Source organism: Micromonospora desertarenae, assembly GCF_056150265.1.
Map to the genome: position 1 here is coordinate 227,917 of NZ_JAXCFQ010000001.1, position 115,343 is coordinate 343,259.

The window sequence follows — 115,343 nt, forward strand, 5'->3', positions numbered from 1 at the left end:
GATGGAGAGCAGCACGCCGCGCGCGCCGTCCATGCTCTGCTCCAGCAACGGGCTGGAGATGGCCGCCTCGGCCGCCTCGACCGCGCGGTTCTCGCCCCGGGCGCTGCCGATGCCCATCAGCGCGCTGCCCGCCCCGCTCATCACGCTCTTGACGTCGGCGAAGTCCAGGTTGATCAGACCCGGGGTGGTGATCAGGTCGGTGATGCCCTGGACACCGGAGAGCAGCACCTGGTCGGCGGTGCGGAAGGCGTCCATCATGCTGATGTTGCGGTCACCGAGCGCGAGCAGCCGGTCGTTCGGGATGACGATCAGCGTGTCGCACTGGTTGCGCAGCTCGTCGATGCCGGCCTCGGCCTGCACCTGGCGGCGCTTGCCCTCGAAGGAGAACGGCCGGGTCACCACACCGATGGTCAGCGCGCCGAGCTTGCGGGCGATGTTCGCCACCACGGGCGCCCCGCCGGTGCCGGTGCCGCCGCCCTCGCCGCAGGTCACGAAGACCATGTCGGCGCCCTTGAGCACCTCCTCGATCTCGTCCCGGTGGTCCTCGGCGGCGTTCTTGCCGACGTCCGGGTTCGCCCCGGCGCCCAGGCCGCGGGTCAGCTCGCGGCCGACGTCCAGCTTGACGTCGGCGTCGCTCATCAGCAGCGCCTGCGCGTCGGTGTTGATCGCGATGAACTCGACGCCCTTGAGCCCAACCTCGATCATCCGGTTGACGGCGTTGACGCCGCCACCCCCGATGCCGACGACCTTGATGACCGCCAGGTAGTTGTGCGGAGGTGTCATCTCCGGTCCTTTCCCTTCGAGATTGGCTTCGCCCCGACCCGGTACGGCGTGGCCAGACCAACGGTCGACGACAGCTGTCCTCAGTGGAGGGTCAGGGGTGAACCCTCACCCTCTACTAGAGGCTTACAGTTATGTCAACCACTGATCCTCTTCGGGGCAACGTAAGCGCCCCCGCGCGATGAGCCAAGGACCTGCCCGGCGTGTCGCCGCCCGGAGCGGAACGGGTCACGTCGGGCGGACCGGCCCGCCCGCCACGCTGACCGGCGGCTCACCGGAAGGTCACCACGTCCGGCGCGCTGACGTCGATGGTGTCGGCTTTGCGACCCAGCAGCGAGGTGGCCACCCGGGCCTTGTCCGCGCCCCGGGTGGCGTCCCCCCAGACGACCGTCCGGTCGTCGCGCAGCCGCAGGTTGATCCGGGCCAGGCTCTCCACGGTCACGTCCACCAGTTGGGCGCGCAACTGCGGGGTGAGCGCGGCGAGCACGTCCAGCGCGGCCCGGGTGCCCGGGTCGGCCGGCCCGGGATCGGCGACCCGGACCAGGGGCAGCTGCGCCGGGCGTCGCGGCAGCGTCCGGAACACCACCCCGGCCGCGTCGACCACCAGGAACTCCTCGCCCCGCGGCACCACCGCCACGCCGGTGCGTTCGGTCACCCGGACCACCAGCGCGTCCGGCCAGTCCCGGGACACGGTCACCCGCTCCACCGGCGGCAGCGCGCCGATCCGCCGCGCCACGGCGGCCAGGTCCACGGTGGCCAGCGGGGCGTCGTCGGGCACCCCGGCGGCGTCGCGTACCTCCACCGGGGTCACCAGGTCGGCGCCTTCGACGCGGACCTCGCGCACCCCGAACAGCCCGGTGCCGAGCAGCGTCCAGGCGACCAGCCCGGCCAGCGCCAGCACGCCCGCGGCCACCGCCCAGGGCAGCGCCGCGCGCATCCGCCGCCGCCGCGCCCGGGCCATGAACCGGCGGGTGGACGCGGGCACCGCGTCACTGCCGGCCCGGACCAGCTGCCAGCGCCGGACCGGACCGCGCCGGCCGGCGCCACCGTCCGCGCCGCTGGTCCGTCCCCGGGCCGGGCCGGGACTCATCCCGCCGTCGGCGCCGTGCCGTCCGGGACCACCCCGCCGATCGGCGGGGTGTCCACGGCCGGGCCACCGCGCCGCGCCGCCAACTCCGCCAACAACTGGTCGCCCATCAGCGAGATCGGCGGGGCGCCCATGGTCACCACCACGTCACCCGGCCGGGCCCGGCGGGCCACCTCCGCCGGCGCCGCCTCCCAGGAGTCGACGAAGACCTTCCGCTCCGCCGGCAGCGGCACCGCCTCGATCAGCGCCGCCGACCCCTCCCCCGGCTGGCGCAGCTCGCCGGGGCCGAAGACCTCCAGCAGCACCAGCTCGTCGGCGATGGCCAGCGCCTCGGCGATCTCCGCCTGGAGGTCGCGGGTGCGGTAGAGCCGGTAGGGCTGGAACACCACGATCAGCCGGCCGTCGCCGGCCACCTCGCGCAGCGTCCGCAACGCCAGCGTCATCGAGGTGGGGTGGTAGGCGTACTCGTCGTAGACCAGCACGTCGTCCGCGACGCCCTTGCGCTCGAAGCGCCGCCGCACGCCGGGGAAGACCGCCAGCGCGGCCTCCGCCGCCTCCAGCGGCAGCTCCAGCAGGTACGCGGCCAGCACCGCGGAGGCGCTGTTCAGCCCCATGTGCCGGCCCGGCACCGGCAGCCGGAACTCGCCCAGCGACCGCCCGTCGATGCCGGCGAGGTAGCGCACGCCCCGGGCCGACGAGGCCATCTCGGTCAGCCGCAGGTCGGCGTCGGCCGCCTCGCCGTAGGTGTGCACCCGGCGCCCCTCGGCGCGCAGCGTCTCGGCCAGCCGCCGCCCGCCCGGGTCGTCGGCGCAGGTGATGATGAACCCGTCCGGGTCGGTGAGCCGGGCGAACTCGGCGAAGGTCGCCTCCAGGTTGGCCAGGTCGCCGTAGGTGTTCAGGTGGTCCGCCTCGACGTTGGTGATGATCGAGACGTACGGGCGGTAGATGAGGAAGGACCGGTCGCTCTCGTCCGCCTCCACCACGAAGTACTCGCCGGTGCCGTGGTGCGCGCCGGAGCCGACCTCGGAGATCTCCCCGCCGATCACGAAGGACGGGTCCGTCCCGGCCTGCTGGAGCACCATGGTGACCATCGAGGTGGTGGTGGTCTTGCCGTGGGTGCCGGCGACCGCCACCGTGCGCCGGCCGGTCATCGCCGCCGCGAGCGCCTCCGAGCGGTGCAGCACCCGCAACCCGCGCCGGCGCGCCTCCACCAGTTCCAGGTGGTCCTGCGGGATGGCCGACGAGTAGACAACCGTGTCCACGCCGTCGAGGTTGCTCGCCTCGTGGGTCATGTGGATGGTGCCGCCGAGCGCGCGCAGGCCGGCCAGCGAGGGCCACTCGCGCAGCTCGCTGCCGGAGAGCGGGATGCCCCGGGTGAGGAAGAGCCGGGCCAGCCCGCTCATGCCGACGCCACCGACCCCGATCAGGTGGATGGTGCCCAGGTCCTCCGCGGTGAGCGTGCCGGCCGGGGTGAACTGCGCGGTGTTCATGACAGCTGCCTTCCAGTCGCGGCGTACCGGCTCATCGGGACACCGCCTCGTAGACGAAGTCGAGCAGCGCCTCGTCGCCGTCGCGCCGCCCGTACGCGGCCGCGGCGGCGCCCATCGCGGCGAGCCGGTGCGGGTCGCGGATCAGCGGGATCACCGTGCGCTCCAGCCAGTCCGGGGTCAGCTCGGCGTCGTCGACGAGCAGCCCGCCGCCGGCCTCCACCACGGGCAGCGCGTTGCGCTTCTGCTCCTGGTTGCTGTGCGGGTAGGGCACGTAGATCGCGGGCAGGCCGATCGCGGCCACCTCGGCGCAGGTCATCGCCCCGCCCCGGCCCAGCATCAGGTCGGCTGCGGCGTAGCCGAGCTCCATCTCGGACAGGTAGGGCAGGGTGACGTACGGCACCGGCAGGTCGGTGGGGATCGGCACCGGCTCGTTGCGGGCGCCCATCACGTGCAGCACCTGCACCCCGTGCCGGGCCAGTTCCTTGGCCGCACCGGAGACCGCGAGGTTGATCGACCGGGCGCCCTGCGAGCCGCCGGCGACGAAGAGCACCGGCAGGTCGGGGCGGAGCCCGAAGTGCGCCCGCGCGGCGTCGCGCAGCGCGGCCCGGTCCAGCCCGGCGATGCGCTGGCGCAGCGGCACGCCGACCACCCGGGCGTCGCGCAGCGACTCGGCCTGCGCCGGCTGGTGCGGGAAGCCGACCGCCACGTGCTTGGTGAACTTCATGCCGAGCCGGTTGGCCACGCCCGGCGGGACGTTCACCTCGTGGATCACGATCGGCAGCTCGCGGCGCCAGGCGGCCAGGTAGGCCGGCACCGAGACGTACCCGCCGAAGCCCACCACCACGTCGGCGCGCACCTCGTCGATCACCTTGCCCGCGGCGCGGGCCGCGGTCCACATCCGGCCCGGGGTCTTCACCAGGTTCATGTTGACCGACCGGGGCAGCTGGTAGGCGGGGATCTGGCGCAGGTCGTAGCCCTGCGGCGGGATCAGCTCGTTCTCCAGCCCCTTGGGTGTGCCGAGACAGGTGATCCGGACGCGGGGGTCGTGTCGGCGCAGGCAGTCGGCGAAGGCGAGCAGCGGGTAGATGTGCCCCCCGGTGCCACCTCCCGCGAGCACCACCGAACGCAGCGGACCCATCAGCGTCTCCTCTCGTCCGCCGACCGGCCGCGGGTCCGGGTCGCCCGGACGCCGCGCGGTGCGGCCTGGTCGTCCTGCCGCCGCTCCCGCGCCCGGGGCACGGACCCTCGGGCGGCCGGCGGCGTCGCCGTCCGGCGGCGCCGCGCGGGAAGCGGTGGCAACGGGGCCCAGACTAGTCGGACCCATCGGGCCGGCGGACGGGCATGCAGTGCTCTGGCCGCGTCGGGTTCCGCCCGGGCGAAGGACGCCAGCATGCCGACCGCGGCGAGCGTGACGACCAGGGCGCTGCCGCCGTCGGAGATGAACGGCAGCGGCAGGCCGGTGATCGGCAGCAGCCCGACCACGCCACCCACGTTGATCACCGCCTGGCTGACCAGCCAGGTGGTCACCGCGGTGGCCGCGAGCCGGCGGAACGGGTCGTCCACCCGGCGGGCGATGCGCAGCCCGGTGTACGCCAGCACGGCGAACAGGGTGAGCACCACCGCGCAGCCGACCACGCCGAGTTCCTCGGCGATGATCGCGAAGACGAAGTCGTTGTGCGCCTCCGGCAGCCAGTTCCACTTCAGGCTGCTCTTGCCGAGCCCGACGCCGAACCAGCCGCCGTGCTCGATGGCCAGCCGCCCCTGGAAGATCTGGTAGCAGCCCTCCAGCTTGCAGTCCTCCGGGGCGGGCGGGTTGAAGAAGGACATCAGCCGGGCGAACCGGTAGTTCTCCTCGCCCCGCTCGCCGGAGCCGGCGCCGAGTGAGGCGACCGCGATCAGCAGGCCCACGCCGATCAGCCCGAACACCGACAGCGCGCCGAACACCCGCAGCCGGACCCCGGCCGCCCAGAGCAGGCCGATCACCAGCGCCAGCAGGCAGAGCATGGTGCCCAGGTCGTTGTAGCCGACCAGCACGAAGAGCAGCCCGACCACCGGGAAGAGCGGGGTGGCCAGCTCCCGCCACCAGCCCAGCGCGGCGCCCTTGCGGGCGATCACGTGCGCGCCCCACAGCACCAGGGCGAACTTGGCCAGCTCGGAGGGCTGCACCTGGACGCCGCCGATGAACAACCAGAGCAGCCGGGCCTCGATCGGGCCGATCCGGGCGGAGTCCTGGCCGGTCAGCCGGGCGTAGGCGAGCAGCAGGTTGAGCACCAGCAGCAGCCCGATGGCGGTGAAGAGCAGCGGCCGGCCCAGCGACCGGTAGGTGGTCGCCGGCAGCCGCTGGCAGGCCCAGAAGGCGCCGATGCCGATCACCGCGAAGATCGCCTGCTTGGTGAGCGAGGCGGAGGCGTTGCCGTTCTCGGCGTAGTCCTTGACGCTGGTGGCCGAGAAGACCATGGTCAGGCCGATCAGCAGCAGCAGCCCGGCGCTGGAGAGCAGCAGGTAGTACGAGGCCAGCGGCCGGTCCAGCAGGCCACGCAGCGCGGCCAGCCCGCCGGCGGCGTCCAGTCCGCGCAGCGCCGCCGGCCCGCCCGGCTCGTCCGGCCCGCGCGGCGTCCCGGCCGCCTCGGCGGTACGCGTCCCGCCCGCCGCCGTCCGCGTCCTGGTTCCGGCCGTGCCCTCGGTTCCTCGCGCCTCCCCCACCCCGACATCATCGCGGTTCCCGGGGGCCACCACCCCCGCAACCGCCCGGTCGGCGTGTCGGCACCCCCTCCTCTCGCCGATCTTGCACTTGGCGCCCGGGCGAAGGCCGCAGAACCGGGCATTCCACGGGCTGAAAGTGCAAGATCGGCGGGAACCGATCAGGTGACGGCGGCGAGGAACTCGCTGTAGAAGAGGCCGAGGGCGATGGCCACGCCGATACCGGCGATGATCCAGAAGCGCACCACGATGTTGACCTCGCTCCAGCCGGCGAGCTCGAAGTGGTGCTGCAACGGCGACATCCGGAACACCCGCTTGCCGGTGGTGCGGAACGAGATGATCTGGATGACCACCGACATCGTGATGATGACGAAGAGCCCGCCGATGATCGGCAGCAGCAGGATCGTCCGGGTGGACATCGCCATGCCGGCGATCAGCCCGCCGAGGCCGAGCGCGCCGGTGTCGCCCATGAAGATCCGCGCCGGTGAGGTGTTCCACCACAGGAAGCCCACGCAGGCCCCGGCGGCGGCGCCGGCGATCAGCGCGATCTCCAGCGGGTCGCGGACCGTGTAGCAGTAGTCCTGGGTGTAGTTCGGGTCGGCGCACCAGTGCCGGTACTGCCAGAACGCGATCAGCGCGTACGCCGCGAGGACCATCACCGAGGCGCCGGTGGCCAGGCCGTCGAGACCGTCGGTGAGGTTCACCCCGTTGGTCGCGGCCATCACCACGAAGATGAAGATGACCACCGCGCCGACCTTGGTGACGTCCAGCGCCGGGATGTCCCGGATGAAGCTGAGCGTGGTGCTGCCGACGGTCTCGGTGTTGGTCACCGCGCCGGAGGCGTCGGTCATGGTGCTCGGGAAGTAGAGCGCCACCACCCCGAAGACCGCGCCGACCAGGATCTGGCCGAGCAGCTTGCCGCGCTTGTTCAACCCGCCGCTGTGCCGCTTGCGCACCTTCAGGAAGTCGTCGATGAAGCCGACCGCGCCGGAGAACACCATCAGCCCCAGCAGCACCAGCGCGGTGATGGTCGGCTCGACCTGGGCGATCTGCTGGTCCGGCAGGGTGGTCAGGGCGAGGTGCCCGGCCACGTACGCGATGACAGTGGCCAGGATGAAGACCACGCCGCCCATCGTCGGCGTGCCCTTCTTGCCCTGGTGCATGGCCGGGCCCTCGGCCCGGATCGGCTGGCCGGCCTTGAGCCGGGTGAACACCTTGATCGCGATCGGGGTGCAGAACAGCGAGATCAGGAAGGCGACCCCGACGGCGACGATCACCGCCCTCATGCGGTGCCACCCTCGGTCGCGACTGCGGGGCTCGCAAGCTCACTCCTCGCGCTCCCGGCGCTCTCCCCGGTCCCGTTCCCGGCGTCCGCGCGCAGCGCGTCGGCCACCTCCCAGGTGCGGTACCGGGAGCCCTTCACCAGGACGACGTCGCCCGGCCGTAGCTCGCTCCGCAGCACCTCGACGGCCGCCGCCTGATCGGTGAGCAGCACCGACTCTCCTCCCCAGTCACTTACCGATGTCGCGCCCTCGTGGATCGGCGCGGCCGGCTCACCCACCACGAGCACCCGGTCCACGCCCAGCTCGGCAGCGAGCCGGCCCACCTCGGCGTGCCCGTCGTGCTCGAACGGGCCCAGCTCGGCCATGTAGCCGAGCACCGCGAGGGTACGCCGGCCCCGTCCGATGCCGGCCAGCGCACGCAGCGCGACGGCCATCGAGGCGGGGTTGGCGTTGTACGAGTCGTCGATCACGGTCACCCCGTCGGGACGCTCGAAGACGTCCATCCGGCGGGTGGAGACCGTCCCCAGCTCGCCCAGCGCGATGGCCAGCTCGGTCAGCGGCATGCCCAGCTCGCGGGCCACCGCCGCGGCGGCCAGGGTGTTCGACACCTGGTGCCGCCCGGTCAGCCCGAGCCGCACCGGCGCGTCCCCCTCCGGGGTCACCAGGGTGTACGCCGGCCGGCCGCGCTCGTCCAGCGTCACGTCGACGGCCCGGATGTCCGCGTCCGCCGCCTCGCCGTACCGGACCACCCGGGCGACGGTACGCGTCGCCATCGCGTCCACCAACGGGTCGTCGGCGTTGAGCACCGCCAGCCCGTCCGCCGGCAGCGCCTCGACCAGTTCCCCCTTGGCCAGCGCGATGGTCTCCCGCGAGCCGAACTCGCCGATGTGCGCCACGCCGACGTTGAGCACCACGGAGATCCGCGGCGGCACCACGTCGCACAGGTAGCGAACGTGCCCCACCCCGCGGGCGCCCTTCTCCATCACCAGGTAGCGGGTCTCCGGCCCGGCCTGCAACGCCGTGTACGGGTGCCCCAGCTCGTTGTTGAACGAGCCGGGCGGGGCGACCGTCGGGCCGAGCCGCGCGGCGAGCTGGGCGATCAGGTCCTTGGTGGTGGTCTTGCCGGACGAACCGGTCAACCCGACAACGGTGAGCCCGGGCAGCCGGTCCACCACCGCGCGGGCCAGCCGGCCCATCGCGGCGAGCGCGTCGCCGACCAGCACCATCGGCACGCCCGGCACCTCCCGGGTGCCGAGCACCGCCACCGCGCCGGCCTCGACCGCCGCCGCGGCGTAGTCGTGCCCGTCCACCTTCTCGCCGGGGAAGGCGACGAAGAGCGCGCCGGCGGACACCTTGCGCGAGTCGAACTCGACCGGTCCGGTCACCCGGACGTCCGGGTCGGCGGCCACCAGCCGGCCGTCGACCGCCGAGGCGACCTCGGCCAGGCTGAGCGGGATCACCGGTGCCCCGCCAGGTCGCCGAACCGGGCGCGCAGCGCGTCGGCCAGCTCGGTGCGGTCGTCGAACGGGAGCACCTCGCCGCCGACCTCCTGCCCGCGTTCGTGGCCCTTGCCGAGCAGTGCGACCACGTCGCCCGGCTCGGCCAGCGCGACCGCCGCGTCGATCGCCGCCCGGCGGTCGCCGACCTCCTCGATCCGGGCCGCCGTGCCGGCCCCCCGGGCGCCGGCGAGCACCTCGGCGCGGATCGCCGCCGGGTCCTCGGTGCGCGGGTTGTCGTCGGTCACCAGCACCACGTCGGCTCCCTCCGCCGCGGCGGCCCCCATCACCGGGCGCTTGCCCCGGTCCCGGTCGCCGCCGGCACCGATCACGCAGATCAGCCGGCCCGCGCTGAGCTCCCGCAGGGCGGCCAGCGCGGCCACGATCGCGTCCGCCTTGTGCGCGTAGTCGACCACCCCGCGCACGGGGCCGTCGGCCACCAGTTCCAGCCGCCCGGGAACCCCGCCGCAGGCGGCCACCCCGGCGGCCGCGGTGGCCGGGTCCACCCCGGCGGCGACCAGCATGGCGATGGCCAGCAGGGCGTTGGCGACGTTGTGCCGGCCGGGCAGCGCCACGCCGGCGGGCAGCACCAGGCCGTCCGGGCCGTGCGCGGTGAAGTGCTGGGCGTACCCCTCGCCGCCGATGCCGTCGGCCCACCAGGTGGCGGCGGTGTCGCCGGCCGCGGAGTAGCTCACCGTGGCCGGTTTGAACAGCGGCCGCAGCGCCGGGTCGTCGTGGTTGAGCACCTCCACCGCGCACCGGCCGTCGAAGAGCTGCGCCTTGGCCGCGAAGTAGTCCGCCGAGTCGGCGTGGAAGTCCAGGTGGTCGGAGCCGAAGTTGGTGTAGCCGCCGACGGTGAACCGCACCCCGCCGACCCGGCCCATGGCCAGCGCGTGGCTGGACACCTCCATGACCACCGCGGTGACCCCGCGCTCGCGGGCGGCGGCCAGCATGGCGTGCAGGTCGGTGGCCTCCGGCGTGGTGCGCACGCTGTCGATCCGCAGGTCGCCGAGGCGGGTCTCCACGGTGCCGATGAGGCCGGTGGTGTGGCCGGCGGCGCGCAGCCCGGACTCGACCAGGTAGGCGGTGGAGGTCTTGCCGGCGGTGCCGGTCACCCCGATCACGGTCAGCCCCTCGGTCGGGTCGCCGTAGACCGCGGAGGCCAGGGCGCCGAGCGCGGCCCGCGGGTCGGGCACCACCAGCGCGGGCAGGCCGGCCTCGGCCGCCGCGGGCGCGCCCGCCGGGTCGGTCAGCACGGCCACCGCCCCGGCCGCCGCCGCGGCGGCGGTGAACTCCGCGCCGTGCCGGCGGGCGCCGGGCAGCGCCGCGTACAGGTCGCCGGGGCGGACCTCCTGGCTGGCGTGGGTGATGCCGGTCACCACTGGATCGGCGGTGTCGGCCGGAGGTTCCACGGCCAGCCGGGCGGCGAGATCGCCGAGCCGGGTGCCGATCACGGTACGGGGGCGAGGATTGCCGGGCACGGCGTCAGACCCTACCCGGTCGTCCGGTTCCGGCCGCACAGCCGCCCCGGTGGTTCGTCCGCACTCACCGATGATGTCCCGCCATGCCTGGTCAGCGGGGATAGACCGTGAACTTCGGCGCCTTGCCGGCGGCGGACGGCGGCACCCGGTAGTGGTGCAGGGTGAACTGCATCATCTCGCGGAACGCCGGGGCGGCGATGTCGCCGCCCCCGCCGGCCGGGGTGTGCGCGAAGACCGCTATCACGTACCGGGGCTGCTCGGCCGGGGCCATCCCGATGAACGAGGCCACCTCGCCGGGCTGCTTCTCCCCGTCGACCAGCCGCCAGCCGGTGCCGGTCTTGCCGGCGACCCGGTAACCCGGGATCGCCGCCGCCGTGCCGGTGGCGCCGTCGACGGTGGTCACCGCCTCCAGGATGGTGCGCAGCGCGGCCGCGTTCTCCGGGCTGAGCACCGACCGGGTGACCGGCGCCTTGCCGGGCGTGCGCTTGCCGTCCGGCCCGATCACCTCCTTGATCAGGTGCGGCTGGACGTAGGTGCCGTTGTTGGCGATGGCCGCGTACGCGGCGGCCATCTGCAGCGGCGTGGCGTCCACGCTGTGCCCGATCGGCACCGACCCGTGCGACGACTCGCTCCACTCGTCGGCGGGCAGCAGCCGGCCGGTGGCCTCGCCGGGCATGCCCACCCCGGTGGCCTGGCCGAGCCCGAACCGGCGCTGGTAGTCGATCAGCCGCTCCCGGCCGAGCTTCTCGGCGATCTCGATGGTCCCGACGTTCGACGAGTACGCCATCATCCCGGGCAGGGTCATCCGCCGCCCGTTCGCCGGGTGGGTGTCGGAGAACCAGGTGTCGCCCTTCTTGATGCTGTTCGCGATCGGCAGCGTGGTGTCCGGGGTGATCACCCCCTCCTGCAACGCCGCGCCGAAGGTGATCGCCTTGTGCACCGAGCCCGGGTCCACCACGAAGCTGGTGGCCGCGTCCTCCCGGTCGGCCGGGTCGCTGGGCAGGGGCTTCGCGGCGTTGTAGGTCGGGTGGCTGGCCTGGGCCAGCACCTCCCCGGTGGCCACCTCGATCACCACGGCGGCGCCGGTGCTGCCCTTGCTCTGCGCCATCGCCTCGCTGAGGATCCGCTGCACCTTGAACTGGAGGTCACGGTCGATGGTGAGCTGGAGCGAACTGCCCGGCTTGGGCGGGGTGGTGCGGCTGTAGCCGCCGGGGATCGGGGCGGCCAGGTCACCCAGGCCGACCTCGTAGACCCGCTTGCCGTCCTCGCCGTGCAGCAGGTCGTCGTAGCGGGCCTCCAGCCCCTCCAGGCCGTTCATGTCCTCGCTGGTGAAACCGATCAGGTTGGCGGCCAGGTCGCCGCCGGGCACCTCGCGCCGCTCGTCGCGGTGGGTGTTGATGCCGGGCAGCTTCAGTTCCATGATCCGCCGGGCCCGCTCGATCTCGACCCCGCGGGCCAGGTACTCGAACTGCGACCAGACCCCGTCCGGGCGCTTGCGCGGGGCCATCCGCCCGGCCAACTCCGAGGCGGGGATGCCGAGCAGCGGCGAGAGCGCCTTCGCGGTGGCCTGCGGATCCTTGATCTGGGTCGGGTCGGCGTAGACGTAGCGGGCTTCCACGCTGTGCGCCAGCTCGGCGCCGTCCCGGTCGTAGATCGCGCCCCGGGGCGCGGGCAGGGTGACCGTACGGGTGCGGTCGGCGACGCCGCCGCCCGCGTACGCCGGGGTCTCCACGGCCTGCAGGTAGACCAGCCGGATGCCGATGGTGGCGAAGAGCGCCAGGGTCAGCACGGTGCCCAGCCGCAGCCGGCGGCCCGGGTCGGCCAGCTTCGGCGGGCGGCGCGGCTTGCGCGACGGACGCCGGACGGCTGCCCGGTCCGGCCGGCGCGGGGTGGCCCGGCGGCGCGGCGCCGCCGGTGGCTCGTCGTCGAAGGGCTCGCGCGGTGCGCGCGGCGTGACGGTGCGGACGACGCCGGCCCGGCCGCCGGTCGCGTCCCGCCGGCCCGCCCGGGTGGCCCCGGTCCGGCCGCCGTCGAGCACCTGGAGCGCGGGCCGGAACGGGTCGCCGGAACGGGTGCTGCGCGGGGTGCGCCGCTGTTCCGGGCGGCCGGTCCGCTCCTCGCGGTCGGCCCGGGCCGCCCCTTCCCGGATGGTGCGCCCCCGGGGGGTGTACGCCCGGGCGTCGGAGATGCCGCCGACGCCCGGCTCGGCCGTACGGTCGGTGCCCCGGCCACCGCTGGCACGCGACGAGCCGCGCCGGGAGCCCGTGGCGTCCCGGCGCGGTTCGTCCGATCTCGGGGGCACCGTCCTAGCCCCCCGAGCCCTGCTGGCTGGTGATCGACGGCTCGCCGTCGGCCGGCTGCGGCACGCCGATCAGCTGGCCGTCCGGCAGCCGGATGTACGCCGGCTCGCCCGCCTCGACCAGGCCGAGGCCCTTGGCCGCGGCCTCCAGGTTGCCCGGCGCCTCCGCGTCGGCGATCTGCTTCTTCAGCTGCTGCTGCTCCAGGTCGAGCTGGGCCTGCTGCTGCTGCAGCCGCTCCAGCCGGAACGCGTTCTCGTTGATCTTCGTGTTGACCAGCAGGATGCCGAGCACCCCACCGACCACCAGCACCACGATCAGCGCCGCGAACGGCGCCCGCGGCACCCGCACCGGCGGCGGCGGCGCCACCCGCAGCCGCGGCGGACGGGCCGCCGTGGCGGTGCCCCGCTCCGCCGGCCGCAGCGCGGCGCTGCCCTGGGTCGGGAACTCGCGCGCCCCCCGGGCGCGAGTCTCCCCCAGCCGGTTCACCCGCTCCTTGACCGGAGCGCCGGTCCCGACGCGCGTGGCCCGCTCCGCCGCGGTCCGGCCCCCCGACCGCGGTGCGCGCTGCCCGCCGCCGGTCACGTCCCGGCGGTCGCGCTTGTCTATGCTCATGTCCCTCCCCCTCTACGTCCGTCCCTGTCCCGTCCCCCGGGGTCCCCCGCGGTTGCCGCGGTCGACCCCGTCCCCGGTTGGTGCATCGCCTTGACGCGGCGGCGGGACCGTTCGCGGTCGGTCCGCCCCTGCTGCTCGGCGTTCGGGTCGATGCGCTCCGCGGCCCGCAACCGCACCGAAGCGGCGCGCGGGTTCGCGGCGACCTCCACCTCCCCCGGCAGTTCGGCGCCCCGGCTGAGCAGCCGGAACGTCGGACCGGACCCGGGGAGTTCGACCGGGAGGTCGATCGGGCCCTTGCTGCGGACCCGCTCGGCGAGCGCCGCCTTGGTGAGCCGGTCCTCCAGCGAGTGGTAGGACAGGACCACCATGCGGCCGCCCACGTTGAGCCGGTCGAGCGCGGCCGGCAGCGCCGTCTCCAGCGCTGCCAGTTCCCTGTTTACCTCGATCCTTAAAGCCTGAAACGTTCTCTTTGCCGGGTGTCCCCCGGTTCGTCGGGCTGGTGCCGGAATGGACTCCCGAACCAGCTCCGCCAGCCGGGCCGACGAGGTGATCGGAGCGCGCTCCCGTTCCCGGATGATCGCCGAGGCGATCCGGCCGGCGAACTTCTCCTCGCCGTAGACCCGCAGCACCCGGGCCAGGTCCGGGTGGGAGTAGGTGTTGACCACCTCCTCGGCGGTCACCCCCCGGGTCTGGTCCATCCGCATGTCCAGCGGCGCGTCCTGCGCGTACGCGAACCCGCGGTCGGGCGCGTCGAGCTGCAACGACGAGACTCCGAGGTCGAACAGGATCCCGTCGATGCCCGGGTAGCCCAGCCGGTCGAGCACCTCGGGCAGCTCGTCGTAGACGGCGTGCTCCAGGTGGACCCGGTCGGCGAAGCGGGCCAGCCGGACGCGCGCGTGGGCGAGCGCCTCGGTGTCCCGGTCCAGGCCGATCAGCACCGTCTCCGGATGCGCCCGCAACACCGCCTCGGCGTGGCCGGCCAGGCCCAGCGTCGCGTCGACGTGGACCGTCCGTCCGCCCCGGCCCAGCGCGGGGGCGAGCAACTCGAGACACCGCTCGAGCAGCACCGGCACGTGTGTGCCGCGTAGCTCCCCCATGTCGACCCCCACTGGTTGGTTACCGGTTCTTCCGTCCGCGTCCTGTCGTCGGACGACGCCGTGCCGTCGTACCGCCAGATCCCCATCCGCTCCCGCCCGCCGAGGGCCGCGGCCCTCCACTGGATCGTGCGCCTGGCACCGGGGAAGGGGTGCCAGGAACTCGAAAGCGGCTGGAGATCTCGCAGTACGTCGGGCGCCGTCACGCCCTACAGTCCGCCGGGCAGCACCCCCTCCTCGATGTCGGCGAAGTCGTCTTCGCTCTCGGCGAGGTAGGTCTCCCAGGCGGCCTTGTCCCAGATCTCCACCCGGGTGCTCGCGCCGATCACCACCAGGTCCCGGTCGAGCGCGGCGTACTCCCGCAGGTGGCCCGGGATGGTCACCCGGCCCTGCTTGTCGGGCACCTCGTCGTGGGCGCTGGCGAAGAAGACCCGGCTGTAGGCCCGGGCCGCCTTGCTGGTCATCGGCTGTGCGCGCAACTGCTCCGCGATCCGCTGGAACTCGGGCATCGGGAAGACGTAGAGGCAGCGCTCCTGCCCTTTGGTGATCACGACACCCCCCGCCAGCTCGTCCCGGAACTTCGCCGGAAGGATCAACCGGCCTTTGTCGTCCAGGCGTGGGGTGTGGGTGCCGAGGAACATCGGCCCAACCCCCTCGCCCTTTAGCGGCGTTCGCGGCGCCGCTGACCCCCCGGGCCGGTGGGCCCTCCCGGCCTCACCATTGGGCCCCACTCTACTCCACTTCCCTCCACCTGCAACCGGAAACGCCCGCGTGGCGCGTCGGTTCCGCGCGTAAAACCGCACGTCAAAAGGGGTGGGGCGGAGTGGAGGGGGAAAGGGGCCCACCGGCCGCGTCCGCTTTCCGACATAGATCGACTCCGTCCGGCTGAGCGCGATCCGGCCCACCCGGCGGGGCACCCCGGCCGAACGGTTCGCCCTCGGCGGCGATCTGGCGGGGGCGCCGGTCCGGTAACCTCGCTCGGGTGACGGACGCGAAGATGCCCCTGCGGGCGAAGGTGGCCAGCTCCGTGTCCCGGACGGCCGCGGCCCTGTCGCGGGCCGCGGGCCGGGGCGACGGCTCGGTGATCGGCGGCTGGATCGGCCTGAAGATCGACCCGGATCTGCTCGCCCACCTCTCGGCCGGGCGCGCCATCGCGCTCATCTCCGGCACCAACGGCAAGACCACCACCACCCGGCTCACCGCCGCGGCGGTCGGCGTGCTGGGCCGGGTCGCCACCAACTCCTTCGGCGCCAACATGCCCACCGGGCACACCTCGGCGCTGGCCAAGGCCGGCAGCACCCCGTACGCGGTGCTGGAGGTGGACGAGCACTACCTCGCGCAGGTGCTGGAGGCCACCGAGCCGCACGTGGTGGCGCTGCTGAACCTCTCCCGCGACCAGCTCGACCGGGCCAAGGAGGTCGCCATGATGGCGCAGCTCTGGCGGGCCGCCCTGGTCAAGCACCCCGACGTACGGGTGGTCGCCAACGCCGACGACCCGATGGTGGTCTGGGCCGCGTCCCCGCCGCCCAACCACGACCACCGGATCCAGCCGCCGCAGGTCACCTGGTTCAGCGCCGGGCAGCGGTGGCACGACGACTCCTGGGTCTGCCCCGAGTGCGGTTCGACCATCCAGCGCTCCGGCGCGCAGTGGTGGTGCAGCGGCTGCCCGCTGCGCCGGCCGGAGCCGCAGTGGACGGTCGAGGACGACGGCGTGGTCGACCCGACCGGCGCCTGGCACAAGGTCAAGCTCCAGCTGCCCGGCAAGGTCAACATCGGTAACGCGGCCACCGCGCTGGCCGTCGCCGCCGAGTTCGGCGTCCGTCCGGTCGACGCGGTGCTCCAGCTGGGCACTGTCGCCTCGGTCGCCGGCCGCTACGCCCAGGTGGAGCGGGACGGGCGCAACATCCGGCTGCTGCTGGCCAAGAACCCGGCCAGCTGGCTGGAGGCGTTCGACATGGCCGACGACGCGCCGACGCTGCTGTCGATCAACGCCCGCGACCCCGACGGGCTGGACACCTCATGGCTGTTCGACGTCGACTTCTCCCCGCTGCGCGGCCGGCAAGTGCTGATCACCGGCGACCGGGCGTACGACCTGGCCGTCCGGCTCGACGTCAACCAGGTGCCCTTCCAGCACGTGCGGACGTTCGACGAGGCCGTCCGGACCGCGCCCCCGGGGCGGCTGGAGGTCATCGCGAACTACACCGCGTTCCAGGACATCCGAGCGGAGTTGGACCGTGTCAACTGAGAGCCTGCGCATCGTCTGGGTCTACCCCGACCTGCTCTCCACCTACGGCGACCGGGGCAACGCGCTGATCCTGGCCCACCGCGCCCGCCAGCGCCGGATCCCGGTGGAGGTGCTGGAGGTCCGCTCCGACGAGCGGCTGCCCGCCACCGCCGACATCTACCTCATCGGTGGCGGCGAGGACGGCCCCCAGGCGCTCGGCGCGCAGCGGCTGCTCGCCGACGGCGGCCTGCACCGGGCGGTCGCCCAGGGGGCGGTGGTGTTCGGCGTCTGCGCCGGCTACCAGTTGCTCGGCACCTCCTTCTTCGCCAAGGGCACCCAGTACCGCGGCCTGGAGCTGCTCGACCTCTCCTCCGACCGGGGCCCGACCCGGGCCGTCGGCGAGCTGGCCGGCGACATCGACCCCCGGCTCGGCCTGCCCCCGCTGAGCGGGTTCGAGAACCACGGCGGCCGCACCCACCTCGGCCCGGAGGTCGCCCCGCTGGCCCGGGTGACCGCCGGCATCGGCAACGACGGCGCCACCGAGGGCGCGTGGCGGGGCAAGCTGCTCGGCACGTACTCGCACGGGCCGGCGCTGGCCCGCAACCCGGCCCTGGCCGACCTGCTGCTGCGCTGGGCGGCCGGCGTGCACCAGCTGCCGCCGCTGGACGACACCTGGTCCGACCGGCTCCGGTCCGAGCGCCGCGCCGCGGTGGCCGCCGCCCGGGCATGATCCCGGCCGTCCGGCGGCTGCTCGGGCAGCCGTCGGCCGTCCGGTTCCTCCTGCTGCTGTTCCTGCTCGCCGGGTTCGGGCTGCTGATGCTGGTGGCGCCCCGCCCCGAGGTCGCCGAGCTGCCGCGCCTGGCCGACCGGCTCGGCACGCTGGCCCCGGTCGCGGCGATCCTCGGCGGGGCGCTGCTGCTGGTGGCGCTGGTGCCGCGGACGTTCATCACGCTCGCCTCCGGGGCGATCTTCGGTCCGCTGGAGGGCGCCGGCTACGCCCTGTGCGCCGCGCTGCTGGCCGCCGGGCTCGGCTTCGCCGTCGGCCGGCTGCTCGGCCGGGAGTTCGTCGCCGAGCGGGTCCGCGGCCGGCTGGCCCGGCTGGACGGCTGGTTCGCCCGGCAGAGCGTGCTCGGCGTGGTCACCGTCCGGTTGCTGCCGATCGCCGGCTTCGGGCTGGTCAGCTACGGCTACGGCACCACCGGCGCCCGGGTCCTGCCGTTCCTCGTCGGCAGCGTGCTCGCCTCCGCCCCGACCGCCTTCGGCTACGCCGCCGTGGGCGCGGCGGTCACCTCCCCCGGCGACGTCAACTGGTTCGCCGCCACCCCGGCCGCGCTCGGCCTGGTCGCCAGTGTGGTGCTGATCCGCGGCTGGTGGCGCGCCGAGCGCCACCGCCGCCCCGGACTGGGCCGACGCCGTGCCACCGGCTGACGGCAACGGCCCCGACCGGGCCGGCGAGGAACGCCTGCCGGGCGGGTTCATCGCCGAGGTGGTGCGGGTCGGCGACACCATCCGGCGTACGCCACCGGAGAACGGCGACTTCGTCGCCGCGCTGCTGCGGCACCTGGAGCGGGCCGGCGTCGACCTCGCGCCCCGCCACCTCGGCACCGACGAACACGGCCGGCAGGTGCTCAGCTACCTCGACGGCCGGGTGCCCTGGCGGGACCGGGAGGATGCCGGCTACTTCACCGATCCGGCGCTGGTCCGGCTGGCCGTCCTGATCCGGCGACTGCACGACGCGTGCGCCGGCAGCCCGCTGGCCGGCGGCGCCGAGACCGTCTGCCACGGCGACCTGTCCCCGAAGAACACCGTCTACCGGCACACCCCGCAGGGCTTGCTGCCGGTCGCCTTCCTGGACTGGGACCGGGCCGCACCGGGCCGGCGGATCGCGGACGTGGCCTTCGCCGCCTGGCACTGGGCGGAGCTCGGCGACGGCGCCGACCCGGCCGAGCTGGGCCGTCGGGCCCGCCTGCTCCGCGCCGCCTACACCGGCGCGGACGGCCCGCCGCTGCCCGGGGCGGAGCTGGTCGACGTGATGCTCGACCAGCTGGAGGGCACCTGGCGGGGCATCGACGCCGGCGCCGAGCGGGACGAGCCGGGTATGGGTCGGCTGCGGGCGGCCGGCGTCGTCCGGCTGGTGCACGGCTGGCACGACTGGCTGCTCCGGCACCGCCGGGGGGTGCTGGCCGCGCTGGGCGACTGATCCCCCACGCCCACCGACCGGGCGCCGTCCCGGACCGGTCCGTCGCCGCGTCGCCCACGCCGGCGAGCGTGATGACTCTGCGGCATATATATACCTGTGTGTCATCAAGCTCGTCGCGGCACGACCCGCCCGGGCGGCGGCCGCCGCGATCGCCGGCGGCCTCGATCGCCCCGCGCGCCCGCCGCCTCGATCGCCCCGCGCGCACGGCCGAAGGCGCGCCCGGCGCGGGTCAGCCGGCGGGCGTGACCAGGCCGGCCTCGTAGGCGGCGATGACCAGGTGCACCCGGTCCCGGGCGCCGAGCTTGGCGAAGAGCCGGGCCACGTGCGCCTTCGCGGTGGCCACGCTGATCACCAGCTCGGCGGCGATCTCCGCGTTGGACAGCCCCCGACCGACGAGGGTGAGCACCTCCCGCTCCCGCTCGGTGACGCCGTCCAGGCTCCGGCGGCGGGCGGGCTGCTCCGGCCGGCGGGCGAACTCGGCGATCAGCCGGCGGGTGACGGCCGGTGCGATCAGCGCGTCGCCGGCGGCCACCACCCGGACCGCGGCCAGGATGTCGTCCACCGCCATGTCCTTGACCAGGAAGCCGCTCGCGCCGGCCCGCAGCGCGGCGTGCACGTGCTCGTCGTCGTCGAAGGTGGTGAGCACCAACACCCGGGTCGGCCCGCCGTGCGCGGTGATCGTGCGGGTGGCCTGGATGCCGTCGGTGCCGGGCATCCGCAGGTCCATCAGCACCACGTCGGGGGCCAGGTCGCGGGCCAGCCGGACGGCCTCGGCGCCGGTGCCGGCCTCGCCGACCACTGCCAGGTCGGGCGCCTCGGTGATGAGCACCCGCAGGCCGGCGCGGACCAGGGGCTGGTCGTCGACGAGCAGCACCCGGACGGTCACCGGCCCGCCTCCGTGGCCGCCACCGGCTCGGCGGCGGCGCTCGGCGGGACCGGCAGCCGGGCCTCGACCCGGAAGCCGCCCTCGGGGCGCGGGCCGGCGTGGAACCGGCCGTCCAGCAGCGCCACCCGCTCCCGCATGCCGACGAGGCCGTGCCCCTCGCCGCCGACCGGCCCGCCCCGGCCGTCGTCGACCACCGCCACGGTCAGCTCGTCCGGGGCGTAGGTCACGGTGACCCGGCACTCGGCGGTGCCGGCGTGCCGGACCACGTTGGTGACCGCCTCCTGCACGATCCGGTACGCGGCCAGGTCCAGGTCGGCGGGGAGCCGACCGGGCTCGCCCCGCCGGTGCAGCCGCACCCGGACCCCGGCGTCCGCCGCCGCGGCGACCAGCCGGTCCAGGTCGGCCAGCCCGGGCGTCGGGTCCAGCGCCGCCGGCTCCCCCTGCGGGCGGCGCAGCGCGCCGAGCGTACGGCGCAGGCCGGCCAGCGTCTCCCGGCTGGTGGCCTCGATGGTGGCGAGCGCGGCCCGGGCCTGCGCCGGCTGGCTGTCGATCACCCGCGCGCCCATGCCGGCCTGGATGGCGATCACCCCGATGCTGTGCGCCACCATGTCGTGCAGTTCGCGGGCGATGCGCAGGCGCTCGGCGGTGAGCGCCTCGGCGGCGGCGTGGGCCCGCAGCGCCTCGGCGTGCCGGCGCCGGGCCCGCACCGAGTCGCCGACCGTCCACGCGGCGAGCACCGCCAGCACGGAGACGGTGGCCCGGCTCAGCGGATCGTCGGCCGGGTTCACGAAGCTGGCCGCGACCTGCACCGCGAGCACGACCAGCGCGGCCGGCGCCGAGACCCGCCGGGACCGGTGCGCCGCGACCAGCCCGACCACCAGGTCGACGCCGAGGAACTGGGCGTACCAGATGTCGCGCAGGTAGCCGTTCTCCGGGACGTTGACCGTCACGGTGACCACGCACGCCGCGACCAGCATCAGCGCCAGGGCGAGCAGCGGGCGGCGGCGCAGCAGGCCGGCCGGCAGGCCCAGGACCAGCAGCGGCACCAGGTACCGCTCGGCGAGCCACCAGTCGCCAAAGCCGATCCCGAACGGGCTGGACGCCAGCGGCGCGGCGAGCAGCAGGGCGACGGGCAGCAGCGCGACGCCGACCCAGGGCAGCACCGCGCGCGCCAGGGCGAGGGCGCGGCGTGGCGGCGACAGGGTGGCGTCCATGCGGACACGGTAGCCAGCGGGCCCGGGACTGGGCATCGGCCCACGGGCGTACGCCCCGGGGCGGGTGCCGGGCCGCCGGATGTGGCCGCCGGCGCGACGCCGGCGGGGCCGGAGCCCGGCAGCGTGGGTCAGGTGATCGAACTCCACGCGCTGACCAAGAGGTACGGCCCCGCCACGGCCGTCGACGACCTGACCCTCACCGTGCGCCCCGGGCACGTCACCGGGTTCCTCGGCCCGAACGGGGCCGGCAAGTCCACCACCCTCCGGATGATCCTCGGTCTCACCCGGCCGACCAGCGGCACCGTCACCGTGGCCGGCGTCCGGTTCGCCGACCGGCCGCGCGGGCTGCGGCACGCCGGCGCGCTGCTGGACGCGGGCGACGTGCACGGCGGCCGGTCGGCCGTCGCCCACCTCACCGCGCTGGCCCGCGGCAACGGCATCGGCCGGGCCCGGGTCGACGAGGTGCTGCGGGAGGTGGGACTGGCCGGGGTGGCCCGGCGCCGGATCGCCGGGTTCTCCCTGGGCATGCGGCAGCGGCTCGGCATCGCCGCCGCGCTGCTCGGTGACCCGCCGGTGCTGCTCTTCGACGAGCCGTTCAACGGGCTCGACCCGGAGGGGGTCCGCTGGGTGCGCGACCTGTTCCGGCGGTTGGCCGGCGAGGGGCGGACGGTGTTCGTCTCCAGCCACCTGATGAGCGAGATGGAGAACTGCGCCGACCGGCTGGTGGTGATCGGCCGGGGCCGGTTGATCGCCGACCAGAGCCTCGCCGAGTTCGCCGCCCGCGGCACCGGGACCAGCGTCGCCGTCCGTACGCCCGAGGCGGCGGCGCTGACCGCGGTGCTGGCGGCCGAGGGCGGCGCCGCCCGCCCGGACGACGCCGGCGGGCTCCTGGTGACCGGCCTGACCGCCGAGCGGATCGGTGACCTGGCGCTCGCCCACCGGATCCCGCTGCACGAGCTGACCACCCGGACCGCCTCCCTGGAGGAGGCGTTCATGGAACTGACCGCCGCCAGCGTCGAGTACACCGGAGGGACGACCCGATGACCACCGTGACGCCATCGCCCACCCGCGCACCGGTGACCGACGCGCCGGCCCGGTTCCGCGACCTGCTCGCCGCCGAGTGGATCAAGCTGTGGTCGCTCCGCTCGACCCGGTGGACGCTGCCGCTGGTCTACCTCTTCGTCGTCGGGGTGAGCGTGCATGCCAGCCTCGCCGACTACCGGAACTATCCGAGGTACCCGGACGGGACGCGGGAGTTGTTCCACCTGTACGGGCCGGTGCGGGACGCCTTCCCCGAGGCCGGGTACCTGCTGCTGATGCTCGCCGCCGCCAGCGTCGGCGCGCTGACCCTCGTGGGCGAGTACCAGAGCGGGCTGATCCGCGCCACGTTCGCCGCCGTTCCCGCCCGCCGGTCGGTGGTGGCCGCGAAGGCGGCCGTGCTGACCGCGGTGATGATCGTGCTGGGTCTGGCCACCGCGGCGACCTCGTTCTGGGTGTCCCAGGCGATCCTGTCCGGACGCGACGCCGGCTGGTCGATCGGCGAGCCGGGGGTGGCCCGGGCGGTCCTGGGCAGCGCCCTGCTGGTGCCGGTCTGCGCGCTGATCGGGATGGGGCTGGGCGCGGTGATCCGGCACGCCGCCGGGGCCGTCGTGGCGGCCACCTCGGTGCTCGTGCTGCTGCCGCTGGTGGTGGACAGCGACAAGCACCGGTGGATCGCCGAACTCCGGCACGTGCTGCCCGTCCCGGCCTGGCAACGGCTGATCGAGGTGCACCCGGACGTGTTGAACCCCGACCCGTTCCCGGCCACCGTCACCGGAGCCTGGCTCACCTTCGCCGGCTGGTCGCTGGCCTGCACAGTGGTGGCGCTTTTCGCCACCCACCGCCGCGACCCCTGAACCACCCCGGTCGGGCCCGCCCCCATCAGGGCGGGCCCGACCGGGCGGGGCGGGTCAGGCCACCACCGACACCATCCGGCCGGGTACCACGATGACCTTGCGGGGCTCCTTGCCGGTTAGGCTGCCGGCCACCGCCTCCAGGGCGGCGGCGCGGACGGTCTCCTCCGGCGCGTCGGCCGGCACCTCGACGCGGCCCCGGACCTTGCCGTTGACCTGGACCGGGTAGGTCACCGTCTCGGACACCAGCAGCGCCGGGTCGGCCACCGGGAAGTCCACGTAGGTCAGCGAGGTGTCGTGCCCCAGCCGCCGCCACAGCTCCTCGGAGATGTGCGGGGCGAACGGCGCCAGCATCAGCACCAGCGGCTCGGCCACCTCGCGCGGGGTCTGCGCCAGCCGGGTCAGCCCGTTGGTCAGCTCGATCAGCTTGGCGATGGCGGTGTTGAACCGGATCGCCTCCATGTCGCCGCGGACCCCGTCGATCACCTTGTGCAGCAGCCGCCGGGTCGCCTCGTCGGCCGGGTCGTCGGTGACCCGCAGCTCACCGGTCTGCTCGTCGACGATCGCCCGCCAGACCCGCTGCAGGAACCGGTACGAGCCGACCACCGCCCGGGTCTCCCACGGCCGGGACACCTCCAGCGGGCCCATCGACATCTCGTAGACCCGGAAGGTGTCCGCGCCGTACGCCGCGCACATCTCGTCCGGCGTGACCACGTTCTTCAGCGACTTGCCCATCTTGCCGTACTCGCGGCTGACCTGGGTGTCGCCCAGGTAGAAGCCGCCGTCGCGCTCGACGACCTCCTCCGCGGGCACGTACGCGCCGCGCGCGTCGGTGTACGCGTACGCCTGGATGTAGCCCTGGTTGAACAGCTTCCGGAACGGCTCGAAGGACGTCACGTGGCCCAGGTCGTACAGCACCTTGTGCCAGAACCGGGCGTACAGCAGGTGCAGCACGGCGTGCTCGGCGCCGCCCACGTACAGGTCGGTGCCGCCGCAGTCGCCGGCCGAGCGCGGGCCCATCCAGTACCGCTCGTTCTCCGCGTCGACGAACCGGTCGGCGGTGGTCGGGTCCAGGTAGCGCAGCTCGTACCAGCACGAGCCGGCCCACTGCGGCATCACGTTGGTCTCCCGGGTGTACCGCTTCGGGCCGTCACCCAGGTCCAGCTCCACCTCGACCCAGTCGCGGCGGCGCGACAGCGGCGTCTCCGGGTTCGAGTCGGCGTCGTCGGGGTCGAACGTCTTCGGCGAGAAGTCGTCCACCTCGGGCAGCTCGACCGGCAGCATCTCCTCCGGCAGCGCGATGGCGGCGCCGGTGGAGTCGTACACGATCGGGAACGGCTCGCCCCAGTAGCGCTGCCGGCTGAACAGCCAGTCGCGCAGCCGGTAGGTCACCGCGCCCTGGCCGTGCCCGGCGGCCTCCAGCCACTCGATGATGCGGGCCTTGGCGTCGGCCACCCCCAGGCCGTTCAGGTCCAGGCCGCGGTCGGGCGCGGCGCTGTTGATCGCCGGCCCGTCCCCGGTGTACGCCTTGCCGGTGAAGCCCTCCGCCGGCTGCACGGTGCGCACGATCGGCAGCTCGAAGACCTCGGCGAAGTCCCAGTCCCGCTCGTCCTGGGCGGGCACCGCCATGATCGCGCCGGTGCCGTAGCCGGCCAGCACGTAGTCGGCGATGAAGATCGGGATCTGCGCGTCGTTGACCGGGTTGGTGGCGTACGCCCCGACGAAGACGCCGGTCTTCTCCCTCGTCTCGGCCTGCCGCTCGACGTCGGTCTTGGCCGCCGCCGCCTTCCGGTACGCCTCGACCGCCGCCCGCGGGTTCGCGTGCCCGCCGGTCCAGACGTCCTTCGTCCCCTCCGGCCAGGCCGCCGGCACCAGCGCGTCGACCAGCTCGTGCTCCGGCGCCAGCACCATGTAGGTGGCGCCGAAGACGGTGTCCGGCCGGGTCGTGAACACCCGGATGGGCGCGACCGGGGTCGGGAAGTCGATGTGCGCGCCCTGGGAGCGGCCGATCCAGTTGCGCTGCATCAGCTTGATCGCCTCGGGCCAGTCCAGCGTGTCCAGGTCGTCCAGCAGCCGGTCCCCGTACGCGGTGATCCGCATCATCCACTGCTTCAGGTTCCGCTTGAAGACCGGGAAGTTGCCCCGCTCGGAGCGGCCGTCGGCGGTGACCTCCTCGTTGGCCAGCACGGTGCCCAGCCCCGGACACCAGTTGACCGGGGCCTCCGAGACGTACGCCAGCCGGTGGTCGTCGACGATCCGCCGGCGCTCGGCCACGGTCAGCTCGGCCCACGGCCGCCCGTCCGGGGTGGGCCGGGTGCCCCCCTCGAACTCGGCGATCAGCTCGGCGATCGGCCGGGCCTTGCGGGCCTGCGGGTCGTACCAGGAGTTGAAGATCTGCAGGAAGATCCACTGGGTCCAGCGGTAGAAGTCCGCGTCCATGGTGGCCACCGAGCGGCGCTCGTCGTGGGCCAGGCCCAGCCGGCGCAGCTGCGACTTGTACCGCTGGATGTTCGCCTCGGTGGTGGTCCGGGGGTGGGTGCCGGTCTGCACCGCGTACTGCTCGGCGGGCAGGCCGAAGGCGTCGAAGCCCATCGCGTGCAGCACGTTGCGCCCGGCCATCCGCTGGTAGCGGGCGAAGCAGTCGGTGCCGATGTAGCCCAGCGGGTGCCCGACGTGCAGCCCGGCGCCGGACGGATAGGGGAACATGTCCAGCACGTACAGCTTCTCGGCGCCCGACCGAGGGTGGTCGGGGTCGGCCAGCGGGCCGGTCGGGTTCGGGGCGTGGAAGGTGCCCTCCCGTTCCCAGAAGTCCTGCCAGCGGTTTTCGATCTCGTCGGCCAGGGCCGCGGTGTACCGGAACGGGGGAATGTCGCTGGCCGGTACGGCTGCCTCACTCATGGCGTCTCCTCGCGTCGCTCGGCGCGGTCGTCTCGTGCTGTCTGGTGGGTGCTGCGGGCCCGGACGCCGGGCCGGCCGGCGACGGGCACAAAAAAGCCCCTCACGCATGAGGGGCCGCCGTGCTGTCGCGCGTTCAGCGCATCAGCACGGCTCGGTAAGAAGCAGGAAGACTCCGGCCATGTCCGGCAGTGTACCCCCAGTCCGGAGGCGGGCGGGCGCCCGCTACCACCGGTCGGGACGGCGGCGCCGACCCGCCGGTTCGTCACGGCTCGGCGCGGGGGTCGGCGAGGCGGGCCGTGTCGGTGGTGAAGCCCCAGCACTGCTGGGCGTTGAAGACCACGGTGTCCTTGCACCAGCTGGGGCTGGAGGTGGCGGTGGCGTCGGTGAGCAGGATCGCGGCGTAGTCCCGGAAGTAGGCGTCCTCCATGGTGGTGGTGACGCACTGGTCGGTGTTGACCCCGCCGAAGAGCAGCGTGTCGATGCCCTGGGCGCGCAGGACCTGGTCGAGATGGGTGGCCTCGAAACCGCTCATCCGGTACTTCTCCACCTGCACGTCCTCCGGCCGGACCAGCTCCGCCAGTTCGTCGACCAGCGTGGCGCCCCACGACCCCTCGGTCAGCACCGGGCCGTGGTCCAGGGGCTCGCCGATCCCGGCCTGGTCCGGCCGGTGCTTGAACGAATAGAGCGTCGGTGCGCCGAGGTTGCGCAGGTCTGGGCGGTTGTGCCAGTACACCCAGACCACCGGTACGCCGAGCCGGCGGGCCGCCTCGACCGCCCGCACCGCGCCGGGCACCGCCGCCCGGCAGGCGGTGTGGTCGAGACCGGAGCGCTGCGTCCAGCCGCCCGGGGAGCAGAAGTCGTTCTGCAGGTCCAGCAGGACCAGCGCGGTGGCGTCCAGGTCCACCACGACGGGCAGCAGCTCGGCGTCGATCCGGACCCGCCGGTCACCAACGGCACCGGGCGCCAGGTCGACCCGGTCGGCATACAGTCGCCACTGCGCGGCGCCGCCGGCGAGGCGTACGCCGCCGCCGTCGGTCCCGCGGTAGACCTCGTCCCGCTCCCGTCGCACCGTCCGCCTCCCTGCCCGCCGCTCCGGCCGCGCCCGGCCGCCCGGCCGGACCTGCCGGACTACCCGCGGCCCGGCCGGTCACTCGTCCCCCGACCTGGCGAATATTCGGGGCGTAACCGGCGGTCCACCTGCGGGGGTCGGCGATCACGACAAACATGGTTAGCCTGAGAGGCCAGTGAGATTTCTGCGGCAGACGAGGCTCGGCGTCGCGAACCCAACGGCGGGTCCAGGTGCTCTTACACAGAGCTGCCGTGATCGGCGACGAGGAGGAGGCCCGTGACACAACAGACCTGGGACGAGGTGGGCGGTCTGCTGCCGCACGACGAGTTCCGCGCCGCCAGCGAAGCCATCGTCTCGAACATCGAGCAGGTCATCGAGGGCAAGACCGCCACCGTACGGCTCGCCCTGGCGGTCCTGCTGGCCGAGGGCCACCTGCTCATCGAGGACGTCCCCGGCGTCGGCAAGACCAAGCTGGCCAAGGCGATGGCCCGGTCCATCGACTGCTCGGTGCGCCGCATCCAGTTCACCCCCGACCTGCTGCCCAGCGACGTGACCGGGGTCAGCGTCTACAACCAGGAGACGCACGACTTCGAGTTCCGCCCGGGCGCCGTCTTCGCCAACCTGGTGGTCGGCGACGAGATCAACCGCGCCTCGCCGAAGACCCAGTCGGCGCTGCTGGAGTGCATGGAGGAGCGGCAGGTCACCGTCGACGGGGTCACCTACCAGCTGCAGACGCCGTTCATGGTGATCGCCACCCAGAACCCGATCGAGATGGAGGGCACCTACCCCCTCCCCGAGGCGCAGCGCGACCGGTTCACCGCCCGGATCGCGATGGGCTACCCGGACCCGGGCGCCGAGCTGGCGATGCTGGACGGGCACGGCGCCACCGACCCGCTCACCGACCTGCGGCCGGTCTCCGACGCCAACACCGTCCGCCGGCTGATCGGGCACGTCCGGCAGGTGCACGTCGCCGACGCCGTCAAGCAGTACGCGATCGACCTGGTCACCGCCACCCGCGAGGCTCCCGACCTGCGGCTGGGCGCCTCGCCCCGGGCCACCCTCCAGCTGCTGCGCACCGCCCGCGCGGTCGCCGCCCTGGAGGGGCGCGACTACGTCCTCCCGGACGACCTCCAGGTGCTCGCCGTGCCGGTGCTGGCGCACCGGATCATCCCCACCGCCGACGCCCAGCTGGCCCGCCGCACCACCGACGCCATCGTCGCCGAACTGGTGCACCGGCTGCCGCTGCCGCACGACCGCAAGCGCTCCCCCTACGACACCCGGCCCGGCCAGGGCCACGGCCGGCCGCCGTACGAGCCGCGGAGGCCGTGAGGTGCGCGAAGGGCTGCGCGGGCTGACCACCCGGGGCCGCTCGTTCCTGGCGGCCGCGGTCGCCGCCGCGATCTCGTCGGCGATCCTCGGCGAGAAGGACCTGCTCCGGGTCGCCGTGCTGCTCGCCATCCTGCCGCTGCTCGCCGCGGCCTACGTCGGACGCAGCCGCTACAAGCTGGCCTGCAACCGGTCGCTGGACCCGCACCGGGTGCCGGTGGGGGCCAGCTCGCGGGTGGTGCTGCGGCTGCAGAACATGTCCCGCCTGCCCACCGGCACGCTGCTGCTGGAGGACCGGCTGCCGTACGCGTTGGGCAGCCGGCCGCGGGTGGTGCTGGAGCGGCTCGGCGCGCACCAGGCCAGCTCGGTGGCGTACACCGTGCGCGCGGACGTGCGCGGCCGCTACGAGGTGGGGCCGCTGGTGGTGCGGATGACCGACCCGTTCGGGTTGTGCGAGCTCAGCCGCGCCTTCCCGAGCACCGACCACCTGACCGTCATCCCGCAGGTCACCCCGCTGCCCTCGGTTCGGCTGCCCGGCGAGTACGCCGGCAGCGGCGACAGCCGGGCCCGATCGGTGGCGGTGCACGGCGAGGACGACGCCGCCACCCGGGAGTACCGGATGGGCGACGACCTGCGCCGGGTGCACTGGAAGTCGACGGCGCGCACCGGCGAGCTGATGGTGCGGCGGGAGGAACAGCCCTGGGAGAGCCGGGCCACCGTCGTTCTCGACACCCGGGCGTACGGCCACCGCGGCGACGGCCCGACGGCCAGCTTCGAGTGGGCGGTCTCGGCCGCCGCCAGCATCGCCGTGCACCTGCGCCAGGCCGGCTACAAGCTGCGCCTGGTCACCGGCTCGGGGGTGGACGTGGACGCCTCCGAGGTGAGCGGCGACGGCCTGCTCCTCGACCACCTCGCCGAGGTGCGGCTGGACAAGAACGTCGAGATCACCACGCTGGTGCAGCGGGTCCGGCAGCGCTCGGACGGCGGCCTGATCATCGGCCTGATCGGCTCGCTGAGCACGGCCGAGGCCGAGCTGCTGGCCGGGCTGCGCGGCAACGGCGCCACCTGCGTGGGCTTCCTGCTGCACAGCTCCACCTGGCTCAACCTGCCGGAGAAGGCCCGGACCGAGGCCGACCAGGCGCACGGCGCCGCCGCGCTGGCCCTGTTGCAGAGCGGATGGCGGGTGATCGGCGTCGACCACGGCGGCCGGCTGCCGGCGCTGTGGCCGCAGGCGGCCCGGGGTTCGCAGGGCTTCGCCCTGCGGGCGGCCCTGGCCGAGACGGTGGCCGGCGGCGTGCGATGAACGGAAGGGTCCCCTCATGATCGCCCACCGGAACCTGGGCTTCGTCGCCGCGACGGCGACGCTGCTCGCCGCCGCGCCGCTGTCGGCCATCTTCGAGCGCTGGACGTGGCTGATCCAGGCCACCATCGCGGTCGCGGTGGTGGCCGCCGTGGCCGCGCTGGCCCGGCTGGCCCGGTCCCCGCTCTGGGCCCAGGTGCTGGCCATGCTGGCCGGCCTGACGCTCGCCCTGACCTGGCTCTTCCCCGGCGGCACCGAGCTGGTCGCCTTCATCCCGACGCCGGCCACCTTCGGGCACTTCGCCGACCTGCTGTCCGGCTCGATGGACGACATGCGCTCGTACGGCGTGAAGGTGCCGGACACCGACCCGCTGCTCTTCCTCACCGTGCTCGGCATCGGCGGGGTGGCCGTGGTGGTCGACGTGCTCGCCGTCGGGCTGCGCCGGCCGGCGCTGGCCGGGCTGCCGATGCTCGCCATCTACTCGGTGCCGGTGGCGGTCTACGTGGACAGCGTCCCGCCGGTGCCGTTCGTCGTCGGCGCCGCCGGCTACCTCTGGCTGCTGGTCACCGACAACGTGGACCGGGTGCGGCGGTTCGGCCGCCGGTTCACCGGTGACGGCCGGGACGTGGACGTCTGGGAGTCCTCCCCGCTGGCCGCCGCCGGCCGCCGGCTCGCGGTGCTCGGCGTGGCGCTGGCGGTGGTGCTGCCGCTGGCCGTGCCGGGGATGACCGGCGGGCTGCTGGACACGCTCGGCACCGGCGCCGGCGACGGCACCGGCACCGGCCGGCCCGGGGTCGGCACCAACCCCGGCCGGATCAACCTGTTCGCCGCGCTGAGCGGGCAGCTCAACCAGTCCGAGGTGGCCGACCTGGTCAAGGTCACCACCAACGAACAGCAGCCGTTCTACCTGCGCTTCGGGGTGGCCGACCAGCTGCGCCAGGACGGCTTCCGGGTGAGCGACCCGACCGGCAAGCCGGCCAACCGCGACCTGCCGGACCCGACCCGGGACCTCCGGCCGGGCGTGGGGCAGAACCGCTACCGGGCCACCGTCGAGGTGACCGAGAACCTCGACATGCCGCTGCTGCCGGTCTACGCCAAGCCGGCGCGCACGGAGGATCTGAACGACCGGTGGCTCTACGACGACGACCGGCAGATGGTCTTCTCCAGCCGGGAGTCGGCCCGCGGCAAGAAGTACTCCTTCGAGTACGTCCGGCTGACGTACACGCCGAGCGTGCTGCGGCAGGCGCAAGAGCTGGGGTCCTCCCACCCGGCCCGGGTCCGGTACACCATGACACCGGACGTGCCCGAGGTCGACGCGCTGGTCAAGACGCTGGTCCGGGATGCGGACACCCAGTACGACAAGGTCCGGGCGATCTACGACTACTTCTCCGCGGACAACGGCTTCACCTACCGGTTGAGCACCGAGACCGGCACCAGCGGCCAGGACATCCTCGACTTCCTCACCAACAAGGCCGGCTACTGCCAGCAGTACGCCGCCGCGATGGCCTGGCTGGTCCGGGCCGCCGGCATCCCGGCCCGGGTGGCGTTCGGGTTCACCAACGGCAGCAACCGGTCCGGTGACACGTACACGCTGACCAACCGGAACCTGCACGCCTGGACCGAGGTCTACTTCGACCAGATGGGCTGGGTGCCGTTCGACGCCACCCCGACGTACGGGGTGCCGGGCTCGACCCGGTCGGCCTGGGCGCCGGACACCGACGCGCCGGAGGAGTCGACGCCCGAGCCGGGCAGCACCAGCGCCCCGGGCGAGACCGAGGCGTCGGCCGGCCCGGAGGGCCCGGACTCCCCCGAGGAGGACCCGGACTCCGGCCTGGCGCTCGGTGGCACCACGCCGACCGAGCAGCCCCCGGTCTGGCCCTGGTGGGCGGGCGGCGCGCTGGCCCTGTTCGCCCTGCTCGCGCTGCCGGCGCTGCGCCGGCTGGCCCTGCGCCGGCGGCGCAGCGCCGCGGCGGCGCCCGCCCCGGCGACGGTACGGGCGGCGGGCGGCGGCGCACCCGCCGACGGGCCCCGGATGGTCGTGCTCGGCGCGGACGCCGACCGGGCCCGGGCGGACGCCCACGCGGCCTGGGACGAGCTGCTCGACACCCTGGTCGACTACCGGGTCCGGGTGGACCGCACGGAAACCCCCCGGGCCACCGCCGACCGCCTGGTCCGCGAGGCGTTGAGCGCCGACGCCGGGGCCGTCACGGCGGTACGCCTGCTCGGGCGGGCGGAGGAACGTGCCCGCTACGCGCGGGACCCGCTCACCGGCGAGCGGCTGCTCCCGGCCCTGCGGTCGGTACGCGGCGCGCTCGCCGCGCAGGCGGGCCGGCGTACCCGCCTGCTGGCGGCGGTGCTCCCGCCGTCGGTGCTGCTGCGCTGGCGGCTGGCCGCTGCCGACGCCTCGTCGCGGCTGGTGGCGGCGACGGGACGGGTCCGCTACCGGCTGCTGCGCTGGAGCCCACGCCGCCTGCTGGCCAGTCGGTTGGCCCGCTGACCCGCGCTCCGGGTGGGCGGTGGCGTCCCCGCCGCCCACCCGGACCACCGCCACCGCCGGGCCCGAAGATCACGCTCTTTCCTGGAGGTAGTGGCATCCCTGCAGCGGGATACCACTACACCCAGGAAGTAGCACGATCTTGCGAGAGCGACGGCGCCCGGATCGCCTGCGGGCGTCGCAGCGTGAGTCATCCCGGGCGTGGCCACGCCGAGCCAGCTCGGACCGGGGGCGACGTCGAAGGCGGACCGCCCCGGGCCGGGGCGTGGAGAAACGTCGAAGGTCGCCGGGGCGTCCCGGCGATCCGCCTGGAGCGGTGAAGTGCCCGCCTCAGCGGCGGGTCGGCGTCAGCGGTGCCCCTCCGGGCGCTGCCGCCACCGGTCCTCCAGCCGGTCCAGGATCGACGGCCGTCGACCGGCACGACCGCGGGGACGGCGACGACTCGTCGTACCGCCCACGACGTGCAGGTCGGGTGACTGCGCTCGGCGGTGCGACTGCACCGCGAACGCGGCCGAGGCCAGCATGACGACGAAACCCGCCACCGCCAGCGGCGGAGTCTTGATCACCGCGCCGTAGACCAACAGGGCCAGGCCAGCGATGATCACGCCGGCAGCGACGAGCAGGCGACGCCGCGCGTGGAAACGCGGGTCGCTGGCGCGCACGGCCGAGGCGAATTTGGGGTCCTCGGCAAGCGACCGCTCGATCTGCTCGAACAGCCGCTGCTCGTGCTCCGAGAGCGGCACGGCACTCCTCCCCGGTCACGTTGGTCGGCCCGGTCGGACCGACAGACCGTGGCAGCCAACCGGCTGCTTACCCGCAAGTCTACGAGGGGGGTCGCGCGTCGGAAAGCGGGACGACCTATGGCCGGCGTGGATTTTCATTTCGGCGCACGTCGCGGGCACCGAGCAGACTGGCCGGACCTATGACGGACCGCCCGAAACGGGCAGCCGCGGCGTCGGCGGCAGCTTCCGCCTCCCGCCAGCCGCGCTCGGGCGCGCCCAGCGTGAGCTGGCGCGGGGCGCCCGCCGCCCCGGCGAGCCCTTCGACCCGGACGCCGACCAGGCGGATCCGGTCGCCCGGATCGAGCGCGGTGTAGAGCGCCCAGACTGTGTCGAACACCTCCCGGGCGGTGTCGGTGGGCACGGCGAGGGTGCGGGAGCGGTTCACCGTGCGGAAGTCGGCCATCCGTACCTTCAGCGACACCGTCCGACCCACCTGACCGGCCCGGCGCAGCCGGGCGCCGACCTTCTCGGCCAGGGCGAGCAGGGCCCGCCGGATCTCCAGCGGGTCGGCCACGTCGGCGTCGAAGGTCACCTCCGCGCCGATCGACTTCTCCACGTGTTCCGGGCTGACCCGGCGCGGGTCGCGGCCCCAGGCCAGCTCGTGCAGGTGGCTGGCGGACGCCTCACCGACGGCGCGGCGCAGCATGCCGAGTGGCGCCTCGGCGAGATCGCCGATGGTGTTCAGGCCGAGCCGGCGCAGCGCCTCGGCGGCCCGCTCCCCCACGCCCCAGAGCGCCGCCACCGGCAGCGGGTGGAGGAAGTCGAGCACCCGCCCGGCCGGCACGACGAGCAGGCCGTCCGGCTTGGCCCGGGTCGAGCCGAGCTTGGCCACGAACTTGCTCGGCGCCACCCCGACCGAGCAGGTGAGCCCCTGCTCGGCGGCGACCCGCTCGCGGATCAGCCGGGCGATGGCGGCCGGGGAGCCGAACAGCCGCCGGGCGCCGGCCACGTCGAGGAACGCCTCGTCCAGGGAGAGCGGCTCGACCAGCGGGGTGACGTCCCGGAAGATCTGCATGACCGCCCGGGAGGCGGCGGTGTACTGGGTGAAGTCGGGCGGGAGGTAGACCGCGTCGGGGCAGAGCGCCCGGGCCCGCATGGTGGGCATGGCGCTGCGTACGCCGTAGCGCCGGGCCTCGTAGCTGGCCGAGCTGACCACGCCGCGCGGGCCGAGCCCGCCGACCACGACCGGCCGGCCGCGCAGCTCGGGCCGGCGGCGCACCTCCACCGCGGCGAAGAAGGCGTCCATGTCGACGTGCAGGATCGGGCAGCCGGAGTCGTCGGCGTCCGGCCCGAAGCGGGGGTCACCGCCCCGCGGCAACGACTGACTGCGACCCATTGCCGCAGGCTAGCGGGCACCTCCGACAGTCCGCCCGGACGGTCCGGCGGCAGCGCGCCACCGGTCCGTCCGGGCGGTCCCGTCGAGCTCAGTCGGCCGGCGTCGTTCCCGCGGCCACCCGGCGCAGGGCGACGCCGCTGGCGACCGCTCCGGCGAGGAGGATCACCGCGCCGACCACGGCGGTGACCGTGAAGCCGTCGGTGAAGGCGGCGAAGGCGCGCTCGAGCAGGGCGTCGGCCAGCTCGGCCGGCAGCTGGCCGGCCACCGCGAGGGCGCCGCCGACGGTGTCGACGGCCGCGTCGGCGAGCCCGTCGTCGAGGCCGACCGGCGTCCCGGCGTCCATCTCGGCCCGGTAGATGCCGGCGGCGATGCTGCCCAGCACGGCGATGCCGAGCGCGCCGCCGAACTCGGTGCTCGTCTCGGAGAGCGCCGACGCGGCTCCCGCCCGCTCCGGCGGCGCCGTGGTGAGCACGAGCGAGGTCGCCAGCGTGCTGGTCATCCCCACGCCGAGGGTGAGCAGCCCGTAGCTGGCGATCAGCCACCAGACCGGCGAGTCGACCCGCATGGTGCTGACCAGTAGGAACCCGGCAGCGGCGAGGACCAGCCCGGTGCTGACCAGGACCGCGGGCCGGGTGCGCGGGGCGAGGGCGGAGGCGAGGGCGACGCCGACCACGCTGCCCAGGATGGTGGGCAGGGTCCAGAGCGCGGCGTCGAACGGGCTGAGCCCGAGCACCGTCTGCATGAACGTGACGGCGAGCAGCCCCATGCCGGCGCTGGCGAAGGTGATCGCCGTGTTCGCGCCGATCGCCGCCGAGAAGGCGCCGGTCGAGAAGAGCCGTACGTCGATCATGGGCTGCTCGCTGCGGCGCTGCCGGCGTACGAAGAGGGCGCCGACGGCCAGCCCGGCGAGGAAGGCGACCAGCGAGGACGCGTTCGGCCCCGCCTCGGCCAGGTGCTTGACCGCGTAGATGACCGGCAGGATCGCGCCCAGGGAGAGCAGCGAGCTGAACGGGTCGAACCGCCCCGGGTTCGGGTCCTTCGACTCGGGCAGCAGCAGCGGCCCGACCACGAGCAGCAGCAGCATGACCGGGACGTTGACGACGAAGACCGAGCCCCACCAGAACCGCTCCAGCAGGAAGCCGCCGATGATCGGCCCGATCGCGATGCCGCCGGTGAAGCCGGCCGTCCAGACCCCGATCGCGGTCCGGCGTTGGTTCTCGTCGGCGAACATGCCGCGGATCAGGGCCAGGGTCGACGGGGCGAGGGTGGCGCCGCCCAGCCCGAGCAGCGCCCGGGCGGCGATGAGCAGCTCCGGGGTGGTGGCGAAGGCGGCCAGCAGCGACGCCGCCCCGAACGCGGCGGCGCCGATGAGCAGCAGCCGGCGGCGCCCGATGCGGTCGCCGAGGCTGCCCATGGTCACCAGCAGGCCGGCCATCACGAACCCGTAGATGTCCACGATCCACAGGTGCTGGCCGGCGGTCGGGCCGAGTTCGGCGCTGATCAGGGGCGCGGCCATGAACAGGATGGACAGGTCCATCGAGGCGAGGAGGGCCGGGATGACGAGGGCGGCGAGGCCGACCCATTCGCGGCCTCGGGCACGGGAGGGAACGGAGGTGGTCACGAGGGGAATGTACGCGCGTACAAGACGCTTGTACAAGACGTTTGTTCAAGACGGGTGTTCAAAAGGTGGACTACACTGCCCGCATGGGACAGCGAGAGGACCTGCTGGCGGGCGCGAAGAAGTGCCTGGTGGAGAAGGGTTACGCGCACACCACCGCCCGTGACATCGTGGCGGCGGCCGGCGCGCATCTCGGCTCCATCGGTTACCACTTCGGCAGCAAGGACGCCCTGCTCAACGCCGCCGTGATGGAGACCTTCGACGCCTGGGGCGACGCCATCGCGGCGGCTGTCGTACCGGACGCCGACGGCACCCCGCTGGACCGGCTGCGCGGGTTCGTCGACGGACTGCTGACGGCCGCCCCTGAGCAGCGGGCCATCCTGGTGGCCAGCGTGCAGGCGTACGCCCAGGCGGAGTTCGCGCCCGAGGTCCGGGCGCAGCTGGTGGCCGGCTACGCCGCCGGCCGGCGGGACCTGGCCGCGCTGGTGCTCGGCGTCCCACCGGCGGAGGTCTCGGCGGAGCAGGCCCGCGGCTACGGCGGGCTCGCCATGGCGATGGTCAACGGCGCCATGATCCAGTGGCTGATCGACCCCGCGTCGGCCCCCACCGCCGACGACCTCGCGCGGGCGCTCGCCGGCCTGAGCGGCGCCGACCGGACGTCGCCCCCCGTCGACCAGGGCGCAACCCGCCGCTGACCGGCTCCGCCGACCGTCGACCCCGGATCATCGGCCGGACCGCCCCGGCCGGTGCCGCCGGCGCCGGCCGGCGGCGGCGGCACCGGCCGGGGCGGTCAGCCGCGGACCACCAGCAGCGGGATGGTCATCTCCGCCGCGGTGTCCGCCCCGTGGTACGCCACCAGCCGGGAGGCCAGCGGCTTCTCCGACCGGGTGGCCATCACCGCGTAGGTGTCGTTGCAGATCACCACCACGTCGCCGATCCGGCTCAGGTGCTCCTCGGGCACCGGGCCGAACCAGCCGTCGGCCACCACCTCGTCCCGGGTCCGCACCCGGGCCGCGGCACCGAGCACCGCCGACCAGGCGGCCACCACGTCGGCGGTGGCGCCGGGGGCCACGTGCAGGTAGCGGACCCGCGGTTCACCGGAGACCACCCGCACCCCGGCCCGCAGCCGCGGGTCGGTGTCCAGGTCGAAGCGGTGCCCGGCCGGTACGTCGAGCTGCCCGTGGTCGGCGGTGACCAGCAGCGCGGCGTCCGCCGGCAGGCCGTCGACCAGCCGGGTGAGCAACTCGTCCACCTCGGCGGCGGCGTGCCGCCAGGGCATCGAGTCGACGCCGGTGAGGTGGCCGTGCCGGTCCAGGTCCGGGTGGTAGCCGGAGACCAGCGTCGGCCCCTCGCCGGCGGCGAGGGCGGCCAGCATCTCCCGGGCGAGCGCGTCGACGCCGGCGGCGCCGCGGTAGTCGCCGCCGCGGTTGGCGGCCACGGTGAGCCCGCTGCCGCCGAACTCCGGGCGGCTCACCACGGTCACCGCCACCCCGGCGGTCCGGGCCCGCTCCAGCTGGGTGCGGACCGGCTGCCAGCGCAGCGGGGCCGGGTCGGCGGCCCACTCGATGTGGTTGAGCACCCGGTCGCTGCCGGGCACCCGGACGGTGAAGCCGAGCACGCCGTGCGCGCCGGGGGCGGCGCCGGTGCCGAGGGTCACCAGGCTGGTCGGCGTGGTGGACGGGAAGCCCGAGGTGAGCGGCCGACCGACGGTCGCGGCCAGCCCGGCCAGGGTCGGCGCGTACCGGGCGGCGGTCGGGATCTGGTACCAGCCGAGGCCGTCGACCAGCAGCACCGCGATCCGGCGTACCCCGTCCAGCGCCTCGGTGAGCCGGAGCGGGTCGGTGGCGCCGGGCACGCCGAGCACGGCCAGCGCGCTGGGCAGCACGTCGGCCAGGCTGCCGGTGCCGTAGCGCGGGGCGACCACCGCCAGCGGGTCGGGCGCGCCGGCCGGCGCGGAGGGTCGGGTCATGCCGGCCGGCGGGCGAACAGGTGCAGCTGGGCGGCCAGGTCCCGCCAGGGCGACCGCCCGGCGAGCGTCCGCTCCAGCTCGACCAGGGCGCCCGGCTGGCCGTCGGCGACGGCGGCGGGGAGCAGGTCGGCGAGCACGCGTACGCCGTGGATCTCCTCGACCACCAGCCCGCCGGCGCCGAGCAGCGCGGCGGCGCCGTCGGCGTCGTAGCGCCGGCGCAGGGTGTCCCGGGGACCGGCGGTGCCGGCCGGGTCGGCGGCCAGCGTGGCGGCGGTGTCCAGGTGCCCGTTCATCGCCCGGCCGAGCACGGCGGCGGCCCGGCCGGCGACCAGCACGCTCGCGGCCCCGCCGGGGCGCAGCGCGGTGGCCAGCGCGGCCACCACCGGCGCGGGGTCGTCGACCACCTCCAGCACGGCGTGGCAGAGCACCAGGTCGGCGCCGGCCGGTTCGACCAGCCCGGCGAGCGCGTCCCCGTCGCCCTGCACCGCGTGCACCCGCCCGGCGACCCCGGCCTCGGCGGCCCGGCGGGTCAGCGCGGCGAGCGCGTCCGGGCTGGCGTCGACCACGGTGACCCGGTGCCCGGCCCGGGCCAGCGGTACGGCGAAGCCACCGGTGCCGCCGCCCACGTCGAGGACGGTGAGTTCGGCGTCGCCCCGACGGTCCAGCTCGGCGCGCAGCACCGACCAGATCACGGCGGTACGGGGGGTCAGCGGCGGCCCGGCGATCCGGCCTGGGGTCTGCTCCACCCGGTCGAGCCTAGTCACCCGCGCCAGTCACCCCTTGCGGCCGGTGGTGGCGATGCCCTCGACGAAGTGCCGCTGGGCGAGGAAGAACAGAATGATCATCGGGACGGTGGCGATCACGCTGCCGGCGAGCACCACCTCCCACTGCTGCTCGCCGCCGTAGCCGAACCGGTCCAGCACCACCTTCAGCCCGCGCGGCAGGGTGAACAGCTCCTCGTTGCGCAGGTAGATCAGCGGCTTCATCAGATCCGTCCAGCTGGCCTTGAACTCGAAGACGAAGGCCACCAGCAGCGCGGGCCGGATCAGCGGGAACGCCAGCTTCCAGAACAGCTGCGGGTAGCTCGCGCCGTCCACCCGGGCCGCCTCGAAGTACTCCCGGGGCAGCGAGAGCAGGAACTGCCGCAGCAGGAAGATGTAGAACGCCGAACCGAACAGGTTGCCCGCCCAGAGCGGCACCTGGGTGTCGGTCAGCCGCAGCTCCGACCAGATCAGGTAGGTGGGGATCATGGTCACCGCGAACGGCAGCATCATGGTCGCCAGCACCAGCCCGAAGAGCAGGTCCCGGCCGGGGAAGCGGAAGTAGGCGAAGCCGAACGCCACCCAGGCGCTGGAGATGGTGACCGCCGCGGCGGCGGCCACGCCGACCACCACGCTGTTGAACAGCCAGGTCAGCAGCGGCGCCGCCGACCACGCCTCGGTGTAGTTGCCGGGCGCGAACGGCACCGGCAGGAAACCGGGGGCGAAGACGTACTCGCGGGGGCGCAGCGAGGCGCCGACCAGCCAGACGAACGGCAGCATGAAGATCGCGGACGCGCCGGTGAGCGCCGCCACGAACGCCACCCGCTGCCAGAGCGGCCGCCGGGCGTCCTCGGCGGGCGGCCGGCGGGCCGCCGCCGGCGCCGGCCCGGCCCCGGGCACCGGCGCGGCGGCGGTCCGCTCGACCGCGGTGGTCACGACTCCGCCCCGCCCTCGGGGTCCTTCTCGACCCGCGAGCGCCGGGCGTTGGCCACCGGCCCGTCGGTGACCGGGTGTTCCCGGACCTCGCACTGGTGCGGGTGCCAGTCCGCGCCCAGCCGGGTCCGCCGGCTGTTCGCCACCCCGTGGTACATCCCGCTCATGCCGGCACTCCGTTCCGCTGCGTGCCGTCATGGGGCACCATCGCCCTGAACCTGATGATTAGCTCGCTTCGCTCACTCATCGGTCCTCCCCCTCGTAGAACACGAACCGGTTGCTGAGCTTCACCTGCACCAGCGTGACCACCAGGATGATCACGAAGAGCAGCCAGGCCATGGCCGAGGCGTAGCCCATGTGCAGGAACTGGAACGCTTCCTGGAACAAATGGATCACGTAGAACGATGCCGCGTCGCTGTTGAACCGGTTCTGCGTCTCCCGGTTGCCGAAGTACATGGTGTAGACCTCGGTGAACATCTGCAGCGACGCGATCGTGTTGACGATCAGCGTGAAGAACAGCGCACCGGAGATCATCGGCAGCGTCACGTGGCGGAACCGGGCCCAGGCGCCGGCCCCGTCGATGCTGGCCGCCTCGTACAGGTCACGCGGCACGTTCTGCAACGCGGCGAGATAGATGATCACGGTGGAGCCGAGGCTCCAGAGGCTCATCAGCACGATGCCGGGCATCACCCAGTCCGGGTCGGTGGTCCAGCTCGGCCCCTCGATCCCGACCAGCGCCAGCCCGCGGTTGATCAGCCCGTCCTGGGTGTTGAGCAGGAGCAGGAACAGGATGCCGACCGCCACCGCCGGGGTCATCACCGGCAGGTAGAAGACGGTACGGAAGAAGCCCTGCCACCGCCCCACCCGCTTGAGCAGCAGCGCCAGTCCGAGCGAGATGGCCATCACCAGCGGCACGTGCAGCGCCGTGTAGTAGACGGTGTTGCCGAGGCTGCGGGCCACCTGCGGATCGGCCATCAGCTCCCGGTAGTTGTCCAGCCCGGTGTACTCCGGCGGGTTGATCACGTCGTACTCGGTGAAGCTCAGCCAGGCGCTGGCGATCATCGGGCCGGCGGTGAACGCCAGGAACCCGATGATCCACGGCGCCAGGAAGAGGTACGCCCAGCGGGCCTCCCGCCGGGCCAGCGGCGTACGGCGACGCCGGCCCGGGGCGGGAGGAGCGGTGGCGGTGCTGGCCATCCCGGCGCCTACTTCGACGCCTCGTCCAGCGCGGCGGTGGCCTCCTGCTGGGCCCGGGCCAGCGCCTCGGCCGGCTGGGCCTGCCCGGCGAGCACCCGGTTCACCGCGTCGTACCAGGCCTTGTCGAACTCGGCGCCGGCCGGCGAGGCCGGCATGGCGAACGCGGCGTCCTGCACCGAGCGGATGGTGGCCACGGCGTCGTCGAACCGCTTGTTGCCGGTCGGCTGGTACAGCTCGTCGAAGATCTTGTTGTCGGCGTTGAGGTTGCCGGTCCAGACCCCGGTGAACGGCTGGCCGGCGGCCTTGCGCGCGTCGGCCCGGGCCTTCGCGGCGGCGACCCAGGTCTCGGTGGCGGTCATCTGCTTGACGAAGGCGCACGCGGCGTCCGGGTTCTTCGCCCCCTTGGTGATCACCCAGGCCTGGCCGGAGGACATGGTCAGCGGCTTGCCCTGCCGGTCGACGAACGGCTTGACCACCAGTTCCGCCTTCGGGCTGTTCTTGGCGGCCTGGTTGAGGAACCACTCCTCCATCGGCCAGGCGACGATCTGGCTCTTGGCCAGGGGGTTCTCCGCCCCGAAGAAGTCGAAGGTGTCCCGGAACGACTTGAACCTGCCGAACCCGCCCTGGTCCTGGATCAGCTTCAGGCCGGTGGTGAGCGCCTCGACCACCTTCGGGTCGGTGAGGTTCGGCTTCGTGCCGTCCGCCGAGATCATGTCGGCGCCGTTGGCCTTGGCCCACATCGGCAGGAACTCCGGGATCTTCGGGTCGATGCCGATCCGGGAGAGCCGGCCGCCGGAGACCTTGGCGAGCTTCGTGTTGAGCGCCGGCAGCGCCGCCCAGTCGGCCAGGTCGACGTCGTCGACGGTCAGGCCGGCCTGCCGGAGCAGCGCCTCGTTGAGGTAGACCACCCGGACACTGGAGAACTCGGGGATCCCGTAGACGGTGCCGTCGAGGGTGACCTGGTCCTTCGCCGCCGGCCGGTACTGCGCCAGGTCGATGTCCTGCTTCTCGACGCAGTCGGTGAGCGGTTGGATGGAGCCGCGCTTGGCGTACGTGCCGATCAGCTTGCGGTCCATGTAGACCAGGTCCGGCGGGTTGCCCGAGGCGACCGCGGAGAGGAACTGCTGCTCGTCGAAGGCGCCCTCGGTGATCTTCAGGTCGACGCCGGGATGGTCACGCTTGAAGGCGTCCACCCGGGTGGTGGCGATCTCGTCGGAGAGGCCGAAGCCCATGGTGGTCAGCGTGCCGCTGGTCGCGGTACCGCCTCCGCCGCCGTCGTCGCCGCCGACTCCCCCGCAACCGCTGACGGCCAGGGCGAGCACCCCGGCGAGCGCGGTCGCCCGCAGTATCCGTGACATTGCTTTCCTCCCCGGGCCCGCACGGGCCACCCTGCCCGCGCGGAGCAGCAGTTCTCCGGTTCTGCGACGTTTCAAACCCGGCGACGACGGGATCGGCGTGTGGCGCGGATCTCCGCCGGAGCGGCCGGTGCCCGGCCCGGCCGAAGCGCTGGTCAGGCTGGCCGCGTGCCCGCCGTACCGCTGGGTTGGTGGTTGGGCAACCGGCTGTTCCGCCGGATCGACCCGCTGCTGTTCCGGCGGATCGTGCTGGTCGGGCTGCTCGGCAGCGCCGGCACGGCGCTCGCCGGCCTGGCCGGCTGAGCCGGGACCGGCGCGCGTCCGGCGGCGGCGTCAGCGGAAGTCGCGGGAGGCCGGGCTGACCGGTGGCTCGATCGCGTCCAGCCGGTCGGCGTCCAGGTTGAGCACGCCCTCGTGCCGCTGCAACCGGCCCCGCACCACCAGCCCGGTGCTGGTCCGGGCCACCCGCCGGTAGCGCTGCCACAGCCCCGGCGAGCAGGTGACGTTGAGCATGCCGGTCTCGTCCTCCAGGTTGAGGAAGGTGACCCCGCCGGCCGTCGCCGGGCGCTGCCGGTGGGTGACGATCCCGCCGACCCGGATCCGCTGGCCGGGCTCCACCCGGCCGAGCCGGGCGATCGGCACCGCGCCCAGGGCGTCGAGCTGGGGACGGATGAAGCTGGCCGGGTGGGTCTCCGGGGACAGCCCGGTGGCCCAGACGTCGGCGACCAGCCGGTCCACCGCCTCCATGCCGGGCAGCGCCGGCGCGGCGGCGCCGGTGACCGTGCCGGGCAGCCGGCCGGGCCGGTCCTGGGCCGCCGCCCCGGCCGCCCAGAGCGCCTGGCGCCGGGACAGCCCGAAACAGGCGAAGGCGTCCGCGGTGGCCAGCGCCTCCAGCTGCGCGGCGGTGAGACCCACGCGCCGGGCCAGGTCCGGCATGTCGCGGTACGGCCCGTGCGCGGTTCGCTCGGCCTCGATCCGCTCGGCCACCTCGTCGCCGAGGGTACGCACGCTGGACAGCCCCAGCCGGACGGCCGGCCCGCCCAACCCCCAGGCGTGCGGCGGCTCCCCCGGCTCGCTGCCCCACCGGGTCTGCGGGGTGGACTCCAGCACCGCCTTGGCGCCGCTGGCGTTGATGTCCGGCCGGCGCACCTCCACCCCGTGCCGGCGGGCGTCGTCGACCAGGGTCTGCGGTGAGTAGAAGCCCATCGGCTGGGCGTTGAGCAGCGCGGCCAGGAACGGGGCCGGGTGGTAGCGCTTGAGCCAGGAACTGGCGTAGACCAGGTAGGCAAAGCTCATCGCGTGGCTCTCCGGGAAGCCGTAGCTGGCGAACGCGGAGAGCTTGCGGTAGACGTCGTCGGCCAGCTCGCCGGTGATGCCCCGCTCGGCCATCCCGGCGTAGAGCCGGTCGGCGATCCGGGCCATCCGCTCGGCCGAGCGTTTGGCCCCCATCGCCCGGCGCAACTGGTCGGCCTCGGCGGCGTCGAAGCCGGCCAGGTCGATGGCGAGCTGCATCAGCTGCTCCTGGAACAGCGGCACGCCGAGGGTCTTCTCCAGCGCGTTGCGCATCAGCGGGTGGGCGTACTCGACCGGCTCCTGGCCGTTCTTGCGCCGGATGTACGGGTGCACCGAACCGCCCTGGATCGGGCCCGGGCGGATCAGCGCCACCTCGACCACCAGGTCGTAGAAGACCCGCGGCTTGAGCCGGGGCAGGGTGGCCATCTGGGCCCGGCTCTCCACCTGGAACACCCCGACCGAGTCGGCCCGGCAGAGCATGTCGTAGACCTCCGGGTCGTCCAGCGTCATGTCGCCGAGGTCCAGGCTCATCCCGATCATGTCGTAGCCGTAGTGCAACGCGGAGAGCATGCCGAGCCCGAGCAGGTCGAACTTGACCAGGCCGACCGCGGCGCAGTCGTCCTTGTCCCACTGGAGCACGCTGCGCCCGGGCATCCGCCCCCACTCCACCGGGCAGACCTCGATCACCGGCCGGTCGCAGATCACCATGCCGCCGGAGTGGATGCCCAGGTGCCGGGGGAAGGTCTGCAACTCGTTCGCGTACGCCACGACCTGCTCGGGGATGTCCTCCACGTCCACCGCGGCGACGCTGCCCCAGCGGTCGATCTGCTTGCTCCAGGCGTCCTGCTGACCGGGTGAGAAGCCGAACGCCTTGGCCACGTCCCGCACCGCCGAGCGGGGCCGGTAGGAGATGACGTTGGCGACCTGGGCGGTGTGCTCCCGGCCGTAGCGGGCGTAGACGTGCTGGATCACCTCCTCCCGCCGGTCGGACTCGATGTCCACGTCGATGTCCGGCGGGCCGTCCCGCTCCGGGGCGAGGAAGCGCTCGAAGAGCAGCCGGTGCCGGACCGCGTCGACGTTGGTGATCCGCAGCGCGTAGCAGACCGCCGAGTTCGCCGCCGAGCCCCGGCCCTGGCAGTAGATGTCCTGCTCCCGGCAGAACGCGACGATGTCGTAGACCACCAGGAAGTAGCCGGGGAAGCCCAGTTCCTCGATCATGTTCAGCTCGTGTTCGAGCTGCTGGTACGCCCTCGGGTGCGCCGCGCGCGGGCCGTAGCGCTCCTGCGCGCCGGCGTAGGTGAGGTGGCGCAGCCAGCTCATCTCGGTGTGCCCCGGCGGCACCGGGTACGCGGGCAGCTTCGGCGCCACCAGTTGGAGGTCGAAGGCGAGTTCGGCGCCGAACTCGGCGGCCCGCGCCACCGCCCCCGGGTACGCGGCGAACCGGGCCGCCATCTCGGCGCCGCTGCGCAGGTGGGCGGTGGCGGCGGCGGGCAGCCAGCCGTCGATCTCGTCCAGGCTGCGCCGGGCCCGGACGGCGGCGACGGTGGTGGCCAGCCGGCGCCGGGCGGGGGTGGCGTAGTGCACGTTGTTGGTGGCCACGGTGGGCAGGCCGGCCGCCGCGGCCAGGTCGGCGAGCGCGTCGTTGCGGTCGGCGTCGACCGGGTGCCCGTGGTCGGTGAGCTCCACCGCGACCGTCTCCGCGCCGAAGAGCGCGGTCAGCCGGTCCAGCTCGCGGGCGGCCGCGTCGACCCCCTCGGTGAGCAGCGCCGCCGGCACGTGGCCCTTGCGGCAGCCGGTGAGCACCAGCACGTGGTCGCGCAGCTCGGCGGCCACCTCCTCCAGCTCGCCGTAGACCGGGCGGCCCTTCTCCCCGCCGCGCAGCTGGGCCCGGGCGATGGTGGCGGCCAGCCGGGCGTACCCCTCGTGGCCGTGGGCGAGCACCAGCAGGTGCCGGCCGAGCGGGTCGGGTTCGCCGTTCTGCGGGCCGGGCAGGCCGAGCGACAGCTCGGCACCGAAGATCGTCGGCAGGTGCAGCGCGCGGGCCGCCTCGGCGAAGCGCACCACGCCGTAGAAGCCGTCGTGGTCGGTGACGGCGAGCGCGGTGAGCCCCAGCCGGGTCGCCTCCTCGGCCAGTTCCTCCGGGTGGCTGGCGCCGTCGAGGAAGCTGAAGTTGGTGTGCGCGTGCAGTTCGGCGTACGGCACCGCGGCGTCCGGGCGGGGCAGCTCGGGTGGCTGGTACTGCTGCCGCTTGCGGGTCCAGGCCGGCGAGTCCCCGCCGTCGGCGTCGACGGCCAGCGGGTCCACCACGTGCAGGTGCCGCTCCGGCCGGTCCCCGCCGGGGCGGCCGGAGAGCACCCGTTCCAGCTCGGACCAGGGCAGCTTGGGGTTGTGGAAGCTCATCCGCACGGCTCGCGCGAGCCTCGCGACGACACCATCCCCGGGAGGCGGTATTCCGGAGAGGCATGAATATTCCTCTCCGGAATACCGCTGACAAGGGAAGGTACGCCCCCACGGCGAACACACCCGGAACCGGACCCGGTCCACATCGGAACACCGCCCACGGAGGCAGGTGCCGCACGCCGGCACCGGTCGGGCGGACCTGCCGCTGCGGGTAGGCGTCTTCCGACCCGGCGCCCACCGGCGACGAGGACCGCATCGACCACTCCGGCCGGCGCGGACCGACGGGTGGACCGCTCAGTCATAGATCGCCTCCACCAGCCACTGCCCCGCCTCGACGGCCAGCAGCAGGGCGGCGCCGTCGGCGAGGCAGACCTGGAACCGGGCCCGGCGCCGGGCCTCGGCCGGCGCCCACCAGCGCTCGTCGACCGGCCACGGGCCGGCCCAGCCGACGATCTCGGCCGGCCGGCCCGTGCCGACGGTCAGCCGGGCCGGTGCGGCGCTCAGTTGGAGCCGCGCGCTGACCACGACCGGCTCGCCGGCGCCGTCGTGCACGGTGGCGGCGAGTGGTTGGGGCAGCACCACGGCCGGCGCGGGCGGCGGAAGCTGGCCCGGCCACGGCGGTTCAGCCCGCCCCACCGACCGGGACGACCGTGCCCGGCCCGACCGCCCCCGGCCCGCTCGCGCCCCCCGACCCGACACCCCCGACTGAGCCGACGACCCCGACTGATCGGGCAATGCCGGCCGGCCCGACGGAGCCGGCCGACCCGGCACGGGCAGGCCCGGCGGAACCGGACCGCCCAATGGCACCGGGCCGGCCAGCGACATCGGCTGCCCGGGCCGGGCGGGGAGCCGCTCGTCCCCCCAGGGCACCAGGCGCACCTGGTCGGCCGGGGACCGTCCGCCGCCGAGCACCGCGGTGACCACCGCCTCGGGGCCGAGGATGCCCTGCACCCGGCTCAACGCCCGGTGTGCCCGCTCGCGCTCCTCGCCGGTCTCCCCCCACAGGCCGGGTTGCAGGCCGGCCTGGGCGATCACCCCGTCCGGGATCAGCCGCAGCCGGATGATGCCGGCCGTCGGCCGGGCCGCTCGGCCGCCGGCCCGGCCGTTGCTGCCGGAGAGCCACCCGTCGAGCTGCCAGCGCACCCGGTCGGCGATGGCCGCGGCGGTGAGCAGGCCGTCGTGCCGCCAGACCCGGTGCAGCTCCTGGCCGTGCGCGGTGACCGCCTCGATGCCGAGCCGGGTGCAGGCCAGCCCGTGCCCGGCGAGCCGGTCGTGCAGCTGTTCGGCCAGCGCGCGGGCGGCGAAGGCCGCCGCGTCGACCCGGTCGAGCGGCTCGTCGTACCCGGCGGTGACCGCCAGGTCGACCGGGGGTTGCCGGACGGCGAGCGGGCGGTGGTCCTGCCCCGCGGCGAGCCGGTGGGCCAGCGCGCCGTCGAAGCCGAACCGGGCCAGCACGTCCCCGGCCGGCAGCGCGGCGAAGTCGGCCAGGGTGCGGACGCCGAGCCGGCGCAGCAGGTCGGCCAGCGCCGGGCGGCCGAGCGCCTCGACCGGCAGCGCGGCGAGGAACTCCGGCGTGCCGCCGGGCGGGACCACCTGACCGCTGCGCGCGGCCAGCCCGGCGGCGAAGACCCCGTCGGCGATGCCGACCTGGCTCTCCACCGCGCAGGTCTGCGCGACGTGCTCGACGATCCGCTCGGCCGCCGCCTCCTCCCCGCCGAGGTAGCGGGCCGGGCCGCGGGCCGCCACCGCGCAGGCGCCGGGGCGGACCACCTCCACCCCGGCGACCAGTTCCTCGACGGCGGCGACCACCGGCTCGAACGCCCGGGCGTCCCGCCCCGGGTCGTGGTCGACCACGGTGAGCTGCGGGCACCGCCCCTGCGCCTCCCGCCGGCGCAGCCCGCGGCGCACCCCCTCGGCGCGGGCCCGCTCGGAGCAGGCGACCACCCGGTTGGCGTGCAGCACCACCACCGGGTCGGTGGCCGGCACCCCCTCGACGATCTCGGCGGCGAGCACCGGCCAGTCCGGGCACCAGAGCAGCAGGGTCCGCACCGGCCCGGCACCCCCGGGCCGGGCCGACGACCCACCGGACCGGTCAGTGCGAGCCGACGAGCCGCCTGGCCGGTCGACGCGAGCCGACGACCCACCGGGCTGGTCGACGCGGGCCGGCAACCCTCCGGATCGGTCAGCGCGGGCGGCGTCTCCGGATCCGCCGGCGCGGGCCGGTGGTCCGCCGGGCCGGCCGGGCTGAGCCACAGCGGCGTCGCTCATGCCGGGCCGACCAGGGTGAGCGCGCCGCGCCGCCCGGCGGGGTCGGACCCGGCCGGCGGCACCGGGCGGAGCCGGCCGGCGGCCGACCGCCCGGTGACGGAGGCGACGGAGGTGGCCACCGGTCGCGGGATGACCCGGGTGAGCCCGTCACCGGGCAGCCAGACCTTGACCTCCTTGGGTCGGGCGGCCGCCCCGCGCCCGCGCGCCGAGACGGTGACCTCCCGGCGGCGCAGCCGCCCGCGGCCCGGCCCGAGCCCTTCCCAGACCCCCCGGACCACCTGCAACGTCACGTCCGCGCCGTCCCACCGGCCGTACGGGACGAGCACGCTGCCCCGCTGGCGGGCCCGGGCGGCCAGCCGGTTCGCGACCGAGGCGGAGACCGTGGCCGGTACGGCGGTGACCACGACGTCCACCCCGTCGATCAGCGCGGCGACGACGGTGGCCCACTCCGGGCCGGGGTTGGGCACCAGGGCGAGCCGGTCCAGGGCGATGCCGTACTCGGCGGCCGCTCCCGCGCCGAACGTCGGCACCCCTACCACGGCGCACCACGAGCCGGCCCGGGACGCCTCGGCGAGCAGCGCCAGCACCAGGGAGGTGCCGCCACTACGCCGGGGCTGGCCGGCGGCGACCGCGACGGTGCTGCCGCGGCGCAACCCCCGGTTGGGCAGCAGGCCGGTCAGCTCCGGGGCCACCGGCAGCATCCGGTGGCCGCCCGCCGGGTCCGGCGCGCTCGCCGGACGGACCAGACCGGCCAGTGCGGCGGAACCGACCACCATGCGGCCCGCCATCGGACCTACCCCCCGTCGTGCTGTTCGGATCAGATGTGCGCGTGGGCGCCCCGACCGCCCGGCTCCCCCCGCCGGGCGGTCGGGGTGTCACAGGTGTCAGGCGGCCAGACCGTCGAGCGCCGGCTGGTGGGCCACGCCGAGCGCGGTCTCCACCACCGTGACGAACTGCTCGGCGGCGCGCAGCAGGTCGTCGGCCTCCCGGGCGGTCACCACCCGGGGGATGCCGGCCTCGGCGGCGGCCCGCTTGCCGGCGCCGGCGGCGAAGAACCGGGCCCACTCGTCGAGCTCGGGGGCGACCCCGGAGAGCAGGACCCAGACGCTGGTGATCCGGTTGCGGCGGGCCGGGGCGGGGCGGGCCCGGGCGGCGAGCAGGGCGGCGGCCGCGCGCAGGGCGGCCAGGTGGGCGGCCGCGTAACGGAGGCCGTCGGGACGGGTCCGGGCGGCCTCGGCGAGCCCCTGGCGGGCCACCGCGAGAAGCTGGGTGGGGGTGCGGTGCGGCAGCACGTGCGCCGGCACCGTCGGTGCCTGAGCCGGGTTGGTCGGCATGGACTGTCTCCTCCACGTGGCCGGGTCGCCACCCCACCGCGACGGACGGGCCGCCGGCGGGGCGCCGGGTCGAGTGGTGCGGAGGAAGACGCACCGGATGGGGGCCGGCCGGGTGTGGACGCTTCCCCACACCACACCCGGCCGGCGTACCGGCGGGTTCGTCGCCCGCCGCCCGGGGGTCGTGGGCGGCGGGCGACGCTCCTGCCTGACGGGACCGGGCTCGCGACTGCCCGGAACCCAGGTGCGGCCCGCGGAGCCGCACCTGCCCGGAGCCGGCGCCGCGAAACACCGCCCCGGGCTGGTTGGAACGAGCGTACGAGGCAATCGAACACTCGTTCTAACTACTGCTGACAGTACACCCTGCCTACGACGAAAATGCAACGTGTGCCGCGCGGCCGGTCGCGGGCGGCACCGGCGTACCGGGAAGAATGGCGGGCATGCAGTCACACCCGAACGTACGGGCGGTGCAGGACGCGCTCGACGAGGCCGACGCGCGCAACGGCTCCGGCGCGCCCAGCGCGGTCCGCCTGCTGCCCGAGGCGGTGCACACCGCCGCGGCCGCCGCCGAGGCGCTCGGCGTCGGCGTCGGCCAGATCGCCAACTCGCTGGTCTTCGAGGCGGACGGCGAGCCGCTGCTGGTGCTCACCTCGGGCGCGCACCGGGTGGACACCGCCGGGCTGGCCGCCGGCATCGGGGTCACCCGGCTGCGCCGGGCCACCCCCGACTTCGTCCGCACGCACACCGGGCAGGTGATCGGCGGGGTCGCCCCGCTGGGCCACCCGAAGCCGCTGCGCACCCTGGTGGACACCGCCCTGGCGGCGTACGACGAGATCTGGGCCGCCGGCGGGGTGCCGCAGGCGGTCTTTCCCACCACGTACCAGGAACTGCTCCGGATCACCGCCGGCGCCCCGGCCGAGGTGGCGTGAACGACGCCACGCACGCCGTACCGGGCCTGGTCACCCTGCACGTGTGGCGGACCGCCCGGCCCGCGCTGCCCCGGGTGCTGGCCCGGATGGCGCTCGACCCGCGCCGGCTGCGCGCCGTGCCGGGCGTACGGTTCGGCAAGCTCCTCGGCACCGGGACCGGCACCGGCTTCGGCCCGGGTGACGCCGACCTGACCCGGTGGGCGGCGCTGGCGGTGTGGGACTCCCCCGCCGCGGCGGCCGGCTTCGACGCCTCGCCGGTGGGCCGGGCCTGGTCCCGGATCGCCCGCTCGGCCGTCCGGCTCGACCTGCGCCCGCTGACCAGCCGCGGCGAGTGGTCCGGCCGCCGGCCGTTCGGCGAGCCGCCCGGCGGCCGTGCCGACGGCCCGGTGCTGGCGCTGACCCGGGCCCGGCTGCGGCCCCGCCGGGCGGTCACCTTCTGGCGGGCGGTCCCGCCGGTGGCCGCCGCCCTGCACGCCGCGCCCGGCCTGCTCGCCCGGTTCGGCGTCGGCGAGGCGCCGGTGGGCTGGCAGGGCACGGTGAGCGTGTGGCGTGACCCGGCGGACCTGGTGGCGTTCGCGTACCGTCACCCGGAGCACCGCGCCGCGATCATGCGGACCCCCACCGAGGGGTGGTACGCGGAGGAACTCTTCGCGCGCTTCGCGGTGTGCGACGTGGTCGGTGACCGGACGGTGCTGGGATGGGTCGCGGACGGCGACGCGGAGACGGCGAAGGGCGCGCGGGCATGAGGTTGGTGCGGTGGACGCCGGACGATCTCGTCCGGCGGCTGGACGACGTGGTGGCCGTCTACGGCGAGGCGATGGGCTACCGCACCGACCTGCTGGAGGCCCGCCGCGGCTACATCGCCACCCACGTCCGCCGCCCCGGCTTCCGGGCCGTGGCCAGCCTGACCGTCGAGGGGCACCTGGCCGGCTTCGGCTACGGCTACCTCGGCGCGCCCGGGCAGTGGTGGCACGACCAGGTCTGGCGCGCGCTGGACCCGGCCGCCCGGCAGCGCTGGCTGACCGACTGCTTCGAGGTCGTCGAGCTGCACGTCCGGCCGCCCGCGCAGGGGCACGGCCTGGGCGCGGGGCAACTGCGCGCCCTGCTCACCATGGCCGAGGGAACCACCACCCTGCTGTCCACCCCGGAGGCCGACGAGCAGCGGTCGCGGGCCTGGCGGCTGTACCGCCGGTTCGGCTTCGTCGACATCCTGCGCGACTTCCACTTCCCCGGCGACGAGCGCCCGTTCGGCGTACTCGGCCGGGACCTCCCCCTCCCGCCTCCCGGCCCGGCGTCGGCCCCGCCGCGCTCCGCGCAGGCCCCGCCCGGCCCGGCCACGCCGTGAACCGGCAGCGGGCCTGCTGGGCGCTGCTGGCCGTGCTGGTGCTCGCGCAGATCTGCTACCCGCTGACCACCGGGACCACCCGGGCCCGGCTGACCGTGGCCACCGTCGGCCTCGGCTGGCTGCTCTCGGTCGGCCACGCGCTGCTCAGCCGGGGTGCGCGTACCGCCGCGGCACTGGTGGCGGTGGCCACCGGCGGCGGGTTCGCCATCGAGGCGCTCGGGGTGGCCACCGGCTTCCCGTTCGGCAGCTACGACTACTCCGGCCAACTGGGCCCGAAGCTGGCCGGGGTGCCGCTGGTCATCCCCCTGGCGTGGACCTGGATGGCCTGGCCGGCCTGGCTGACCGCGGTCCGGCTCAGCACAGCGCCCGGCCCCGCGGCGCCGGCCGACCGCCACCCCGGGTCACCGGTCGCGGTCCGGCTCGCCGTCCGGCGGATCGCGCTGGCCGCCCTCGGGCTGGCCACCTGGGACCTCTTCCTCGACCCGCAGATGGTCGCCGAGGGTCACTGGGTCTGGCGCGACGCCACCCCCGCGCTGCCCGGCCTGCCCGGCATCCCGGTCAGCAACTACCTCGGTTGGCTGCTCTTCGCGGTGCTGCTGATGACCGCGCTGCGTCCGCTGGCCGGGCCGGCGGTGGCCGGCACCGACCGGCGGGACCACCCGATGTTCGCGCTCTACCTGTGGACGTACGGCTCCAGCGTGCTGGCCCACGCGGTCTTCCTCGGCCTGCCCGCCTCGGCGCTGTGGGGCGCGGTCGGCATGTCGGTGACCGCGCTGCCGCTCGCGCTGTCGCTGCTGCGGAGCCGCCGCCGTGACCGGCCGGCGCCCCGCCCACCCCGACGCGCCGACGCCAACACGCCGGCATGAGCGAGCGAATCATCGAGCTCAGCGCGACCGTGCCTCATGGCGGCACGCAGCGCAGCGGAGTGCCGGCGTGAGTGGCGTCCTGGCCCTGCTGCTCGGGGTCGCCGTGCTGACCGCGCACACGCTGGTCAACGCCGGCCGCTGGCTGCGCCGCCCGGTAGCGCCGCCGGCCCCGGTGGACGAGCCGGTCGCGGTGCTGCTGCCGCTGCGCGACGAGGCCGCCCGGGTCACCCCGTGCCTGCGCGCGCTGCTCGCCCAGCGCGGCGTACCGGGGCTGCGCGTGGTCGTCCTCGACGACGGGTCCACCGACGGCACCGCCGAGGTGGTCCGGGCGGTGGCCGGCGACGACCCCCGGGTCACCCTGCTGCGCGGGGCCGCCCCGCCGCCGGGCTGGCTGGGCAAGCCGTACGCCTGCTGGCAGCTGGCCAGCCGGGCCGACCCGGCGGCCACCGCGCTGGTCTTCGTCGACGCCGACGTGGTGCTCGCCCCGGACGCGGTGGCGGCGGCGGTCACCGAGCTGCGCGCCGCCCGGCTGGCGCTGCTGTCGCCGTACCCCAAGATCCTGGTGAACACGGCGGCGGACCGGTTGGTCCAGCCGTTGCTGCAGTGGTTGTGGCTGACCTTCCTGCCGCTGCGCGCGATGGAGCGCTCGCGGCGGCCGTCGCTGGCCGCGGCCGGCGGGCAGTTCCTGGTGCTGGACCGGGCCGGCTACGAACGGGCCGGCGGGCACGTCGCGGTGGCCGACAGGGTCCTGGAGGACATCGAGCTGGCCCGGGCGGTGAAGCGGGCCGGCGGCCGGATCGCCCTGGCCGACGGCTCGCGGCTGGCCACCTGCCGGATGTACGACAACTGGCCGCAGTTGCGCGACGGCTACACCAAGTCGCTCTGGGCCACCTTCGGCCACCCCGTGGCGGCGGCCGTGGTGGTGGCGCTGCTGCTCCTGCTCTACACCGCGCCGCCGCTGCTGGCGGTGGGCGCGCTCGCCGCCGGGGCGGTCCCGGTGGCGGCGGCCGCCGCGGCGGCGTACCTGCTCGGGGTGGCCGGACGGGTGACCAGCGCCCGGGCGACCGGCGGCCGGTGGTGGCCCGACTCGCTGGCACACCCCGTGTCGGTCGTGGTCCTCGGTTGGCTGACCCTGCGGTCGTACCATCTGCGGAAGCGGCGCCGGCTGACCTGGCGGGGCCGCCCGGTCACCTAGGAGGCGGCATGGCGCGGATCGTGGTCGTCGGCGCCGGAGTCGGCGGGCTGGCCACCGCCGCGCGGCTGGCCGTCACCGGGCACCAGGTCACCGTCTTGGAACGGGCCGACACGGTGGGCGGCAAGCTCGGCCGGTACGTGCACGACACGCCGGCCGGCCCGTTCCACTTCGACACCGGGCCCAGCCTGCTCACCCTGCCCGAGGTCTTCCACGACCTGTTCGAGGCGACCGGTGCGAAGCTCGACGAGTACCTCGACCTCACGCCGCTGGACCCGATCGTCCGGCACGTCTTCCCCGGCGGCGGCCCGGCGCTGGACTCGTGCGCCGACCCGGTCGAGTTCGCCGCCCGGATCGGCGCCGCGCTCGGCGACCGGGCCGCGACCGACTGGCAGCGGCTGTGGCGTCGGGCCGGCCGGGTCTGGCAGGCCTCCCACCAGGACATCCTGCGCCGCCCGGTCGGTTCCCCGCGGGACCTGGCCGCGCTGGCCTGGCGGCTCGGCGACCTGGCCGCGATCGCTCCCGGCCGGAGCCTGCGCGGGCTGGGTCGCCGCCACCTGTCCGACCCCCGGCTGCGGATGCTGCTGGACCGGTACGCCACGTACACCGGCGCCGACCCGCGCCGGGCCCCGGCCGCGCTGGTCGCCGTCCCCTACGCCGAGCTGACCTTCGGCGGCTGGTACCTGCGCGGCGGGCTGGGCACCCTGGCCGACGCGCTGCTGACCCGCTGCCTGGATCTCGGCGTGGTGGTGCGGACCGGCGCCGAGGTCACCCGGATCGACGCCGCCGGCGGGCGGGTGACCGGGGTACGCCTCGCCGGCGTCGCCGCGCCCGTCCCCGCCGACGCGGTGGTGGCCAACGCCGACGCGCTGACCGTCTACCGGGACCTGCTGCCCAGCCCGCGCCGGCTGGCCGGGCTCGCCGACCGCAGCCTGGCGGGCTTCGTGCTGCTGCTCGGGGTGACCGGCGGATCCGGCCTGGCCCACCACACCGTGTTCTTCCCGCGCGACTACGACGCCGAGTTCGACGCGGTCTTCGGCGACCCGGGCCGCGGGCGGCGCGCCCGCCCGGCGCCCGACCCGACGGTGTTCGTCACCGTCGCCGACGACCCGCTGGTCCGCCCGGCCGGGCACGAGGCGTGGTTCGTGCTGGTCAACGCGCCCCGGCACGGCACCGCCGCCGGCGCCGTGGACTGGCGGCGGCCCGGGCTGGCCGAGGCGTACGCGGACCGGATCCTGGACGTGCTGGCCGCGCGCGGCGTCGACGTGCGCGACCGGCTGCTGTTCCGCCAGATCCGCACCCCGGCCGACCTGGACACCGCGGCCGGCGCGCCCGGCGGGTCGATCTACGGCACGGCCGGCGGGCTGCTCCGCCCGGCCAACCGCGGCCCGGTACGCGGACTGTGGCTGGTCGGCGGCTCCAGCCACCCCGGCGGCGGCCTGCCGATGGTCACCCTCTCCGCGCAGATCGTCGCCGACGAGATCGGCCCCGCCTGGTAACTCCGGCCGCTCAGCCGGTGGGCCGCTGAGCCGGTGGTCGCCCAGCCGGGCGGGGCGGGCCCGGGGTGTGGCACCTCGCGGTGGCTGGGCCGGGCAACCACGCCGCCGGCGGGCGGCCGGAAGGCGCCGGACCGCGAGCGGTGCCGATCAGCGCGGCGCGGCGGCCCGGTCCGGTGGCCGGTCCGCGTCGAGCAGGGCGCGGCGGACGGCGGAGAGGAGCTGGCCCAGGCCGAAGGCGGCCAGCAGCACCCAGACGGCGGTGGCCATGGTGATGGTCCCGGCGGCGAGGTCCGGCTCGATCAGCCCGGTCAGCCCGGCGAGCAGCAGCCCGGCCAGGGCCACCGAGACCCGGGTGGGGCGCTCCCCCACGGTCACCGCGCCGATCTCCCGCATGCCCGCGGCGACCGCCCGGGCCCGGACGTACTCGTGCAGCCAGGACAGCGCGCCGGCCGTGGCCACCAGCGCACCCGGGGCCCCGACCAGCCAGAACGCGACCAGCCAGGCGACCTCACCGAGCCGGTCGGCGACCGAGTCGTAGACGTAGCCGAGCCGGGTGGTCCGGCCGGTGGCCACCGCCACCGCCCCGTCGACGCTGTCCGCCACCGCGGCGAGCAGCACGAACAGCGCCCCGAGGAACGGCCCGTCCCCCGGGCGTACGGCGAACACCGGCACGCAGACGCAGAGCAGCACGCCGGCCACCGTCACCGGGGTCGGGCCGATCCGGAGCCGGCCGAGCACGTACCCGACGTGGTACGCGAACCGCAGCCAGGCGCGCACCACCGGAGCCGCCACCCGGGGATCGAACCCCCCGTGCAGCCGGGCCCAGGCGGTCGCGTAGTCGTCCCACTTCAGCTGCTGTGTGCCCACCACGGATCAACCGTCGCACCGCGGCCGAGGTGTCGCGGCCCGTACGCTCACACCCGCGCGCCCACCTGAAGGTTCTGCCAGACCTCGCGGGTGGCGGTGGAGCGGTTGAGGGTGATGAAGTGGATCCCCGGCACGCCCTCGTCGAGCAGCCGCCGGCACATCTCGCTGGCCTGCTCGATGCCGAGCCGGCGCACCGCCTCCGGATCGTCGGCGACCCGCTCGAACCGCTCGGCCAGGGCCGGCGGGAACGGCGCCCCGGACAGCTGCACCGACCGCTCGATGGTGCCCATCTGGGTCACCGGCATCACGCCGGCCAGGATCGGGGTGTCGCAGCCGGCGGCCGCCACCCGGTCGCGCAGCCGCAGGTAGTCGTCGGCGTCGAAGAACATCTGGGTGATCGCGAACTCGGCACCGGCCCGACATTTACGGACGAAGTACTCGGTGTCGCTGGCCACGTCGGGCGACCGGGGGTGCTTGTACGGGAAGGCGGCCACCCCCACGCTGAAGTCACCGGACTCGCGGACCAGGCGGACCAGCTCCTCGGCGTAGAGCACGCCCTCGGGGTGGCGGACCCACTCGCCGCCCGGGTTGCCCGGCGGGTCGCCCCGCACGGCCAGCACGTTGCGTACGCCGACCCCGGCGAGCCGGCCGATCACGTGCCGCAGCTCGGCGACGGAGTGGTTGACAGCGGTGAGGTGGGCCATCGGCAGCAGGGTGGTCTCGGTGGCGATCCGCTCGGTGACCGCGACCGTGGTGTCCCGGGTCGACCCGCCCGCGCCGTAGGTGATCGAGACGAACGAGGGGCGCAGCGGCTCCAGCTCGCGGATCGCCTGCCAGAGCAGCCGCTCGCCCTGCTCGGTCTTCGGCGGGAAGAACTCGAAGGAGAAGGTCGGCTGGCGGTCACGGATCAGCTCCCCGATCGCCGGCTGCGAATGGGGAAGGACGGAGGGAAGACCGAGCGCCACGCCCCGACTCTAGCGGGCGGTGCCGATCGCACCCACGCCCTTCCCACCCCGTCGGACACCGCGGCCGCCCGGGCGCGACCCGGCAGCCACCCGGCCGCCACCCGGCAGCGCCCGGCCGCGACCCGGCCGCCCCGGCCGCCACCCGGCAGAGTGCGCCGGGCCACCGGGCGTCCCGGCCGCCGCCCGGCAACGCCGTGCCCGGACCACCCGGGGGCCGGCCCGGCCCCCGGCGGCCGGCGGCACCGCGCGGCAGCCGGCCGGTGACGCCGCCGCCAACCCGCCCACGCCGCCGCGGCGGCGGCACCCGTCGCCGCCGGGGTGCTCGCGCCGACGGGCGCCGGAAAGCGTCGTACCCGGGGAGTAGGTATGGACCAGCGCGGGTGGGTCGGCCGGGGACCGGCCGCACCGGGGGCGCGCGGGGGTCGAGATCCGATCGGTGGCGCAGCGGTCCCGTCCGGCGGGGCGCGCCGCCGCCGTGCCGACGCCCGCCCGGAGGACCTTCATGACGCCGTTTCCGCCCGGCCCGCGGCTGCTCGGGCCGCTGCTCGCCCAGCTCCGGCTGGCTCGCGGCTGGAGCCAGCCACGGCTGGCCGCCGAGCTCTGCGCCGCCGCCGGCGTGCCGACGCTGAGCCGGCACGAGGTCTCCCGGTGGGAGCGGCACCTGCGCGTCCCCGGTGACTTCTGGCTCGGCTGGCTCGCCGTCGTGCTGGCGGCGCCGGTCGAGCCGCTGCGCTCCGCCGCGGCCCGGTCCCGGGCGCTGGGCACCCCGCCGGCCGTCCGCGGTGCCGGCGCCCGCTCCCGAGCCGCGCTGCTCGCGCTGGCCCAGCGGTGGCTGACCGACCCGCGCGCCGCCCTGCTGGTCGCCGCGCCGCCCGGGCCGGTGGAACCCGACCCGCCGGACCGGGATCGGCGGCCGCCCGACGAGCTGCGCCGGCTCGACGACCTGTGCGGCGGGGCCGACCTGGCCGGCCTGGCGGCCGGCCGGCTGCGGCGGGTGGTCCGGGCGCTGTCCGGGACGACCCCGGCGGCCCGCCGCCGGCTGCTGCCGGTGCTGGCCGAGTCCGCCCAGCTGGCCGGCTGGCTCGCCGCCGACGCCGGGGACCCGGCGGGCGGGCTGGACGCCTACCGCCTGGCGCTGCGGGCCGCCACGGCGGCCGGCGACGTCCCGCTCGCCGGGCACGTGCTCGGCTCCGCCAGCCACCTGCTGGCCGGCCTCGGCGACCCGGCCGGCGCGCTGGTGCTGGCCCGCACCGGCTACGCCGGGGTGCGCCGGCACGCCACGCCCGGCCTGCGGGCGCTGCTGCTGCACCGGGTGGCCCTGGCGGCCGCCCTCGACGGGCGGGCCGCCGCGGCCCGGCAGGCCCTCGACGGGGCGCGGCGCGCGGGCGACGAGCCGCCGGAACCCGGCCGGGAGCCGTCCTGGCTCTACTGGCTCGACGGGGCGGAACTGGCCGCGATGACCGGGCGCACCCTGGTCGCGCTGGGCCGCCCCGGTCCGGCCGAGGCGCCGCTGGCCGCCGTTCGCCGGCGCGGGCACCCGCGCGGCGCGGCGATCTACGGCGGCTGGCTGGCCCGGGGCTACCTGCAACTCGGCGAGGTCGAACGGGCCTGCGCGGTGGCCGGCGAGGCGTTGCTGGACGCGGTCCGCGCCGGCTCGCCGCGGGCGCTCGGCCAGCTCTCCGAGCTGCGCCGCCGGCTGGCCGGGCACCGGCACGAACCGGCGGTCCGGCGGTACGCGGCGCTCGTCGCGGCGGCCCGGCCGTACCTGCCCCGCGCGCCGGCGGCGCCCCCGACCCGGCCCCGCTCGGCGGCGCCGCCGGCTCGCGGCACCCCCGGCACGGCGCGTCGGATACCCACGGGTAGGACAGCACGGAGGTGGACCGGCTAGCGTCGGGGCGTGACCGACGCTGCTCCTGTTTCCCCCGTCGACCGCGCCGGGCTGCGCCAACGGGTCGACAAGGCCCTGGCCGAGTTCCTGGCCACCCAACGCACCTGGATGGCCGGGGTCGACGACGCCCTGGCGCCGGTCGCCGAGGCGATCGAGGCGTTCGTGCTCGGCGGCGGCAAGCGGCTCCGGCCGGCGTTCGCCTACTGGGGCTACCGGGGCGCCGGCGGGGTGGACTCCGACCAGGTGGTGAGCGCCCTGGCCGCGCTGGAGTTCGTCCAGGCCAGCGCCCTGATCCACGACGACCTGATGGACCGCTCGGACACCCGGCGGGGCGAGCCGGCGGTGCACCGGCGGTTCGCCAGCCGGCACCGGTCGGCCGGCTGGCGCGGGGACCCGAACGGCTTCGGCGACGCGGCGGCGATCCTGCTCGGCGACCTGTGCCTGGTCTGGTCCGACGAGCTGCTGCACTCGGCCGGGCTGGAGCCGGGCACGGTGGCCCGGGCCCGGCCGGTCTTCGACGAGATGCGCACCGAGGTGACCGTCGGGCAGTACCTCGACGTGCTGACCCAGGCCACCGGGGACACCTCGGTGGAGCGGGCCGGCAAGGTCGCCCGCTACAAGTCGGCGAAGTACACGGTCGAGCGGCCGCTGCTGCTCGGCGCCGCGCTGGCCGGCGCGTCGGCGGACGTGCGCACCGCGTACTCGGCGTACGGGCTGCCGCTGGGCGAGGCGTTCCAGCTCCGCGACGACGTGCTCGGGGTGTTCGGCGACCCGGCCCAGACCGGCAAGCCGGCCGGCGACGACCTGCGCGAGGGCAAGCGCACCTACCTGGTGGCGGCCGCCCTGGAGGCGACCGACGAGGCGGGCCGGGAGCTGCTGCTCGGCCGGCTGGGTGACCCGGAGTTGGACGAGGCGGGCGTCGCCCGGCTCCGCGAGCTGATCACCGCCTGCGGCGCGCTGGCCCGTACCGAGCAGCGGATCGTCACCCTCACCGACGCCGCGCTGGCCGCCCTCACCACCGTCGACCTGGACACCGAGGCCCGCCAGGCCCTGGTAGACCTAGCCATCGCCGCCACCCGCCGCGCCGACTAACCCCCCAGGCCCCCCACCCCCCCACCCCCCCGCTTCCGCACGTTGATCATGAGGTTAGCGGTCCGGTAACGGACATTTCCCCCCGCTAACCTCATGATCACCGGGGCGACCCCCGGGGGGAGGGGGGTGGGGGGTGGGGGGTTAGAAGCCGAGGGCTTGGGCGCGGCGTTTGATTTCGCGGGCCTGGTCGCTGGCGAGGGCGGCGGCGGGGGTGGCGCCGGGGAGGCTCTCGTCGGGCTCGTAGAGCCAGCGCAGCGCGGCCTCGTCGTCGTAGCCGGCGTCGGCCAGCAGGGTGAGTACGCCGGGCAGGTGCTTGAGCACCGTACGGTTGGCCACCAGGTCCACCGGGATCCGGCGGACGCCGTCGCGGCGGACCGCGATCAGCTCCCGGTCCCGGACCATCTGGTGCACCTTGCTGATCGACACGTCGAGGCGCTCGGCGACGTCCGGCAGGGTCAGCCAGTCGGCCGGGTCGGCGGGGCCGGCGAGGTCGGGGGCGGGCGCGCCCCGGTCGGCGGGTACGGAGTCGGTCACCCGACCACCCTGCCATGCCTCGCCGGGCCTGCGTCAACGGCACCCCGAAGGGGCCATGTCCGCAGGTGGCGCGCGGCGGGAACGGGTGCGCTCGCCCCCCGGCTGTAGCATCCTGTTCAACCTTCACCCTCCGGACACATAGACTGCCTGCCGATGGACACACAGGTCGCCGACACGTTGCTGGGCTCGCTGATCGACGGGCGCTACCGCATCCGCGGTCGCGTGGCCCGTGGCGGCATGGCGACCGTGTACACCGCCACCGACGAGCGCCTGGAGCGCACCGTGGCGGTCAAGATCATTCATCCGACCCAGGCCCCGGAGGCGCGGGCCCGCCTGGCCGGGTTCCTGGAGCGGTTCACCGACGAGGCGAAGACCATCGCCCGGCTGACCCACCCGAACGTGGTGGCGGTCTACGACCAGGGCACCCACTCCGGGCTGCCCTACCTGGTCATGGAGTACGTGCGCGGCCGCACCCTGCGCGAGGTGCTCGCCGAGCGGCGCCGGCTCAACCCGGACGAGGCGCTGGCCATCTTCGAGCAGATGCTCGCCGCGATCGCCGCCGCGCACCGGGCCGGGCTGGTGCACCGGGACGTCAAGCCGGAGAACGTGCTGGTCGCCGAGGCGCCGACCGGCGGCGTGGCCAACCTGGTCGACAGCGTGGTGAAGGTGGCCGACTTCGGGCTGGCCCGGGCGGTCGAGGCGAGCGCCGACGAGACGCAGGGCAACCAGCTGATGGCGACCGTGGCGTACGTCGCGCCGGAGCTGGTCACCGACGGGCACGCCGACCCGCGCACCGACGTCTACTCCGCCGGCATCGTGCTGTTCGAGATGCTCACCGGCCGGGTCCCGTACGACGGGGACCGCCCGGTGGAGGTCGCCTGGCAGCACGTCGACCAGGACGTACCGGCGCCGTCGACGCTGGTGCCCGGCCTGCCGAAGGTCCTCGACGACCTGGTCGCCCGGGCCACCCGGCGCGACCCGGGCGCCCGGCCGACCGACGCCGGCGCCCTGCTGGCCGAGGTGCAGGTGGCCCGGGACGACCTGGGCAACCCGAACACGCGTACCGCCGTGCTGCGCCGGGTGACCGACGAGCCGCCGGTGGCCCAGCCGACCATGGTGGTCGCGGCGGTCAAGCCCGCCGAGCGGCCGTCCTGGGCCCGGCTGCCCGAGGGCGGCGGACCCCGCGCCGGCCGGCGGCGGGCCGCCCCGGAGGACGGGCAGGACCTGTGGTCGCGGCTGGTGGCGCTGCGCGCCCGGGTGATGGCCGACCGGCGCGGCCGGCAGGCCGTCGCCGCGGCCGTGGTGGTGCTCGGCCTGGTCGCCGCCCTGACCGGGTGGTGGTTCGGCGTGGGCCGCTACACCGTCGCCCCGCAGCTGGTGAGCCTGACCAAGGCCGAGGCGGAGGCGCAGGCCGAGCGCGCCGGCTTCACCCTCAGGTACGCCGAGCCGCGCCACGACGAGCAGGTCCCGAAGGACGCCGTGCTGGGGCAGGACCCGGCCTCGGCGAGCCGGATCGTCAAGGGCGGGACGATCACCCTCACCCTCTCGCTGGGTCCGGAGCGGTTCCCGGTGCCGGACGTGGTCGGCAAGGACTTCGAACTGGCCGAGGCGGATCTGGTCAACCTGAAGCTGGTGGCGGTCAAGGGTGCGGCGCGCTACGACGACAACCTGCCGGCCGGAGTGGTCATCGACACCAACCCGAAGGTGGGCACCGAGGTCAAGCCGGGCGCCAAGGTCACGCTCATCCTGAGCAAGGGCCGGGCCCCGGTCTCGGTGCCGAACCTGGTCGGCAAGAGCCTCACCGAGGCCCGGGCGACCCTGAACCGGCTCGGCCTGGTGCTGGTGGAGAACTACAAGGACTCCGACAAGCCCCGGGACGAGATCCTCGGGCAGAGCCCGTCCGACGGCACCGGCGTGGAGAAGGGCGCCCAGGTCAAGCTGGACATCAGCAAGGGCCCGCCGCTGACGGTGGTACCCCGGGTGGTCGACCTGCCCTGCCCGCAGGCGAAACAGCTGCTGGAGAGCCAGGGCTTCCCGGTGGCCGTGCAGTTCAACCCGAACGGCATCGTGCGCTTCCAGAACCCGAACGAGAACAGCCAGGTGCCGCCGGGCACCCAGGTCACCCTCGGGTGCCTGTGATGACCGCGGCACAGCCCGACGGACGCCGGCGGGTGGGCTCGCACACGCCCACCTCCGGCGGCCTGGCCAGGGCGGCCCTGCCGTACCTCGACGCGGCGCGCTCCGAGGTGGTGCAGGTCTACGTCTCGAACTCCCGCGGCTGGGCGCTGCCGCCGGGCGACCCGGTCCAGGACGCGCTGTTCCGCGACGGCTGCGCCGAACGGGACGTACCGGTCTTCATCCACGCGTCGCTGCTGGTCAACCTCGGCTCGCCGACCGCCGCGACGGTCGAGCGGTCGGCACTGACGCTGGCCCACGCGCTGCGCCGGGGCACCGCGATCGGCGCCCGCGGGGTGGTGTTCCACGCCGGCAGCGCGGTGGACGCCGGGCACGCCGAGGCGGCGATGCGGCAGGTCCGCGAGGCGCTGCTGCCGCTGCTGGACAGCGCCGCGGCCGAGGGCGGGCCGATGCTGCTGGTGGAGCCGAGTGCCGGTGGCGGCCGCTCGCTCGCCTCCCGGGTGGAGCAGCTCGGGCCCTACCTCGACGCGGTGGACCGGCACCCCTGGCTCGGGGTCTGCTTCGACACCTGCCACGCCTGGGCCGCCGGGCACGACCTGGCCGCCGAGGGCGGCATGACGGCGACCCTGGACACGCTGGTGGCGACGGTCGGGCCCGACCGGCTGAAGCTGGTGCACGCCAACGACTCGAAGGACCTGTGCGGCTCGACCCGGGACCGGCACGAGAACATCGGCAAGGGCACCATCGGCGAGCCCGCGTTCGCCGAGCTCATGCGGCACCCGGCCACCGCCGGCCTGCCGATCGTGGTGGAGACGCCCACGGAGAAGCACGTCGGGCACGCCGCCGACATCGCCACCCTCACCCGCCTCCACCCCTGACCACCCCCACCCCGGGGTGGCCGGCCGCGCACCTTCCGGAAACGAGCGGCTGTCCCCCGCGGAACAGCCACTCGTTCGCCGGACGAAGGCGGAGGGTCAGGCGCGGAGGATGCCGGTGAGGGTGGTGGTGGCGCGGTCGACGGCGGCGTCGTCGACGTCCATGTGGGTGACCAGGCGGGCGGTGCGCGGGCCGAGCACCGAGACCAGCACCCCCTCAGCGCGGGCGGCGGCGGCCAGCGCGTGCGCGTCCAGCGGGGCCTTGGTCAGGTCGAGCGGCACCACGTTGGTGCGCACCGGGCTGGCGAGCACCCCGAACGGCGCGATCGCCTCGGCCAGCCGGGCCGCCTTGGCGTGGTCCTCGGCGAGCCGGTCGATGTGGTGGGCCAGGGCGTACCGGCCGGCCGCGGCGAGGATGCCGGCCTGGCGCATGCCGCCGCCCATCCGCTTGCGGATCCACCGGGCCCGTTCGATCTTCTCGGCGCTGCCGACCACCAGCGAGCCGACCGGCGCGCCGAGCCCCTTGGAGAGGCAGACCGACAGGGTGTCGAAGAGCCCGCCGTACTCGGCCAGCGGCACCCCGTCGGCGACGTGCGCGTGCCAGATCCGGGCCCCGTCGCAGTGCAGCGCGACCCCCGCGTCGTCGGCGACCCGGCGCAGCTGGCGCAGGGTGGCCAGCGGGATCACGCCGCCCCCGCCACGGTTGTGGGTCTGCTCCACGGCGATCGCCCGGGTCGGGACCGCGAAGTAGCCGTCCGGCCGGATCATGGCGGCGACCACGTCGGGGTCGAGGTCCGCGCCGACCGCCGGCCAGGTCCGCGACGAGATGCCGCCGTACGCGGCCGCGGCGCCGATCTCGTACGTGACCACGTGCGCGTCGGCGTCGCAGAGCAGCTCGTTGGCCGGCGGCACCACCAGTTGCAGGGCGATCTGGTTGGCCATCGACCCGCTCGGGGCGAACAGCGCCGCCTCGTGCCCGAAGAGCGCGGCGACCTCGGCCTCCAGCGCGTTGACCGTCGGGTCCTCGCCGTAGACGTCGTCGCCGACCTCCGCGGTGGCCATCGCCTCGCGCATCCCGGCGGTCGGCCGGGTCACCGTGTCCGACCGAAGGTCGACGATCATGTCTGCGCTCGCGGCCGCGGGGCTCGCGAGCTCACTCCTCGCCTCAGCCACGGAGCATCTCCGCCACCAGGAAGGCCAGCTCCAGCGACTGCTGGGTGTTCAGCCGAGGGTCGCAGGCGGTCTCGTACCGGTCGGGCAGGTCGAGGTCCTCGATGCCCTGGGCCCCGCCGAGGCACTCGGTGACGTCCTCGCCGGTGAGCTCGACGTGCAGGCCGCCCGGGTGGGTGTCCAGGCCGCGGTGCACCTCGAAGTAGCCGAGCACCTCGTCGACGATGCGGTCGAAGTGCCGGGTCTTGTAGCCGTTGGACGACTCGTGCGTGTTGCCGTGCATCGGGTCGCACTGCCAGACCACCTTGGCGCCGGCCGCGGTGACCTTGGACACGATCGGTGGCAGGGCGTCGCGGACCCGGTGGTTGCCCATCCGGCTGATCAGGGTGAGCCGGCCGGGGATGTTGTCGGGGTTGAGCTTCTCGCAGAGCTCGATCGCCTCGTCCGGGGTGGTGGTCGGGCCGAGCTTGACCCCGATCGGGTTGGCGATGCGGGAGATGAAGTCGATGTGCGCGCCGTCGATCTGCCGGGTGCGCTCGCCGATCCAGAGGAAGTGCCCGGAGAGCCCGTACGCCCGGCGGTCGGAGACCCGGGTCAGCGCCCGGTCGTATTCCAGCGCGAGGGCCTCGTGCGAGCAGTAGAGGGTGACCGTGCGCAGCGCCTCGTCGTCGGTCATCCCGCAGGCCCGGATGAAGGCCAGCGCCCGGTCGATCTCCCGGGCGATCGCCTCGTAGCGCTCGCCGGCCGGCGAGTTCCGCACGAAGCCCTTGTTCCAGTCGTGCACCGCGTGCAGGTCGGCGAGCCCGCCGGCCAGGTACGCGCGGAGCATGTTCATCGCGGCGGCCGAGTTCGCGTACGCCCGGATCATGCGCTGCGGGTCGGCGACCCGGGCGTCCGGCGTGGCCTCCAGCGAGTTGATCATGTCGCCCCGGTAGGCGGGCAGGCCGCGGGCGTCGGTCGGCAGCGAGCGCGGCTTGGTGTACTGGCCGGCCACCCGGGCCACCTTGACCACCGGCAGCGACGCGCCGTAGGTGAGCACGATCGCCATCTGGAGCAGGGTGCGGGCGTTGGCCAGCAGGTGGCTCTCGGTGTTGTCGGCGAAGGTCTCCGCGCAGTCGCCACCCTGGAGCAGGAACGCCTTGCCCTCGCAGACCAGCGCGAGCCGCTGCCGGAGCTGGTCGACCTCGTACGGTGCCACCACCGACGGGACGGTGTCGAGCACCTTGCAGACCTCGGCGACCCGGGCCGGGTCCGGCCAGGGCGGGGTCTGCGCCCGGGGCAGGTCCCGCCAGCGGTCCAGGCCGAGGGCCGCGTCCTCGGCGGAGTCGACGGTCGGACGGCTGGTCTGCAGGCCGGGGCTGCCCACGGCGGGATGGCTCAGCTGGTGCCACTCATGGCGCATGCCAGAAAGCGTACGGCGACCGCCGGGCCCGCCGACCGGCGAGGGGTCCGGTTCCGGCTGGTGAGAGGCGTCTCACCCACCCGCAGGTCAGGGCGTGACGGCGGGGGCCGGAGTGTGCCCGCCCGGCTCCTCGCCGGCGATGCACCAGTCGGCGCCGTTGCGGGTGACGGTGAACAGCAGCGACCGGGTGGCCTTGCGGGAGCCGACGGTGATCGAGACCGAGGTGCTGACCTCCTGCCCCCGGGGGCCGGGCCGGATGTCGGTGATCTCGGCCTGCGGCACCTGGAAGTGGTCGGCGAAGTCGCCGTTCGGGCCGGTCGCGGCGGCGTCGAAACTCTCGTGCGCGGTCGCGCAGAACTGGCTGCGGCCGGCGGCCACGTCCTTGGCGGTCATCGCGTCGAGGTACGCCTGCACCCGCTCCCGGGCCCGCGCGCTCGCCTCCTCGGCGGGCGCCCGGCCGGGCTTGGTCGCCGGGTCGTCCTCCTTGATCAGACCGCAGCCGAGCAGGGTGATCGGCAGGGTCGCGAGCAGGGCGGCGGTCGCCGCCAGCCTCCGGTGCGTCACGCGCATCGCCACCTCCGTCGACGGGTCATCCAGACATACCGAGCCGCGAGTCTGTCACATCCACCCACCCACATGCCCGCTCGTCAGGCGCGGACGCTCTCTGGCAGCATTGCTTCCAGTCGAGGCGGTGCCGACGGCCGGTGGATCCGCGGCCGATCCGGCGCGACCGCGACGACAGTGGCGGGGGTGACGGGGATTCTCGGGACGGCGTCGATCGACACCGCTCTGCTGCCCGCGGCCGAGCGGTTCGACTTCTGGCAGGAACTGGTCGCCCGGGAGTCGGCGCCGGCGCGCGTGGACAGCCCGCACGCCCACGACTTCACCGCCTCCGCCCGGGTCGTCGACCTGGGCACGGTGAAGCTCTCCTCGTGGCGCTACCCCTCGCTCGACATGCGGCGCACCGCCCGCCACATCCGCCGCTCCGACCCGGAGATGTACCACCTCGCGCTGCCGCTGTCCGGGCACGGCGCGATGATCCAGGACCGCCGGGAGACGCGCCTCGGCCCGCACGGGTTCGCCTTCGTGCACACCGGTCGGCCGCACGGCTCGTGGCACCGCCCGGACGGGCCCACCGCCGGACCGCTCAGCACGGTCACCGCCCTGGTGCCACCGGCCGCGCTGCCCATACCGGCCCGGCGGGCCGACCGGCTGCTGGCCGCCGAGATCCCGGCGGGCGCCGGCATGGGGCTGCTGCTCGCCCAGTTCATCCGGCAGGTCGTCGGCCATCCCGAGCAGTACGCCCCGGCCGACGCCGTCCGCCTCGACACGGTCGCCCTGGACCTCGTCGCCGGCACCCTCGCCCAGCGGCTGGACATCGAGGAGACGCTGCCGACGGAGGTCCGGGCCACCGGCCTGCGCGCCGGGGTCGAGGCGTTCGTGGAGCGGCACCTGGGCGACCCGGAGTTGAGCCCGGCCACGGTGGCCACCGCGCACCACGTCTCGCTGCGCACGCTGCACCGGCTCTTCGAGGACGCCGACACCACCGTGGCGGCGCTGATCCGCAACCGGCGGCTGGCCCGCTGCCACCGGGACCTGGCCGACGAGCGGCTGCGCGGCCTGTCCGTGCGGACCGTCGCCGCGCGCTGGGGGTTCCGGGACAGCGCCCACTTCAGCCGGGTGTTCCGGGCCCGGTACGGGTTCTCCCCGCAGGAGCACCGCGACCGCTCGATGCCACGTCGGCCCCGCTGACACCACCGGGCGGGGAGGGACCGGTGCGTGGTCCCTCCCCGCCGTGTGGGTGGTGCGTCGGCCTACGGCCTAGCCGAGACCGCCCTTGATGGCGCCGATGAGCTCACCATTGGTGGTGTCACCGGAGAGCTCCCAGAAGAACGCGCCACCGAGGCCCTGGTTGTTCGCGTACGTCATCTTGCCGTTGATGGTCGACGGGGTGTCGTAGCTCCACCAGTTGCTGCCGCACTTGGCGTACGCCGTGCCGGCGACCGTGCCGGTGGCCGGGCAGGTGTTCTTGAGGACCTTGTAGTCCTCGATGCCCTGCTCGTAGGTGCCCGGGGCCGCGCCGGTGGCGGTGCCGCCCGGGGCGGCCTGGGTCACCCCGGTCCAGCCCCGGCCGTAGAAGCCGATGCCGAGCAGCAGCTTGTTGGCCGGGATGCCCTTGCTCTTGAGCTTCTGGATCGCCGCGTCGGACCAGAAGCCCTGCTGCGGGATGCCGGGGTACGAGGTCAGCGGCGAGTGCGGGGCGGTCGGCCCCTGGGCGGCCCACGCACCGAAGAAGTCGTACGTCATCGGCATGATCCAGTTGAGGTGCGGCGCGGCGCCGGCGTAGTCGGTGGCGTCGATCTTGCCGCCGTTGCTGCCGTCCGCCGTGATCGCCGCGGTGACCAGCGCCGACGAGCCGAACTTCGTACGCAGCGCGCCGACCACGTTCTTGAACGCGTTCGGGCCGCTGCTGTCGCAGGTGAGGCCGCAGGCGTTCGGGTACTCCCAGTCGACGTCGATGCCGTCGAAGACGTCCGCCCAGCGCGGGTCCTCGACCAGGTTGTAGCAGCTCTCGGCGAACGCGGCCGGGTTCTGCGCGGCCTGGGTGAAGCCGCCGGACCAGGTCCAGCCGCCGAAGGACCAGATCACCTTCAGGTGCGGGTACATCTTCTTGAGCTTGCGCAGCTGGTTGAAGCTGCCACGCAGCGGCTGGTCCCAGGTGTCGGCGACGCCGTCCACGCTGTCCGCGGCGGTGTACGCCTTCTCGTAGTCGGCGTAGCTGTCCCCGATGGTGCAGCGGCCGCCGGTGGTGTTGCCGAAGGCGTACAGGATGTGGGTCAGCTTCGCGGCCGAGCCGCTGGTGTGGATGTTCTTGACGTGGTAGTTACGGCCGTAGACGCCCCACTGGGCGAAGTAGCCGACGACCTTCTTGCCACCCGGGTCCGGCGGGTTGGTGGTGGGCGGGTTGGAGGTGGGCGGCGTGGTGGTCGGCGGGGTCGTCGTCGGCGGCGTGGTGGTCGGCGGGGCGGTGGTGGTGGGCGGCGCGCCGCCGCCGCACGGGGCGCCGTTGATCGTGCAGTTCAGCGGGGCCCGGTACGCTCCGCTGCCGTTGTAGCCCCAGCTGAAGGCCGCGCCCGGAGCGATCGGCCCGGCCCAGCTCTTCTTCACCGCGACGTAGTGGTCGCCGGTGCGGGTGACGTCCGCGTCCCAGGAGCTGCTGATGCTGGTGCCCGCGGGCAGGTCGAACTCGATACGCCAGGTGCTGACCGGGGCGTCCGAGCCGTTGGTGATCGTCACCCTGGCCTCGTGACCGGTCCCCCAGTCCTGCACCTTGGTGAACGTGGTGGTGACGGTGCCGGCACCGAACGCCGAGGCCATCGGCACCGTGGCGACGGTGACGGCGACCACGGCGCCGGCCCAGAGGGCCCGGCGGAGCGATCTCTTCATGTGGCGTCTCCCCAAACAGTTAGGAAACTTTCCAAAATGATTGCTGAGACGCTACTCACGACGTCATCACTTCGTCAAGATGTGCATGTTTCGATTTCCCCGGCTCGTCGGGGAGGTCGGCCGGCGTGCGGCGGGAAGCCTTCGTGGCGCGCGGTGGGGAGGCTTCTCTACGCCCGGCGGCGAGCGCGTAACCTCGGTGCATGACCGTCTTCGACACCCCGATCGACGCCCTCGGCGGCGGCCCGGCCGACCTCGCCCGCTACCGCGGCCGGGCCCTGCTGGTGGTCAACGTCGCCTCCCGCTGCGGCCTCACCCCGCAGTACGCCGGCCTCCAGGCGCTGTACGAGGAGTACGCCGACCGCGGCCTGGTGGTGCTCGGCGTGCCGTGCAACCAGTTCGCCGGGCAGGAGCCGGGCAGCGCCGCCGAGATCAGCGACTTCTGCCAGGTCAACTACGGGGTGACCTTCCCGCTGACGGAGAAGGTCGACGTCAACGGCCGCGGCCGGCACCCGCTCTACGCGGCGCTGGTGTCCACCCCGGACGCCGAGGGGCACACCGGCGACGTGCGGTGGAACTTCGAGAAGTTCCTGGTCGCGCCGGACGGCACGGTCGCCGCCCGGTTCGCCCCGACGGTGGCCCCGGACTCCGCCGAGTTGCGCGCCGCGATCGAGAAGGTACTGCCCAACCGGGACTGACCCGACCGTCCCGCGCCCGGGTCACCGCCCGACGTTCAGCCCCGTCGTCGGTCGCCGCGCAACCCCGCTGATCGATACCGTGTCGGCGGCATGGGGTGTCCGCAGGCGTGGGATGCCGCCACATCGCCGAAACGGTGTCGATCACGGCGGGAAGAGCATCGCGGGCCGAGGCGCCACGACACGCCCGGCCGATCCCGGAGGAACGACCGCGCCGGCCAACCCGCCCCGCCGGCCCGTCCAACCCGGCGGCGTCGCCACGCAGCCCGGCAGGCCGAGATGTTCGCCCGGTCCACGGCGGAACGACCGGTGGAAACGGGGCGCGGTCGCCGGCCGTGGAGGCAGGCACTGTGCGGGGGTGTGACCGCTTTCGATCACACCCCGCAGGCCAGCGGCGTCAGCCGGCGACGGAGCGGAAGACCGGGTAGTAGCCGCCGGACTGCCCGGCCGCCGTCGGGTGGTAGGAGATGCCGAGGTTGGCGAAGTTGAGGGCGTGCAGCCACTTCTCCCCGTAGCTGCACAGCTGGTGGCCGACGAACTGGGACCGGACGTCGGCGAAGGTGAACCCGGCCGCCTGGGCGGCGCTACGGGTGATGTCGTCGACCAGGTTGATGCCCTCGTTGATCTTCGCCCGCGAGGTGGCGCTGAGCCCGACGCAGACCGTGCCGAGCTGGTAGAAGACCGGGTAGCCGACGACCACCACCCGCGCCGAGGGCGCCCGGTTGCGGATTCCCGTGTAGACGGTGCGCAGCAGGGCGGGCAGTTCGGCACGGGCCTTGTCCTCGGCCGCCTGCACCGCCGCCACACACTCGGTGGTGCCGTAGAGCACGCAGGTGGTCATGATGTTGGCGAAGCCCACGTCGTTGCCGCCGACCGTGATGCTGACCAGCGAGGTGGTGGAGCTGAGCGCGGCGAGCTGGGTGTTGACCACGCTGCTGGTGGTGGCGCCCGAGCAGGCGACCGAGCGGTACGACGCCGGGCGCACGGCCGCCGCGTAGAGCGCCGGATAGGCGTTCGTGCTGCGCTGGCAGGAGCCGCTCTCGGCGGTGTAGCTGCCGGCGCCCACGCCGGAGGAGTACGAGTCGCCGAGGGCGACGTAGTGGTCGGCGGGGGCGGCCTGAGCCGGCCCGACCGCGATGGCGAGGGTGGCGGCCACGGTGGTGACCAGGCTGATGGCGAGGGTTGCCAGACGGGATTTCCGCACGTCGCGCTCCGGGGGTAGGAGGATCGGTGCGAGATAGATATCACTAAATATCGACGAAGGAAAGATCCTGCCGGTGCGGCGTCGGTCAGTGGCGATTTCCGCCGCCCCCGGCGCCCACGAGGACGGCGGACGCAGGGTGACCGGACGGAGTCCCGGCGTGTCGGCCGCGCCAGGATTGCGCCGCAGTCCCACAGACGGGACTCTCTACCGGACGTATCCTCACCGTCCACTCCGGAGGCGACATGCACCTGCTTCGGACCACGCCGCGCCGCCTGCTCGCCGGAGCCGGCGCGCTCCTGCTCGGCGCCGGGCTGGCGACCGCCGCCGCCGCGCCGGCCGCCGGTGCGGCGACCGTCGGGTACGTGCGGCTGGCGCACCTCTCCCCCGACACCCCCGCCGTGGACGTCTACCTGGCCGCGCCCGACCGGTCGGAGCCGCAGGTCTTCCCGGCCGTCGGCTACGGGGTGGTCTCCCGGTACCTCCCGCTGCCGGCCGGGCGGTACGCGGTGGCCATGCGCGAGGCGGGCGCACCGGCCGACGAACCGCCGGTGCTGACCACCGAGGTGGCGGTGAGCAGCGGCGCGGCGTACACGGTGGCCGGGGTGGGGCGGCACGCCGACCTGGGGCTGCGGGTGCTGCACGACGACCTCAGCGCACCGCCGCCCGGCCGGGCCAAGCTCCGCGTCGTGCAGGCCTCGGTACGCGCCCCGGTGCTCGACGTGGCGGCCGCCGACGGGCCACGGATCGCCGAGGGCGTGCCGTTCGCCACCACCACCGACTACCACGAGCTGGAGCCGGGCCGGTGGCGGCTGCGCCTCGGCGGCGCGGGTGGCCCGACCACCGAGGCAGCGGTCGAGCTGACCCGCGGCGCGGTCTACTCGCTGCTGGTGCTCGACGCGAAGCGGGGCGGGCTCACCACCGAGCTGCGCCAGGATGCCCGGGGCGGTTCGGTGGTGCCGGCCGGGGGTGTGGACACCGGCGCGGGGGGCACCGCGCGGCCGGAGCGGTCGGCGTACCCGCTGCTCGGGCTGGCCGGGGCCGGGCTCGCCGGGGCGGGGCTGGTGCTGCTGCGCCGGCGGCGTACCCCCTGGTGACCGGCGGACCCGGCCCGGCGGTCCGGCGGCGCCGGCGGGTACGCCCGGCGGCGCTGGTCGCGGCCGGCGCGGCCCTCTGCCTGGCGGCCGGTGTCGGGCCGGCCCTCGGCGGGTCCGCCCCGCCCCCGCCGGTCGCCGGCCGGGCCGCCCCACCCGGTCCGGCCGTGAGCCGGTCCGACCTACCGGCAACCCTGTCCTGGTCCGACCGGCCGGCAGCCCCGGGCGCGGCCACCCGGCCCGCGCCGGCACTCGGGGCCACCTGGCCCGCGCCGGCAGCGGGTCCGGGCTGCGCGACGGACTGCGCGGCGGCCGCCGGCCCACCCAGCCGGCTCCGGGTGGCGCGGATCGGCGTGGACTCCCCGCTCAGCGTGCTCGGGCTGGACGCGGCCGGCGCCCTGGCCGCGCCGTCCGATTTCGACCGCGCCGGCTGGTACGGCGGCGGCCCCGCCCCCGGCGACCCGGGCCCGGCGGTCATCGCCGGGCACCTGGACTCGCGGGACGGGCCGGCCGTCTTCGCCCGGCTCGGCGAGTTGCGCCCGGGTGACCGGGTGCAGGTGTGGCGCGGCGACCGGGTGGTGCCGTTCCGGGTCACCGGCACGCTGCGCGCCGGCAAGGACCGCTTCCCGACCAGCGCGGTGTACGGCCCGACGCCGGGCCCGGAGCTGCGCCTGGTCACCTGCGGCGGCGAGTTCGACCGCCGCCGCGGCCACTACCGGGACAACCTGGTGGTCTTCGCCGTCGCCGAGCCGGCCGGCGACCCGCTGCCCCGGTCAGCCGCCGGCTGACCGGCGGCCGGAGCGGGAGTCCGGCCAGACCGGGCGGCGGCCGGCGAAGCCGCACTCCACGCGGTGGTACCAGTTCAGGTCCGGGTCCCCCTCCAGCCAGCACCAGAGCACCGGCCGGCCGTCCCGCTCGCCCGGGAAGTCGAGCAGCACCGGGGCGATCCCCTTCACCTGGATGTCGTGCTGGTGCAGCTCGTCCAGCACCGCGTGCAGCCGCGCCTCCAGCCCCTTGACCTCGGCCCGCCCGCCGAGCGGGCTGGCGCCCTCCCGAGCCAGGTCGGCGCGGAGTTCGGCCAGGTCGGCCCGGAGCCGGATCAGCTCGTCGACGCGGGGGCGCAGGGTGGCCACCAGGTGCCGGGCCTGGGCGAGTGTGAACACCCGGCCAGTATGGGGCACTCCGGGCCGGACTGCGGCCGCACCCGCAGCTCACCCGCCGCTCTTGTAGCTAACCTTCCTTGACGGGCCATTGACGTGTAGTTAAGTTTCAACGAAACCACGACGGGAGGTCGACCGTGGAGCGTAGGAAGTTCCTGGCCGGTGCGGGTGCGGTGACCGCGGGAGCGGTCGCGGCGGCGGCCCCCGGCTCACCCGGCGCCGCAGTGCCCGGCATCCGCCGCGTGGAGACCGGCCTGGACGTGCTCGTCCGGTCCGGCTTCAGCGAACTCGCCGGCCAGCGGGTCGGCGTGATCTCGAATCCGACCGGTGTCGACGGGTCCTACCGGCACCTGGTCGACCTGATGCACGCCTCCGACGCGGTCCAGCTGGCCGCCGCGTTCGGCCCCGAGCACGGGTTCCGCGGCTCGGCGCAGGCCGGCGGCAGCGAGGGCACCGGCGTCGACGCCCGCACCGGGATCACCGTCTACGACGCGTACGGGGCGTCGCTGGCCAAGTGGGAGACGATGTTCACCCAGGCCGGCGTCGACACCGTGGTCTTCGACATCCAGGACGTGGGCGCCCGCTTCTACACCTACATCTGGACGATGTACACCTCTATGATGGCCGCCGCCCGGACCGGCAAGCGGTACGTCGTGCTGGACCGGCCCAACCCGGTCGGCGGCCGGGCCTACGGGCCGATGATGACCAGCGCCTACACCTCGGGGGTGGGGCTGAAGGAGATCGTCCAGCAGCACGGCATGACGGTGGGCGAGCTGGCCCGGTTCTTCAACGCCGAGTTCCTGCCGGCCGAGGCCGGCGACCAGGCGGACCTGCACGTCGTCCGCTGTCGACACTGGAAGCGCGACAAGCTCGCCGCCGACACCGACCTGCCCTGGGTGATGCCCAGCCCGAACATGCCCACTCCGGACACCGCGCTGGTCTACCCGGGCACCGGGCTGTTCGAGGGCGTCGCCTCGATCACCGAGGGGCGGGGCACCTGCCGGCCGTTCGAGCTGATCGGCGGGCTGGCCACCGACTTCGACTACCACTGGTCCGACCGGCTCAACGCCCGGGAGCTGCCGGGCGTCGAGTTCCGCGAGGCGTACTTCACGCCGACCTCCGCCGGGCAGAAGCCGGCGCTGCTCAACAAGCTCTGCGCCGGCGTCGAGGTGAAGGTCGTCGACCGGGCCGCCTACGACCCGATCCGCACCGCCGTGGCCATGCTGGTCGAGGCGCACAAGTACCCGGCGTTCGCCTGGCGGCGGGACTCCTGGGACACCGTGCGGCCGTACTGGATCGACAAGCTGACCGGCTCGCCCCGGCTGCGCACGATGATCGACGCGGGCGCCGACGTGGACGACGTGGTCGGCGCCTGGGCCGACGAGCTGGCCGACTTCAACCGGCGGCGCGCCCCGTACCTGCTCTACTGAGGACCGTCTGACGTGGCGGCGCCGGGCTGATCCGTCGATCAGCCCGGCGCCGTTTTTCCGTCGGCCCGGCCAGTTCACCGGAAACCGGCTCACGTCGGCGGGCGGCTCGCTACCCTCGGCCTCGGGACCCACACGGACATCCGGCCGCCACTCGATCGGCGCGATCGCCGGTGACCAGGCGATCGACGTCCCGCCGGAGCACCGGCGGCAGCCGTACGACTGGCGCGCGGGACACCCATGCCGATAGGAGCGCCATGCCCGGGAAGACCCGATCCCCCGCCCTCCATCTCATCGTCTGCCACGCCGAACCCGCCGCCGGGCTCGCCGAGTTCATCGCCGGCTGCCAGGAACTGGGTTGGCAGGTCCACGCGGTCGCCGCCACCGCCGACGCCGTCGACCTCGCCGCCCTCGCCGAGCTGACCGGGCATCCGGTGCGCACCGACGAGCAGGCCGAGACGCTGCACCCGCTGCCGCCGGCCGACGCGTACGCGGTCGCACCGGCCAGCTTCGACCTGGTCAACAAGTGGGCGTACGGGTTCAACGACAACCTCGCCCTGCGGCTGCTCAACGAGGCGACCTCGATCGGCCTGCCGGTCGTCGCCGTGCCCGCCCCCGATCCGGCGTTCGCCCGGCACCCCGCCTTCCTGGAGAGCCTGGAGCGGCTGCGGCACTGGGGCGTGGCGGTGACCCGGCCCGCCGAGCCGGGCGACGCCGACGACCCGGCGCCGTGGCACGTCGCCGTGCGGGTGGTCGCCGGGTGGACGCGGTTCGCCCGGGTGCCCGCCCAGCAGCCGGCCGAGCCGGTGCGCGGCGTCGAGGAGCTGGCCCTGCAGTCCGGTTGACTCAGTCGGCCTGGTCGGCCAGCTCGCGGGCCCGGTCCCGGGCCGCCTCCAGCGCGGCGAGCAGCGCCGCCCGTACGCCGTGCTTCTCCAGCTCGCGCACGGCCGAGATGGTGGTGCCGGCCGGCGAGGTGACCGCCTCGCGCAGCTTCACCGGGTGTTCGCCGGAGTCGCGCAGCATCACCGCGGAGCCGATGGCGGTCTGCACGATCAGCTCGTGGGCCACCTGCCGGGGCAGGCCGAGCAGGATGCCGGCGTCGATCATCGCCTCGACCAGCAGGTAGAAGTAGGCCGGCCCGGAGCCGGAGAGCGCGGTGACCGCGTCCTGCTGCGACTCGGGCACCCGGATGGTGGCGCCCAGCGGCTTGAACATCTCCTCGGCCAGGGCCAGGTGGGTCCCGGTGGCGTGCGCGCCGGCGGAGATGGCCGTCATCGCCTCGTCGACCAGGGCCGGGGTGTTGGTCATCACCCGCACCACCGGGGTGCCCTCGGGCAGCCGGCGGTTGAAGAAGCTGGTCGGCAGGCCGGCGCAGAGCGAGATCACCAGCTTGTCGGCGGGCACCTTGGGCCCGATCTCGTCGAGCAGCGTCGCCGCGTCCTGCGGCTTGACCGAGACGGCGAGCACCTCCGCCTCGTCGACAGCGGTGAGGTTGTCGACCACCCGTACCCCGTAGCGGGCGGTCAGCTCCTCGGCGCGGGCCGGGCGCCGGGCGGTGGCCAGCAGCCGGTCGACCGGCCAGCCCGAGCGCAGCAGCCCGGAGAGCATCAGCTCACCGATCTTGCCGGCGCCGATCACGGCGACCGTGTGCACCGCGTACCCCCTCCTGCCGTGGCCGGCGGCGCGGTGGGCCGGGTGGCCCGCCGCGCCGCCGCCGGTCGGCTCAGCTGCCGAAGAAGACCTCGGCCTCGGCGTACCGCTCCAGCGGCACGGTCTTCAGCTCGCGGGTGGCCTCGGCCAGCGGCACCCGGACGATGTCCGTGCTCTGCATGGCGACCATCTTGCCCCAGTCGCCCTCGTGCGCCGCGTCGATCGCCTGGAGGCCGAGCCGGGTGGCCAGCACCCGGTCGAAGGCGGTCGGGGTGCCACCGCGCTGGATGTGGCCCAGCACGACGGTGCGCGCCTCCTTGCCGGTCTTCGCCTCCAGCTGCTCGGCCAGCCACTGGCCGATGCCGCCGAGGCGGACGTGGCCGAACGCGTCCAGCTCCTGGTTCTGCAGGACCATCTGGCCCGCCAGCGGCTGGGCGCCCTCGGCGACCACCACGATCGGGGCGTACTGGTGCTGGAAGCGCTTCTCGACGTAGCCGGCGACCTGCTCGACGTCGAACTGCCGCTCGGGCAGCAGGATCACGTTGGCGCCACCGGCCAGGCCGGCGTGCAGGGCGATCCAGCCGGCGTGCCGGCCCATCACCTCGACCACCAGGGTGCGGTGGTGGCTCTCGGCGGTGGTGTGCAGCCGGTCGATCGCCTCCATGGCGATGTTGACGGCGGTGTCGAAGCCGAAGGTGTAGTCGGTGGCGCCCAGGTCGTTGTCGATCGTCTTCGGCACGCCGACCACGTTGACGCCCAGCTCGTGCAGCTTGGTGGCCACGCCGAGGGTGTCCTCGCCGCCGATGGCGATCAGCGCGTCGACGCCCTGGGCGGCGAGGTTGTCCTTGATCCGCTCGACGCCGTTCTCGATCTTGAAGGGGTTGGTCCGGGAGGAACCGAGGATGGTGCCGCCGCGCGGCAGGATGCCGCGGACCTCCGCGATGCCCAGGGGGCGGGACAGGCCCTCCAGCGGACCCTTCCAGCCGTCCCGGAAACCCACGAACTCGTGGCCGTAGCTGGCGACGCCCTTGCGGACCACCGCCCGGATGACCGCGTTCAGACCCGGGCAGTCGCCGCCGCCGGTGAGCACGCCGATACGCATGATCTGCTCATCCTCCTGGGAGCATCAGGTGAAGCCCGATATGCCCCAGGATATGTGTCGGATCAGACCATCGGCGCCGTTGCCGGCCCGGGGCGGGCCGTCAGTGCGCACTGTAGTCGCCGTGGCAGGGCGCCGACACCGCACCCCGGGGCCGATCCGGCTACCGGTCAGTAGCTGACCTCGCGGTTCTCCCCCGGCGCCGGCGTCCGTCCGGTCACCGCGGCCCGGGCCAGGCCGAGCAGGTTGACCACGGCGCCGCCCGGCGAGTCCCAGTACTCGGCCGAGCTGGCGTGCACCCGGATCAGGGTCAGCCCGGCGGTGTCCGGCCCGTCCGGGAACCAGGTCGTCAGCAGCGGGTGCCACAGCCGCTCGGCCCGGGCCCGGTCGTACGCCTCCTGGGCGGTGCCGGAGACCGACACCCAGGCGCCGTGCCGCTGGTCGGCGAAGGCGACGTTGACCTCCGGGTTGACCCGGAGCTGCCGGGCCTTGGCCGAGTCGGCGTACGTGAAGAACCACAGGTCGCCGTCGAAGTCCGCCTCCTGCAGCGCCATCGGTCGGCTCACCTGGCGGCCGTCGAGGGCGACGGTGGTCAGCATGCAGATCCGGGCCCGGCGGACCAGCTCGGTGACGCGGCGCCGCGCCTCGGCGGTGGTGGTCGGCTCACTCACGGCGTACCTCCTCGCATCGCATCGACGCGAATCCGGTGCCCGGGACAGATCCGACCAAACCTACTAACCGGTCATTGCCCGCCACCGGGCCAGGTTGTGCCGGGCGTCCACCAGCGCGTCGTGCCGGGCCGCCGCGGCGTCCGGCAGCGGCGGGCGGCCGCGCTCGTCCCAGAGCTGGCGCAGCTCCTTGGTGAATCGGGGGATCTCCCGGGGCAGCGCCGGCATGGCCCCCCACAGCTGCGCGAGCGCCACGTGGTCGTACGCGGCGTACCAGGCCCACAGCTCCAGCTGCTCGCCCGGGCGGTCCCGGATCGGCTCGATCAGGAAGTCGTAGAGGTCGTCGCGGATCCGCTCCCGGGACCGCCAGGCCCGGTCGGCCGGCGAGGGGAGCTTGTCCAGCACGTTGCGGCGCACCCAGGGCACGGCGCGGGAGTCGTCGAACTCGGTGGAGACCGCGTAGAACTCGCGGCCGTACTCATCGACGACGCCGATCGACACCAGGTCGACGATCCGGCCGTCCTCGATGAACTCGCAGTCGTAGAAGTAGCGGTGCACCATCCCGGTCATCCTCGCCCACCCCCGCCGCGGCCCGACCGGCGGGTCGCCCGTCCGGGAACGGATCCGCACCTCACCGGCCGGACCGGCGCGGCTCGGGACGGTCACGGAACCGCATCCAGGGGTGTACAGCAAGCGACATGGCCGTCATGATCTGATGTGTACCGCTACCGGACGCCGAACCCGGTGTCAGTTCACCTTGTCAGGGGCCCGTCAGGTTCACCCGGTGAGCGATGTTGTGGTCCATGACCGGGGAGGGGTCGGCCGTGGAGATGCGCCTGCCGGAGCCGGGTGACGCGCTCACGGGTGTGGAGATGTTCGCCGGGCTGGAGCCCGAGGTGCGCCAGCGGGTGATCGCCGCGGCGGTGCCGCGGACGTACCGCAAGGGTCAGTTGCTCTTCGTGGAGAACGACCCGGGCGAGTCCCTGATCGTGCTGCGCCGCGGCGCGGTCGCGGTGTTCCGCACCGCGCCGACCGGCGAGCGCGCGGTGCTGTCGGTGATCCGGCCGCCGGACGTGCTCGGCGAGGTCTCGCTGCTGGACGCCTCCACCCGCTCGGCCTCGGCCGAGGCCATCGAGGACTGCGCCGCGCTCGCGCTCTCCCGCGGGGCGTTCATGGAGCTGGTGCACTCGAACCCGCGCATCCTGGACGCGGTGATGCGCTCGCTCGGTGGGCTGATCCGCCGGCTGACCGAGCAGAACGCCGACCACGTCTTCCTGGACCTGCCCGGCCGGGTGGCCAAGACGCTGGTCCGGCTGGCCGGCGAGAGCCAGGCCCCGATGATCACCATCGAACTGAACCAGAGCCAGCTCGCCGAGATGGCCGGCGGCTCGCGGCAGAGCGTCAACCAGGCGATCGGCTCCTTCGCCAGCCGCGGCTGGCTGCGGACCGAGGGCCGGCGGATCGTGGTCACGGACGTGGCGGCACTGCGGCGTCGCGCCGGGATGAGCGAGCGCTGACCCGGCCGCCACGCCGTCGTCGGGTACGCCCGCACGGGCGGGCGGCGGTGGCCCGCCGCCCGCACCGGTGGCTCACTTGTCGGTGTCGTCCGCGGGGGGCGAACTCGGGCCCGGGCCGATCTTGCTGGGATCGGTCTCCTTGGGCTTGGTCGTCGTGGTCGTGGTCTCGGTCGAGCCAGCGCTCTGGCCCGCGGGCTGCTCTACCATGCCCTGCTCCTCCAGTTCGGCGAGGGTGACCGCGTCGACGTCGACGGTGTCGCCCGGACCCCACACGGTCCCACCCGGGTCGGTCCAGACGGCGGACAGTCGCACCTGCACGGCACTCTCCCTGCGGTGAATCTTTTCTGGTACGAGAGACTAGCCCCGACCGATCAGCGGTAAGGGCCGTCCGCACGTCGGGTACCCGACTGATCGGCCGGGCGCGATACTGGGCTCTCTCGCGTACGGAGCTGGACATCGACCTCACCTGTGGACACTGCTCCCGGGCAGCCGGGCCGGACGACCGCTTCTGCGGCGGGTGTGGACGGCCGCTGTCCAGGACCTGCGCTGGCTGCGGCCACGCCAACAGCACCGAGGCCAACTTCTGCACCAGCTGCGGCAACCCGCTGCGCGACCCTGTCGTGGCGGTGCAGGAGGACCGCCGCCAGGTCAGCGTGCTCTTCATCGACATCGTCGACTTCACGACGTACGCCGAACGGGCCGACCCGGAGCAGGCGCGCGGCCTGCAACAGGCGTACTTCGCCACCGTGCGGCGGCTGGTGCACCAGTACGGCGGGGTGGTCGAGAAGTACATCGGCGACGCGGTGATGGCCCTGTTCGGCGCGCCCGTGGCGACCGACAACGACGCGCTGCGCTGCGTCCGCGCCGGGCTGGAACTCCAGCGCAACCTGACCCGGCAGGCCACCGGGCCGCACCCGTTGCAGTTCCGGGTCGGCATCGCCACCGGCGAGGCGCTGGTCGACCTCTCCGCGACCCGCGACGGCGGGCAGGCGTTCGTCACCGGCGACGTGGTCAACACCGCCTCCCGGTTGCAGGGGCTGGCCCCGCCCGGCGGGGTCGTGGTCGACGAGAGCACCTGGGCGGCCACCCGGCACGAGATGGAGTACGCCGACCAGCCGCCGGTGACGCTGCGCGGGCGCTCCACGGTCAGCCGGATCTGGCTGGCGGAGCGGGCCCGGCCCCGGCGCGACCCGCACACCGCCGAGCTGACCCCGATGGTCAACCGGGACCACGAACGCGGCCTGCTGGTCAACGCGCTGCACCGCACCGTCACCGAGCGCACCTCGCAGCTGGTGACGGTGTTCGGCCCGGCCGGGGTGGGCAAGAGCCGGCTGCTGCGCGAGCTGGCCCGGCACGCCGCCAACCTGCCCGGCGCCCGGGTCACCTGGCTGGTCGGGCAGTGCCCGCCGTTCGGCGAGAACGTCACCTACGCCGCGCTGGCCGACATCGTGAAGAGCTGGGTGGGGCTGCCGGACAGCGACGACGCCGCGGCGCTGCGCGAGCGGCTGCGCCAGCGGCTGGGCCGGCTGGCCGACCCGCACGCGGTCCGGCTCGCCGAGGCGCTCGGCCCGCTGCTGGGCCTGCCCGGGGAACGGCTGACCCCGGTCGAGACCGAGGCCGCCTGGCGGCGCTTCCTGCTCACCCTGGCCGCGACCGAGCCGACGGTGCTGGTCTTCGAGGACATGCACTGGGCGGACGCGGCGATGCTGTCCTTCGTGGAGCAGCTCGGCGCGGCGGCCCGGGGGGTGCCGCTGCTGATCGTCGCGACCGCCCGCCCCGAGCTGCGCGAGCGGCACCCGGCCTGGACCGGCACGATCAGCGGCGCGATGTCGATCTCGGTGCCGCCGATGCACGACGGCGACATCGACACCCTCTACTCGCTGCTGCTCGGGCAGGCCACCCTGCCGGTGGAGGCCCGCGAACCACTGATCGAGTTCGCCGACGGCAACCCGCTCTACGCCCAGGAGTACGCCCGGATGCTGCTCGACGGCGGCCTGGTCGACCCGGCGGCGAACGCCGTCCGGCTCGACCCGGCCGGCGGGCCCGGGATGCCCCGCACGGTGCAGGCGGTCATCGCCAACCGGCTGGACCTGCTCGACCCGGCCGACCGGGCGGTGTTGCAGGCCGCCTCGGTGGTCGGCGTGCAGTTCTGGCCCGGGCCGGTGGCGGTGGCGCTGGGCCGCCCGACGGAGTGGGTGGAGCGGGCGCTGCACCGGTTGCAGCGCCGTGACCTGGTCTACGAGCTGCCCAGCTCGAGCATGCCCGGCCAGCCGGAGTACCGCTTCCGGCACATCCTGGTGCGGGACGTCTGCTACCAGCGGCTGCCCCGGGCCGAGCGGGTGCTGCGCCACCAGCACACCGCCGACTGGCTGGAACAGCTCACCGACGGCCGGCAGTACGACCTGGCCGAGGTGCTGGCCAACCACCGGTGGACCGCGCACGAGATCGCCCGCACGGTCGGCCTCGACCCGGCCCCGTACGCCGTGGCCACCCGCACCGCGCTGCACCGCGCGGCCCGCCGGGCGTACGAGCTGCACGCGCTGGACACCGCGGCCACCCTGGTCGACCGGGCGCTGGCCGTCGACTGCGGGCCGGACCCGGCGCTCGAACTGTTCCACGCCGAGCTGGCCTTCTACCGCGACAGCGACGCGTTCCTGGTCGACGGCGGCACGGACACCCTGCTCGGGCTGGCCGACCGGTTGATCGCGGCGGGCGACCGGCCGGCCGCCGCCAAGGCGTGGACGCTGCTGGCCACCGCCGCGTGGAGCCGGGCCGACCGGTCGGAGACGCTGCGCTGCCTGGACCGCGCGATCAGCCTGCACGACGGCCTGCCGGACACCCAGGAGAAGGCCGGCGCGCTGCTCGAGCTGGCCCGGGTGCACATGCTCAACGCGGAGACCGAGCCGGCCTGCGCGGCCGCCCAGGCGGCGGCCGAGCTGGCCGAGCGGCTGGGCCTGCACGAGGCGCTGGCGAACGCCCGCATCACCCTCGCGGTGGCCCGCTACCTGGCCGGCTTCGAGGAGGCGTACGCGGAGCTGGTCGAGGTCACCGAGCAGTGCCGGGTGGAGCGGCTGACCAGCCGCCGCCGGGCGGTGCACAACCTGTCCTGGATCCTGCAGGAGGAGGGCGACCTGGCCGGGTCGGTCCGGCTGATCGACGAGCAGCGCTCGCTGGACCTCGGCGGCGAGCACGGCCTGACCATCGGGTTCGCCGACCAGTGGGCCCGCTCGTACTACGCCGGCGAGTGGGTGGCGGCGCTGGAGATGGCGGACGGGGCGACCCAGGGTCCGACCGCCGAGTGGGACACCCACATCGTGGCGGTCTCCGGGTGGATCCGGGCGCTCGGCGCCGAGCCGGATCCGACCGGCTCCGACCTGCTGGAGAAGGCGCTGGCGGCGGCCCGGCGCAGCGGCTTCCACCGGGTGCTGCGGGTCACCCTGGCGCACGCCGCGCTCTGCCGGGCGGTGCAGGGCCGCCGGGACGAGGCGATGGCGCTGCTGACCGAGTTGGACGAGGACTGGCGGCAGACCCGGATGATCCCGTTCGCCGAGTGGGTGCCGGCGGTCGGCCACCTCGCCGCCCTGCTCGGCGCGGACGCCGCCCGGCTCGTCCGGGACCTGCTGCGCCGCTCGCCCCGGATGACCCCGTGGGCGCGGGCCGCCGGGCAGTCCGCCGACGCCACGCTGGCCTGGCGGGACGGCAACCCGCGCACCGCCGCCGACCTGCTCACCGCGGCGGCGCAGAGCTACGCGCGGATGACCGACCGGACCGACCACATCCTCGCCACCGCGCTCTCGGTCGGCCCGCTCTCCGAGGTGGACCCGGCCGCCGCGGCCGCCACGCTGGCCCGGGTACGCGACTTCGCCGACCGCAACGCCGCCCCCCGCCTCCTCCTCCTCCGCCTCCCCACCCCCACCTGACCCGCTCCCCCACCCACCGCGCCCCCTTCCGAGCCGCGCACCTTCGGTGAACGAGTGGCTGTGCCGCCGCGGATAGCCACTCGTTCAGTGCACGTGCGCGGGGATCCGGGCGCGGGAGAGGCAGAGGTGGGGTGGGTCAGGCGGGGACGGGCTGGCGGGGGGTGGGTGGGGCGGGCTGGTTCTTGACCTTCTGGGCGTAGATGTCGACGTACTCGCGGCCGGAGAGTTCCATCAGCTCGTACATGATCTCGTCGGTGACCGCGCGCTCGACGAACCGGTCACCGGCCAGTCCCCGGTAGCGGCTGAAGTCCAGCGGCGCGCCGAACCGGATCCGCACCCGCTTGAGCTTCGGGATGAGCTTGCCCGGCGGCTGGATCTCGTCAAGGTTGAGCATCACCACCGGGACCACCGGCGCACCGCTCTCCAGGGCGAGCCGGGCCACCCCGGTCTTGCCCCGGTAGAGCCGGCCGTCCGGCGAGCGGGTGCCCTCCGGGTAGATGCCGGCGATGCCACCGGCCCGCAGCACCTTGAGCTGGGTGTCCAGCGCGGCACGGGCGGCCCGGCCGCCGGAGCGGTCCACCGGGATGGTGCCGGTGCCGACGAAGAACATCCGGGTCAGCCAGCCCTTGATCCCCTTTCCGGTGAAGTACTCGGCCTTCGCGACGAAGGTGACCTTCCGCGGGGTGATCAACGGGGTGAAGATCGAGTCGGAGAAGGAGAGGTGGTTGCTGGCCAGGATGACCGGGCCGGTCTCCGGTACGTGGTGCAGGCCCTCCACCTGCGGCCGGAAGATCAGCCTCAGCAGCGGCCCGAGGAGGACGTACTTCAACAGCCAGTACAGCACCGGCGTCCTTTCCCATGGTGTGCGCCCGGGACAGCACCGGGGTGCTGCCGTCGCCGACGAGCCTACGGAGCCCCGCCACCGGCCACAACGGACGACCGACCGGCGTCGGCGCCCGACCGGCGCCGACCCGGCCGGCACCACACCGGACGGTGCGGTCACTCCGGCCGGGCGGGTGGGCCCGGGCGGCGCCGGCGCACCTGCCGGGCGACCTGCCGCAGCGTCGCCGGTTGCCCGTGCAGCGCCGCGTTGATCGCGCCGAAGGCCACCCCGGGCGCCCGCTGCGCGCGGTCCAGGTCGCCGGCCACCCGGGCGATGACGGCCAGCCGGCAGCGCAGGTCGAACAGTTCCCGCCGGGAGCCGAGCAGCGCGCTCTCCAGCCCCTTCACCCGCTCCCGCAACCACGCCAACTCGACCGCCTCGTCCACCCGTCACTCCCTCCACTCGATCGCCGCGGCGTCCGTCCGGCGGGTTCGGGTCTCCGCCGGACGGACGCCACCAGGACACTCTGCGCCACTCGAAGGGGTCTGCGCAACTAGGTATACCTAAAACGGCACTACCGAATCGTCCTACGGTCGCCGGGTGGGTGACGTACCGGGACCCCTGGTCGGTCCGCACGAGCTCCAGGAGATGCTCGGCGTGAGTCGCACCCGGATGCGTCAACTCGTTCGCTATCCCACCTTCCCCGCGCCCTTCCAACGGCTGCACGGAATGACCGTCTGGCTGCGGGCCGATGTCGAGGCGTGGATCGCCGAGCACCGCCCGCCGCGGGTTACCGACGGCGACGAGCCCGAGTGACCGACTCATACACCGTCGGCGATGGCCCGGACGGTCCGCCTCCTGAGCGGGCGATCACCTGACGCGCCCCTAGCAAGAACAGACATACAGCCCCGGTCGCGACCAGCGACCGGGGCCCCGACTTTGGAAGACGCGACACAACGCACTCCCGGAACCGGGTCCCGACGTGTCACGATTCAAGGCACGGCGTACGGGTGGCGCCGCAGGGGGCGGGAGCGGCCGCGCGATTCGGCGCGATGAGGAGGATTGTCCGGTGTCAGCGGGTGGAGCCCGCCGGGGGCGGCGGGACAACGGGCTGGACGCGAGCGAGTACGCGGTCGCCGGCGACGTGGATCCGCGCATCGGCGAGCACCTGCTCGACGTGCTCGCGGCCGGCGGGATCGCCGCGTACCTGCAACCCTCGGCCGACCTGAACCCGGTCACCCGCACCACCACTGTCCCGTCCCGCCCGGTCGACCGGCTCTACGTCGACCGCTCGCACCTGCGCACCGCCCGCGACTACCTCACCCAGCTCACCGACGAGACGCCCACCGAGCGGCCCCGCGACGACGAGCCCGACATCGAGGCCGAGTGGGCCCGGATCGTCGCCGGCTTCCACGCCACCCCGGCCGCCGGCGACACCCCGTGGCCCGCCGCCGAGGACGTCGACCCGGACGAGCCGACCGCGAGCGGCCCGGTCACCCGGGCCGGCGCCGACGAGCCGGCCGGGCCGACCGCCACCGACGTGCGCCGGCTGCCGTACGCGGCCGACATCTCCGGGATCTCGGTGGGGCCGGGCCGGCAGGACGAGCCGTCACTGCTGGACGGGCTGGACACCTTCGGCGCCGACCTGCCCGACGACGACGAGGACGAGCGCTACACCCCGCCGCCGCCCCCGCCGCTGCCGCGCATCTCCAAGTACGCGACCGCCGGCGTGCTGGCGATCGTCGTCGGCTTCACGCTCTTCCTCTTCCCCGACCTGCTCCCGGTGGACCGGGCGGTGGTCACCCTGTTCGGGTTCACCGGCATCCTGGCCGGCTTCGTCACGCTGATCTGGCGGCTGCGCCCCGGCGACTCCGACGACGACCCGGACGACGGCGCCGTCGTCTGACCTCCCGCCGCACCCCGCCGCCGCCCGGGCAACGACCGCAACCGCGGCAGGCGTGTCGTCGCGAGTCGCCGTGATCGACTCCGTTCCGCCGAGGTCGCGGGGTCCCGCTCGCGGTGACACCCCCCTTCCGGCGGCACGGAGTCGATCAAGCGCTTCCACACCCACGCCCCCGCCCGGATGGCGGGACGGGAGGCGGCCCACGCCTCGGGCGTAACAGTGGTGTAACTTACTGTCAGTAGGAATACCGCTGTCCGTCACTTCCCCCGCTGACTGCCCGGTTGTTCCTCGCTCGCGGCGGTCACACCCCTGGTGATCGGAATGCCCGAGATGCGACAGAGTTCCCTGGTTGTGGTGGCCAACCGTCTACCCATCGACGACAACACCGCCCCGGACGGAGCCTGCGAATGGCGCCGCAGCCCCGGCGGCCTGGTCAGCGCGCTGCACCCGCTGCTGCGGGCGGCCCCGGCCACCTGGGTCGGCTGGGCCGGCGGCACCGGGCCGGCCCCCGTCCTGCCGGACGTGGACGGCGTCCGCATGCACAGCGTGCCGCTCAGCCAGGCCGACCTGCACGACCACTACGAGGGCTTCGCCAACTCCACCCTCTGGCCGCTCTACCACGACGCGGTCGAGCAGCCCGTGCACCACCGCCGCTGGTGGGAGGCGTACCAGCGGGTCAACCAGCGGTTCGCCGAGGCCACCGCCGAGGTGGCCGAGCCGGGCGCGCTGGTCTGGGTGCAGGACTACCACCTGCAACTGGTGCCGGGCCTGCTCCGCGCGCTCCGGCCCGACCTGCGCATCGGCTTCTTCCTGCACGTGCCGTTCCCACCGCCGGAGCTGTTCATGCAGCTCCCCCGCCGGGCCGAGCTGCTGCGCGGCATGCTCGGCGCGGACCTGGTCGGCTTCCAGCGGGCGCAGGCCGCGCACAACTTCGCCCAGCTCGCGGTGAAGGTGCTCCAGCTACCGGCCACCGACCGGCGGATCGCGGTGGACGACCGGGTGGTCCGGATCGGCGCGTTCCCGGTCTCCATCGACACCGCCGAGATGGCGGCCCTGGCCACCCGACCCGACGTGGCCGCCCGCGCCGCACGGCTGCGCCACGACCTCGGCAACCCGGGCCAGGTGATCCTCAGCGTCGACCGGATGGACTACACCAAGGGCATCGAGCAGCGGCTCAAGGCGTACAGCGAGCTGCTCGCCGACGGGCACGTCAAGGTGCGCGACACGGTGCTGGTGCAGGTAGCGGTGCCCAGCCGGGAACGGGTCGGCCAGTACCAGGACCTGCGCGAGCGGGTGGAGCGCGAGGTCGGCCGGATCAACGGCGAGTTCGGCCGGGTCGGCGAGCCGGCCATCCACTACCTCACCCAGCCCTTCGACCGGGCCGAGCTGACCGCCCTCTACCGGGTCGCCGACGTGATGGCGGTGACCCCGCTGCGCGACGGCATGAACCTGGTCGCCAAGGAGTACGTCGCGGCCCGGGTGGACGACGCCGGGGCGCTGCTGCTGAGCGAGTTCGCCGGGGCCGCCGCCGAGCTGTCCCAGGCGTACCTGGTCAACCCGCACGACCTGGAGGGCCTCAAGCAGGGCCTGCTCACCGCGCTGCGGGCCGACCCGGCCGACGTCCGCGAGCGGATGCGCGCCATGCGGGAGCACCTGCACCGGCACGACATCCGCGCCTGGGCGCGCTCCTACCTCTCCGCGCTGGACGAGAGCGACTCGCTGCTCACCCGGCTGGGCGCCAACGCCTGACCCGCCCGCGGGCCGCCGGGAACCGCGTCAGGGCCGGTGCTCGGGCGCGGGGTCCTTCGCCAGCCAGTCCAGGATCGCGTCGATCGGCTCCCGCCAGCGGGCGTCCAGCATCAGATCGTGGCCCATGCCGGGGAAGAGCAGCGGCGCCGAGCCGTACCGGCGGGCGGCCCGGGTCAGCGCGGCCGCCGGGACGACCCGGTCGTCCGGGCTGCCCAGCACCAGCACCGGCGGCCGGCCCACCGCCGGCTCCGGGTCGGCGTGGGTGAGCAGCTGCCACTGGGCGCGCCGGCCGGCCCGGCCCAGCCGGGACACGTACCCCCGGGCGTCCGCGTCGGGCAGCTCCCGGCTGAACAGCTGCCGGCGGTTGAGCCGCAGCCGCCCGCCGAACACCGCCGGCAGCGTGCCGGCCGGGTTGCGGCGCAGCGCGGCGCCGAACGTCGCCCAGCCGCCGAGCACCGGCGCCACCAGCACCGCGGCCCGCCCCGGGTAGCGGGCGAGGGCGTGCGCCACCACCAGCGCCCCGGCGCCGTGCCCCACCAGCACCGCCTGGCGCGGCAGGCCCGCCGCCACCTGCACCACGTCGTGGGCGTACGCCCGCAGCGTCGCCTCCGGCGCCGGGTCGCTGCCGCCGTGCCCGCGCAGGCTCAGCGCGTACGCCGGGAAACCGCGACCGGCGGCGTGCCCCAGCCAGTGCTCGGCGAACGCCCACGCGCCGTGCCCGAAGCCCGGCACGAACAGCAGCGGCGGTCGTCCCTCCTCCAGCTCGGGCGTGGCGGCGAGCACCTCGCGCCGGACCGGGCGGACCGGGCGGGCCCACTCCCGCCCCCGCATCACCCGCACCCGCTCGCTCACTTGTCCTGCCCTTCGTTCGCGACCGCGGGGCTCCGCTTCGCTGCACTCCTCGCGCTCACCGGGAACCCTCCAGGTCGTGCAGCGCGCGCTGGACGGCGCGCAGGTAGTCGGCGTGCCCGACCTCGAACCAGTGCCGGGTGCTGTCCTTGACCGGGCCGGTGTACCGCTCCCCCGCCCGCGCCTGCGCCTTGGCGGCGAACGCCGCCGCCCGCTCGGGGCGGGTCTGGCGCAGCCGCAGCAGCCGGGCGAAGAGCACCATCTGCCAGTGCGCGAGCGGGAAGAGGCCGGAGTCCGGCTGGAGCAGGCCGGCCACCGCCAAGGTGGGGTGCCCGGGGGCGAACGCGTGCAGCCAGAGCGTGGGCCGGCCCGTCCCGCCGTCGTCGCCGAGCACCTTCGGGTCGAGGAACTCGAAGCGCGGCAGGTAGCCGGTGGCGAAGACGACCAGCTCCGGGTCGATCCGACGGCCGTCGGTCAGCTCCACCCCGTACGCGTCGAAGCGGGCGACGTCCGGCACCGGGCTGATCCGGCCGTGGCCGACGTAGTAGACGAGCTGGCTGTTGGCGATCGGGTGCGTCTCGTAGACCCGGTGGTCGGGCTTGGGCAGGCCGTAGCGGGTCAGGTCGCCGACGGTCAGCCGCAGCGTCCAGTGGTAGAGCCACTGGCGTACCCGCCGGGGCACCCGCAGCGCGAGCAGCGAGTCGTTGACCTGGTCGGCCGGGCGGCCGAACACGTACTTCGGCGCGTACCAGTAGCCCCGGCGGGTGGAGTGCCAGCACTGGGCGGCCTGCTGGGCGGCCTCCACGGCGATGTCGCACCCGGTGTTGCCGGCGCCGACCACCAGCACCCGCTTGCCGCGCAGCTGCGCCGGGTCCTGGTACGACGAGGCGTGCATGACCTCGCCCCGGAACTGCTCCAACCCCTCGTAGCGGGGCAGCTTCGGCGACCAGTTGTGCCCGTTGGCCACCACCACCGCCGCGTACCGGGCGGTGCGCTCCGGGCCGTAGCCGCCGGTGCTGCGGGTGGTCACGTCCCAGCGGTCCCCCTCGGCCGGCTCGACCCGCACCACCTCGGTGCCGAACCAGATGTGCGCGCGCAGGTCGAAGTGGTCGGCGTACCGCTCGAAGTAGGACAGCAGCTGGCTGTGGTGCGGGTAGTCCGGCCAGTCGTCCGGCATCGGGAAGTCCGGGAACTGGGTGAACGGCCGGGACGAGATCAGGTGCGTGCTGGCGTACACCGGGCTGCGGTCGTGCCGCCAGTTCCACGCGCCGCCGACGCCGGTCTCCCGCTCGTAGCAGTCGACGCCGAAGCCGTGCTCCTTGAGGTTCTTGATGGCGGTGAGGCCGCTGGCCCCGGCGCCGATGACGCAGACCGTGTCGCCCCGGTCGGAGACCGGGCGGCCGTCACGGGTCAGGGCGAGCGTGGTCGCCTCCGGGTCGGGCCGGCCGGGGTCGGTGGAGGTGGGCACCGGGGGAATCTCCTTTTGTGCGGCACGAGTGCCGGGTCGCGCGAAATCCTCTCCACATCAGCGCCGGTTGTCCAGCCCCGGTGGCGGCGCGGCCGGTCAGCCGGCGGGCAGCAGCAGGTCGACCAGGACCGGGAAGTGGTCGCTGGCCCGGCGGGTCTGCGGGGTGTCCACCACGTCGTAGTCGACCACGGTGATCCGCGGGTCGACGAAGAGGGCGTCGATGCGGCGGCGCGGGTTGGCGCAGGAGTAGGTGAGCCGGTCGGCGCGGTCCATTGCCACCGCGGTGTCGGTCAGCCCGCGGGCCACGGTGGCCCAGGCCGGGCCGTCCGGTCCCTCGTTGAGGTCGGCCGCGGCGATCACCGGCGTGGCGGCGGCGTCCAGCTCGCGCTTGAAGAGCGCGGCCTGCGCCGGCCGCTCGGCGGGGTCGGTGGACAGGTGCGAGCCGGCCAGCGTGAACGGGGCCGCGCCGGCGACGACGCACTCGGCGTACGCGGCGCCGCGCAGGTGCCGCCCGGGGGTGAGCGGGAAGCGCTGGCACCGGCTGGCGGTCACCCGCACCCGCAGGCTGGTCAGCAGCAGGTTGCCCAGGGCGGGCAGCCCGCCGGCGGCCACCACCAGGCCGAACGACTCGGCGAGCGCGGCGGACTTCTGCCGCCACCGGAACCGTCGCGGCCCCTCCTGCACCACCACCACGTCCGGTGCGGCGGTGCGGACCACCGCCGCCAGCGCCGCGGTGTCGTCGCGCTGGCTGTGGATGTTGTACGACACGACGCGCAGCGGCACGCCGGGGGTCTGCGTCACCGGAGCCGTCCTCAGAGCCGGCGGGCCAGGTCGGCCGCCCCGATCACGCCGGCGCTGTTGCCCAGCTCGGCGGGGCGGATGTCGGCCACCGGCAGCCGGCTGCGCTGGGCCAGCGCCTCGGTGAAGGAGCGCCGGGTCGGGCCGAGCAGCAGGTCACCCGCCTCGACCACGCCACCGCCGACCACCAGCACCTGCGGGTCGAGGATCTGCGCCATGTCCGCGAGGCTGGTGCCCAGCCACCGCCCGACCTGCGCGAACGCCTCGGTAGAGACCGGGTCGCCGCCCTGCGCCGCGGCGGTGACCATCGGGCCGGTGATCGCCTCGGACTCCCCGCCGGCCAGCTCCAGCAGGGCGGTGGCGCGGTGCGGCTCCTGGCGGGCCGCGGCGCGGGCGAACCGCACCAGCGCGCTGCCGCTGGCGTACTGCTCGATGCAGCCGAGCCGGCCGCAGCCGCACTGGTGCCCGTCCGGCACGGTGAGCATGTGGCCCAGCTCGGCGGCGATGCCGTTGGCGCCGCGCAGCAGTTCCCCGCCGAGCACGATGCCGCCGCCGACCCCGGTGCCGATGGTGAACATGACCATCGAGTCGTCGGCGTCGCGGGCCGCGCCGTGCCGGAACTCCGCCCAGGCGGCCACGTTGGCGTCGTTCTCCACGATCACCGGCAGGCCGGTCGCGGTGCTGACGTACTCGCGCAGCGGCTCGTCGCGCCAGGCCAGGTTGGGCGCGAAGAGCACGGTGGAGCGGCTGGCGTCGATCCAGCCGGCCGCGCCGATGCCGACCGCGGTGATCGGCTGGCTGGTGGACAGCTCGGCGACCAGCTCGATGATGACGTCCCGGGTCTTGCCGACATCGTCGGCGGGAGTGTCCCGTCGGGCCTGCACGAGCACCGTGCCGGTGTCGTCCACGACGCCGGCGGCCACCTTCGTGCCACCGACGTCGACTCCGATGGTCAGCGTCACCGCTGCCACTCCCCTCTGCTGTGCCGCCCGCACCGGCCGCGGCCGGTGGGTGCCGAGATGTCTGGTCAGGCCCCGTCGCCCGGAGCGTCCGCGGCCGCGTCGCCGGGCACCCGCGAGGCGGGCACCACTGGACGGTCGGCCGCCGCCCGGACGGTGCCCGGCGCGGCCGCCCCGGCGACGTCGACGGGCGGCACGGCGGCGGCCGGGGCGTTCACGTCCTCCGCCCGGGTCGCGGCGGACCAGACGTCGGGCTCCGGCGCCGGTTCGGAATCATGCCCGCTCCGGGTGGCCTCGCGCCACACACGGTCGTCGTCGGCGCCCGGCCGGGCGTCCGCGGCGGGGTGGTCGGCGCCGGTGGCCGCCGCCCCGGCCGGTGGCGGGGTCGCCGGCGACGGCTCGGCCGCGGCGAACGCGCGCAGCAGGCTGGCCACGCCGGCGGCCAGGTCACCGGCGCCGGTGGCGAGCCGCTCGGCGAATTCCGGACTCGGGTCGCGCAGGGCGGTCATCGCCCGACAGATCGGGCAGACGCAGCATTCGGCCGTACCGGTGGCGAAACCGCCGCCGCCACGGGCGCCGGACGCGCCCGACCCGCCGCTGTGACCGAGGACACTCGACACGATCCCACCGAGCGGGCCGAGGCCGCCGGCCGCCGAACCCGACGCGGCCAGCCGCGCGGTGGCCAGCAGCGTGGCGACCAGTCGTTCCGCCTCTTGCCGGGCCGTGCCCGGATCCGTTGCACCCACGCTGGGCTCCTCTACCGGGGCGGCCGGTTCGCCGCACGCGTCACTGCGCCGCACCGGGTGCTTCTACCCGGCGCTTCAGCTGCTTCAACGCGGTATCCATGATCATTTTCTCGGCCTTGCGGCGGAACATCCCGAGCATCCCGACGGAGAGCTCCACCTCCAGGGTGTAGGTCACCGTGGTGCCGCCGTCGGGGTTGGCGACCAGGTCGTACGAGCCGCGCTGGGACTTCTGCATCTTCGACGGCGCCACCAGGTGCCACTCGATCCGGGTGAGGTCCTCGGCGTACTCGTAGGCCAGCACGTACTCGTCGGCCATCACGCCGGCGTCGATGGTGAACCGCACCTGGCTGGCGTAGCCGTCCTCGTACTCCTCGATCACCTCCACCCGCCGCACCGCCTCGGTCCACTCCGGGTAGGCCGGGAAGTCGCAGATGACCGCCGCCACCCGGTCCGGTGGCGCGCCGATGATGATCGACTGGGTGGAGGAGTCCGCCATGGGGGGAGGCTACCCGGCGGCGGGGGCAACCTGCCTACGCCACCCACCTGCGCGGGCGGGTAGGTTTCGACGGGAGCCGACCAGCAGCTGGCGGCCCGCCCCGGTCAGTGTGAGCGCTAGGGAGTGCAGGTGCGCGAGTTCTCCGTCCCGCCGATCGTCACCGTCGGCGACGCGGCCAACCTCACCGACCCGGTCTGGGACAACGCCGAGGTGGCCCCGGACGCTGTGCAGTTCGTCCGGCCCGCCCCGGCCGGCGACGGCTCGGCCTGGGTGGACGTCACCTGCCGGCAGTTCCGCGACGAGGTGGTCGCGGTGGCCCGCGGCCTGGTCGCGGCGGGCGTCCAGCCCGGCGCCCGGGTCGGCCTGATGAGCCGCACCCGCTACGAGTGGACCCTGATCGACTACGCCATCTGGGCGGCCGGCGGGGTCACCGTGCCGATCTACGAGACCTCCAGCGCCGAGCAGGCCGCCTGGATCCTGGCCGACTCCGGGGCGGTCGCCTGCGTGGTCGAGACCAACGCGCACGCCACGCTGCTCGCCGGGGTCCGGGACCGGCTGCCCGAGCTGGGCCAGGTCTGGCAGATCGACCTGGGCGGGGTGGACGACCTGGTCGCGGCCGGCGCGTCGGTCGACCCGACCGAGATCGACCGCCGCCGGGCGGCGCTGCGCTCCGGCGACGTCGCCACCATCATCTACACCAGCGGCACCACCGGCCGGCCCAAGGGCTGCGTGCTCACCCACCGGAACATGTACGCCGACATCGCCAACGCGGTGCCGGTGCTGCCGAACCTGTTCAACGCCGGCGCCTCGACCCTGCTGTTCCTGCCGCTGGCGCACGCCTTCGCCCGGCTGATCCAGATCGGCGTGGTGCACGCCCGGGCCACCATGCGGCACTGCTCGGACACCAAGAACCTGGTCGCCGACCTGCAGGACTTCCGGCCCACCTTCGTGCTGTCGGTGCCCCGGGTCTTCGAGAAGGTCTACAACGCGGCCAAGCAGAAGGCCGAGGCGGACGGCAAGGGCAGGATCTTCGCCCGCGCCGAGGCGGTCGCCATCGCGTACAGCGAGGCGCTGGAGACCCCGCGCGGGCCCGGCCTGGCGCTGCGCGCCCAGCACGCCGTCTTCGACAGGCTGGTCTACGGCAAGCTGCGGGCCGCGCTCGGCGGCCGGTGCCGGGACGCCATCTCCGGCGGCGCCCCGCTCGGCGCCCGGCTCGGCCACTTCTTCCGCGGCATCGGGGTCACCGTGCTGGAGGGCTACGGCCTGACCGAGACCTCCCCGGCGGCCGCGGCGAACCTGCCCAGCGGCACCCGGATCGGCACGGTCGGCCGGCCGCTGCCCGGGGTGACCATCCGGATCGACGACGACGGCGAGATCCTGATCGCCGGCGACCTGATCTTCCAGGGCTACTGGCGCAACGAGGCGGCCACCGCCGAGGCGCTCACCCCGGACGGCTGGTTCCGCACCGGCGACCTCGGCCAGCTCGACAACGACGGCTTCCTGACCATCACCGGCCGGAAGAAGGAGATCATCGTGACCGCCGGCGGCAAGAACGTCGCCCCGGCGGTGCTGGAGGACCAGGTCCGGGCGCACCCGCTGGTCAGCCAGTGCGTGGTGGTCGGCGACCGGCAGCCGTTCATCGCGGCGCTGGTCACCCTCGACGAGGAGGCGCTGCCGGCCTGGCTGGCCGGGGCCGGCCTGCCGGAGGGCACCACGGCCGAACAGGTGCGCGGGCACGAGGGGCTGCGGGCCGAGATCCAGCGGGCGATCGACCTGGCCAACCAGGCGGTCTCCAAGGCCGAGGCGATCAAGGTGTTCCGGATCCTGCCGCACGACTTCACCGAGGCGACCGGGGAACTCACCCCGTCGCTGAAGGTCAAGCGGCAGGTCGTGCACAAGACGTACGCGGCGGAGATCGCCGAGATCTACCAAGGCTGACTACTATCCGTCACGTGCCCGCCTCGACACCCACCCGGCCCCACCCCCATCCCCTCGCCGCGGCCGCGCGCGTGGTGGTGCTGGCGCTGGTCGCCGTCCTGACCCTGCTCGCCACGCACGACGCCCGCCAGCTCTGGTGGATCGCGCTGCTGGCCGTCGCCGGGCTGCCCGCCCTGCTGGCCCCCGAGCACCGGCTGGTCGGCCCGCTCAGCCGGGTGGCCGAGGTGGTGCTGCTCGGGCTGGCGGCGAGCCAGGTCGGCGCGGTGGCCACCATCGGCGGGGAGATCGGCGGGCTGGGCGCTTCCGCGGTGCTGCCCTACCTGGCGGTCCCGGTCACCGTCACCGCGCTGCGCCGGCGGTTCCGCGAGGGCGCGGTGCTGCTCGCGGTCGCCGCGGCCACCCTGCTGGTGACCGGGGCGCTCACCGAGGTGGACGGCCGGCCGCAGCTCACCCAGCTCGGCTACCTGGCGGTCTGCGCGCAGTGGCTGATCCTCGCCGCGCTCGGCCTGTACGCCGCCCGGACGCTGCACCGGGTGATGCAGGCCCGCAACGAGGGCAAGCCCCAGCCGTACGCGGAGGCCACCCGGCTGCTGACCCAGCTGCGCACGGTGGCCCGCCAGTTGCCCGGGGCGACCCTCGACCCGGGCGGCATCTCCGAGCACCTGCTGGAGGAGCTGCGCTCGGTGGCCCCGGCCGACCGGGCGGCGGTGCTCTCCGCCAGCGGCGGCGGTCGGCTGGTGGTGCTCGCCCAGGTGGGCGTGGACCGGGTGGACTGGGAGACCACGCTCGACGCGGACTCGGCGATCGCCGACGCGTGGGCCAGCCAGCAGCCGCAGACCGCGGCCCGCTCGCAGGCCCGGTCGCACCGCGGCGGCGAGGTGTCGGCGCTGATCGTGCCGCTGGTCGCTGGGGTGCGCACGGTGGGGCTGGTGGTGCTGGAGGCCGACGCGGCGCAGGCGTATCCGGCCCCGGTGATGTCCCGGGTGACCGCGCTGACCGGCCCGGCCGCGCTGCGGCTGGAGGCCGCGCTGCTCTTCGACGAGGTGCGCTCGCTGGCCACCAACGAGGAGCGGCAGCGGCTGGCCCGGGAGATCCACGACGGGGTCGCCCAGGAGCTGGTGATGGTCGGCTACGGCATCGACAACGCGCTGGCCACCGTCTTCGACGACGCCGAGGAGACCGCCGAGGCGCTGCGCACCCTGCGCGGCGAGGTCACCCGGGTGATCACCGAGCTGCGGCTGAGCCTGTTCGAGCTGCGCAGCGAGGTGGACCGGCACGGTGGCCTGGCCGCCGCCATCGCCGAGTACGCCCGCACCGTCGGCGCCTCCGCCGGATTGCGGGTGCACCTGTCGCTGGACGAGTCCACCGCGCGGCTGCCGGCCGCCACCGAGGCCGAGTTGCTGCGCATCGCCCAGGAGGCGGTGACCAACGCGCGCAAGCACGCCGGGGCGTCGAATCTCTGGGTCACCTGCGAGGTGGACCCCCCGTACGCGCAAATCGAAGTGTCGGATGACGGTCAGGGGATGGGTGACCAGCGCACCGACGGGCACTACGGTCTTGCGATCATGGCCGAGAGGGCGGAACGTATCCGGGGCCGGTTGGAGATCAGGCCGCGGCAGCCGAGCGGCACGACCGTGGCGGTGGTGGTCGGTTCCTCGCCCCGGCGCGATAACGTGCGCGGTAGCGCAGCGGCAGCAGAAGGGGAGTAACCCGAGGATGACCACAAGTCCGACACCGGCCACCCGTACCAAGGTCCTCCTTGTCGACGATCACGATCTGATCCGGAAGGGCCTCCGGCACGCGTTCGAGCGTGACCGGCAGTTCGAGGTCGTCGGGGAGGCCGCCACCGCGGCGGAGGGGGTACGACAGGCCGGTGCGCTGCAGCCGGACGTGGTGATCATGGACTTGCGCCTGCCCGACGGAAGCGGTCTGGAGGCCACCCGGGCGCTGCGCAAGTCCAGCGCCTCGATGGGCATCGTGGTGCTCACCATGTACGCCGGTGACGACCAGCTCTTCGGCGCGCTGGAGGCCGGCGCGAGCGCCTTCGTGCCGAAGACCGCCCCGGCCGACGAGGTGGTCGCGGCCGCCCGCCACGCCGCCTCCTCCCCCAGCGCCTTCACCGCCGCCGACCTCGCCGAGGCGATGAAGCGCCGGCTCGCCCCGTCCGGCCCGCAGCTCTCCCCGCGCGAGGGTCAGGTGCTGCGGCTGCTCGCCGACGGGATGAGCGTGGCCGGCATCGCCAAGCAGCTCTTCGTCAGCGAGTCCACCGCCAAGACGCACATCTCCAAGCTCTACGAGAAGCTGGGCGCCGCCAACCGGGCGCAGGCGTTGATGACCGCGCTGCGGCTGGGCCTGCTCGAGGCGCCGGACGCCCCGAAGTTCTGACCCCGCGGGGTCCATCGACGGACGACGACACCGGTCCGCGACCGCCGACGGCGGTCGCGGACCGTCGTGCATCGACCGGCGTGCGTGACGTACGGGTCGGCGCGCTATGGTCTCCCGGGCGCGCGGCGGGCAGAATACCCGCGCGGGCGACGGCGCCCGCGACGGCGACGCGAGGGGTGAGGGCATGCAGCGGCCGGACTGGGCACCCGAGACGATCGACATCGAACGCCCGAGCGTGGCCCGCATGTACGACTACTACCTCGGCGGCTCGCACAACTTCGCGGTGGACCGGGCGGCGGCCCAGGCGATGGTCGCCGCCGTGCCGGAGGCGCCGCTGATGGCCCAGGCCAACCGGGCGTTCCTGCGCCGGGCGGTGCAGTTCCTCACCGAGTCCGGCGTCCGCCAGTTCCTCGACATCGGCTCGGGCATCCCGACCGTCGGCAACGTGCACGAGATCGCCCAGCGCATCGCCCCCGAGTCGCGGGTGGTCTACGTCGACGTCGACCCGGTGGCGGTGGCGCACAGCCGGGAGATCCTCGACGGCAACGACCGGACCGCCGTGGTGCAGGAGGACCTGCGCCACCCCGAGCGGATCCTCGCCCACCCGGACGTCCGCGGGCTGCTCGACCTCAGCGAGCCGGTCGCCGTGCTGATCGTGGCGGTGCTGCACTTCGTCTCCGACGACGACCGTCCCGCCGAGCTGCTGCGTACCCTCCGCTCCGCGTTGGCGCCCGGGAGCTGGCTGGTGCTCTCCCAGGCCAGCGCGGACGGCCGGGAGGGCGACGAGCGGGCCGAGGCGGAGCGGGTCTACCGCAACACCGACAATCCGCTGTGGATCCGCAGCCGGGCCGAACTGACCGCGCTCTTCGACGGCTTCCAGCTGGTCGAGCCGGGGGTGGTCTGGGTGCCGCAGTGGCGCCCGGACTCGGCCGAGAGCGCCGAGGACGCCGAGCGGGCCGCCTTCATCGGCGGCGTGGGACGGCTCGGTGGGTGAGATGCCCGAGGCCAACGGCGCCCGGTCCCGGCCGGGGACCTTCGCCCGGGCCTGGGCCAAGGCGGTCTCCGGCACCAGCTACCTGCCGATGACCCAGGGCCAGCTGGAGGCGCTGCTGCAACGGCTCACCGAGCAGCTGGCCACCGCGCTCTGCTCCGAGCCGTTCGACCTGCGGGTCGGGCACCGGGTCGGCGCGGAGCTGGTGGCTTCGCACATCGCCTCCGCGGAGGGGCTGGGCCGCACCGTCGAGGTGGTCCAGCTCCGGCTGGTCCGCGACCTCGGCCTGGTCGCCGACGACGTGGAGGACCGGATGGCCCGGCTGCTGGCCGCGGTGGCCACCGGCTACGCCCGGGCGCTGCGCGACCGCACGCTGGACGAGCAGGAGTCGATCCGCCGGGCCGCGATGACCGCCCGGGCCGAGGCGGAGCGGGCGCTGCGCGCCAGCGAGGCGCGCTTCCGCCACCAGGCCACCCACGATCCGCTGACCGAGCTGCCCAACCGCACCCTGTTCACCGAGCGGCTGACCGCCGCGATCACCGCGCCGGGTCGCGGCGCGGAGCGGATCGGCCTGTGCTTCCTCGACCTCGACCGGTTCAAGGTGGTCAACGACTCGCACGGGCACCAGGTCGGCGACGCGCTGCTGGTCACGGTGGCCGAGCGGCTGCGCCGGGCGGTCGACGGGCACCTGCTGGCGCGGCTCGGCGGCGACGAGTTCGTGGTGCTGGTCGAGCGCTGCGCCGGCACCGACGACGTGGTGGCGGTGGCCGAGGCGGCGCTGGCCGCGGTGCGCCGGCCGGCCGTCGTGGACGGCCACGAGCTGGCCGTCTCGGCGAGCATCGGCATCGTCGAGCGCCCGGTCGCCGGCGCCACCCCCGGCGACCTGATGCGCGCCGCCGACAGCACGCTGTCCTGGGCGAAGGCGTCCGGCGGGGCGCGCTGGGCGCTCTACGACGCCGACCGCGACCGCCGGGAACTGGCCCGGCAGGCGCTGTCGGCGGCGATCCCGGCCGCCCTGCAACGCGGCGAGTTCTACCTGGACTACCAGCCGCTGACCTCGCTGCGGGACGGCCGCCTGCTCGGCGTGGAGGCGCTGGTGCGGTGGCGGCACCCGGAGCTGGGCGTGCTCCGGCCGGACAGCTTCATCGGGCTGGCGGAGGAGACGGGGCTGATCGTCCCGCTCGGTGGGTGGGTGCTGGCCGAGGCGTGCCGGGAGGCGGAGAGCTGGTCGGCGGCGGGCGGCCGGGCGCCGTACGTCAGCGTCAACCTGGCGGTGCGGCAGGTGCACCGGCCCGGCCTGGTGCAGGAGGTGCGCCGCCTGCTGAGCAGCACCGGCCTGCCGCCGGAGCGGCTCCAGCTGGAGATCACCGAGAGCACGATGATGAGCACCGCGGAGGAGCCGGTGCGGGCCCTGCGGGTGCTGGCCGACCTCGGCGTACGGATCGCCATCGACGACTTCGGCACCGGGTACTGCAACCTGGCGTACCTGCGCGACCTGCCGGTGACCGAGCTGAAGGTGGCCGGCGAGTTCGTGGCCGGGCTGCGCGCGCCGGCGGTGGAACCGGCCAGCTGCACCGACGAGCGGATCCTCGCCTCGCTGGTGTCGCTGGCGCACGCCCTGGACCTGACGGTCACCGCCGAGGGGGTGGAGACGGCCGGGCAGGCCGAGCGGCTGCGGGCGATCGGCTGCGACGCCGGCCAGGGCTGGCACTTCGGTCGCCCCGCCCCCGCCGAGCGGATCCTGGAACGGATCGGCTGACCGTCTCGCCCCACGCCCGGTACGCGTCCCGCCGGTCAGCCCTCCCCCGACAGACACCGCTCCGAGCCCTGTCGAGCTGCCCCGCCGACGGGACCACCGCGGGAAGGACCGGGCGCCGCAGCGCGCCCGGGCGGTCTCGTATCCGGGGCAGCTCGACAGCGCCCGCGGAAGGCACGCCGCCCGCCCGGCATCGACCCGCCGCCCGGAAACGGGGGCAGCTCGACAGCCCTGCCGTGGTCAGCCGGCGAGCAGGGCGGCCATCCGCTGCGCCTGGGTCTCCCAGCGCCACTCCCGCTCCACCCAGGCCCGGCCGGCCGCGCCGAGCTGCCGGGCCAGGTCGCGGTCGGCGAGCAGCCGGACCACCCGGTCGGCGAGCTGCGCAACGTCGCGCCCGCGTACCACGTAGCCGGTCTCCCCCTCGCGGACCGCGTCGGGAGCGCCGCCGGAGTCGCCCGCGACCACCGGCAGTCCGGTCGCCGAGGCCTCCAGGTAGACGATGCCGAGGCCCTCCACGTCCAGGCCCCGGTTGCGGGTGCGGCACGGCATGGCGTAGACGTCGCCGGCCGCGTAGTGCGCCGGCAGCTCGGCCGTCGGCACCGACCCGGTGAAGACCACGTCCCGCTCCACGCCGGTCTGCCGGGCCAGCTTCTGCAGGGTGGCCCGGTACGGCCCGCCGCCGACCACCAGCAGCGCCGCGTCGGGCACCCGCCGGCGGATCTCCGGCATGGCGCGGATCAGCATGTCCTGGCCCTTGCGTGGCACCAGCCGGGACACGCACACCACCACCGGCCGGTCGGCCAGCCCGAGCCGGACCCGGACCGGTTCGCCGTCGACGGACGGGTGGTAGGTGTCCACGTCCACCCCGGGCGCCAGCCGGCGCAGCTCGGTCAGCCCGTGCAGCGCCCGGGCCAGCCGCACCCGGGTGTACTCGCCGAGGTAGGTGGTCACGTCGACGCCCCGGCCGATGCGGCGCAGCGCGGCCCGCGCGCCGGGCAGCGCCGCCCAGCCGACCTCGTGGCCGTGGGTCAGGGCGACCGCCCGGCGGATGCCGGCCCGCCGGCGCAGGCCCGCGGCGAGCAACCCGAGCGGGGCCGCCGCGCCGAACCACACCGTGTCGCAGTCGTACGCGCGGGCCAGCCGGGCGGCCCGGCGCGCCACCAGCGGGGTGGGCAGCAGCACCCGGGTGCGTTCCCGGATCACCTCGAAGGGCTGGTCGGCGTCGAACTTCGCGGCGTCCCGCCAGCTCGACGCGTAGACCACCACCGAGCCGGCGGGCTGGCGTACCGCCAGGTTGTGCACGAAGGACTGGATCCCGCCGGGGCGCGGCGGGAAGTCGTTCGTGATCAGCAGCGTCCGGCTCATCGGCCGGCCTCCCTGGCGTGGGCGCGGGCGGCGGCGATCCGCTCGACCGTGGACGGGTGGGTGGCGGAGTAGAGGTACTCCAGCCGGGGCGGGTCGGGGTCGGAGAGGTTGATCCCGGCCAGTCGCCGCTGCATGGCCTCGAACGCCGCCGGGTCGCCGGTCAGCGCCAGCGCGTGCGCGTCGGCGCGCGCCTCGACCCGCCGCGACATCAGCGCCTGCACCGGGGCGGAGACCAGCCCGGCCACCGTGACCAGCGCGATCAGCAGCGGGAACGCGCGTGGTTGGGCCACCGAGTCGACGCCGGCCAGCCGCAGCAGCGGCGCCCACGAGCCGATCAGGTAGAGCGCGACCACCGCGGCGGCGGCGCCGAGCGCCCCGGTCAGCGTGCCGACCGCCACGTCCCGGTCCTTGGCGTGGCCCAGCTCGTGCGCCACCACGGCGGTCACCTCGTCCGGGCCGGCCTCGCGCAGCAGGGTGTCGTAGACGACCACCCGCCGGGTCGGGCCCAACCCCGAGACGTACGCGTTGACCGCCCGGGTGCGCCGGGACGCGTCGGCGACCAGCACGTCGCGGACCGGCACGCCGTCGCGGGCCGCCATGCTCATCAGTTCGGTGCGCAGCGGGCCCTGCTCCATCGGGGTGAACTTGTTGAACACCGGCTCCACCAGCACCGGCAGGACGAAGCTGAGCAGCACCACCAGGGTGGCCGCGCCGGCCGCGCCGAACGCCCACCACCAGCGCGGGGCGAGCCGGATGACGGCGTAGAAGCCGAGCAGCGCCACCGCCCCGATGACCGCGCTGACGGCGTACGACTTGAGCAGGTCGACGGCCCAGCCGCCCCAGCCGTTGGTGGCCAGCCCGTAGCGGGTGAGCACGGCGTGCCGCCAGGCGGCGAACGGCAGGGTGACCAGGTCGGCGACGAGCACCACGGCCAGCCCGCCCAGGACGGCCTGGGCGATCCAGTGGTCGCCGAAGGGGCGCCCGGCCAGCTCGACCAGGCGGCTGCCCAGCGGGGTCACCCCGAGCGCCAGTGCCACCAGCAGGCCGACGGCCAGCGCCGCCCAGCCGCCGGGGCGCAGCGCCGAGCGGAACTCCCGCGCCCGGGCCACCTGGTCGGCGGGCAGGTCGCGCAGCGCGGCCACCTGGTCGGCCCGCGGCGCGGGCGGCCGGTGCCACGGGATCAGCACCGCGGCGGTGACCACCAGGGCGACGGTCAGGCCGACCAGGGTCAGCACCGCCCAGCCGCGCGGGGTCACCGCGGCCCGCCCGACGCCACGTCGCGACCGTCGAGGAGCCGCACCGCCGGCGTCCGGCGGGGGCCGGGGACACCGCCGATCGCGGCGGGGCTGTCGCCACCGCGCCGTACCCGCGTCATGCCGCCGCTCCCTCCCGCCGTGAGCGCCCATCCTATTGCCCGGGTCGAGCCCCGCCGCGCCGCGCCCGCCGCCACCCGGTGCGGCGGACCCCGGTCCGCCCGTGCGGGCGGACCGGGGTCCGGTCGGATGGTTAGCGGGTCTCCGTCAGCACGGGACCGCGTTCCGCGGGCGGCGCCGTGCCGTTGCGGGCGGCGTCGCCGTGCCCCGGCCACCAGGCGCGGTGGCCCAGCAGCGCGGTGATCGCCGGTACCAGCAGCATCGCCATGACGAAGGCGGAGATCGAGATGCCGATCGCCACGGCGAAGCCCATCTCGGTGAGGAACGCCACCCCGGCCAGCATCATCGAGGCGAAGGTGCCGGCGAGGATCAGACCCGCCGCGGCGACCGACGGGCCGCCGTGCTCGACCGCCAGGTCGGCGGCCGTACGCGGGTCGTTGCCCAGCCGTGCCTCCTCGCGGAGCCGGGCGATCATGAGGATGTTGTAGTCGGTGCCGATCGCCACCACGAACAGGTACAGGATCGTCGGCAGCATGAACGACAGGCCCGGCCGGTCGCCGACCCCCTGGAACGCGAAGACCGTGGCGCCCAGCGTGCTGAGGAAGCCGAGGAACACGGCCGCCATCAGGTAGATCGGGGCGACCAGGCTGCGCAGCAGCAGGGCCAGGATGATCGCGATGAGCACACCGGCGACCGGGAAGATCACCTTCAGGTCCCGGGTGTTGGCGTCCCGGACGTCGGCGAACAGCGAACTGATCCCGCCCACGTACGCGGTGGTGCCGTCGGGGGCCCGCGCGTGCACCACGTCCCGCAGCTCACCGCCGGCCAGGTCCAGCGACTGCGGCGCGTACGGGCTGCGGTCCATCAGCAGGTCGATCCGCGCGACGGTGCCGTCCTGGCTGAGGACGGCGAGGCTGCCGTCCTGGCCGGCCGGCATGATGCCGCCGATGCCCGGCGCGTCCTTCAGCGACGCGGCGTACGTGGCGAGCGTGGCCGGGTCGAGCCGCTGGCCGTCGTCGGAGCGGACGTAGACGGACGTCGGGTTGAGCGCGCCCACCGGGAATCCGGACTGGAGGTCGTCCAGGCCGCGCGCCGACTCGGTGTCGGACGGCAGCTGGCCGGTCTGGTCGTAGTCCCACTTCATCCCGAGCACGCCGGCCGCCAGCGCCAGCATCAGCCCGCCGGACAGCAGCGCCACCACGGCCGGTCGCCGCCCGGTGAACCGGCCGAGCCGCTGGAACGCGGTGCCGCGCGGGGTGCGCTGCCACGACTTCGACGGCCAGAAGATCTTCGTGCCGAGCAGCGACACCACCGCCGGGACCAGGGTCAGCGCGGCGAACGCCATGATCACGACGGCGATGGCCAGCGCCGGGCCGAGGCTGGTGAACGCGCCGAACACCGCCAGCAGCAGGGCGCTGAACGCGATCACGATGGCCGCCGCGGCGGAGGCGATCACCTCGCCCACCCGGGCCACGGCCGCCACCAGCGCCTGCTTGGCGTCGTCGCCGGCGCGCAGCCGTTCCCGGTAGCGGAACAGCAGGAACAGGATGTAGTCGGTGCCCACGCCGTACAGGACGATGGTGAGGATGATCTCCAGGGACTGGTCGACCCGGAGGTCGGCCGCCCGGGCCACCCACGAGATCAGGCCGGGGGCGATCGCGCTGACGATGCCCACCGTCACGATCGGCAGCAGCGCGGCCAGCGGGCTGCGGTAGATGACCAGCAGCAGCACGATGATCAGGATGATCGTGGCCAGGCCCACCACCACCAGCGCGGTGTCGAAGGCGTCGGCGTTGTCGGCGTACATGGCGACGTCACCGGTGACCGCGTAGCCCAGGCCGGTGCCGTCCAGGGTGGACTTCGCCGCGTCGCGGATCTTCGGGATGGTGTCGAGCAGCCCCGGGTCGTCGGGTGCGCCCTTCAGGCCGACGGTCACCAGGGCGACGGTCCGGTTCGGCGAGGGGGTGGGCGGCCCGGCGGTGCCGGTCACGTACTGCGCGTCGACCGTGCCGACCGCCTCGGCCAGCCTGCCCACGGTGGCGAGGTCGGCGTCGGCCAGCGGTTGCCCGTCGGCCCGCTTGACCACGATCGTCGCGGTCGCGTCGTTGGCGGTGGGGAAGGACCGCTGGGCCACCTCCATGGCCTGGACCGACTCGTAGTCACGGGGCAGGAAGTCGGCCTGGTCCTGGCTGGTCACGTCGCCGAGCGCGGGCGCGGTCGCCATGATGGCCACGGTGGCCACCAACCAGCCGAGGATCACCTTCCACGGGTTGTGGACGACGAAGCGTCCCAACCGGTCAAACATCGTCTCTCCCTAAGTTCGCGCGGACGCGCAGCTTGTCGTGCGGGTGGTACGGGCGGTCCGCCGGACGCGCCGAGGGCAGGTCGGTCCCGGGGGCGGTCGCCGGATCGTGCGACATCACCGTCTCCTTTCAGTTCGCGGACTCGCGGTTGAACAGTCGCTTCGACCAGAGATATCCGCCCAGCGCAATGACGGCGCTCCAGGCGAGCGCGATCCACCCGTTGTTGCCGATCGGCTCCTCCATCAGCAGACCACGCAGGGTCTCGATGATCGGCGTGAACGGCTGGTACTCGGCGAACCAGCGCAGACCGGCCGGCATGGAGTCGGTGGGGACGAACCCGCTGCCGAGGAAGGGCAGCAGGACGAGCGGCATGGGCAGGTTGCTCGCGGTCTCGACGCTCTTGCTCACCTGGCCGAGCGCGACGGACAACCAGACCAGGGCGAAGGTCACCACCAACAGGAAACCGGCCGTGGCCAGCCACCCGCCCAGCCCGGCGGTGGGCCGGAAGCCGACCAGCAGCGCCACGCCGATCACGACCGCCAGGCTGATCATCGCCTGGATCATGCTGCCGAGAACGTGCCCGGTCAGCACCGAGACGCGGGCGATGTGCATGGTGCGGAACCGGGTGATGATCCCTTCGGTCATGTCCATGGCGATCGAGATCGCGGTCCCCTGGACGGTGGACGCCACGGTCATCAGGATGATCGCGGGCGCCACGTAGTTGGCGTACGCGGCACGCCCGCCGGCCGCGCCGGCCGATGCCGCCCCGCCGAGCCCGGCGCCCAGCGTGCCGCCGAGCACGTAGACGAAGAGCAGCAGGAAGACCACGGGCATCCCGATGAGCATCACGGTCATCGACGGGTACCGCAGCATGCGCTTGAGGTTGCGGCGCAGCATGGTGGCCGAGTCGCGGAGCGGGTGGAACCGGAGGTTCGCCGGCGGCGGGCCGGTGAGGGTGTGGGCGCTCATCGGGTGGTCACCTTCCCGGTGGTGGGGTCGCCGGTGAGGGCGAGGAAGACGTCGTCCAGGTCGGGGGTGTGCACGGAGAGCTCGTCGACCTCGACGGCCTGGTCGTCGAGCCGGCCGATCAGGGTCTTCAGCGAGCGCAGGCTGCCGTCGCTGGGCACCCGCAGGGCGAGCGCGTCGTTGTCGCGCGAGGCGTCACCCAGCACGCGCAGGGCCGCGTCGAGGTCCCGCGGGTCGGCGAACCGCAGGCGGACGTGTCCGCCCGGGATGCGCCGCTTCAGCTCCTCCGCGGTTCCCTCGGCGACCACCCGGCCCCGGTCGAGGACCGCGATCCGGTCGGCCAGCTCGTCGGCCTCCTCCAGGTACTGCGTGGTCAGGAAGATGGTGACGCCGCCGGCCACCAGGTCCCGGACGATCTGCCACATGTCCCGGCGACTGCGCGGGTCCAGTCCGGTGGTCGGCTCGTCGAGGAAGATCACCTGTGGGCTGCCGACCAGGGTCATCGCCAGGTCGAGCCGGCGCCGCATGCCCCCGGAGTAGGTCGCCGCCGGCTTCCCGGCCGCCTCGGTCAGGCCGAACTGCTCGAGCAGTTGGGCGGCGCGCCGCCGGCCCTCGCCCCGGCCGAGGTGGTGCAGATCCGCCATCAGGCGCAGGTTCTCCTCGCCGGTGAGCAGGTTGTCCACCGCGGAGAACTGACCGGTGACGCCGATCGCGGCGCGTACCGCGTCCGGTTCGCGGGCCAGGTCGTGCCCGGCGACCCGGGCGTCGCCGGCGTCGGCCCGGAGCAGCGTGGACAGGATCTTGACGGTGGTGGTCTTCCCGGCGCCGTTCGCGCCGAGCAGCGAGAAGACCGTCCCCCTTGGCACGGTCAGCTGGAGGCCGTCGAGCACGACGTGGTCGCCGAACGATTTCCGTAGCCCGGTCGCGGCGATCGCCGGCTGGGAGAGTGTGCTGGTCATGGTTGCCTTTCTCCGGGTCCCGAGGTGGATCAGGAGCGGTGGATGGTGATGTCGCCGTAGGAGGTGCGGCCGCGTACCTCGACGGTCTGGTCGGCCTGGTCGGGCCCGCTGGTGTTCGCCAGCCGGTTGTGCACGCGTCCGAACCCGGTGTCCACGTCGAGCCAGGCGGCGGTGCCCTCGGCGATGCCGACGTCCAGGTCGCCGGCGGCGGTCGCGAGCACGACCGAACCCCGGACCACCTCGCCGAGGCGGATCCCGCCGTTGGAGGTCTTCACGTCGACGCCGGCGCCGGCCCGCTCGATGTCGATGGCGCCGTTGGCGTTGCGCACCCGCACGTCGCCGGTGACCGCGTCGATCGTGGTGTCGCCGTTGGAGTTCTTGACCTCCGCGGTGCCCTCGATCTCGCCGACCTGGATCTTGCCGGAGCCGGTGGAGATCTCGGCGTTGCCCGCGATGCCGTCGACGTTGACGTGACCGAACCCGGTGTGCAGGCGCAGTGGACCGGTTCGTTCCAGCCAGAGGTTGCCGGTGGTCTTGAGCCGGCACTCGCCGAGCCGGCCGGCACAGCGGATGTCGCCCATCAGCAGGTGCGCGGAGAGTTGGGAACCGCTGGGCAGCTCGACGGTCACGTCGACCGCCCTGGTCTTCTTGGTGAAGTCGAAGACGCGCCGGGGGCCGGTGACCCGGAGCACGCCGTTGGTGTAGTCGACCCGGACCTGCTGGGCGGCCTTCACGTCGGACTCGTCGGTTTCGTCGCTCGGGCGCACCTCGACCACGGTGTCGGTCCGGTCGCTGGCGGCGATCCGCACGTCGGCAACGCCGAGTTCGAGCGTGACGGAGATCGGCTCGGGCGTCTCGAAGTTGGGCATGGTTGTCTCCGCATCATGCGTGGGTGAGTCGTCCCGCAGGTCGGGGACGTGGTGTGCGGGCGGCGTGCGGTGCGGTCAGCGCACCCAGCCGGTGAAGCGCTGCGGGGTCCGTTTCCCGCCCCCGGGCGCCTCGGGACGCTGATCGCGCTCGGTCCGCTGCACGGCGGCGGCGGCCGCCCGGACCAGCCAGGCGTTGACCGAGCGCCCCTCCCTGGCCGCGGCCTCCTCGACCGCGGCCTTGAGCTGCTCGGGCATGCGTACGTTGATCCGGGCGGCGGGGCCCTCCTCGGCGATCAGCAGGTCGCTCTCCGGCGTGCCGTCGACGGTCGCCGCGGCGCCCCGGGCCGCCGGCCCGAGCGACTCGGCGGGTGGCGGGGTCACCACGAAGTCCGGATCGCGTCCGCGCAGGCGCAGCTCCACCGAGCCCGGAGCCAGGTCCCGGGTGATCTCGTCGGCGGCGGCCGACAGTGCCTCCAGCAGCGTCATCCGGATCGCCGACTCGAGCGACCCGGTCAGGCGCTCGACCAGCGCACGGGCCTCCTCACCGCCGGCTTCGGCAAGCGTGGCGAACTCACGCCCGAGGTTGCTCACATACGACGTCAAGTCCATGGTGCCATCTTGGCACACTCATGGCACCACTACAAGGACCATGGCTCAGCAGTGGTGCCATCGTTGGCACCGTCTGGCACGTCGACGCCGAGAAAGGGCAGGTGAGAAGGCCGTCCGGGATCGGCCAGAACCGTCGGGCCCGGTGGGGTGGGGTCCGCCCCGTCCGGGCCGGCGATGAAGCCGTCCAGGGTGACCGCGATGTAGTACACGAGCTTCCGCACGCCAACTCCTTGCCACATGTTCGGGCGGTCACCGGTCGGTGATCGCCCGACGGATCCCAGCGTCGGGCACCAGCGGGGCGGGATCAACGGCGACTCCGGTAACGGCCGATAACCCGCTGGTTATCGGCAGCGGCCACCGGGCCGCGGAACTCGACCGGGTCGCCGGCCGGTTCGCGCGTCGACTACTTCGGCTGCGCGATCTGGATGAGGTTGCCCGAGTCAGTGGGCGCGCATCAGGAACGCGCCACTCGTCGCGGTCGGTGACCGGGCCACGGCGCGGCGCATGCATTCCGGAGGCGCGCCGGGCCCCCGCGAACTGTCCGGCCCGGTCACGCCACCCGGCGGCGCCGGGTCGGCCGGCGGGCCGAGCGGGGCGCGGCCAGCACCTCCACCTCGAAGCCCGCCCGGGCGAACACCTCGACCGCCCGGGCCTCGGCGCCACCCAGCCCGGCGGCCGGGGACGAATCGTCGAGCAGGGCGGTGACCAGGCAGTCGGAGCAGCCGCTCCCCCGGATCCCGCACCCCGCGCAGTCGATGAGCATCTCGCCTCCTGGTGCGCTGCGGCGACCGGGCACGGCGTCACCGTCACCACCCGAGCACCGTCGGTCACCACGACGTTATGCGCGGGGTACGACAGAAACGGACAACGGCGTCGCGGACGGCCGGAATGCGATCAAGCGCCCCGGATCAGGACCGGGCGAGCCGGCGCAGCAGCGAGTCGGCCCCGAGCGGGTACGCGCCGTGCCGGCGTACCCCGTCGGCCACCTCGCGGTCGGAGGAGACCACCACCACCGGGCGGCCCGGCGGCTCGGCCCGCACCAGGCGGCGGATCAGCTCGTCGGCGGTCTCCCCCTTGCGGGAGAAGAGCACCCGCACGCCGCGCGGCGCCGGCGGCAGGCCGTGCACCCGTTCCGCCCCGTCGAAGACCACGGTGACCTCGTCGCCGGTCTGCGCGGCGATCCCGCCCAGCCCGCTGATCAACCGCTTGCGCTGCTGCTCCAGCGACATCTCGCCGAAGCCCCGCTTGGTCACGTTGTAGCCGTCGACCACCAGGTGCGCCCGGGGCAGGGCGAGGAGCTGGTCCAGCCGGGCCGGATCGTCGGTGTCCCGGGCCCGGGCGGCCGCCCCAGCCGCCGGGCCGGCCGGCTGCTCGGCGAAGGCGTCGGCGACGAAGTCGGCGGGGAGCTTGTCCACCGGGTCCAGCGCCAGTTCCCGGCGCAGCCCGACGGCCGCCTGGCCGATCGTCTCCAGCAGCAGCCACAGCCGGGCGTCGTCGACCGAGCGGGCCTCCTTGGCGCTGGCCCGGGCCACCCCGGCCGCCGCCTCCGCCTCGGCCAGCCGGGCCCGCGCCCGACGCAGCTCCGCGTCGGCGTCGGCCGCCGCCCGGGCCGCCCGGCCGCGCTCGGTGGCCAGCATCTCGCCGGCCTTGCGCTCCCGGGCCTGGGTCTCCCGCAGCGACCGGCTCAGCTGCCGGTTCTCCTCGCGGAGCTGGCCGAGTTCCTCGCGGACCCGGGCCAGCTCGTCGCGGAGCTTCTCCGCCTCGACCCGGGCCACCGCCCGGTCGTGCTCGGCCCGGGTGGCCCGCTGCTCGGCCTCGCGGACCAGCTCGGCGACCACCGCGCTGTCGGCCTCGGCGCGGACCGCCGCGCCGCTGGCCTCGATCAGGTCCCGCCAGCCGCGGGGGCGGGCCAGGTAGGCCAGCGCGGCCACCTCGACCGGGTCGGCGGCCGCCGGGGCGGTCCCCTCGACCACTGCCGCGCCCAGGTCGCCGGCGTCGGCGAGGACCCGGGCGGTGACCCGCTGCCGGAACAGCGGGTCGGCGGCGAGCTGCGCGGCGATGGCCGGGGCGCCCAGGCGGGCCCGCCGGTTGGGCGCGAACTTCGCCACCCGGCGCAGCGGCACCGGCACCTCGTCGCCGGGCAGGCCGGGCAGCACCGCGGCGGTGAGCGCGACGATCCGCTGGCGGACCGGCTCGGGCAGGGTCGGCTCGGGCTCGGGCTCGGGCTCGGGCGACGGCGTGTCGGGCTCCGCCGGGTCGTCCGGGTCGGTCCCCGCACCGGCACCGTGGGCAGCGACGACGGGCTCCTCCTGGGGGAGGTTGTCGTCGTACGGCTCGGTGAGGGGCATGTGGCAAGTCTCCCACCGCGACCGGGCCCACCGCCGGGTGAGTGAGCCGATCTCTCATCCTAAACCCCGGGTGGCCCATGGGGCTGCCGGGACGGGAGTGTCGGACCGGGGCGCTACGGTGCCGCCGATGGCACAGCAGGAGTACGTCCAGGAGGCGCTGGCCGGGCTCGACCCGGCCGCCGGCACTGTCGATCCGGCGTTGCCGCTCTACGCGACGACGTTCGTGGTGGTCGACCTGGAGACCACCGGTGGCGCGCCGGACGGCGGCGGGATCACCGAGATCGGCGCGGTCAAGGTGCGCGGCGGCGAACAGTTGGGCGTGCTGGCCACCCTGGTCAACCCGGGCGAGCCGATCCCGCCGTTCATCACCGTGCTGACCGGCATCACCCAGGCGATGCTGCTGCCGGCCCCGCCGATCGAGCAGGTGCTGCCGAGCTTCCTGGAGTTCATCTCCGACGCCGTCCTGGTGGCCCACAACGCCCCCTACGACGTCGGGTTCCTCAAGGCCGCCTGCGCGAAGCACGGCTACCGCTGGCCGAACCCCCGGGTGCTGGACACCGCCGCGCTGGCCCGGCGGGTGCTGACCCGCGACGAGGTGCCCAACCGCAAGCTCGGCACCCTCGCCGCCTACTTCCGCACCGCCACCCAACCCACGCACCGGGCGCTCGACGACGCCAAGGCCACCGTCGACGTGCTGCACGGGCTGATCGCCCGGCTCGGCGGGCACCGGGTCGAGACCATCGGCGACGCCATCGAGTTCTCCCGCGCGGTCACCCCGACCCAGCGGCGCAAGCGGCACCTGGCCGAGGGGCTGCCCAAGGCGCCCGGCGTCTACATCTTCCGGGCCGCCGACGACCGGCCGCTCTACGTCGGCACCTCCGGCGACATCGCCACCCGGGTGCGCAGCTACTTCACCGCCGCCGAGAAGCGGGCCCGGATCTCCGAGATGCTCGCCGCAGCCGTTCGGGTGGAGGCGGTCGAGTGCGCCCACTCGCTGGAGGCCGAGGTCCGCGAGCTGCGGCTGATCGGCGCGCACGCGCCGCCGTACAACCGCCGGTCGAAGTTCCCGGAGCGGGCGGTCTGGCTCAAGCTGACCGACGGGCCGTACCCCCGGCTGTCCGTGGTGCGCGGCATCTCCCCCACCGACGACGCCTACCTCGGCCCATTCAACTCCCGCCGCTCCGCGGAGCTGGCCGCCGCGGGCTTCCACGACGCCGTGCCGCTGCGCCAGTGCACCCACCGGCTCTCGCTGCGCACCGTCACGCCGGCCTGCGCGCTGGCCGAGCTGGGTCGTTGCCCGGCGCCCTGCGAGCACCGGATCACCCCGGAGGAGTACGACGCCCGCGCGGTGGCGCCGTTCCGCACCGCGACCGCCAGCGACCCGCAGCCGGTGGTGGACGCGCTGCTGGCCCGCATCGAGGTGCTCGCCGGGGCCCAGCGCTACGAGGAGGCGGCCGTGGTACGCGCCCGCCTCGCCGCGGTGCTGCGGGCGACGGTGCGGATGCAGCGGCTGGTGGCGCTGACCCGGATCGCCGAGCTGGCCGCCGCCCGGCCCGCCGCCCGGGGCGGCTGGGAGCTGGCCCTGGTCCGGCACGGGCGGCTGGCCGGCGCCGGGGTCTCCCCGCCCGGTGTCCATCCACGACCGACGCTGGCCGCGATCCGGGCCACCGCCGAGACGGTGTCCCCGGGTCACGGCCCGGTCCCGAACGCCTCGGCCGAGGAGACCGAGCGGATCCTGTCCTGGTTGGAGCGACCGGAGACCCGGCTGGTCGAGATGTCCTCCGGATGGGCCTCCCCGGTGGCCGGCGCGGCCCGCTTCCGCGACCTGCTGAGCAAGGCCGAGAGCGCGGCGTCGCACCAACTCTCGACCGAACGCTCATGAGCAAGTGACCGATCGGACTACGTCGACTCACTTAGGCTGTTAGAGAAGTGCAGTCCTGCCCGTTTCGTGGGCCTGCTCCCGGTTGCCGCAACCGCGGCGGCCGTGGAGCCGGGGTGAGGAGGTGTCCCTCGTGGACGTCGACGCCGGACACGGCGCCGCCCTGGGGGGCGCGCTTCCGACCCAGCCGGGCGAGCTGCCCCTGGCCCGGCGGCTGCGGTCGCTGCTGACCTGGCCCACCACCGAGTCCGATCCGGTCGGCCGCCTGATCCGCGCCCACCGGGCCATCCACGCCGGCACCGACCCCGCCGTGCTGCGCCGGGCCTACACCATCGCCGAGAACATGCACCGCGGCCAGTTCCGCAAGAGCGGCGAGCCCTACATCACCCACCCGCTCGCGGTCGCGCAGATCTGCGCCGAGCTCGGCATGGACACCATCACCCTGGTCGCGGCCCTGCTGCACGACACCGTGGAGGACACCCGCTACACCCTCCAGGCGCTCGCCGAGGACTTCGGCCGGGAGGTGGCCCACCTGGTCGACGGGGTGACCAAGTTCGACAAGGCGTTCTACGGCAAGGCGGCCGAGGCCGAGACGATCCGCAAGATGATCATCGCGGCTGGCAAGGACGTCCGGGTGCTGATCATCAAGCTGGCCGACCGGCTGCACAACATGCGCACCCTGGGCGTACGCTCGGCCGCCTCCCGGGAGCGGATCGCCCGGGCCACCCAGGAGGTGCTCGTCCCGCTCTGCGACCGGCTCGGCATCCAGACCTTGAAACGCGAGCTGGACGACGTGGTGCTGCTGCACCTCAAGCCGGAGGAGCACGACCGGATCTCCCGGCACGTGCGGGAGCGCCCCGGCTGGGACGCCTACCTCGAGCAGGTGGTCGCCCGGGCCCGGGTGGCGCTGCGCCGCAACCGGGTCGACGCGGAGGTGACCCCGCGCCCGAGGCACCTCTACTCGATCTGGAAGGACACCGTGGCCGGCGGCCACGACACCCCGTACGACCTGCCCCGGATCGCGGTGGTGGTGGACGGTCCGGCCACCGACTGCTACGCCGCGCTGGGCGCCATCCACGGCGTCTGGCGGCCCGTCCCGGGCCGGTTCAAGGACTTCATCGCCTCGCCGAAGAACAACCTCTACCGCTCGCTGCACACCAGCGTCTGCGGCCCGGAGAACCGCACGGTGGAGGTGCTGATCCGCACCGAGGAGATGCACCGCAAGGCCGAGTACGGCATCGCCGCCGACTTCCGCTTCCCCCGCTCCGGCGGCGGCGCGGCGGCGGCCAAGGCCGAGCAGCTCGACTGGCTGCGCCGGGTGCTCGACTGGGAGCAGGACGCCGCCGACCCGGCGCAGTTCCTCCAGTCGCTGCGCTGCGACCTGGCCGAGACCCAGATCCAGGTGGTCGCCGACGGGCGGCAGGTCGTGCTGCCGGCCGGCGCCACCCCGGTCGACCTGGCCTACGAGCTGGGGGCCGAGCGCGGCGACCACTGCCTGGCGGCGCGGATCAACGGCCGGCTGGCCCCGCTCTCCTCGCAGCTGGCCGAGGGGGACGTGGTGGAGATCTTCACCGAGACCGACGCGGAGGGCGGGGCCGGCAGCGACGCCGCACCGCGCGGCCCGCGCCGGGAGTGGCTCGGGTTCGTGAAGTCGCCGCACGCGCAGATGCAGATCAACCGGTGGTTCGCCGAGCACTCCGAACCGGGCATCACGATCAGCGACAAGGTCCGGCTCGGCCGGGCCACCATCGGGCTCGCGCTGCGCCAGCACAACCGGGGGCTGGCCAGCGACCTGCCGCTGCTGCGGCTCTCCGAGGAACTCGGCTACCCCGACCTGGAGACCATGCTGGTCGCGGTCTTCGACCGGGTGATCGAGCCGGACGCCGTGGTACGCCAGCTCATCGACCTGGTGGACCACCGGCAGTGACCGGGCGGGGCCCGGGGAGCGCGAACCGTCCTCGTGGCCACTAGCCTGGACCCATGATCCCCCGCTCGCGCGCCACCGGACGAGCCGTCGCCTACCAGGTCTTCTACCGGTTGCCGCTGCCGCTGCGGCGCCGCCTGGTCCGGCTGGCCGTGCCGAAGTACATCGTCGGCGCGGTGACCC

99 protein-coding genes and 3 pseudogenes (2 of these 102 only partly in view) are annotated in these 115,343 nt (G+C 74.7%); 40 read left to right on the forward strand and 62 right to left on the reverse strand.

From position 1 onward, the window contains the following. From ftsZ to mraZ, 12 genes and pseudogenes are all read right to left on the reverse strand, one after another. Positions 1–783, reverse strand: the 5' portion of a protein-coding gene (gene ftsZ, locus SM577_RS01045; protein WP_302921604.1) for a cell division protein FtsZ. 333 nt of this gene lie to the left of the window's left edge; only the first 783 of its 1,116 coding nucleotides appear in the window; the start codon lies at positions 781–783; its stop codon lies beyond the left edge, outside the window. A gap of 268 nt (positions 784–1,051) precedes the next feature. Further along, positions 1,052–1,870 carry a cell division protein FtsQ/DivIB gene (locus SM577_RS01050; protein WP_302921603.1) on the reverse strand — a complete coding sequence of 273 codons (819 nt, stop codon included), beginning with the start codon at positions 1,868–1,870 and terminating at the stop codon, positions 1,052–1,054. After that, positions 1,867–3,357, reverse strand: coding sequence for a UDP-N-acetylmuramate--L-alanine ligase (murC, locus tag SM577_RS01055; protein WP_474586077.1), 1,491 nt, complete (start codon positions 3,355–3,357; stop codon positions 1,867–1,869). The genes SM577_RS01050 and murC overlap by 4 nt, the downstream gene beginning before the upstream one ends. A 31-nt stretch (positions 3,358–3,388) precedes the next feature. Next, on the reverse strand, positions 3,389–4,495 hold the full coding sequence (murG, locus tag SM577_RS01060; RefSeq protein ID WP_474586078.1) for an undecaprenyldiphospho-muramoylpentapeptide beta-N-acetylglucosaminyltransferase: 1,107 nt from the start codon (positions 4,493–4,495) through the stop codon (positions 3,389–3,391). Next, the gene (locus tag SM577_RS01065; protein ID WP_474581279.1) at positions 4,495–5,907 is read right to left on the reverse strand and encodes an FtsW/RodA/SpoVE family cell cycle protein; all 1,413 of its coding nucleotides are present in this window, start codon (positions 5,905–5,907) and stop codon (positions 4,495–4,497) included. Before SM577_RS01065 ends, murG begins: the two co-directional genes overlap by 1 nt. 311 nt (positions 5,908–6,218) lie before the next feature. Continuing rightward, positions 6,219–7,343, reverse strand: coding sequence for a phospho-N-acetylmuramoyl-pentapeptide-transferase (mraY, locus tag SM577_RS01070; RefSeq protein WP_302921599.1), 1,125 nt, complete (start codon positions 7,341–7,343; stop codon positions 6,219–6,221). Beyond that, positions 7,340–8,800: a UDP-N-acetylmuramoyl-tripeptide--D-alanyl-D-alanine ligase gene (locus tag SM577_RS01075; RefSeq protein ID WP_474581261.1), complete on the reverse strand. Its 1,461-nt coding sequence runs from the start codon at positions 8,798–8,800 to the stop codon at positions 7,340–7,342. Before SM577_RS01075 ends, mraY begins: the two co-directional genes overlap by 4 nt. Continuing rightward, complete coding sequence (locus SM577_RS01080) at positions 8,797–10,356, reverse strand: UDP-N-acetylmuramoyl-L-alanyl-D-glutamate--2,6-diaminopimelate ligase (protein ID WP_474581260.1); 1,560 nt, start codon at positions 10,354–10,356, stop codon at positions 8,797–8,799. The genes SM577_RS01075 and SM577_RS01080 overlap by 4 nt, the downstream gene beginning before the upstream one ends. Positions 10,357–10,408: 52 nt before the next feature. Further along, positions 10,409–12,619 (reverse strand): peptidoglycan D,D-transpeptidase FtsI family protein, encoded by a 2,211-nt coding sequence (locus tag SM577_RS01085; RefSeq protein WP_474581259.1) that lies wholly within the window; start codon positions 12,617–12,619, stop codon positions 10,409–10,411. Positions 12,620–12,623: 4 nt separating this feature from the next. After that, a complete protein-coding gene (ftsL, locus tag SM577_RS01090) occupies positions 12,624–13,229 on the reverse strand; it encodes a cell division protein FtsL (protein ID WP_302921594.1) in 606 nt (201 codons plus the stop codon). Continuing rightward, positions 13,225–14,326 (reverse strand): annotated as a pseudogene (rsmH, locus tag SM577_RS01095) (16S rRNA (cytosine(1402)-N(4))-methyltransferase RsmH); the annotation flags it as partial. The pseudogene rsmH and the gene ftsL, both read right to left, overlap by 5 nt. A 206-nt stretch (positions 14,327–14,532) precedes the next feature. Next, complete coding sequence (mraZ, locus tag SM577_RS01100) at positions 14,533–14,964, reverse strand: division/cell wall cluster transcriptional repressor MraZ (RefSeq protein WP_302921593.1); 432 nt, start codon at positions 14,962–14,964, stop codon at positions 14,533–14,535. Positions 14,965–15,320: 356 nt separating this feature from the next. On the opposite strand from mraZ, the gene SM577_RS01105 reads away from it, so the two are divergent. Genes SM577_RS01105 through SM577_RS01120 form a run of 4 tightly spaced genes read left to right on the forward strand, consistent with a single transcriptional unit; the run spans position 15,321 to position 18,747 of the window. Next, the gene (locus SM577_RS01105) at positions 15,321–16,568 is read left to right on the forward strand and encodes a MurT ligase domain-containing protein (RefSeq protein WP_474581278.1); all 1,248 of its coding nucleotides are present in this window, start codon (positions 15,321–15,323) and stop codon (positions 16,566–16,568) included. Continuing rightward, positions 16,558–17,277: a type 1 glutamine amidotransferase gene (locus tag SM577_RS01110; RefSeq protein ID WP_474586079.1), complete on the forward strand. Its 720-nt coding sequence runs from the start codon at positions 16,558–16,560 to the stop codon at positions 17,275–17,277. The genes SM577_RS01105 and SM577_RS01110 overlap by 11 nt, the downstream gene beginning before the upstream one ends. Next, positions 17,274–17,975 (forward strand): TVP38/TMEM64 family protein, encoded by a 702-nt coding sequence (locus tag SM577_RS01115; RefSeq protein WP_302921591.1) that lies wholly within the window; start codon positions 17,274–17,276, stop codon positions 17,973–17,975. Before SM577_RS01110 ends, SM577_RS01115 begins: the two co-directional genes overlap by 4 nt. Then, positions 17,962–18,747 (forward strand): phosphotransferase, encoded by a 786-nt coding sequence (locus SM577_RS01120; protein WP_474586080.1) that lies wholly within the window; start codon positions 17,962–17,964, stop codon positions 18,745–18,747. The genes SM577_RS01115 and SM577_RS01120 overlap by 14 nt, the downstream gene beginning before the upstream one ends. A gap of 229 nt (positions 18,748–18,976) precedes the next feature. On the opposite strand, the gene SM577_RS01125 is transcribed toward SM577_RS01120, so the two are convergent. Both SM577_RS01125 and SM577_RS01130 read right to left on the reverse strand, forming a co-directional pair. Then, entirely contained in the window at positions 18,977–19,633 is a 657-nt protein-coding gene (locus tag SM577_RS01125) for a response regulator (protein WP_302921589.1), read from the reverse strand. Beyond that, the gene (locus SM577_RS01130) at positions 19,630–20,847 is read right to left on the reverse strand and encodes a sensor histidine kinase (protein WP_474586081.1); all 1,218 of its coding nucleotides are present in this window, start codon (positions 20,845–20,847) and stop codon (positions 19,630–19,632) included. The genes SM577_RS01125 and SM577_RS01130 overlap by 4 nt, the downstream gene beginning before the upstream one ends. 132 nt (positions 20,848–20,979) lie before the next feature. Between SM577_RS01130 and SM577_RS01135 the strand changes: the two genes are divergently transcribed. Both SM577_RS01135 and SM577_RS01140 read left to right on the forward strand, forming a co-directional pair. Next, a complete protein-coding gene (locus tag SM577_RS01135; RefSeq protein ID WP_474581255.1) occupies positions 20,980–21,891 on the forward strand; it encodes an ABC transporter ATP-binding protein in 912 nt (303 codons plus the stop codon). Next, a complete protein-coding gene (locus SM577_RS01140) occupies positions 21,888–22,742 on the forward strand; it encodes an ABC transporter permease subunit (protein WP_474586082.1) in 855 nt (284 codons plus the stop codon). The genes SM577_RS01135 and SM577_RS01140 overlap by 4 nt, the downstream gene beginning before the upstream one ends. 54 nt (positions 22,743–22,796) lie before the next feature. Here SM577_RS01140 and leuS read toward each other — a convergent pair whose 3' ends face one another. Then, on the reverse strand, positions 22,797–25,637 hold the full coding sequence (leuS, locus tag SM577_RS01145) for a leucine--tRNA ligase (protein WP_474586083.1): 2,841 nt from the start codon (positions 25,635–25,637) through the stop codon (positions 22,797–22,799). Positions 25,638–25,899: 262 nt separating this feature from the next. Then, positions 25,900–26,706: a cysteine hydrolase family protein gene (locus SM577_RS01150; protein WP_302921583.1), complete on the reverse strand. Its 807-nt coding sequence runs from the start codon at positions 26,704–26,706 to the stop codon at positions 25,900–25,902. Between the two features lie 276 nt (positions 26,707–26,982). Between SM577_RS01150 and SM577_RS01155 the strand changes: the two genes are divergently transcribed. Genes SM577_RS01155 through SM577_RS01165 form a run of 3 tightly spaced genes read left to right on the forward strand, consistent with a single transcriptional unit; the run spans position 26,983 to position 31,829 of the window. Then, complete coding sequence (locus SM577_RS01155; protein WP_088992750.1) at positions 26,983–28,035, forward strand: AAA family ATPase; 1,053 nt, start codon at positions 26,983–26,985, stop codon at positions 28,033–28,035. A 1-nt stretch (position 28,036) separates the two neighbouring features. Then, complete coding sequence (locus SM577_RS01160) at positions 28,037–29,335, forward strand: DUF58 domain-containing protein (RefSeq protein WP_302921582.1); 1,299 nt, start codon at positions 28,037–28,039, stop codon at positions 29,333–29,335. A gap of 16 nt (positions 29,336–29,351) precedes the next feature. After that, entirely contained in the window at positions 29,352–31,829 is a 2,478-nt protein-coding gene (locus tag SM577_RS01165) for a transglutaminase TgpA family protein (protein WP_474586084.1), read from the forward strand. Between the two features lie 344 nt (positions 31,830–32,173). Here the strand turns inward: SM577_RS01165 and SM577_RS01170 are convergent, their stop codons facing one another. The 3 genes from SM577_RS01170 to SM577_RS01180 all read right to left on the reverse strand — a co-directional run bounded on the left by SM577_RS01170 (position 32,174) and on the right by SM577_RS01180 (position 35,565). Next, a complete protein-coding gene (locus tag SM577_RS01170) occupies positions 32,174–32,569 on the reverse strand; it encodes a DUF3040 domain-containing protein (protein WP_088992747.1) in 396 nt (131 codons plus the stop codon). Between the two features lie 115 nt (positions 32,570–32,684). Beyond that, positions 32,685–33,944 carry a DNA polymerase IV gene (locus SM577_RS01175; RefSeq protein ID WP_302921580.1) on the reverse strand — a complete coding sequence of 420 codons (1,260 nt, stop codon included), beginning with the start codon at positions 33,942–33,944 and terminating at the stop codon, positions 32,685–32,687. Between the two features lie 88 nt (positions 33,945–34,032). Beyond that, positions 34,033–35,565 (reverse strand): MFS transporter, encoded by a 1,533-nt coding sequence (locus SM577_RS01180; protein ID WP_474581252.1) that lies wholly within the window; start codon positions 35,563–35,565, stop codon positions 34,033–34,035. An 83-nt stretch (positions 35,566–35,648) separates the two neighbouring features. On the opposite strand from SM577_RS01180, the gene SM577_RS01185 reads away from it, so the two are divergent. Further along, entirely contained in the window at positions 35,649–36,257 is a 609-nt protein-coding gene (locus tag SM577_RS01185) for a TetR/AcrR family transcriptional regulator (RefSeq protein ID WP_474581251.1), read from the forward strand. A 95-nt stretch (positions 36,258–36,352) separates the two neighbouring features. On the opposite strand, the gene SM577_RS01190 is transcribed toward SM577_RS01185, so the two are convergent. From SM577_RS01190 to SM577_RS01215, 6 genes are all read right to left on the reverse strand, one after another. Continuing rightward, positions 36,353–37,579 (reverse strand): alkaline phosphatase family protein, encoded by a 1,227-nt coding sequence (locus tag SM577_RS01190; protein ID WP_474586216.1) that lies wholly within the window; start codon positions 37,577–37,579, stop codon positions 36,353–36,355. Continuing rightward, positions 37,528–38,295 (reverse strand): methyltransferase domain-containing protein, encoded by a 768-nt coding sequence (locus SM577_RS01195; RefSeq protein WP_474586085.1) that lies wholly within the window; start codon positions 38,293–38,295, stop codon positions 37,528–37,530. Before SM577_RS01195 ends, SM577_RS01190 begins: the two co-directional genes overlap by 52 nt. Before the next feature lie 9 nt (positions 38,296–38,304). Next, positions 38,305–39,228 (reverse strand): carbohydrate ABC transporter permease, encoded by a 924-nt coding sequence (locus tag SM577_RS01200; RefSeq protein ID WP_474586086.1) that lies wholly within the window; start codon positions 39,226–39,228, stop codon positions 38,305–38,307. Further along, a complete protein-coding gene (locus SM577_RS01205) occupies positions 39,225–39,392 on the reverse strand; it encodes a hypothetical protein (protein WP_302921573.1) in 168 nt (55 codons plus the stop codon). The genes SM577_RS01200 and SM577_RS01205 overlap by 4 nt, the downstream gene beginning before the upstream one ends. A 76-nt stretch (positions 39,393–39,468) precedes the next feature. Beyond that, positions 39,469–40,422, reverse strand: a complete 954-nt coding sequence (locus SM577_RS01210; protein WP_302921572.1) for a carbohydrate ABC transporter permease — start codon at positions 40,420–40,422, stop codon at positions 39,469–39,471. A gap of 8 nt (positions 40,423–40,430) precedes the next feature. Then, positions 40,431–41,780, reverse strand: a complete 1,350-nt coding sequence (locus SM577_RS01215; RefSeq protein WP_474586087.1) for an extracellular solute-binding protein — start codon at positions 41,778–41,780, stop codon at positions 40,431–40,433. Between the two features lie 165 nt (positions 41,781–41,945). Between SM577_RS01215 and SM577_RS01220 the strand changes: the two genes are divergently transcribed. Next, positions 41,946–42,080 (forward strand): hypothetical protein, encoded by a 135-nt coding sequence (locus SM577_RS01220; protein WP_302921570.1) that lies wholly within the window; start codon positions 41,946–41,948, stop codon positions 42,078–42,080. A gap of 30 nt (positions 42,081–42,110) precedes the next feature. Here SM577_RS01220 and SM577_RS01225 read toward each other — a convergent pair whose 3' ends face one another. From SM577_RS01225 to SM577_RS01245, 5 genes and pseudogenes are all read right to left on the reverse strand, one after another. Next, positions 42,111–45,470 carry an error-prone DNA polymerase gene (locus tag SM577_RS01225; protein WP_474581248.1) on the reverse strand — a complete coding sequence of 1,120 codons (3,360 nt, stop codon included), beginning with the start codon at positions 45,468–45,470 and terminating at the stop codon, positions 42,111–42,113. 294 nt (positions 45,471–45,764) lie between these two features. Continuing rightward, positions 45,765–46,097: pseudogene (locus SM577_RS01230) on the reverse strand (DNA polymerase Y family protein); the annotation flags it as partial. A 129-nt stretch (positions 46,098–46,226) separates the two neighbouring features. Beyond that, positions 46,227–47,519, reverse strand: a pseudogene (locus SM577_RS01235) (DNA polymerase Y family protein); the annotation flags it as partial. Positions 47,520–47,734: 215 nt separating this feature from the next. Then, positions 47,735–48,526: a hypothetical protein gene (locus SM577_RS01240; protein WP_302921567.1), complete on the reverse strand. Its 792-nt coding sequence runs from the start codon at positions 48,524–48,526 to the stop codon at positions 47,735–47,737. A 96-nt stretch (positions 48,527–48,622) separates the two neighbouring features. After that, complete coding sequence (locus tag SM577_RS01245) at positions 48,623–49,072, reverse strand: SAV_6107 family HEPN domain-containing protein (RefSeq protein WP_474586088.1); 450 nt, start codon at positions 49,070–49,072, stop codon at positions 48,623–48,625. Positions 49,073–49,509: 437 nt separating this feature from the next. On the opposite strand from SM577_RS01245, the gene SM577_RS01250 reads away from it, so the two are divergent. The 6 genes from SM577_RS01250 to SM577_RS01275 all read left to right on the forward strand — a co-directional run bounded on the left by SM577_RS01250 (position 49,510) and on the right by SM577_RS01275 (position 54,900). Continuing rightward, positions 49,510–49,998 carry a YbaK/EbsC family protein gene (locus tag SM577_RS01250; protein ID WP_302921565.1) on the forward strand — a complete coding sequence of 163 codons (489 nt, stop codon included), beginning with the start codon at positions 49,510–49,512 and terminating at the stop codon, positions 49,996–49,998. Further along, positions 49,995–50,744 carry a monooxygenase gene (locus SM577_RS01255; protein ID WP_474586089.1) on the forward strand — a complete coding sequence of 250 codons (750 nt, stop codon included), beginning with the start codon at positions 49,995–49,997 and terminating at the stop codon, positions 50,742–50,744. The genes SM577_RS01250 and SM577_RS01255 overlap by 4 nt, the downstream gene beginning before the upstream one ends. Beyond that, on the forward strand, positions 50,741–51,343 hold the full coding sequence (locus SM577_RS01260; RefSeq protein ID WP_474581247.1) for a GNAT family N-acetyltransferase: 603 nt from the start codon (positions 50,741–50,743) through the stop codon (positions 51,341–51,343). The genes SM577_RS01255 and SM577_RS01260 overlap by 4 nt, the downstream gene beginning before the upstream one ends. After that, positions 51,340–52,209, forward strand: coding sequence for a carotenoid biosynthesis protein (locus SM577_RS01265; RefSeq protein WP_474586090.1), 870 nt, complete (start codon positions 51,340–51,342; stop codon positions 52,207–52,209). Before SM577_RS01260 ends, SM577_RS01265 begins: the two co-directional genes overlap by 4 nt. A 67-nt stretch (positions 52,210–52,276) precedes the next feature. Continuing rightward, positions 52,277–53,404 carry a glycosyltransferase family 2 protein gene (locus SM577_RS01270; protein WP_302921561.1) on the forward strand — a complete coding sequence of 376 codons (1,128 nt, stop codon included), beginning with the start codon at positions 52,277–52,279 and terminating at the stop codon, positions 53,402–53,404. A gap of 8 nt (positions 53,405–53,412) precedes the next feature. Further along, positions 53,413–54,900, forward strand: a complete 1,488-nt coding sequence (locus SM577_RS01275) for a phytoene desaturase family protein (RefSeq protein ID WP_474586091.1) — start codon at positions 53,413–53,415, stop codon at positions 54,898–54,900. A 147-nt stretch (positions 54,901–55,047) separates the two neighbouring features. Here the strand turns inward: SM577_RS01275 and SM577_RS01280 are convergent, their stop codons facing one another. After that, positions 55,048–55,770: a CDP-alcohol phosphatidyltransferase family protein gene (locus tag SM577_RS01280; RefSeq protein WP_302921559.1), complete on the reverse strand. Its 723-nt coding sequence runs from the start codon at positions 55,768–55,770 to the stop codon at positions 55,048–55,050. A gap of 44 nt (positions 55,771–55,814) precedes the next feature. Continuing rightward, positions 55,815–56,732, reverse strand: coding sequence for a methylenetetrahydrofolate reductase [NAD(P)H] (gene metF, locus SM577_RS01285; protein WP_302921557.1), 918 nt, complete (start codon positions 56,730–56,732; stop codon positions 55,815–55,817). Between the two features lie 502 nt (positions 56,733–57,234). Between metF and SM577_RS01290 the strand changes: the two genes are divergently transcribed. Both SM577_RS01290 and SM577_RS01295 read left to right on the forward strand, forming a co-directional pair. Further along, positions 57,235–58,620 carry a helix-turn-helix domain-containing protein gene (locus SM577_RS01290; protein WP_474586092.1) on the forward strand — a complete coding sequence of 462 codons (1,386 nt, stop codon included), beginning with the start codon at positions 57,235–57,237 and terminating at the stop codon, positions 58,618–58,620. Between the two features lie 9 nt (positions 58,621–58,629). Next, a complete protein-coding gene (locus tag SM577_RS01295) occupies positions 58,630–59,712 on the forward strand; it encodes a polyprenyl synthetase family protein (RefSeq protein ID WP_474586093.1) in 1,083 nt (360 codons plus the stop codon). A 141-nt stretch (positions 59,713–59,853) separates the two neighbouring features. Here SM577_RS01295 and SM577_RS01300 read toward each other — a convergent pair whose 3' ends face one another. Continuing rightward, positions 59,854–60,246: an Rv2175c family DNA-binding protein gene (locus tag SM577_RS01300; RefSeq protein ID WP_474581242.1), complete on the reverse strand. Its 393-nt coding sequence runs from the start codon at positions 60,244–60,246 to the stop codon at positions 59,854–59,856. 153 nt (positions 60,247–60,399) lie between these two features. Here SM577_RS01300 and pknB point away from each other — a divergent pair, with 153 nt between their 5' ends. Then, the gene (gene pknB, locus SM577_RS01305) at positions 60,400–62,385 is read left to right on the forward strand and encodes a Stk1 family PASTA domain-containing Ser/Thr kinase (RefSeq protein ID WP_302921552.1); all 1,986 of its coding nucleotides are present in this window, start codon (positions 60,400–60,402) and stop codon (positions 62,383–62,385) included. Beyond that, a complete protein-coding gene (locus SM577_RS01310; protein ID WP_302921551.1) occupies positions 62,385–63,260 on the forward strand; it encodes a deoxyribonuclease IV in 876 nt (291 codons plus the stop codon). Before pknB ends, SM577_RS01310 begins: the two co-directional genes overlap by 1 nt. A 96-nt stretch (positions 63,261–63,356) precedes the next feature. On the opposite strand, the gene SM577_RS01315 is transcribed toward SM577_RS01310, so the two are convergent. From SM577_RS01315 to SM577_RS01325, 3 genes are all read right to left on the reverse strand, one after another. After that, positions 63,357–64,376 carry a threonine aldolase family protein gene (locus SM577_RS01315; protein ID WP_474581276.1) on the reverse strand — a complete coding sequence of 340 codons (1,020 nt, stop codon included), beginning with the start codon at positions 64,374–64,376 and terminating at the stop codon, positions 63,357–63,359. A 46-nt stretch (positions 64,377–64,422) separates the two neighbouring features. Next, positions 64,423–65,829 carry a class II 3-deoxy-7-phosphoheptulonate synthase gene (locus tag SM577_RS01320; RefSeq protein WP_302921550.1) on the reverse strand — a complete coding sequence of 469 codons (1,407 nt, stop codon included), beginning with the start codon at positions 65,827–65,829 and terminating at the stop codon, positions 64,423–64,425. 87 nt (positions 65,830–65,916) lie between these two features. Continuing rightward, positions 65,917–66,399, reverse strand: coding sequence for a hypothetical protein (locus SM577_RS01325; RefSeq protein WP_302921549.1), 483 nt, complete (start codon positions 66,397–66,399; stop codon positions 65,917–65,919). A gap of 180 nt (positions 66,400–66,579) precedes the next feature. On the opposite strand from SM577_RS01325, the gene SM577_RS01330 reads away from it, so the two are divergent. Next, positions 66,580–67,581: an AraC-like ligand-binding domain-containing protein gene (locus SM577_RS01330; RefSeq protein ID WP_474586094.1), complete on the forward strand. Its 1,002-nt coding sequence runs from the start codon at positions 66,580–66,582 to the stop codon at positions 67,579–67,581. 69 nt (positions 67,582–67,650) lie between these two features. Here the strand turns inward: SM577_RS01330 and SM577_RS01335 are convergent, their stop codons facing one another. After that, entirely contained in the window at positions 67,651–69,276 is a 1,626-nt protein-coding gene (locus tag SM577_RS01335; RefSeq protein ID WP_474586095.1) for a glycosyl hydrolase family 18 protein, read from the reverse strand. 200 nt (positions 69,277–69,476) lie between these two features. Here SM577_RS01335 and SM577_RS01340 point away from each other — a divergent pair, with 200 nt between their 5' ends. Continuing rightward, positions 69,477–69,971, forward strand: a complete 495-nt coding sequence (locus SM577_RS01340; RefSeq protein ID WP_474586096.1) for a glutathione peroxidase — start codon at positions 69,477–69,479, stop codon at positions 69,969–69,971. A 394-nt stretch (positions 69,972–70,365) separates the two neighbouring features. Here the strand turns inward: SM577_RS01340 and SM577_RS01345 are convergent, their stop codons facing one another. Further along, entirely contained in the window at positions 70,366–71,172 is an 807-nt protein-coding gene (locus SM577_RS01345) for an SGNH/GDSL hydrolase family protein (RefSeq protein ID WP_302921543.1), read from the reverse strand. Between the two features lie 242 nt (positions 71,173–71,414). Here SM577_RS01345 and SM577_RS01350 point away from each other — a divergent pair, with 242 nt between their 5' ends. Further along, a complete protein-coding gene (locus SM577_RS01350; protein ID WP_474586097.1) occupies positions 71,415–72,266 on the forward strand; it encodes a DUF4397 domain-containing protein in 852 nt (283 codons plus the stop codon). 350 nt (positions 72,267–72,616) lie between these two features. Next, complete coding sequence (locus tag SM577_RS01355; RefSeq protein WP_474586098.1) at positions 72,617–73,051, forward strand: sortase domain-containing protein; 435 nt, start codon at positions 72,617–72,619, stop codon at positions 73,049–73,051. Here the strand turns inward: SM577_RS01355 and SM577_RS01360 are convergent. Then, positions 73,037–73,426, reverse strand: a complete 390-nt coding sequence (locus SM577_RS01360; protein ID WP_302921541.1) for a DUF2203 domain-containing protein — start codon at positions 73,424–73,426, stop codon at positions 73,037–73,039. The genes SM577_RS01355 and SM577_RS01360 overlap by 15 nt on opposite strands. A gap of 134 nt (positions 73,427–73,560) precedes the next feature. On the opposite strand from SM577_RS01360, the gene SM577_RS01365 reads away from it, so the two are divergent. Further along, complete coding sequence (locus SM577_RS01365) at positions 73,561–74,853, forward strand: exo-beta-N-acetylmuramidase NamZ family protein (protein WP_474586099.1); 1,293 nt, start codon at positions 73,561–73,563, stop codon at positions 74,851–74,853. A 254-nt stretch (positions 74,854–75,107) separates the two neighbouring features. Next, positions 75,108–75,695 carry a flavoprotein gene (locus SM577_RS01370; RefSeq protein ID WP_474586100.1) on the forward strand — a complete coding sequence of 196 codons (588 nt, stop codon included), beginning with the start codon at positions 75,108–75,110 and terminating at the stop codon, positions 75,693–75,695. A 1-nt stretch (position 75,696) separates the two neighbouring features. Here the strand turns inward: SM577_RS01370 and proC are convergent, their stop codons facing one another. The 4 genes from proC to SM577_RS01390 all read right to left on the reverse strand — a co-directional run bounded on the left by proC (position 75,697) and on the right by SM577_RS01390 (position 78,828). Beyond that, entirely contained in the window at positions 75,697–76,503 is an 807-nt protein-coding gene (gene proC / locus SM577_RS01375) for a pyrroline-5-carboxylate reductase (protein ID WP_302921538.1), read from the reverse strand. Between the two features lie 70 nt (positions 76,504–76,573). Further along, a complete protein-coding gene (locus SM577_RS01380) occupies positions 76,574–77,602 on the reverse strand; it encodes a 6-phosphofructokinase (protein ID WP_167178626.1) in 1,029 nt (342 codons plus the stop codon). A 167-nt stretch (positions 77,603–77,769) separates the two neighbouring features. Further along, the gene (locus tag SM577_RS01385) at positions 77,770–78,270 is read right to left on the reverse strand and encodes a pyridoxamine 5'-phosphate oxidase family protein (RefSeq protein WP_474586101.1); all 501 of its coding nucleotides are present in this window, start codon (positions 78,268–78,270) and stop codon (positions 77,770–77,772) included. A 63-nt stretch (positions 78,271–78,333) separates the two neighbouring features. Next, the gene (locus SM577_RS01390) at positions 78,334–78,828 is read right to left on the reverse strand and encodes a polyadenylate-specific 3'-exoribonuclease AS (protein WP_302921783.1); all 495 of its coding nucleotides are present in this window, start codon (positions 78,826–78,828) and stop codon (positions 78,334–78,336) included. A 263-nt stretch (positions 78,829–79,091) separates the two neighbouring features. Between SM577_RS01390 and SM577_RS01395 the strand changes: the two genes are divergently transcribed. Further along, complete coding sequence (locus SM577_RS01395) at positions 79,092–79,784, forward strand: Crp/Fnr family transcriptional regulator (protein ID WP_088997507.1); 693 nt, start codon at positions 79,092–79,094, stop codon at positions 79,782–79,784. A 72-nt stretch (positions 79,785–79,856) separates the two neighbouring features. Here SM577_RS01395 and SM577_RS01400 read toward each other — a convergent pair whose 3' ends face one another. Further along, complete coding sequence (locus SM577_RS01400; RefSeq protein WP_302921536.1) at positions 79,857–80,102, reverse strand: hypothetical protein; 246 nt, start codon at positions 80,100–80,102, stop codon at positions 79,857–79,859. 137 nt (positions 80,103–80,239) lie between these two features. Here SM577_RS01400 and SM577_RS01405 point away from each other — a divergent pair, with 137 nt between their 5' ends. Then, entirely contained in the window at positions 80,240–83,704 is a 3,465-nt protein-coding gene (locus SM577_RS01405; RefSeq protein ID WP_474586217.1) for an ATP-binding protein, read from the forward strand. 136 nt (positions 83,705–83,840) lie between these two features. Here SM577_RS01405 and SM577_RS01410 read toward each other — a convergent pair whose 3' ends face one another. Beyond that, positions 83,841–84,548 carry a lysophospholipid acyltransferase family protein gene (locus tag SM577_RS01410; protein WP_474581235.1) on the reverse strand — a complete coding sequence of 236 codons (708 nt, stop codon included), beginning with the start codon at positions 84,546–84,548 and terminating at the stop codon, positions 83,841–83,843. Positions 84,549–84,703: 155 nt separating this feature from the next. After that, positions 84,704–84,973 carry a hypothetical protein gene (locus tag SM577_RS01415; RefSeq protein WP_474581234.1) on the reverse strand — a complete coding sequence of 90 codons (270 nt, stop codon included), beginning with the start codon at positions 84,971–84,973 and terminating at the stop codon, positions 84,704–84,706. 154 nt (positions 84,974–85,127) lie between these two features. Here SM577_RS01415 and SM577_RS01420 point away from each other — a divergent pair, with 154 nt between their 5' ends. The 3 genes from SM577_RS01420 to SM577_RS01430 all read left to right on the forward strand — a co-directional run bounded on the left by SM577_RS01420 (position 85,128) and on the right by SM577_RS01430 (position 88,179). Beyond that, positions 85,128–85,343, forward strand: a complete 216-nt coding sequence (locus SM577_RS01420; protein WP_088992707.1) for a helix-turn-helix transcriptional regulator — start codon at positions 85,128–85,130, stop codon at positions 85,341–85,343. 253 nt (positions 85,344–85,596) lie between these two features. Further along, complete coding sequence (locus SM577_RS01425; protein ID WP_302921533.1) at positions 85,597–86,433, forward strand: DUF308 domain-containing protein; 837 nt, start codon at positions 85,597–85,599, stop codon at positions 86,431–86,433. Between the two features lie 327 nt (positions 86,434–86,760). Beyond that, complete coding sequence (locus SM577_RS01430) at positions 86,761–88,179, forward strand: alpha,alpha-trehalose-phosphate synthase (UDP-forming) (RefSeq protein WP_302921532.1); 1,419 nt, start codon at positions 86,761–86,763, stop codon at positions 88,177–88,179. Positions 88,180–88,206: 27 nt separating this feature from the next. On the opposite strand, the gene SM577_RS01435 is transcribed toward SM577_RS01430, so the two are convergent. The 6 genes from SM577_RS01435 to SM577_RS01460 all read right to left on the reverse strand — a co-directional run bounded on the left by SM577_RS01435 (position 88,207) and on the right by SM577_RS01460 (position 93,495). Further along, positions 88,207–89,010: an alpha/beta hydrolase gene (locus SM577_RS01435; RefSeq protein WP_474586218.1), complete on the reverse strand. Its 804-nt coding sequence runs from the start codon at positions 89,008–89,010 to the stop codon at positions 88,207–88,209. Positions 89,011–89,086: 76 nt separating this feature from the next. Further along, on the reverse strand, positions 89,087–90,496 hold the full coding sequence (locus SM577_RS01440; RefSeq protein WP_474586102.1) for a flavin-containing monooxygenase: 1,410 nt from the start codon (positions 90,494–90,496) through the stop codon (positions 89,087–89,089). 96 nt (positions 90,497–90,592) lie between these two features. Then, the gene (locus SM577_RS01445; RefSeq protein ID WP_302921529.1) at positions 90,593–91,297 is read right to left on the reverse strand and encodes an endonuclease/exonuclease/phosphatase family protein; all 705 of its coding nucleotides are present in this window, start codon (positions 91,295–91,297) and stop codon (positions 90,593–90,595) included. An 11-nt stretch (positions 91,298–91,308) separates the two neighbouring features. Beyond that, entirely contained in the window at positions 91,309–92,256 is a 948-nt protein-coding gene (locus tag SM577_RS01450; protein ID WP_302921528.1) for an ROK family glucokinase, read from the reverse strand. A gap of 65 nt (positions 92,257–92,321) precedes the next feature. Continuing rightward, a complete protein-coding gene (locus SM577_RS01455; RefSeq protein ID WP_474586103.1) occupies positions 92,322–92,999 on the reverse strand; it encodes a hypothetical protein in 678 nt (225 codons plus the stop codon). A gap of 40 nt (positions 93,000–93,039) precedes the next feature. After that, positions 93,040–93,495 (reverse strand): SRPBCC family protein, encoded by a 456-nt coding sequence (locus SM577_RS01460; RefSeq protein WP_474581230.1) that lies wholly within the window; start codon positions 93,493–93,495, stop codon positions 93,040–93,042. A 129-nt stretch (positions 93,496–93,624) separates the two neighbouring features. Here SM577_RS01460 and SM577_RS01465 point away from each other — a divergent pair, with 129 nt between their 5' ends. From SM577_RS01465 to SM577_RS01485, 5 genes are all read left to right on the forward strand, one after another. Next, positions 93,625–95,433 (forward strand): AMP-dependent synthetase/ligase, encoded by a 1,809-nt coding sequence (locus SM577_RS01465; RefSeq protein ID WP_302921525.1) that lies wholly within the window; start codon positions 93,625–93,627, stop codon positions 95,431–95,433. A 14-nt stretch (positions 95,434–95,447) separates the two neighbouring features. Then, a complete protein-coding gene (locus SM577_RS01470; protein WP_474586104.1) occupies positions 95,448–97,142 on the forward strand; it encodes a sensor histidine kinase in 1,695 nt (564 codons plus the stop codon). A 7-nt stretch (positions 97,143–97,149) separates the two neighbouring features. After that, complete coding sequence (locus SM577_RS01475; RefSeq protein WP_007072219.1) at positions 97,150–97,818, forward strand: response regulator transcription factor; 669 nt, start codon at positions 97,150–97,152, stop codon at positions 97,816–97,818. A gap of 184 nt (positions 97,819–98,002) precedes the next feature. Further along, complete coding sequence (locus SM577_RS01480; RefSeq protein WP_474581227.1) at positions 98,003–98,812, forward strand: SAM-dependent methyltransferase; 810 nt, start codon at positions 98,003–98,005, stop codon at positions 98,810–98,812. Between the two features lies 1 nt (position 98,813). Then, the gene (locus SM577_RS01485; RefSeq protein WP_474581273.1) at positions 98,814–100,568 is read left to right on the forward strand and encodes a putative bifunctional diguanylate cyclase/phosphodiesterase; all 1,755 of its coding nucleotides are present in this window, start codon (positions 98,814–98,816) and stop codon (positions 100,566–100,568) included. A gap of 237 nt (positions 100,569–100,805) precedes the next feature. Here SM577_RS01485 and SM577_RS01490 read toward each other — a convergent pair whose 3' ends face one another. From SM577_RS01490 to SM577_RS01535, 10 genes are all read right to left on the reverse strand, one after another. Then, positions 100,806–101,930 (reverse strand): glycosyltransferase family 4 protein, encoded by a 1,125-nt coding sequence (locus tag SM577_RS01490; protein ID WP_302921520.1) that lies wholly within the window; start codon positions 101,928–101,930, stop codon positions 100,806–100,808. After that, positions 101,927–103,186 carry a M48 family metallopeptidase gene (locus tag SM577_RS01495; protein ID WP_302921519.1) on the reverse strand — a complete coding sequence of 420 codons (1,260 nt, stop codon included), beginning with the start codon at positions 103,184–103,186 and terminating at the stop codon, positions 101,927–101,929. The genes SM577_RS01490 and SM577_RS01495 overlap by 4 nt, the downstream gene beginning before the upstream one ends. 250 nt (positions 103,187–103,436) lie before the next feature. After that, the gene (locus SM577_RS01500; protein WP_302921518.1) at positions 103,437–105,608 is read right to left on the reverse strand and encodes an MMPL family transporter; all 2,172 of its coding nucleotides are present in this window, start codon (positions 105,606–105,608) and stop codon (positions 103,437–103,439) included. A 127-nt stretch (positions 105,609–105,735) separates the two neighbouring features. Next, the gene (locus SM577_RS01505) at positions 105,736–106,575 is read right to left on the reverse strand and encodes an ABC transporter permease (protein ID WP_302921517.1); all 840 of its coding nucleotides are present in this window, start codon (positions 106,573–106,575) and stop codon (positions 105,736–105,738) included. Then, positions 106,572–107,531, reverse strand: coding sequence for an ATP-binding cassette domain-containing protein (locus tag SM577_RS01510; RefSeq protein ID WP_302921515.1), 960 nt, complete (start codon positions 107,529–107,531; stop codon positions 106,572–106,574). Before SM577_RS01510 ends, SM577_RS01505 begins: the two co-directional genes overlap by 4 nt. 29 nt (positions 107,532–107,560) lie before the next feature. Beyond that, positions 107,561–108,400 (reverse strand): DUF4097 family beta strand repeat-containing protein, encoded by an 840-nt coding sequence (locus SM577_RS01515; protein WP_302921514.1) that lies wholly within the window; start codon positions 108,398–108,400, stop codon positions 107,561–107,563. Positions 108,401–108,475: 75 nt separating this feature from the next. Beyond that, positions 108,476–109,009: a ribbon-helix-helix protein, CopG family gene (locus SM577_RS01520; protein WP_302921513.1), complete on the reverse strand. Its 534-nt coding sequence runs from the start codon at positions 109,007–109,009 to the stop codon at positions 108,476–108,478. A gap of 29 nt (positions 109,010–109,038) precedes the next feature. Then, on the reverse strand, positions 109,039–109,230 hold the full coding sequence (locus tag SM577_RS01525) for a hypothetical protein (protein ID WP_302921512.1): 192 nt from the start codon (positions 109,228–109,230) through the stop codon (positions 109,039–109,041). 329 nt (positions 109,231–109,559) lie between these two features. Continuing rightward, positions 109,560–109,772, reverse strand: a complete 213-nt coding sequence (locus tag SM577_RS01530; protein ID WP_302921511.1) for a hypothetical protein — start codon at positions 109,770–109,772, stop codon at positions 109,560–109,562. 145 nt (positions 109,773–109,917) lie between these two features. Beyond that, positions 109,918–111,357: an NYN domain-containing protein gene (locus SM577_RS01535; protein WP_302921510.1), complete on the reverse strand. Its 1,440-nt coding sequence runs from the start codon at positions 111,355–111,357 to the stop codon at positions 109,918–109,920. A gap of 127 nt (positions 111,358–111,484) precedes the next feature. Here SM577_RS01535 and SM577_RS01540 point away from each other — a divergent pair, with 127 nt between their 5' ends. The 3 genes from SM577_RS01540 to SM577_RS01550 all read left to right on the forward strand — a co-directional run. After that, positions 111,485–113,239 carry a DEDD exonuclease domain-containing protein gene (locus SM577_RS01540; RefSeq protein ID WP_474581221.1) on the forward strand — a complete coding sequence of 585 codons (1,755 nt, stop codon included), beginning with the start codon at positions 111,485–111,487 and terminating at the stop codon, positions 113,237–113,239. A 130-nt stretch (positions 113,240–113,369) separates the two neighbouring features. Next, positions 113,370–115,163 (forward strand): RelA/SpoT family protein, encoded by a 1,794-nt coding sequence (locus tag SM577_RS01545; protein ID WP_302921780.1) that lies wholly within the window; start codon positions 113,370–113,372, stop codon positions 115,161–115,163. Between the two features lie 53 nt (positions 115,164–115,216). Continuing rightward, on the forward strand, positions 115,217–115,343 hold the beginning of the coding sequence (locus tag SM577_RS01550; protein WP_474581220.1) for an NUDIX hydrolase. Its footprint extends 416 nt past the window's final position; the window shows 127 of its 543 coding nt (coding positions 1–127); its start codon is at positions 115,217–115,219; its stop codon lies beyond the right edge, outside the window.

Excerpts from the sequence above, each read along its gene's own strand:
- SM577_RS01165 (WP_474586084.1), top strand. The coding sequence starts at position 29,352 with ATGATCGCCCACCGGAACCTGGGCTTCGTCGCCGCGACGGCGACGCTG.
- SM577_RS01370 (WP_474586100.1), top strand. The coding sequence starts at position 75,108 with ATGCCCGGGAAGACCCGATCCCCCGCCCTCCATCTCATCGTCTGCCAC.
- SM577_RS01260 (WP_474581247.1), top strand. The coding sequence starts at position 50,741 with ATGAGGTTGGTGCGGTGGACGCCGGACGATCTCGTCCGGCGGCTGGAC.
- SM577_RS01540 (WP_474581221.1), top strand. The coding sequence starts at position 111,485 with ATGGCACAGCAGGAGTACGTCCAGGAGGCGCTGGCCGGGCTCGACCCG.
- SM577_RS01115 (WP_302921591.1), top strand. The coding sequence starts at position 17,274 with ATGATCCCGGCCGTCCGGCGGCTGCTCGGGCAGCCGTCGGCCGTCCGG.
- SM577_RS01310 (WP_302921551.1), top strand. The coding sequence starts at position 62,385 with ATGACCGCGGCACAGCCCGACGGACGCCGGCGGGTGGGCTCGCACACG.
- SM577_RS01210 (WP_302921572.1), bottom strand. The coding sequence starts at position 40,422 with ATGGCCAGCACCGCCACCGCTCCTCCCGCCCCGGGCCGGCGTCGCCGT.
- SM577_RS01435 (WP_474586218.1), bottom strand. The coding sequence starts at position 89,010 with ATGCGGGGGCGGGAGTGGGCCCGCCCGGTCCGCCCGGTCCGGCGCGAG.
- SM577_RS01515 (WP_302921514.1), bottom strand. The coding sequence starts at position 108,400 with ATGCCCAACTTCGAGACGCCCGAGCCGATCTCCGTCACGCTCGAACTC.
- SM577_RS01185 (WP_474581251.1), top strand. The coding sequence starts at position 35,649 with ATGGGACAGCGAGAGGACCTGCTGGCGGGCGCGAAGAAGTGCCTGGTG.
- SM577_RS01275 (WP_474586091.1), top strand. The coding sequence starts at position 53,413 with ATGGCGCGGATCGTGGTCGTCGGCGCCGGAGTCGGCGGGCTGGCCACC.
- SM577_RS01250 (WP_302921565.1), top strand. The coding sequence starts at position 49,510 with ATGCAGTCACACCCGAACGTACGGGCGGTGCAGGACGCGCTCGACGAG.
- SM577_RS01175 (WP_302921580.1), bottom strand. The coding sequence starts at position 33,944 with ATGGGTCGCAGTCAGTCGTTGCCGCGGGGCGGTGACCCCCGCTTCGGG.
- SM577_RS01340 (WP_474586096.1), top strand. The coding sequence starts at position 69,477 with ATGACCGTCTTCGACACCCCGATCGACGCCCTCGGCGGCGGCCCGGCC.
- mraY (WP_302921599.1), bottom strand. The coding sequence starts at position 7,343 with ATGAGGGCGGTGATCGTCGCCGTCGGGGTCGCCTTCCTGATCTCGCTG.
- SM577_RS01215 (WP_474586087.1), bottom strand. The coding sequence starts at position 41,780 with ATGTCACGGATACTGCGGGCGACCGCGCTCGCCGGGGTGCTCGCCCTG.
- ftsL (WP_302921594.1), bottom strand. The coding sequence starts at position 13,229 with ATGAGCATAGACAAGCGCGACCGCCGGGACGTGACCGGCGGCGGGCAG.
- SM577_RS01225 (WP_474581248.1), bottom strand. The coding sequence starts at position 45,470 with ATGAGCTTCCACAACCCCAAGCTGCCCTGGTCCGAGCTGGAACGGGTG.
- SM577_RS01335 (WP_474586095.1), bottom strand. The coding sequence starts at position 69,276 with ATGAAGAGATCGCTCCGCCGGGCCCTCTGGGCCGGCGCCGTGGTCGCC.
- SM577_RS01325 (WP_302921549.1), bottom strand. The coding sequence starts at position 66,399 with ATGCGCGTGACGCACCGGAGGCTGGCGGCGACCGCCGCCCTGCTCGCG.
- SM577_RS01530 (WP_302921511.1), bottom strand. The coding sequence starts at position 109,772 with ATGCTCATCGACTGCGCGGGGTGCGGGATCCGGGGGAGCGGCTGCTCC.
- SM577_RS01245 (WP_474586088.1), bottom strand. The coding sequence starts at position 49,072 with ATGCCGACCAACCCGGCTCAGGCACCGACGGTGCCGGCGCACGTGCTG.
- SM577_RS01430 (WP_302921532.1), top strand. The coding sequence starts at position 86,761 with ATGCGACAGAGTTCCCTGGTTGTGGTGGCCAACCGTCTACCCATCGAC.
- SM577_RS01505 (WP_302921517.1), bottom strand. The coding sequence starts at position 106,575 with ATGAGCGCCCACACCCTCACCGGCCCGCCGCCGGCGAACCTCCGGTTC.
- SM577_RS01390 (WP_302921783.1), bottom strand. The coding sequence starts at position 78,828 with ATGGTGCACCGCTACTTCTACGACTGCGAGTTCATCGAGGACGGCCGG.
- leuS (WP_474586083.1), bottom strand. The coding sequence starts at position 25,637 with ATGAGTGAGGCAGCCGTACCGGCCAGCGACATTCCCCCGTTCCGGTAC.
- SM577_RS01290 (WP_474586092.1), top strand. The coding sequence starts at position 57,235 with ATGACGCCGTTTCCGCCCGGCCCGCGGCTGCTCGGGCCGCTGCTCGCC.
- SM577_RS01205 (WP_302921573.1), bottom strand. The coding sequence starts at position 39,392 with ATGAGCGGGATGTACCACGGGGTGGCGAACAGCCGGCGGACCCGGCTG.
- SM577_RS01485 (WP_474581273.1), top strand. The coding sequence starts at position 98,814 with ATGCCCGAGGCCAACGGCGCCCGGTCCCGGCCGGGGACCTTCGCCCGG.
- SM577_RS01500 (WP_302921518.1), bottom strand. The coding sequence starts at position 105,608 with ATGTTTGACCGGTTGGGACGCTTCGTCGTCCACAACCCGTGGAAGGTG.
- SM577_RS01380 (WP_167178626.1), bottom strand. The coding sequence starts at position 77,602 with ATGCGTATCGGCGTGCTCACCGGCGGCGGCGACTGCCCGGGTCTGAAC.
- SM577_RS01320 (WP_302921550.1), bottom strand. The coding sequence starts at position 65,829 with ATGCGCCATGAGTGGCACCAGCTGAGCCATCCCGCCGTGGGCAGCCCC.
- SM577_RS01240 (WP_302921567.1), bottom strand. The coding sequence starts at position 48,526 with ATGGCGGGCCGCATGGTGGTCGGTTCCGCCGCACTGGCCGGTCTGGTC.
- SM577_RS01350 (WP_474586097.1), top strand. The coding sequence starts at position 71,415 with ATGCACCTGCTTCGGACCACGCCGCGCCGCCTGCTCGCCGGAGCCGGC.
- SM577_RS01130 (WP_474586081.1), bottom strand. The coding sequence starts at position 20,847 with ATGGACGCCACCCTGTCGCCGCCACGCCGCGCCCTCGCCCTGGCGCGC.
- SM577_RS01050 (WP_302921603.1), bottom strand. The coding sequence starts at position 1,870 with ATGAGTCCCGGCCCGGCCCGGGGACGGACCAGCGGCGCGGACGGTGGC.
- SM577_RS01490 (WP_302921520.1), bottom strand. The coding sequence starts at position 101,930 with ATGAGCCGGACGCTGCTGATCACGAACGACTTCCCGCCGCGCCCCGGC.
- SM577_RS01535 (WP_302921510.1), bottom strand. The coding sequence starts at position 111,357 with ATGCCCCTCACCGAGCCGTACGACGACAACCTCCCCCAGGAGGAGCCC.
- SM577_RS01460 (WP_474581230.1), bottom strand. The coding sequence starts at position 93,495 with ATGGCGGACTCCTCCACCCAGTCGATCATCATCGGCGCGCCACCGGAC.
- murG (WP_474586078.1), bottom strand. The coding sequence starts at position 4,495 with ATGGGTCCGCTGCGTTCGGTGGTGCTCGCGGGAGGTGGCACCGGGGGG.
- murC (WP_474586077.1), bottom strand. The coding sequence starts at position 3,357 with ATGAACACCGCGCAGTTCACCCCGGCCGGCACGCTCACCGCGGAGGAC.
- mraZ (WP_302921593.1), bottom strand. The coding sequence starts at position 14,964 with ATGTTCCTCGGCACCCACACCCCACGCCTGGACGACAAAGGCCGGTTG.
- SM577_RS01140 (WP_474586082.1), top strand. The coding sequence starts at position 21,888 with ATGACCACCGTGACGCCATCGCCCACCCGCGCACCGGTGACCGACGCG.
- SM577_RS01475 (WP_007072219.1), top strand. The coding sequence starts at position 97,150 with ATGACCACAAGTCCGACACCGGCCACCCGTACCAAGGTCCTCCTTGTC.
- SM577_RS01480 (WP_474581227.1), top strand. The coding sequence starts at position 98,003 with ATGCAGCGGCCGGACTGGGCACCCGAGACGATCGACATCGAACGCCCG.
- SM577_RS01105 (WP_474581278.1), top strand. The coding sequence starts at position 15,321 with ATGCCCCTGCGGGCGAAGGTGGCCAGCTCCGTGTCCCGGACGGCCGCG.
- pknB (WP_302921552.1), top strand. The coding sequence starts at position 60,400 with ATGGACACACAGGTCGCCGACACGTTGCTGGGCTCGCTGATCGACGGG.
- SM577_RS01510 (WP_302921515.1), bottom strand. The coding sequence starts at position 107,531 with ATGACCAGCACACTCTCCCAGCCGGCGATCGCCGCGACCGGGCTACGG.
- SM577_RS01520 (WP_302921513.1), bottom strand. The coding sequence starts at position 109,009 with ATGGACTTGACGTCGTATGTGAGCAACCTCGGGCGTGAGTTCGCCACG.